This window comes from Halomonas sp. EF61, assembly GCF_040147045.1.
Taxonomy (GTDB): Bacteria; Pseudomonadota; Gammaproteobacteria; order Pseudomonadales; family Halomonadaceae; genus Halomonas; species Halomonas litopenaei.
In genome coordinates, this window is sequence record NZ_JAMSHM010000001.1 from 1773607 (window position 1) to 1888949 (window position 115343).

A 115343-nucleotide genomic window follows, 5' to 3' on the forward strand; every position below is an offset into this window, starting at 1 on the left:
CAATGGCCAGCACCGCCGGCACGAAGCGGCCGGTCATGCGATCGGCGAATTCCTGGATGGGCACCCGCGAGCCTTGCGCCTGATCGATCAGGCGCACCACCTGGGAGAGGAAGGTATCGCCGCCAACGCGGGTCGCCTTGACCCGAAGTCGCCCCTCCTTGTTGATGGTGGCACCGATCACGCTGTCCCCGGTGCTCTTGTAGACCGGTATCGACTCGCCGGTGGCGATGGACTCGTCGAGATGGCTCTCTCCCTCGACCACCTCGCCGTCGGTGGGAATCTTGTCCCCGGGGCGCACGATCATGATGTCGCCCGGGGCAAGCTCCTTCACCGATACCTCGATCTCCTCGCCATCGCGCTCCACCCGTGCGGTCTTGGCGCCCAGGGTCATCAGGCGGCGGATGGCCTGGGAGGCGCGGCCCTTGGCCAGTGCCTCTAGGTAACGCCCCAGCAGGTGGAAGGTCATGATGGTGGCGGCCATCTCGATGAATGAGGTCATGGGGTAGACGAAGCCAGCCAGACCGATCAGGTAGGGCGGCAGGCTGCCCATGGAGATCAGCACATCCATGTTGAAGGTGCCGTTCTTCAGCGAGCGCCAGGTCGACTTGTGGGTGGCGATCCCGCCGTAGAGGAACACCACCGGAAAGCCCAGCACGGCGATGAGCGCCAGATACCCCGGGATCGGCTGCCAGAACATGTGCGGCATCATCAGCAGCATGATCAAGGTGGTGGGCACGGCGGCGATGATCAGCCGCTTGCGGGCCTGGCTCAGATAGGCTTCCTCGATCTCGGCGTCGCTGTCGGCGTCCTCCGCCTCGTCGGTCTGCACGGCGGCCACGTCGTAGCCGGCCCCTTCCACCGCGCTCTTGAGCGTATCGCCATCGGGGCCATCGGCGGCAACCGCGACCAAGACGCGATGGCTGGCGATATTGGTGTCGATCGATTCGACCCCCTCGAGCCGTTCCAGGGTGCTACGGATGATGCCGGCGCAGTGATCCGATCCCATGCCGGGAACGGTCAGGCGGACCTCTTGCTTGCCGCTACCACCACTGACGGCGGCCACGTCATAGCCGGCGCCCTCGACGGCTTCCTTCAAGGTGTCGCCGTCGGGCCCACCTGCCTCGATGGTCACGCTGACATGGTGGCTGGCGATATTGGTCTGGATATCGCCCACCCCATCGAGGCGTTCCAGTGTCTTGCGCACGATACCGGCACAATGGTCGCTGCCCATGCCGGGTACCGTCAGGGTGGTCGTTCTTGTCACGGTGTCTCTCATCCCGTATCTCCTACTGGCGAAGCCGAAGGGGCGGCTCTTCTGTGGCCGCCCGGACGTTCTGGCGCTTCAACCGAAGCGAGTCAGTGATGCTCGTCGTGGTCGTCGGGATCGACACCACCCTCGGGTTTCGCCTGTTGCAGCTGCTGAAGCTGCTCATCGGTCATGAGGTCATGCATGGCATTTCGCATGCGCACCATCTCGGCCATCATCTCGCCGTGCAGCTCGGCCATCTGGCCGTGCAGCGCCTTCACCTCCTCGGCGTCGGGGCGTTCGCCGTGCATCTCGGCCATCAGGTCGTCGCGCAGGTTCATCAGGCGTCCCATGCGCTCGAACTGGGTGGGGCGGTGTTCCTGCATCAGTTCACGCATCTCGTCGCGCTGCTCCGGCTCGAGCATTTCCTGCATCATGCCCATGCCAGCGCCGCCCATCATCGAGCAGGGCATCATCCCGCCACCCATCATTCCACCCATCATGCCGGGCCCCATGCCTTCCTGGCCGCCGCCCATCATTCCATCCATCATGCCGGGCCCCATGCCGCCCTGGCCGCCGCCCATCATGCCACTCATCTTGCCGGGCCCCATGCCGCCCTGGCCGCCGCCCATCGTTCCACTCATCATGCCTGGTCCCATGTCACCTTGACCGCCGCTGCCGCTCATCATGCCGCTTCCTTGATCGGGCTGATTGGTCGGCATGCTCTGGGCGAGGGCGACGCCGCTACCACTGGCACCGAGTATTAGGGCGAGTCCGAGGGCGAGAGTGTGCTTGCGAATCTTCATGATCGTTCTCCTGGCGAGCTTTTGGGCCCATTCAGGCCCTTTGCTTGCATTATTTCGGCTGTGTGCTGCACACAGGTCAATCTCATGCAACAACGACTGGGGGTGTGGAAAGTTACCCAGGACTCAGGATCTGAATCGTTGTGTCAGCAGATAGACGGGAAGCGGAGAAGGATCGGGCAGGGCTTGTGGGACACCAGTGCTGGCGATTAGTCGAAGAGTCGGATCCATACCGCCCCAGGAGGGGTGAACAGTCGCGAATTTGATGTCCTGCTGCGGCACATGCGTCATGGCACCGACGAGGTAGCGCGTACCATGACCGTGATGGCAGTTGGGGGTATCACGGGGGGCGTCGAGGTGTTGCCCGGTCTGTGTGCTCCCCTGAAGGAAGCCGGTCTCATGGTGAGCGTTAGACTGAATCGCAACCAGGAATAGACCCAGTAGCATCAGTACGGCCATACCGATACGCAGCCACGGCAAGGCGTGGGCAAGGCTGAGGCGGCGTGTCGGTGGGCTCTTGGCCATAATGGCAGACAAATTGTTGAGAAGTGGCTCTCTCACCTTAGACCAGTGATGCTAACCGTCCATTGATATGCATCAAGATCGAAGAAAGCAGGAAACGTATGTGCAGGGCCCAGGTTGTCAGATTCAGTCTTCACCATGAAATACTGCCTTTAATCCTGACGCGGTGTGTGGCTAACCATTGCTATCACGCGAGGATGATAGTGAATAACGAAAGTGAGGATAGCGGTAACGAAAAGCACGATCGCAAGACCCCAGTACGTGCCGAGCGCACTACCCACGAACAGCAATCCGGCACCGGCAGACCCAACGGCCTGCCCGAGGCTGGACAAAGCGGTCTGCTTGCCCAGCGCCGCACCCTGTGCCGGTCCGCTGGCCAGGGAGACCTGATAGGCGAGCAACGGAATCAACAGCCCCGATCCAGCCCCCAGCAGCGCAACCACGACGACTGCCTGCCAGAAGCCCGAGGCGTAGGGGAGGCCAAGAATGCCCATGGCCATCAACAGGAAGGCTCCGCCGATCAAGTGGCCGGGGGTGAGTCCTTTCGGCGGGTGTGCCGACCACAGCAGCTGCACCGCCAGCATCACCAGGCTGCACTCCGTGAACAGCAAACCGACCTTGAAAGGATTGAGGCCGATCGATTGCCGCCCCTGCAGGCTGAGGCCCACCTCAAAGGCCCCCAGGCCGAGCATCGCCAGCAGCGTAAGCGCCAGGAAGCCACCGACGGCCCGAGGTGACGCTGGCTCCGAAGCGGGTGCGTCGGAAGAAGAGCGCTGTACCGGCTGTTCACGAACGTGGTGGTAGGTCAACAACCACACCCCTGCGGCGAATCCTGCCGTGGCCACGAAGGGCCAAGCCACCGGCCCGCCGAGCACCATGTCGGATTGAGGCATCACCATGGGAATGCTGGCGAGCCAGCCGCTGAGCATGGGGCCGGACAAGAAGCCCAGGGTGGCGGTGGCACTGAGCCAGGCAAATCGCCGAGCACGGAGCGTGGCATCGTCACACTCGGCCGCCTGCGCCAGTGCCACCGGGATCACTGCTGCCGCAAAGGCGCCGGCAAGGGCCCGTACTCCATAGGCGAGTGGCAGGTTGCGCGTCAGGCTGAATCCCAGCATGGCCAGCGCAAACCCTGCCAGCCCCCATAACAGGACGGGGCGACGGCCCAGGCGGTCGGAGAGACTACCCCACAGTGGGGCGAAGCCGAACAAAGCCAGGGTATACATCCCCGTTAGCAGCCCGGTGTGCCGCGATACGTCCCCAGGGGTGGTCACCGCCAGCACCCGGTCGAGGAACAGCGGCAGGATCGGCAGCACCGTGCCGTAGCCGAGGAAGACGACGAAGGTGGCGGCGAGCAGGGCAGTGAAGCCCGCGCCTGATTTGGTGAGGACCCCCACCACTAGTGAAAGACCATACCGGCGATATGAAAGCCGGCATCGACGTGGAGCACTTCGCCGGTAATGCCGCTGGTGTAGTCGCTGGCCAGCACCAGGGCGGCGCGACCGACCTCATCGGCTTCTACGGTGCGGCGCAGCGGTGACCGCTTGACGGACTCATGGAGTAGCTCATCGAAATGCTCGATGCCGGAGGCGGCCCGGGTCGCCACCGCCCCCGCAGAGATCGCGTTGACACGGATATTCCGCGGGCCCAGCTCGTGAGCCAGGTAGCGTACCGAGGCCTCCAGCGCGGCCTTGACCGGACCCATGACGTTGTAGTGGTCGACGACCTTCTCGGCGCCGACGTAGCTCAGGGTCATGAGGCTGCCGCCCCGGTCCATCAACGGCTCGGACAGCTGGGCCATGCGGATCAGCGAGTGACAGGAAATGAGCATCGACTCGGTGAAGCCTTCGGCCGAGCAGTCCGTGAGGCGTCCGTGCAGCTCCTCCTTGCGTGCCCAGGCGATGGCATGCAGGAGGAAGTCCAGCCGCCCCCACCGCTGGCGGATGGCGTCGAACACTGCCTCCAGCTGTCCTGGTACCGTCACGTCACAGGGGAGAAACAGCCCGGCGTCCACTTCCCGGGCCAGTGGCTCGACATGGGGGCGAGCCTTGTCGTTGAGATAGGTGAGCGCCAACTCCGCACCGGCATTGCGGAAGTGCTGGGCAGCCGACCAGGCCAGACTCTGATCGTTGGCCACGCCCACCACCAGGCCCTTGCGGTCATTCAAGTTGAGGTATTCCATGTGCATTCTCCGTCACTTCCGGTGTCCAGTGCCCAAGGTCTTCTGCCGCGCTGCGAGAGTCTCCAAGATGATATGCCGCTTGCACAGGCAGTGTAGGCAGGTGCAGTTGCAGCAGTCGGGGGGTCGTGCAGGGGGATGCGCCCGTGGCCGATGCGCGGGGCCGGGACGACCGAGGTCTGGGTCAGGATGAAGGCCCTCTACGCTCACTCACGTCTCAACCCATGCTGGCGGTGTCCCCTAACGTAGCGCTCGGGGTTCGCTTCGAATTGGTCGCGGCAGGCCGGCGAACAGAAGTAATAGCGCTTGCCCTGGTATTCACTCCCCGTGGCGGCGGTCTTGAAGCTGATTGCCATGCCACATACCGGATCCACGAAAGACTTCTGTTCCACTCGTTCATGGTTCATCGCGGTTCGCCCCTTGTCATTATTCAGAACGGTGCATACGGGCTGCGTCCCCCGTCTACACATGCAGCCCGTCATCTAGCTCCAGGATGCGGCCATTGATGTAGTCGTTATCGAAGATGAACTGTACCGAGTGTGCGACCCCTTTGGGGCCAGCCGTCTCTCCGGGATCTGGGCCCGCAGCTTGTCGAGGACCTTGTCGGGCATCGCCTCCACCATGGCCCGGTAAAACCCCCGGGCGATGGCCGCGACGCAGGTATTGTGGCGGGCGAAGTCCTTGGCCCAGGTGGCGCCCATCGCATCCCCCCGGATCGGTTACTCGGCCGTCAATAGCATCTTGATGGCCTGCTCCTTCGATGCCCGGGAAAACACGTCGTAGGCCTTCTCGATGTCGTCGAGCTTGAAGCGGTGGGTCACCAAACCTGCGGGCTCGACGCCACCGGCCTCGACGATGCGCATTAGCACCGGGGTCGTGTTGGTGTTCACTAGGCCAGTACGCACCGTGACATTCTTGATCCAGAGATCCTGCAGGCGGAACTCGACGCTCTTGCCGTGCACGCCGATATTGGCGATATGCCCCCCCGGGCGCACGATGCGCTGGCAGATATCGAAGGTCTCGGGGATTCCCACTGCTTCCATGGCGACGTCCACGCCTTCGCCACCGGTCAGCTCGTCGATAGCGTCGAGTGGATCCCGGGCGATGGTGTCGGTGGCGCCGAGCTGCTTGGCCATGGCCAGACGGTTCTCGTCGGGGTCGATCATGATAATCCGTGCGGGAGAATAGAAGCGCGAGGTCATCAGGGCCGCCAGGCCGATGGGCCCCGCGCCGACAATGGCCACCGTGTCGCCGAGCCCTACCTCGCCGTTCAAGGCGCCGATCTCATGGCCGGTAGGCAGAATGTCACTGAGCATCACCGCCGCGGCGCGGTCCATGTCCTTAGGCAAGCGGTGCAGGCTGTTGTCCGCGTGCGGGATACGCACGTACTCGGCTTGGGTGCCGTCGATCAGATGACCGAGGATCCAGCCGCCGTCGCGGCAGTGGGCATAGAGACCCCGCTTGCAATAGTCGCAGCGGCCACAGGAGGTGATGCAGGAAATCAGCACCTCATCGCCGACCTGAATATGGCTGACGCCGTCGCCGACTTCCTCGACGACGCCGACGCCCTCGTGGCCGAGGGTACGACCATCCTCCACGGCGGGCACGTCGCCCTTGAGGATGTGCAAGTCGGTGCCGCAGATAGTGGTATGGGTGATGCGCACTACCGCGTCCGTGGGCTTGGTCATGCTCGGGCGCGGCTTTTCCTCCCAGCGTCGCTGGCCCGGTCCGTGATAGACGAGTGCTTTCATGATGTTACCTCATTGAGTGGCACAGCTCGGCAGCTCATGGAGAGCTACGCATTCGGGTCAATTCGCGGTTACAGTTGCACCGCTTCCTCTAGCAGGCCCGCAGGACGGGCTCATTACTCCAGTACATAACGCCCTGGCGCTTCGTCCAGCGCTGGATAGCCTCTGGTCACCCCCGGCTCCCGAGCGGGTATGCGCTGGGTACTGTGACCTTCCAGCCAGCCCTGCCAGCAGGGCCACCAGGAGCCGTCATGATGCGCGGCAGTGGCCTGCCAGCCATCCGGATCCATGAAGGGGTCCTCAGCCTGGATGGTCGAGATCTGGTGGAAGCGGCGGGAATCACCGGGCGGGTTGACGATGCCGGCGTTGTGCCCGCCGCTGGAGAGCACGAAGGTGACGTCCGCCGGCGTCAGCCACTGGACCTTGTAGACGGAGCGCCAGGGGGCGACATGATCCTTGAGCGTGCTGACGGCGAACACGGGAATCTCGATGTCGGTCAGCGATACGGGCCGTCCGTCCACCCGGTAGCGCCCACCGGCGAGGTCGTTGTCGAGGAACAGCCACCGGAGGTACTCGCTGTGCATGCGCGCCGGCATGCGGGTGCCGTCGGCGTTCCAGGCCATCAGGTCGAACATGGGCGGACGTTCGCCGGCGAGATAACTGCGCACCATCCTCGACCAGATCAGGTCCTGGGAACGCAGCAGCTGGAAGGCGCCGGCCATCTGCCGGGTGTCCAGATAGCCCCTGACGGCCATGAGGTCCTCGAGGAAACGCACCTGATCCTCGTCGATGAACAGCATCAGCTCACCGGCCTCGCTGAAGTCGGTCTGCGCGGCGAGCAGCGTCAGGCTGGCCAGGCGATTGTCACCGTCCCGGCCCATGGCGGCCGCGGCAATCGACAGCAGCGTCCCGCCCAGGCAATAGCCCACGCCGTGGACACGCTGCTGCGGGCAGATGGCCGTGACCGCGTCGAGGGCCGCCATGACCCCCAGCCGCCGGTAGTCGGCCATGCCCAGGTCCCGCTCCTCGCTGCCCGGGTTCTTCCAGGAGACGACGAACACCGTATGGCCCTGGGCCACCAGGTAGCGGATCAGGGAGTTCTCCGGGGAGAGGTCGAGGATGTAGTACTTCATGATCCAGGCCGGCACGATCAGCACCGGTTCGGCATGGACCTCCTGGGTGGTGGGCGCGTACTGGATCAGCTCGATGAGCCGGTTGCGGTAGACCACCTTGCCAGGCGTCACCGCCACGTCTCGGCCGACCCGATACGCTTCGACCCCCACCGGCCCTTCGCCGGCCTGGCGTCGCTGCCAGTCCTCCAGCAGATTGGAGGCACCACGGGCCAGGTTGGCGCCACCCTCGCGCCGCGTCTGCTCCTGCAGTTCGGGGTTGGTGGCGAGGAAGTTTGACGGCGACCAGATGTCGAGCATCTGCCGCGCGCCGAAATTCACCATCGCCTCATGGTGGCGCGAGACGCCCGGTACGCCGGTGGTGGCCACATGCCACCACTGCTGCTGCAGCAGGAAGCCCTGATAGAGCATGTTGAAGGGCCAGCGCTGCCAGGCCTCGTCGCGAAAGCGTTTGTCCTGGGGCAGCGGCTCGATGCAGGGCTCACACGGCGCCTGGCCGGCGCGCTCGCAGTAGCTGCCGAAACGTTGCCACTTGCGCAGGGCCTTGCCGACGAGTTCCGTCTGCTTGTCCGGTGACAGCAGCAGGTGTTGCGCCCAGTCCCACCAGGCCTGCTGGACGGCGGTCGGTGACAGCCCCCCTGTGAAGAGGCTCATCATGGCGTGCAGGCGCGCGTCGGTGGTCGTCGCCGGTGGGCTCGCTGTCGTCCCGTCGATGGTGGCTCGGGTGGTGGTTCGGGTCGTGGTGTCCATCAGCGCACCTCCCTGGGGCAGCAGGCCGACTCGGGTTGCGGGGAACAGCAGAAGGTGGATTCCGCTTCGTCAGGGGAGGGCACGGGCAGGCGGATCCCCGCGCGGTACATCAGCGCCGCCACGGCCAGTCCGGCCAGGCGCGCCTCGGGCGGGTCGGCCCGGGAACTCAGTACCGCCGGCACCGTCAGCCCCATGACCACCCCGGCCGCCGTGGCGCCGGCATGGTACTCGAGGTTCTTGGCCAACACGTTGCCTGACACCAGATCCGGCATGAGCAGGATGTCGGCCTTCCCCGCCACCGGGGAGTCGATGCCCTTTTCGCGCGCGGCCCGTTCCGAGATGGCGTTGTCGAAGGCCAGTGGCCCGTCGACCTCGGCGCCGGCAATCTGGCCGCGGCGGGCCATCAGGGTCAGGCAGGCCGCATCCAGGGTAGAGACGATGGCCGGATTGACCGTTTCCACGGCGGAAATGACCGCGGCATGTGGCCGCTCGAGCCCGATCATGTGCATCAGCTCGATGGCGTTCTGGAGAATCTGCGCCTTGGCATTGAGGTCGGGGGTAATGTTCACGGCCGCATCGGTCACGGCCAGCAGGCGTGGGCAGTCGGGCACGTCCACCAAAAAGACGTGGCTCACTCGCCGGCCGGGCTGTCGCAGGCCATTGCCCAGCAGGGCATGCATGAAGGTATCGGTGTGGAGGTGCCCTTTCATCAGCGCATCCGCGCGTCCGGCCTGCACGAGCTCCACCCCGATGCGGGCGGCCTCCACATCCGAATCGGCCTCGATCATCGCTTGTGGATCGAGGTCCCACCCGATCGCCGCGGCGGCCTCGACGACCTCGGCGGGGCGGCCGATGAGCACCGGCTCGGCGATGCGTCGCCTCGCCGCCTCGCGAAGCGTCTCCAGCACCGCCGCCTGGGCCGCATTGACCACGGCGACGCGGATCGGGTCACCGCCACCGGCCTGCTGAATCAGGTCATCGAGCGTCGCAAGGGCCACTGGCGTTGCCATCTGGGTCATGTCACCTCCTGGGTGTTGGTTAATGTGCGCTGCACGTGCCGGGCGATCATCCGTTCTTCATCGGTGGCCACGGCCTCTACCCGGACCGGGCCCTCGTCGGCGGAAATCACCGGCCCGGGCGTGCGGTTGCGTCCTTCCTCCAGTGTGATGCCGAGATACCCCATTCCTGCGCAGATCTGTGCCCGGATCGCCGGTGAGTTCGCGCCGATGCCGCCGGTGAAGATCAGCCGGTCCAGCCCGCCGAGCGCGGCGCTCAGGGCACCGATGAAGTGGCGGGCACGATGGCAGAAGAAGTCGACGGCTTGCGTGGCCTCCGGCGTGTCCTCGCGGTGCGTCAGGAGTTCCCGCATGTCGGCACTCACCCCGGAAAGCCCCAGCAGCCCCGAGCGTCGATAGAGAAGTTCCTCGATCTCTGCGGCATCGAGCCCGTCATGACCGGCCAAATAGAGCAGGATACCGGGGTCCAGATCGCCGCTGCGGGTACCCATGGGCATGCCGCCCAAGGCGCTGAAGCCCATCGTGGTCTCGACGCTGCGCCCGTGGCGGATCGCCGCCATCGACGCCCCGTTGCCCAGGTGTGCGACGATCAGTCGTTCGTCGAGCGCTGCGGGGCCGTGGCGCCGTCTCAGGTCGTCGACGATGAACTCGTAGGAGAGGCCGTGGAAACCGTAGCGACGCACCCCTTGGGCCGCGTATTCCCGGGGCAGGCCGGTGTGCCGGGCGACCGCGGGCAGGCCGTGATGAAACGCCGTGTCAAAGCAGGCGAGTTGGGGCACGTCGGGGAACTGCGTGCGCATGGCGGTGATGCCGGCCAGGTTGTGTGGCAGGTGCAGCGGAGCCAGTGGCACCAGAGCGTGAAGCCGGTCCAGCAGGGAGGCATCGATCCTTTGGGGGCAGTCGCAATCGGGGCCACCATGGACCACCCTGTGCCCGATGCCGACGAGGTCCAGTCGGCTTGTCTGCTGTTGAAGAAGGGTGTCGACCTTCTCGATGGCGGTGGCATGATCAGCCAGTCGCGCGGGGTGGTCGTCAACCGTTCCCTGTGCACTCGACATCTGGAGCCGGCCTTGTGACGTGCCGATCCCACTGGCCGATCCCCAAACCAGCCGTGCGAGCCCTTCCGTCAGACCGAATACGGCAAACTTCAGGCTGGATGACCCGCAGTTGACCACCAGAATGGCCGATCGGCGGCTTGGCATCGTCGAGTCCTCCTTCTCCGGGGGCGAAAGGTGATCCCTGTTCAGCGCCTGGCTACAGGTCTCGGGCTCGGTTGATCTGTTGGGACAGACGCATCGCCTCGTGTTCCTCCAGCTTCAAGAGCTCGCGAACGAGATCCCGAGCCTCGGGGATGTCGGCGCGTCCTTCCAGGTAGCGGTATAGCGCGATGACCTGATCGTGCAGCGAGAAGACTTCCCGGCTGATGTCTTCGAAGCCCATCTCGGCATAGGGCAAATTGCACGCCTGATGGGGTTTGATAGGCGCATGCGATAGATAGTCGTAAACCCACGTGTGCAGGGCCTTGGGGTCGGCCTGCTTCTCGAAGCTGGCCACGGTGTGCTCCAGGACCGCCTCGTGATCGGCGAGGTACTCCAGCAGCGATTTGGCCCGTGCCTCCTCCTGCTGGGTGGCACAGTGCCTGAAGCATTCGGCCAACTGGGCATGCAGCTGGCGAGTCCAGTCGATCAGGTCATGAAAGGTCTCGATCTTCATTTATTGCTCTCCATTAGTGGGTTGCTCTATAGGTATTGGCTGTAAACCGGGTTGGCTTCGACTGGGTCACTCGTTCTCGCTCCACCATCCCCCGCCGTAGAGGCTGTGAAACCCCATCTCGTACACGCTGTCGCGGGTCGTGCCGGCCAGCTCCAGCGTCGAGGCGATAGAGTCGCTCACCAGCGTCTCCCATTGCCGATAGGGGGTGTCACTATCGACCGGCGCCGGCGCGGTCTCCACCATCTCGGCCAGCCACTTCACTCCGGTCATCCAGGGGGAGAAGCGTTCCGAGAACATCAGCCGGCTGGTCCGCGCCGGATGTAGTTGTCGCAGCGCTTCGGCGGACCAGGGGGTGGTGTAAAACCGCACCCAGGGCCCGACGAAGGTCTCGTAGAGGGCCACATTGTGCTCGGAGAGCGCTCGCACCCCTTCGAACGCCGGGGCCTGGTCGGGAAAGTCCAGGTCTTCCACGCGGCGCTCCTCGAAGCGCACCTGGAACTGGGGCTTGTGACAGTCGGGGTCGCCGGTGGGGTTGTCGATGCGCATCTCGTAGAGGCCAGGGGCCAGGTCATTCAGATTGCCGACGCTCTCGAGGATCGCTCGGTGCTCGAGGCGCGCCACCTTGGAGGAGACGAAGATGCCCAGATGCCCGACGTGGGGATTGAGCAGGTAGACGATACGCTGGTCGGCGGCCTTGAGTGCCGCGGTATCGGGATAGACCGCGGGGATCCAGTTGAGCGCCTGATGGGGCGGGGTGATGTTGTCGCCGCCGGAGGCGAAGATCACCAGGGGGTTGCGGATGCGCTTGAGGTCGACGCTACAGCCGGGGCAGAGCTCGAGCTCGCCACGCTCCAGCTTGTTGCCAACGAAGAAGTTCTCGACGATGGCAACGATCTCTTCCTTGCTCAGGCTATAGAACCCCGTCCACCAGCGCTCGAACTCGAGGAAGCGTTCGCGCTGGCCGTCGATGTCGGCGAACAGCTGATAGTCCTTCTGCCACAGGGTATTCGCCGGCTTGAGGGCTTCGAAGTTGGTGGCGAGGTTCGCACCGTCGAAGCGCCCGTCTCCCAGGTCGGCCATCAGGTGCGTCAGCCAGGCACCGCCCAGCAGGCCGCCGGCGAGGCGCATGGGATTGACGCCGGATTCGCCGGACCAGTAGGAGAGCGGCGAGCCGTTCAGCACCGCCGGCCCGACCAGACCCTCGCAGTCGGCGGAGAGCAGCGCGATGGCCCAGCCCGCCTGGCAGTTACCGTAGAGCACCGGCGGCTGGCCGGGGTGGCGCTCGGCCAGCGTCTCGACGAAGCGGCGCAGGACGTGCAGCACGTCCTCCAGTGTCTGGCCGGGGACGGGCTCGGGGAAGAAGATCACGAAGTAGACCGGGTGTCCCTCGTGGAGCGCCATGCCCACCTCGGAGTCGCGCTTGAAGCCGCCGATGCCTGGGCCGTGGCCGGCACGCGGGTCGACGATCATCACCGGCGGCCTAGTCTCGTCGAGGCAGTCCTCCAGGCAGTCCTCGCCGACCCGGGTGATGCGCAGCAGGGCATAGTTGGCGGGGCGCGCCAGTCGACGGCCATCCACGAGCATCTCGTAATCGAAGTCGAGCAGTGGCGGCTTGCCCGCCTGCTCATGCTCGAGCATGTTGTCCGCGCGCTCACGCAGCGTGTCCAGGTAGCGTACGCCGCGTCGCCACAGGTCGGTCTGATAGGCGAGTAGCTCCGTGGCCGGGTGGCTCGGGAGGGTGCCTTCTTCGGGCTCGGGTGCGGTCATCGGGGCGTCCATCTCTGGTGGGGCGGTGGGTTGGCGCTTGCGCGGGGTTTTATGAGCCGTGGGTGGCTTGGTGGTGGATGTTTTGGCGGTCATAGTGGATACCTCTCAGTGTCAGGATGTCGTGGGCGCCGATCTCGATCCGGGACTCGGACAGGAAGCGGTACGGCGGAACCTTCAGGTTGATCGGCGCCGGCACCGCCTTGAACACGCGTCCGGCGAAGTCGAACTGGGAGCCGTGGCAGGGGCAGAAGAAGCCCCGGGCGAGTCGTCGCTGACGACCACGATCGTGCCGACGAGAAAAACGTCTGCTTTTCATGACTGCACCTCTGGGATTTTGTCCTTACAGGCGCCAGCCACTCGTACTCGCCATCCGCAGGTGCGGAATGAAGCGTGGCGTGCGGGCCGCGTAGGTCTGCCATTTGTCGCCAAACTGGCGCGCTACCTCGCGCTCTTCGTGGATCGCCAGTCGTGAGTACATCCACACCAATACCGGGAACATGACCAGGGTCAGCAGGGTGGGCCACTGCAGCAGGAAGCCGGTCATCACCAGCACGAAGCCGGCGTACTGGGGATGCCGGACATGGGCATAGAGCCCGGTGGTGGCCAGTTCTCCCCGCCGCTGGGCGGTATAGAGTGACCGCCAGCCGGCGGCGATGAGCCAGAAACCCGCGGCGATGAACACCATGCTCAGCAGATGGAACGGCCCGAAATGCGGGTTGGCCTGCCAGCCGAACAGCATCTCCAGCAGGTGGCCCGCATCGTGGCTGAACCAGTCCACCTCCGGGTAGCGCGACTGCAGCCAGCCGGAGAGGAAGTAGAGGGTCAGCGGGAAGCCGTACATCTCCGTGAACAACGCCACCAGGAAGGCGCTGAAGGCCCCGAGCGAGCGCCAGTCCCGGCGCGTCTGCGGCTTGAAGAAACTGAAGGCGAAGAAGATGAAGATCGCCGAGTTGAGAATGACCAGGCCCCACAGCCCGTAGGCGGGTACGTCATCACTCATCGCGTCCTCCCTTGTGATTGTCATGCTCGCCATGGCCTCCATGCCCACCATGGCCTCCATGCCCGCCGTGCATGAACACATGCATCAGCGGGCAGGCGAGCAGGATCACCCAGGGCAGGGCACCGAGCAGGTGCACCTTGTGCTCCTCCCAGAGCAGGAAGCCCATCACCGCCAGGGCGATCGCCACCATGAGCCAGAAGCTGCCTTTGCTGGGTCCTCGCTCCAGCCACCCCTTTTCGTCATGCATGATCAAATCCTCACCCGGCGCAGGCGCAGCGAATTCATCACCACCGACAGCGAAGACGCGCTCATCGCGAAGGCGGCGAACATCGGCCCGATCAGGATGCCGAGGAACGGATAGAGGATCCCGGCGGCGATCGGTACGCCGGCCCCGTTGTAGACCAGGGCGAAGAACAGGTTCTGCTTGATGTTGCGCATGGTGGCCAGCGACAACTTGCGGGCCCGAACGATGCCGTCGAGGTTGCCCTTGACCAGCGTGAAGCCGGCGCTTTCGATCGCCACGTCGGCGCCGGTGCCCATGGCGATGCCCACATCGGCCTGGGCCAGGGCGGGAGCGTCGTTCACCCCGTCGCCCGCCATGGCCACCTTGCGGCCTTGTTCCTGCAATTCGCGGATGATGCGGGCCTTGTCCTCGGGCAGCACGTCGGCGCGGATCTCATCGATACCCAGTCGCCCGGCCACCGCCTTGGCCGTCCGCTCGTTGTCGCCGGTGGCCATGATGATGCGAAAGCCAAGTTTGTGCAGCGCCTTCAGGGCCTCGGGGGTGGTCTCCTTCACCGGGTCGGCGACGCTGACCAGGCCGGCGATCTGGCCATCGAGCACGACGAACATCACCGTTTCGCCTTCATCGCGGCGGGCGTTCGCGGTCTCGGAGATCCGGCCGCCATCGAGGCCCAGTTCGGCCATCAGCTTGGCGTTGCCGAGGGCCACCGACTTGCCGTCCACGACCCCCTTGACGCCCATGCCAGTCACGGCTTCGAAATCGGTGGCATCGGCGAGGGACACGCCGCGCTCCTCGGCGCCGGCGACGATGGCCTCGGCCAGTGGGTGCTCGGAGCCTTTCTCGAGGCTGGCCGCCAGGCGCAACACCTCGGCCTCGTCATGCCCTTCCTCGGGCAGCACCGCCACCAGCTTCGGCTTGCCTTCGGTCAGGGTGCCGGTCTTGTCGACCATCAGCGTATCGACCTTGGCGAAACGTTCCAGCGCCTCGGCATTCTTGATCAGTACGCCGGCCTGCGCGCCGCGCCCGGTGGCCGTCATGATCGACATCGGCGTGGCCAGGCCCAGCGCACAGGGGCAGGCGATGATCAGCACCGCCACCGCCGAGACCAGCGCATAGGACAGCGCCGGCGCCGGACCCCAGATCGCCCAGCTAATGAAGGAGAGAATGGCGACGCCGATCACCGCGGGCACGAACTTGCCCGCCACCTTGTCGGCGAATTTCTGAATCGGTGCGCGCGAGCGCTGGGCAGCGGCCACCATCTCGACGATCTGGCTGAGCATGGTGTCGGCGCCGACGCGGGTGGCTTCCATGACCAGGCTGCCGGTGCCGTTGATCGTGGCCCCCGTGACCTGGTCGCCTTGGACCTTCTCCACCGGTACCGGCTCGCCGGAGATCATCGACTCGTCGATCGAGGAGCGGCCCTCGACCACCATGCCGTCCACCGGTACCTTGTCGCCGGGGCGCACCCGCAGGTGATCGCCGACCTGCACGTCTTCCAGCGGTATCTCCTCTTCGCTGCCGTCGGGCCGGATCACCCTCGCGGTCTTGGCGGCCATGTCGAGCAGTGCCCGGATCGCCTTGCCGGTGCCCTCGCGAGCGCGCAGCTCCATCACCTGGCCTAGCAGGACCAGGGTTACGATTACCGCTGCGGCCTCGAAGTAGACTCCGACGGAGCCGTCTTCCCGGCGGAACCCGTCGGGAAAGATGCCGGGCGCCAGCACCGCGACGATCGAGAACAGGTAGGCAGCGCCGACCCCCATGCCGATCAGGCTGAACATGTTGAGGTTCATCGTCCGGAACGAATTCCAGCCGCGCACGAAGAACGGCCAGCCGGACCACAGGATGACCGGCGTGCTGAGCACCAGCTCGATCCACATCGCGTTGCGTTCACCGAAGAAGTCGCGAATGGCCCCGAGGCCCAGGTAGGGGCTCATCGTCAGAATCAGGACCGGAAGCGTGAGCACGGCCGCGACCCAGAAGCGTCGGGTAAAATCGACCAGCTCGGGATTCGGCCCTTCATCGCCGACGGCCGCCGATTCTAGCTCTAGCCCCATGCCGCACAGCGGGCAGGCCCCGGGGGTGGTCTGGCGCACCTCGGGGTGCATCGGGCAGGTGTAGACGGCGCCGGCATGTCCAGCCGGCACCTTGTCGTACTTGCCGCCGCGCACCGGTTCGCTGACTGCATGGTCGGTGCCATGTCCGTGGCACGGGGCATGCTTACCATGATCGGAAGGCGCCTGAGCGTCGTCACTTCCCATGGGGACGAGGTGCATGCCGCACTTGGGGCAGTCACCCGGCTGGTCGGAGACGACCTCCGGGTGCATCGGGCAGGTGTATTGGGCGCCACCCTGGCTGCCGGCGGTGTGTTGGTCCGTATCGCCGCTGCCTCGTGTCGGTGCCTCGTGCGAGGCATGCCCGTGACAATGGTCGTGTTGGTGTTGCGTCATGGAATCGTCTCCGTCGCTTCCGCGTCTTGATTCAACCTCGTGGCCCTATCTCGATAGGGTCGAAACTAATAGTGCCGTATCCAATAATCAGGAGGTGCGATCAAAGCAGAAGATCGCGCCTGCGTTGCTCGTATTCCTCGCGGTCGATCTCGCCGCGGGCATAGCGTTCTTGCAGAAGGTCCAGTGCCGTTGGCCGCTGTTGAGACATGGCCTCGCCCCGGCCTCGGGTCATGCCACGCACGAGGAGAACGGCCAAGGCAATGACGGCGCCCCAGAACAACACCATCATGAGCCCGCCGAAGAGCATATGCCCCCAGCCGTAATTCCCCATATACGCCATCATGTCGCCCCACATGGTCGGATCTCCTTTCATGTTGAATTACCCTGCCCTGATGTCAGGCTAAAACCTGTGGGTAACCCAAGGATCAAGAAAAATAGAGGTGAAAGCATGCGGCTCTTGATCCCGGTCAGCTTTCGTCATCCTCGTTGGAATGGAATCACCACCGCAGGCATGCGTTGATGTGTGAATCCATGTTAGTGCCCCCCGCTCATCGTGAGTATTGCGTGAGGTATCGGCTAGCTTCCGCCACTGTCCCCAGCGAGGAATAAACATCGGTACTCGCCGCTGATAGGCGCGAGATGTCGCTGCCAATTCCTTGGCAACATCGAATATGGCCGAAAAAGCTGAAACAAGCTTGAATGGCTGCTTGGAGCGTTACATGTGTTGTCCATGGGGCCTGCCTCCCGCCGATTCTCACCGTCCAAAGCGTGTGGCAAAGAAGTTGTAGAGCGGGCCGAAGACCAGGGCGACGTACCAGCCGTAGCCGAAGCTTTCAGCCAGGCCCAGGAAGAAGCTTGACCAGCTCAACCAGGTGAAGCCAGGCAGCAGGCGAAGCCAGCTCTCATACATCGCCTGGTCGGGAAACAGCAGGTCGAAGCCGACGCATAGGGTGAAGGTCACGGCCAGAAACAGCCCCAGGCTCATCCCGAGCGTGATCACGGGAATCCGTGGCGTAGCCTGGACCGGCAAGCGGGTTCCGGAGCGAGGCTTGGCTGTCGACGGAACATCGGCATCAGGCATCTTCGTTCTCCGGTTGGGTAGTAAAGTCCTTTGCTGCAGGTGCGAGATATTGTTCGGGCGCGGCCTCGAAGCGCTCCCGGCAGTCACGAGAGCAGAAGTAAAAGACGTGGCCATCGTGGACGCTCGGCTTGGCCCTTTCGGTTCTGACGGTCTTGCCGCAGACGGGATCGACGTCCTCGGCTGGCGGAATCCACTTCAGCCCCTCGGTGGCGTGTGGATCCTCTCGACTATCGTCGCCATGCTTGCTCCTGCCATGGCGGTGCCCCATGACGTGGGCACCACAGCCAAAGCGCATCATCAGAAAGAGGATCGCTGCCCAGATCAGGAAGTAAAACAGTGCGTTCATAAATGCCTCCTCGTGACTTCCGCTAAGCTGTACCCGATACCGAGCCCGCTGGCGTGCTTACGAATGTGCATGCGAAAGAGACTCTCCACGCACAGCGGCCACTCCGGCAGTTGCCTGGATCAATGTGGGGCGGGCACGGGTTTCTCCCGCACAGCCATGTCTGGAAGCGCGGGATCAGGGAGCGAGTCGACTTAGACTCTGTAGCGTTGGGTCAAAAGGTAGACTGGAACCGAAGAGGGGGAGAGGAGAGCGCTTGGCCTGCCGCTGGCGGTGACAACCCGGGGCGCTATGGCTGGGGCCGTCATGCTCAAAGGAAGAGGCTCGAAGTCCAAGTCCTGGCGCTCCAGGCGCAACAGGGCGCTGCCGACATTACGAGTGCCATGGCCATGGTGGCATCGCGGTTGAGGATAGTCTGCGTTGATGAACTCGATGTTCGAGTGCGCATCTGCGTGAGGCTCAACGCCAACCTGGCCAGACACAGTAGAGGAGGGAGCATCTGCCGAGGAAGGGACATCTGCCATTGTGGCGGCGCTAGAGAGCAGTAGCACCATGCCCAGCAGGATGACCAGACCAAAGCGATGCCACGCGGTGGCAGACCGCGAGGATTGCTTGGGAAATGACGCGTGCCTGGCCATGCGGCAGGGCTCCTGCAGAGTGATGTACATCTTACCCTAGCGCAGAATCGAATCCTGTCCATTGACATGGATCAAGATGGAGCTTGCCGTAAGCTGCAGTGGCCTCATTGAAGTGGTGACCTGGGCGAATGGCTGGGATGACTTTTACCATAGGTTATACCGTTTCGGCATGGATGTATGTTCAAAACTTTGGTCTTGGTTGGTTATTCGGCATGACACCAGCGCAGTATTAACTTCTTGAATCCTTTGTACCGCTCATGCGTATCTGTTTTTTTACCCTTGATTCAAGGCCACATTTTGGAGGTGCAGCACTACGATGGAGACCGCCATGGGTCGACCCAGCTCGATCTTGACCTTTGGGCAGCCTCAAGGTTGTAAGCTGACGTAGAATGGATATGTAGGGAAAGGGCAATGCGAGTCACAGAATTGGCTCGGGCTGGTGGCGTAACTGCGGAAACGGTGCGTCACTATACACGTGAGGGCCTGTTGCAGCCGCAGCGGGATCTGTGCAACGGCTATCAACTTTACGATGAGGAGGCGCTGGGGCGCCTTCGCTTTATCGATTGCCTTCGTTCGTTGGGCGTTGGTCTACCAGCAATCAAGAATATATTGAGTTGGGCGGATGAAGACAGACCTACAGTTGTCGATAGGTGCGCGCCGCTGGCTGATCAAGGGCGCCACATCCGCTTGCGGATTCAAGAACTCCAGGCGATAGCGCAATGGCTGGAGAGCATCGACCACGATGATGCTCCCGATAATCCCAGCCTGGGGGAACTGATTGAAGCACTGGGATCGTCGGAGTCAGCGGTCATTACGGATGGTTCGCACAGAGGCCAGCAGTGATGCGACTGAGGTATTCTGTCGGCGGTATCTTCCCGACTTGTTATGCACTGCTGGTGTCAGAGTTGCTATACACCAAACGCAATTGTTAGTAGTCCGTAGATTCCCGTTGCCGAGCGCTTAGTCGTTTGCAAACGCTGGCGGGGATATGTAAATGAGTACCATGATTCTATTCCCTGAATTCAAGCAAGCCGCCAAGCACGTGGCTCTGTGGCTTGACTGTGGTCGGCGGTGACGTAAGCTAGTTCTTGCAAGCACCGTCCATGGCGGTCCGGTGGTCTCGACCGGCACCAACCGAGGCACCCCAGCACCCAGGCGTTTCGAGGGTGCGCCGCTTAGCGGTACGCCACCTCCCAAGGCCTCGCGCATCCCGAGACGAGGCTGCCCATCCGGGCTGGATGCTGCACCTCTTCCTCGGCACTTGTGTGCCATCACCCACCAGGGGATCCACATTCCCCGGTGGGGAAGGTGTTTCCCCTGTGTGCACTACCGCAGGAGATCCACCATGAAATCCTACGATATGTCGTTTCTGGCTCGTGACCACGGCTTTGCGGGCAAGGTCCGCGTCAGCGAGCGGGTCATGGACGACTGCATGTACGTCGCAGAGCACGTGGTCTCGGAGCATGGGGTTACGCCCATCGAACGATTCCAGATGCTGCTGCAGAGCGTGGCCCGCCAGCTGTCCGGGTACCCAGCAGGGACCCAGGCGGTGCGGCTGACTCACCATCGCATCCCGCCCAGCGGGAATCCCCACCAGCCTCTGGCTCTCGAGCTCGAGGCGTTGGTCGTGCAAGGTGACCGCCAGCATGGTGACTACCTGCTGGTGGCACGCCACGACGAGCTGAACCACGCGCAGCTTTTCGCCGCGTAACCCTTCCTCACTACCCACCCCGACCGGGACATCGCTCCCGGAGGGGGCGGTCTCGGTCATGTCCGGAGGTTCTGGTCATGACACACACTTCAGCAGCTGCCTTCCCGGCAGAGTCTCGCTACTCCCCATCCAACGCGCCTCAGCTGTTCGTGCGCGACAGCGACGGCAACTACCTGGCGGCCCCCGATGACCGCGTCATCGATGCGGCGCGACAGGTGGTTGAGCGTTCCGTCTCAAAAGGCATGAAGCTCAACACGCCCAACCGGGTGCGTGAGTTCCTGTGGCTCAAGCTGGCTGGCTACGACCATGAGGTGTTTGGTGCCATCTTCCTGGACACCCAGCACCGCGTGATCGAGTTCAGCGAGCTATTCCACGGCACCCTTGATTCCGCCTCGGTCTATCCGCGGGAGGTGGTGAAGGCGGCGCTGCACCACAACGCCGGTGCGGTGATCTTCACCCATAACCACCCCAGCGGGGAGCCCGATCCGAGCGATGCGGACCGACGCATCACCCAGCGCCTTAAAGAGGCACTGGGTCTGATCGAAGTTCGCGTGCTCGACCACATCGTGGTGGGCGGTTCGGACTCGGTCTCCTTCGCGGAGCGGGGTTATCTCTGACACCTCGGGCGCTTGCCCGTGACTTCTTGGACGGGTGCCGGAGCTGCCGGCCCCGTCCGCTCTTTTTGCATCCTGACAAACAGGAGTCTGGTGATGATCAAGATCCCCGGGCGGCTCACCGTCCGCACCATTCATGGGCGCAACGGCCCCTTCAACGTTGGCCGGCTGGCGGCCTCGATCGGCGAGTTCGTCATCAAGGACCCTCAGCTGGATCAGTTCAGCGAAGGGGTATTTGAGGGCGAGTTTCTGCTGCTCGAGATTCGCCCGGCGAGCTACTTCGCCAGTGGCCGGCTGGTGGTGGAGGTCCGCGCCAAGGTCGGCGAGATGCTGCTGACCGAGGACGGCATGCTGGTGAATCAGCACGGCCCGCGCTTCGACTCCGCGGAGATGGACCCGCTGGAGGAGGAGGCCGCTCCTGCGCCACCCGTGCCGCCAGCCACTCCTGCGCCTGGATCGGGTGAGCCGATGGCTCCGCCTGCGCTGCCGTCTCAGGTTGATGCTGGCGAGGGGCCAGGGCCGCAAGCCCCGGATACCCACGCCGCTGGCCAGGAGGCCAATCCCGACGCCGAGCTCTTCGGCCTGCTCTGGCCCCTGGGGCAGAGCGTCAAGCTCGATCCCACCGTGGACCGGGCTCTGTTCCGCCGTCAGGTGAGTCGACTGAAGGAGCTGGGCTACCGATTCCAGGCGCCGACCCAGACCTGGCAAGCCGCTGCCTGAGGCAGCCACTCCCCACCGGGGCATCTCGATGCCCTGGGCTCGGGATGTCCCCATCGCTCTTCGCTAACCGATGGAGACCCTCATGCCCGAGCTCTACACCCTCGACGAGTGCCTGGACCTGTACGCCGATGCGTTCTGCCTTGGCCGGCAGCGTGAGTGCCTGTTTCTCTCCCTGTGGGGGCGGGATACGGCGCTGCAGGAGCTGCTTGCCAGGCTGACGCTACCCGCGGCAGACAATGGCCTGGGTACCCTGCATCTCTGCCAGGGCGACACTCGCCACCCCATGGTCTTTGGCGACATGGACCGCTACTCCCGGCGCTCTGCCCGGTTGCGCCAGACGCGCTTCGGCACCCTGGTGCACGTGTGGCTCTTCGACCAGCGCTGCATCACGCCGGATCGCGCCAACCTTCACAGCATCGTCCTGCTCGACGGCGAGGAGGGCGCCTGCCCGGTGGATGACCAGCTGTGGCCCCGCGTGCGGGAGCTCTGCCCGCTGCCTCTGCTGGATCACTGGCAGGGGCCGGTGATGACGCTGCTGCATGCCCAGCAGGCGGTACTGCCGGCCTCGTTCTCACAGGGGCCGATCCAGGCCTGGGAGATCTCCCTCGATGAGAACGACCTGGCCCCACGCCTCAGCGGCATGATCCGCGCCGGCGTACTCACACCCGAGCCCTGAGCTCTCGCTCCACCCTGGTGCGGCCGTTCTGGCCGCGCCTACCACACCCAACCGACAGGAGGTGTCGCATGGCACTGATGTTTCAGCGCATCGCGCGCAACTTCGCCAGGAATGGCTACTTCCCCACGGATAAGGCGTCGCTTGAGCGGGTGCTTCAGGCGCTCCGCCCTGCCAGCACCGGCCGGATGCGGGTGCTCGACCCCTGTGCGGGGGAGGGCGCTGCCATCGCCGAGCTTGCCCACCACCTGGGGCGCGAACGCGTTCAGGCCTGCGCCGTGGAGTATCACGCCGAGCGGGCCGCCTCGATGCATGGCCTGGTGGATAGAGGCCTACAGGGCGACCTGATGGACACGGTGATCTCACCGCGCAGCGTGGGCTGCCTGTGGCTCAACCCGCCCTATGGCGACCTGCTGGCCGACCACGCCGGCTACGAGAGCTATCAGGGCAAGGGGCGCAGGCGCCTCGAGAAGCTGTTCTACCAGCGCACCGTTGGCACCCTGCAGTACGGGGGTGTGATGGTGCTTATCGTTCCCGACTACGCCCTGGACAAGGAGCTGACCGGCTGGCTGGTCAACCACTTCACCGAGCTGAGGGTCTTCCGCGCCGCCGTGGATGACTTCCAGCAGGTGGTGATCCTGGGCCGCCGGGTGCGACGCCGTGAGGCGCAGCGCAGCCAGGAGGCCAAGGCGATACGCGCCCAGCTGCTGCGCGTGGGAAGCAAGGAGGTCATACCCGAGGTGATCCCGGCGGTGTGGCCCTTCGAGCCCTACGTGATACCGGCGGCTCAGGGCGAGCTGCGCCACTTCTACCGCGTCTCGCTCGATGCCGAGCAGCTGGCCGATGAGGTCGGGAAGCTGCAGGGGCTCTGGCACGAGGTGGGCAGCGTGTTCGGGAAGACCGGCCTGTCGCCGCGTCCCCCAGTGCGCCGGCTCTCCTCTTGGCATCTGGCCCTGTCGCTGGCGGCCGGGGCCATCTCCGGCGTGGTGACCGCGCCCAGCGGCCGCTGCCTGGTGGTCAAGGGCAACACCCACAAGGATAAGGTCGCCAAGACCGAGTTCACCGAGCGGGAGGATGGCTCCATCACCGAGACCCGCGTGCTCACCGACCGCTTCGTGCCGGTGATCCGCGCCTGGGAGATGACGCCTGACTCGCCTCGCTGTGGGCAGCTGCTGACCATTACCTCGACGCCGGCGGCCAATGATGGCGAGCCGGAAGAGGGTGATCAGATGGCAGACGCCGAGGCAGGCGATGCCCCTGAGCCGCTCAACCGGGTCGCCGAACGTGCCGCGAGGCCGGATCCACGCCGCTTCGAGGTGGGGCGAGTGGTGATGACCCGGGCCGTCAACGAGTTGGTGGAGCAGGGCGAGGTCTCGCCCATGGCGCTGCTCCGACGACACGTCACCGGCGACTGGGGTGACGTGCCTGAGGAGGACCGCCAGAGCAACGAGCAGGCCCTGGTTCACGGTGACAGGCTGCTCTCGTCCTACCGGATCGGTGAGTCGCTCACGGTCTGGATCATCACCGAGGCGGACCGCAGCGCCACCACGCTGTTGCTGCCAGACGACTACTGACCGGCGCCCCGGGCGCCATTCCCCACGGCGGGCCTTTCCAACCCGCCAGGGGAGGGGAGTGTCCGCCGTTTTCTTGTGAACAAGGAGACGGACATGAACGACATCACTCAGCTGCCGGCGCCGGCCGGCATGGCGCAGTCTGGCGAGGTCTTCGGGCCTCAGGTGGACCTCAACGCCTTCGTGGAGGAATTTGGCGATGGCCTGCTGGCCTCGCTCAACCGCTCCCATCCCCCGGTCTATGACGGCGAGGCCAACCCTCGTCGTCAGGCCATCATGGATGCCCTCAAGCGGGCGCCTTTCCCCGAGCAGGCCGAGGTGGTCCAGGCCATCTCGGCGCTGCTGCTCGATCGGCACGAGCCGGCGGGCATCATCAACGCCGAGATGGGCACCGGCAAGACCATGATGGCCATCGCCACCGCGGCGGTCTGTCACGGCGAAGGCTATCGGCGTTTCTTGGTGATCGCACCGCCCCACCTGGTCTACAAGTGGCGGCGGGAGATCCTGGAGACAGTCAATCAGGCCAGGGTCTGGGTGCTGAACGGCCCGGATACCCTGGTCAAGCTGCTCAAGCTCCGTGAGGCCCTGGGCCAGCCGTCCGATGGGCGGCCGGAGTTCTTCATCCTGGGGCGTGTGCGCATGCGCATGGGCTTCCACTGGCGACCCGTTGCCGCTCGCAAGCGCGTGCCGGGCGGCGAGCTGGCGGCCTGTCCTCAGTGTGGCGACACGGTGGTCGACTGCGACAACGAAGCGGTATCGCTGTCGCAGTTTCTCCGTGAGGAGCGGCGCCACAAGTGCCGGCACTGTCACAGCCCTCTCTGGACGCTGATGCGGCCGCAGCGGGCGACGGGCAGCCTGCAGCGCGACCTGGTGCTCAAGGCGCTGCGCAAGCTGCCTACCATCGGCAAGGTCTCCTCGGAGCGCCTGGTGCAGCAGTTTGGCGAGGAATTCCTGGCCACGCTGCTGGGTGACAACATCCACGAGTTCATCAACCTCATGGATGAGAACGGGGAGCTGGTGTTCTCCGACCGACAGGCGGCCCGTATGGAGCGGGCCATGGCCGCTATGGAGTTCGGTTTCGGTGAAGGCGGCTATCAGCCGACCGAGTTCATCAAGCGGCAGCTGCCGGATCACACCTTCGATCTGCTGATCGTGGACGAGGGCCATGAATACAAGAACGCCGGGTCGGCCCAGGGCCAGGCCATGGGCGTGCTGGCAGCCAAGGCGCGCAAGTCGCTGCTGCTGACCGGCACCCTGATGGGCGGCTATGCCGACGACCTGTTCCACCTGCTGTTCCGCATCCTCACGCCGAAGATGCTCGAAGACGGCTATCGCCCCAACGGGCGCGGATCGATGGGGCCTGCGGCCATGTCGTTCCTGCGTGACCACGGGGTGTTGAAGGACATCTACACCGAGCGCGATGGCGAGTCGCACAAGACAGCGCGAGGCAAGAAGCTGTCGGTGCGCACCGTCAAGGCCCCGGGCTTCGGCCCCAAGGGGATCATGCGCTACGTGCTGCCCTTCACCGTCTTCCTCAAGCTCAAGGACATCGGTGGCAACGTGTTGCCGCCCTACGATGAAGAGTTCATCGAAGTGCCGATGGACGACGAGCAGGCCTTTGCCTACCGGCGGCTCGAGGGTCAACTGACCGCTGAGCTCAGACAGGCGTTGGCACGCAAGGACACCACCCTGCTGGGCGTGGTGCTCAATGCGCTGCTGGCCTGGCCGGACTGCTGCTTCCGACCGGAGACGGCCAAGCATCCGCGCTCGGGCAGCCTGCTGGCGTTCGTGAAGAGCCTCTACGGCGAGCAGCAGCCGATGCCCAAGGAGCGCGAGCTGGTGGAGATCTGCCGGCGAGAGAAGGCGGAGGGTCGCAAGGTGCTGGTCTACACGACCTACACCGGCAAGCGCGATACCAGCAGCCGACTCAAGGCGGTGCTCACCCAGGCCGGCTTCAAGGTCGCGGTGCTGCGCTCCAGCGTGGAGACCCAGAGACGCGAGGACTGGATTGCCGATCAGGTCGACCGCGGTGTCGACGTGCTGATCACCAATCCGGACCTGGTGAAGACCGGGCTCGACCTGCTGGACTTCCCCACCATCGTCTTCATGCAGACGGGCTGGAACGTCTACACCCTGCAGCAAGCCGCCCGCCGCTCCTGGCGGATCGGCCAGCGGCAGCCGGTGAAGGTGCTCTACCTCGGCTATGCCGGATCGTCGCAGATCGCCTGCCTGTCGCTGATGGCCAAGAAGATCGCCGTGGCCCAGAGCACGTCGGGAGACGTGCCCGAGTCGGGCCTGGATGCCCTCAATACGGACGGAGACTCCGTGGAGATGGCCCTGGCCAGACAGCTGGTCAGCTGATCGATACCCAACCTATGCCCCCTCTTCGGAGGGGGCTTTTTGTGGCTGCAGTAGGGAGTAACTCACTGATGCGACTTTGGTTGTAAGTTAGGTGATACAGATAAATTAAGAATCTTCTCAGAAAGTATATGCGGATGTTCTCAATGAAATAAATTTCCTGATCAATACAATCATCTGCGCTTGGTTTGCATCCCATAGCTATTGCACCAGGGCAAGGAGTGCCCCGGAGTAAACCTCTCTCATCGCATTTAACGTTTCTGCTGGTGCCCGTCAAGGCCCAGCGTTGTGATGCACGGACTGCATCCAGAGGAGCGAGCATTGCGGATTCTCAACATTCTACGCGGCCGCCGCAGCGCGACCGACAGCGACAGCGTCCAGGATGACGCCGGATGGGAAAGCCCGCGTACCGGCGCTGAGCTTCTAGCCACGCCCTATCGACAGCAGCTGATCAGAGCGATTCAGGAAAGCACATCGCTGACTGCACCGGTGTTTGAGGCCTACGTCAAAGAGCCTCTGCAACGATACGCAGAGCGTGTCCAGCTGCTGCCAGCCTCGGAATCACACCACCATAGCTACCCGGGTGGAATGCTGGATCACGGCCTCGAGACCTGTGTGTTTGGCCTCAGGATCCGACGACAGCACCTACTCCCTCCGAAAAAGTCGCCCGAAAAGCAGTCCTCTACCGGTGAGCTGTGGAGCGTGGCGGTCATCTATGCTTGCTTGCTACACGATATCGCCAAGGTCATCGTCGACGTCGATATACACCTGAAATCCGGCCGAAGGTGGTGCCTGTGGGAGGGCATCATTCCCGACCAGTATCGCGTTCGCTATATCAAGGGGCGAGACTACTTCCTTCACGCTGCGGCCAACCCCCTCTTGTGCAAGGAGGTGATGGGCAATGCCGGGCTTGAGTGGTTGAAAAGCCAGCCGGAGCTGTTTGGCCTGGTGATGTACGCGATCAGTGGCCACTCGGAGCGCTCCGGGGTTGTCGGTGAGATTGTCAGTCAGGCTGACAGGGCTAGCGTGGCCAAGTCGTTGGGTGGCAAGGTTTCCAATATCGACAAGGCACCCCGGGAATCCCTGCAGAGCAAGCTCAAAGGTGCTATTCGCCACATCGTGACAGAAAAGATCCGCCTGAATGAAAAAGGCGCTCAGGGGTTTGTCACTCCCGAGGCGCTGTGGCTAGTGACGCCGCTGGTGCCACGAGAAATCAAGAGCTACCTCCTTTCCCATGGCATCGATGGCGTGCCATCCAATGAGTCTCGCCTCTATGACGAAATGCAGTCCCATGGCCTGATTATAGAGAACCCGGAGGGGCGTTCGGTCTGGAAGTGCAGGGTCGAGGTGGGAGAGTGGCAGACCAATCTTTCCATGCTCAAGGTTCATAAATCGCTCGTTTGGAGCGGTGATGAGGAGCCTGAGATTTTCTCGGGGAGTGTCGAGATCATTGACGTCGGTGAGAGTGGTGAAGGTAGTCAGCCAGCTAGGCAACATCGTAAAGATCAGGAGCCAGGTGACAAGCCTGCAACTCCAGAAACTTCAAGTGAGATGGCTGAGTCGAGTCGCACTGAGGAAATCCAGGATGATCTGGAAGCCTCCATTCTTGATATTGCAACAGGCGGCGATGAGAAAGAAGCGCCAGATTTGGAGCCGCAGCCAAGTCGTAATCCTGATGAGGATGTCGAGAACCTTACGGGTCAGGCATCGCCTGGACAGTCGTCATCCGGGGAAGAGTTTCTCGCCTGGCTGCGAGGCGGGTTGAAAACCCACAAGATTTTGATGAACGACTCCAAGGCTCTGGTGCATGCCGTGGATGGGATGTTGATGGTGGTCAGCCCCAAGGTGTTCAAGCGCTATTGTCAGGAGGTGAGCGGAGAAGAGAAAGGCTGGAAAGAAGTTCAGGATTCATTCCAGAAGCTGAAGCTGCACAAGAAAAACAAGGATGGCGGAAGTTTTCACAAGGTAAGGGTGGTCGGTCCAAACAAGAAGTCGAGCACGCTTTCTGGGTATCTTGTGGGTAAGGATGACCTGATGGAGGAGGGTAAGGAGGTTTTTGATAACCCCTTTATTGACCTGATTGATGGGAAGCCTGAAGAATGAAAACATTTACCTTTGATGACTTGCTGCAATCCTATTTTTCTGAGCGCTGGCTGACCGAAAGAAGTCGCATTTCCTATAGCGTTCCGGTGAAGCTATTCCGGAGGTTCGTGGGCCAGGATAAGCTGCCTGCGGAGGTGACCCGTGATGATGTCAGGGAGTGGAGGGAGTTCTGCTTCTCGGAGGAGGGTAGAAACCTCGCACACTCAAGTTGGAATAACTACTGCCGGCACAACCGAATCCTCTTCAAGCATGCGATCGATCACGCCTTGATCGACATCTCGTTCAATCCTTTTGCCAAGATGGAGGTCAGCTCTCCCAAAAAGAGAAAGAAGACCCTTAGCAAGCGGCAGGTCGAAATGGCACGTGAAGCTATTGGCCTGTATAAAAAGATGGAGTGGTACCGAAAAAAGCCCTCAGTACTTCACCCTGTCTGGTTTTGGGAGATCGTGTTCGAGACGTTCTACCATACGGGCATCCGTCTGACTCAGCTGTTGCTGATGAAGCCTGAGGATATCAACCTTAAAAGTCGCGTGCTCACCGCTACCTGGCAGGGGGCCAAGAACAACCGCGAACACTTTGTCCCTATCTCCAATGCTCTCTACCCGCACCTAGAGAACTTGATGAACTCGGCCAAGATGGTGGGTATCCAGCGTGGCGAGCAGCTCTTCAATGTGAACCGATTCAGCGTTCGGCACCGAATGGAGACGATGGACTCCTGGCAGGTGGAGAGCTTCTATCAGAAGCTCTCACAGATTTGCGGCTACCAGATGAGTCCACACCGATTCCGGCATACCCTGGGCACTGAGTTGATGAAGGAACCGGACCGCAACCTACACATCGTCAAGGCGCTGCTTGGCCACAGCAACATCAGCACGACGCTGGAGTATGTCGAGGTCGATATCGGCAGCCTGCGCAGCGCCATCGAGGGGCGTGTCTAGGGCACTTGATGTCAAGGCCTGCCTTGTACTTTAACCCAGCCCCTGGTGCTGCCAGGGGCTGGGTGGAAACCTACCGATATGTTGGACGAGAGCTTCTCTTGTTCCGATGGCTGGCTAGAACGACACAACTTCGCCGTCGGCAGGAATAAGCACGCGATCTGCAATGTCATTATCTTCCACGTACTCACCCAGTTCCTCACGGGTCAGGGTCATGTGATTCACCGCGTCCATATGCACCGCGATGATGGTGGCATTTGGAGCCGCTTGATAGGCGCGCAGAGTGTCTTCCTTGCCCATGATGATCGGGTCGTTCTCGAAGCCGGTGAATTCGGCTGCACCAGCATTCAGCACGATTACCTCGGGCAGGTAGCGCTCTAGCGCCTGGTCGACCTCGTCACGCCAGACCGTATCCCCGACCACATAGGTGGTCTGGCTGTCTGGTGCCTCGAAGACCACGCCCATTATTTCGCCGAGTGCCTCCGCAAGCTCGGGGACGGAATAGATGGCGTCGGAGCCGTGCTGGCCGCCAGTGCGGTGTAGATCGACCCCGCCGAACTCGGCAGTGCCATCCAGGACTCGCACGTCCTCGAAGCCTTGTGAGCGAATCAGTTCGGCATCGGACTGGTGTTGGGCGAACAGCGGGATATCCTTGGGCAGCAGGGCCTGGGCAGCATCATCCCAGTGATCCAGGTGGGTGTGAGTGACGATGACCGCGTCTACGCCATCGATCACCTCCTGCACTGACATCGGCAACTCCACCAGGGGGTTGCGTAGCTCACTGCGATAGGTGCCATCGAAGCCGGGATAGGCACCCTTTTCGGCCAGCATGGGATCGATCAGGAAGGTGGTCTCACCATAGGTGATCTTCACCGTGGCATTGCGGATATGTTGCACCTGCAGGGTTGTGTCCTCTGCTAGCGGTGCGGCGTAGGACGCGCCGCTGGCGAGGGCGGCGGCCAGAAGCAGGGGGCTGACAAGCGTCTTGAATGACATCGAGGTTCTCCGCGTATGGTGTTGGATGGAGCACACTGTAGGAGAATCTGCTTGGCCAGATAATCGGCCCAGGAGACAATAATCGAAAGAATTGGGCCAAGAGAGGCATTATGTCGCTTCCCCGCGTGGGGCTGATTCTCTATCCGCACTTCAGCCCCTTCCATTTCTCGGTACCCTATATGGTATTTGGCACGCCGTCCCCCGAGGGACCCCTGTTCGATCTGTGCATCGTGGCACCGACGGGACAACAGCTAGAAGCCGAGCGAGCCATGACGGTGCGTCCCGATGGTGGTCTTGAGCTGCTGGAGAAGGTGGATATCGCTGTGGTTCCCGGCTGGCACGACCTGGGTGAGCCACCGGCGCCGGAGTTGCTCGAGGCCCTGGTACGCTGCCATGAGAGGGGCGCCCATGTGGTAGGGCTCTGCTATGGGGCCTATGCCCTGGCCTATGCGGGGCTGCTGGATGGTCGGCGGGCCTCGACCCACTGGCTGGCCGAGGAAGATTTCAGCCACCGATTCCCCGCCATCGCGCTGGATACCAATGCCCTCTATGTGGAAGACGATCGCCTGGTGACCTCTGCTGGGACGGCCGCCGGGCTGGACTGCTGCCTGTTCCTGGTGCGCGAGTACCATGGGGCTCGGGTCGCTAACCAACTGGCCCGGCTGCTGGTGGTGCCGCCCCACCGGGAGGGAGGGCAGGCGCAGTTTATCGAGCAGCCGATGGCCGCCTCCACCCAAGACTCCCAGATCAACCTACTGCTCGACTACCTGCGCACACACTTGGCGGAATCGCACAGCATCGATGCACTGGCCGCTCGCACCAACATGAGTCGTCGCTCCTTCACCCGCCACTTTCACCGCGCCACTGGCATGACGGTGGGGGAGTGGTTGATCAACGAGCGCCTGAGGCGAAGCTGTGAGCTGCTGGAAACTACGACCTTGCCGATCGACCAGGTGGCAGAGTGCAGTGGCTTTAACACGGCGACCTCGCTCAGACAGCACTTCCAGCAACGTTTCCGCGTGAGTCCCAGGGAGTGGCGAAGGGCTTTTGGCATCAGGTAGAGACATCAGGGGTGGCCGCACAACCCGTCAACTCACCTGCATTATACGATCGTCTGAATTAGTCCGCCCTGATGCAGGTTGACAGCTGGGGCCTCGTCCTCTTCAATAGCTACTCGATGATGCCGTGTGATGCTGGTGATAACTCCTGATCTCCCAGGCTGTCCCTATACGCATTTCACGAAGCCTTACGCCAGGCGTAATGCACTGATTTTTAACGGTTTTTGGTGGTGTGACTTGTAATCAGTAGGTCCCGGGTTCGACTCCTGGTGCCGGCACCATCAAAAGATGGTTATGGATCAACGACTTGCTGCAACATCAAAACCGCCCATCGAGGCGGTTTTTTTGTGCGTGGGTGAATCATGGTGTTGTGCCCGACGGGGCGGGGCACTTCAGGCGTGCTGCTGGTGTTCGTCACCTACGCCGGCCCGGCCTAGCGCTTGAGTTCGTCTCTCAGCGTCCTGACCTGCGCGATGTCCAGCCCCGACAGATCCGCCACCGTCTGGTCATCTAGCTGAGTCCGCTCGATCATGTTGCGGGCGACCTCCAGACGAGCCTTCTGTTCGCCCTTCTGTTCGCCCTTTTGTTCGCCCTCCTGCAGTCCTTCCTGACGTCCTTGCTTGCGGCCTTCCTGGCGGCCTTCTTCAAGACCCTGTTGCTTCCACTGCTCGGGCCATCGTTTTGCACGCTCGGCCAGCATGTTGTGTACCTCATTGAGTTTGTTGAGATTCTGCCACTCGGTTCCTTCGCTCTCGGGTATCCAGTTGGGCAGCAGCACGCGCTTGATCCAGATGGCGAAGTGACGGCGCAGACGAGTCTGGTCCGGCGCTTCGAGCCATCTTGCCAGCAGCCCGATCAGTTCGACCGCCTCCCTGGTGCCACGGTGGTGTTCCAGTCGAAATATGGCGTCTACCACGTTGCGTGCCTCCGGCGACCAATGCTCCGAGTCCACGATGGCGCCTTCGTCCAGCAGAAGATAGGGCATTCGTGGACGGTATCGCTCCAGCTCCCTGGGCACGCTTTGCACGAGGTCCGATACGTCGACGCGGCGTTCCAACGCTTCTCTCCATTGTAGATGAAGCCTGTCAGGAGGACTCGATATTGAGCATTGAGTGCCCGGGTTAGGCTGTAGGAGATGGTTTTACTTCTTGATCCACATCATGAAGTTGTATGGCTTTCTCGATGGCGCATTATTCTTGGTGGCGAGATTGACCTGATGTTTGTTTGTCTCTTCTGGTTACCGCTCACCATTCACGAATCATTGTTGTTGTGTGTGGCAGCTGGCAATGGCCAGTCATGATGGTAAATCATGTGTTTTTTGTATGTTTATTTGTGAAATCTTACAGGTTTGCCACATCCGGGATTAGGCGATGCTTTGAAGAAGATATCGCTGATATTGCAAAGTTTACGTGTACTTTTATTCAAGACGTAGGAATAGGATGGGAGAGAAAGTCGTCCTGACTGAAGGTGTACAGGTATATCACAGGACACATGGTTTTCTCGAAAAAATGTGGCGTTTTGGTTGCTGTATATCTCAAAAGCGGTATAGGCGCAGTCAAGGTTAGGATTTGGGTCGCGCTAGATGCCTTTTATCCGGACAGATCACAGGGAAATATCGAAAAAATGAAGAAATCCCATTTCGATACCATGATTGAAGAATCGAGCAACAAGGTAAAAGAGTCGCAGCGAAAAATCGCCGAGGTCACTGCCAGTGTTGAAGCCGCTCGTGCCCGCGCAGATGCAGGAGACTCAGTAGGCTTCAACATCGAAGTTGCTACCTTGGATGACGTTCATGCCCACACCGAGACCATGAACGCCAATATCGCAGAGTTGATCATGGGGCTTGATGACACTACTGCCGGTTTTTCCAAAGATTTTGACGAAATGCGCAACAAGTCCAGTATGGAGAAGTTCGTCGGAATCTTTAGCAAGGGGAAGGCTGAGTCCATGCGTCAGGAGCGAATGAGGAGCGCAAGCATAGACGAAAAGCTGCAGGACCTCATCGCCAAATCCGACATCATCGTAAAACTTCTGGATGGCCAATTACAGGAGCTCGAGAGCCAGCAGGAAAAGGTCCAGAAGAATCTGGAACGATCGCTGGGTGATAGAGAGGCAGCGGTAGCAGAGCTTGAGTCGCTGAGAGCCGAAATAGAGGCACTTGACCCACAGCTCATCGATCTGGAGAGCAAGATATCCGTGGAGCAGGATGCAGCGCAGCGTACTCGCCTGGAAACCGAGCTTGCAGACACGAATACACGCTACAACGCGCTGGTCCAGGATGAACAGGTCAGCATCTCCCGCTCGCAAACGCTCGAGCGCTACATCGAGAAGGGGAAAACCTGGTTGGACAGTCTTCAGAATCAGGCAGCGACTCAAAAGGTGCTGATCAACAAGCTCCAGACAGATACTCAGCAAAGAGTTGTGCTATATGACGCCCTGAGTAAGTCGTTGAAGACGGCTCAGCAGCAGGACGTAGCGCACAGGATCAACGAAATTGGCTCGCAGACAGACCAGGAAGCTCAGACTGCGATGGCGGGCATCGGCAGTGCAACCAACCAGCGCATGGCCGATATGCTCGAAGCACATGAAGGCCAGATGGTGTATGCAAGAGACGTCCTGGAGAAAAAGGCCCGCGCTGACGAGCGCTTTGCTCGAAGATTTTCAAAGATCGTCGAGAAACATGACAAGAATCTGTATGGGCGTTGAGGGGTATGTTCCCCATTACTCGAGACGTGATAGGTAGAGGTTTTATACCAGCTTCCTTCTGGAGGCGATCATTCGGTGAATGATGTCATCGTTGAATGAAAATGATGTGCTAGCCGGTACTCACCGAAAAGAGGGTGCGATGGATTCGTCAGATTGTGATCATCTTGAGTTAGTTGACGTGTATGCTTCGCGTCATTACTTTCGGAGATTCAGCGAGATCCTCCAGCGGCTCGAGCGAGTGGCGGCAGCCATGCATGCCGGCGATCAACTGAACCGCATAGATGCAAGAGCACTGACGGATTATCTGAAGCGTCTTGATTTTACCTTTGACGCCTTGAGCACCAAGTATTTGATGGTGGGGCAAACCCCCTCCCGGAGTCTCGGTAGCCTCACCGTGGACCGGCGCGAGAGTGGCTTTCCGGTCGCCAGCGAGTTGATGCGTATGGCTAATGACGCTCAGCAAGCTTCACGCCATCTGACAAATATGCCAAGTACACGCGAACTCAAGGCTCAGATGATTCGCACCATCCTTGGTGAGTGCCGTTCGCCTACCCGACTTCAGTATGCCATGTCCCAGCGACTCTATTACGAGGAAATCTCTCGAGGCGTTCTTTTCTGGATTCAAAATGACCCTCAGTGCGAGATGCTGGACAGTGACGGTGGGCGAAGGCGTTTTTTCATCCATTGGGCTGTCTATGACAGCCAGGTCAATCTGCCTGTCATCTACTTGATGGAGGTCGATGACAGTGGTTCTGTTCCTCTGCCAAAAGACGAATACCGTTGGCCAGCTGTCCAGGCTCACCTGATGGCCCAGTCCCTTGCTGGACTGACATTGCTGACCATTGCCCGTGGGTTGGATGCGGACTTCGATGACGTTCATCCAAAACGGCTCCACCGCTATCACATTGGGCCCATGTACTCGTCCTCCTATACCGAGCAGGCCGGACCGTTGCGGCAGATTCTCGAGCAGGCCTGTCCAGGGGGAGAGGACGATTGGGCCTTGGCCTGGACCCAGGAGGAGCTCGATAGTGATGGGACGCAAGAAGAACGTAGTGGATGGTTCAGTAAGGTCGAGCGCGAAATCTTTGCCCTGGACCCTTTCTCTGATGGTGCAGGTCATTCCGGAGCTACTCGTACGTTACGCTCCATCATTTTGCCTCAGCGTCCGTATCAGGTTCTGGCTGAGCTGGCCCCCTCCGGGTTTGCCGATGTGCAGAAGTTTGTGGTCAGCCCATCGGGACAGGTGCTGCACTTATAACACGATGACGGCGCCGTCCTGAGGTGCGAAGCAACAATAGATAACCGTGGCAGGAAGGCCCGGTAGCGAGGGATAGATGAGTCTTGACAGCGATCAGATGGAACTGCGCGAAGATGATATCCAGAGGCACTACGCTGCGGCTGAAAGGATGCTGGAGGGCTTTGATCACAGTCCTCGTATCGCCCGCCCACGGCAGCAGCTTACGCTTGACGAGAAAGAAATATCTCCAGGTATAGGTCGTGCTCGCAGGCTTCGATCGACCACGCCGGGGCTCGCCACACGCTCCACGGGGCGCCCGGATGGAGTGCACTTGGGGGAACGGATAGCGACAAGCAATGGAGGAGACCCATTGATGTCTCCGCTCCAGGCGACCGTCCAGCATGGCCTCCGGCGATCCATCGCGATTGCTCTGGCGATTGGCGAATGCTGGGCCGAGCGCAATGGGTTGCTGGAGCTTAAACAGGCCAATCTCTCTGGCTCACTGGCTTCATCGCGGCGTACCGAGTTCACGGAGCTGCTTGCCGCCGAGGCGCTGATCTCCACCCATGTTCTTGCCAACGCCTTGGCATGGCTATTGCTCGATCATGGCAGCGAGACACAGGTTGAGGTGGGCGAGTTACAAGAACTGGTTACTGACAACGCTCAACTGGCTCTTCATGGTGTCTTGTGGGAACTGGATCAGATTGTCGCTTTGCATGCCAGCGATGACGTTCACCTTGTTGCCGCCCTGCTTGCCTGGACCGAACAGTTGTTGGAGAAGGTGGTTCTAAGAGCAGAGAACGCTCCGCGACTGGGAACCTTCACCGCCAGCGTATGGAGAGTAGAGACAGATAGGCTCACATTGAGAGGTTTCGAGCCGGCGCGTCGAGGTGGATCCAGTAATTTGAACATGGTGTTCAAGCGACCTGAAGAGGTCATCGGTAATCATATCGCCAAGCACCAGGCGCAGAGGCTTGCCCGTATGGTGATGGCGTACGACTTTGAACGTCGCATGAACCCCTTCGCCGAGCTGGGGGGGTTTATCTTCACCTTCATGGGGGACGGTAAACCAGGCACCGGCAAGACCACTCTGATCCAGATGATGGCGGGATTGATTCATGACTACTGTCAAGTGGCGGGTTACTCCTTCCGCTACCAGAACTTCGGTGTTGACAATATTGACAGTTATCAAGGCAAGTCGGGACAGAACGCCAAGGCCTTCATTCACCATGTCATGGATCCTTCGGTGATAGGATTTGGAACTATTGATGATATCGACCAGATTGCTGGAAAACGCGGTGACCGTCAGTCCTCCGCCGGGCAGCAGGAGGTGACTGCCGTGTTGATGGAGGCATTTGCCGGCGCCAATACCGTGGTAAGAGGGAATTGTACTTTCGGAATGTTTTCGAACTATCCGGAAAATGTCGACGACGCTCTTCGCCAGCGGGCGGGTGCCAGATTTTTGGTTGATGGACCAAAAACCAGAGAGGACTATATCGATATTCTGCATCTTTTGCTGGGCAGCCACCATGGTATCCCACTCGGAAAGCACGAACTCTATTCTTCTCAAAGCATAAAGCAAGCAATCGCTCAATCCTTTTCTTCCTACAATAGGCCTGCTGAGCCACGCCTGAAAGAGGTTCTTGAACGAGTTTTCGAGAAGTTCGGCGATATTGATTCAATTGCTGCTTTGGGGACATATCTTAAGGAGATTCAACAGGTTGATGAGAGATTTACCGGCCGCGCAATAAAAAACATAAGCGACGCGGTTAAAGTTCGCTCGATGGATTTCGATATACCTGATGAGTGGATGGAGGTTCCGGATGTCTTTCTGGCCAAGGACTATGAAACGAAGAAGGCGATGATTTCAGAGCTTCGTGTCCCGATCACTTCAAATATGGTCCTTCAGGAAATCAATCGCTACGCCGACAGCGAGTTTCGCTATGCAGGAAGCTCCGATGAAGCAGCGATTGATGCCTTGGTACGTGATATGGAACGTCGTCACGAAGCTCAGCGTCGCTTCCAGGATGGCAGAGGGTGATCCTATGCAGCGGCTGATCGAAAGTGGTCTGATGTATTCCAATCTTTTCCACGTCGACTCGCCTGTGTTGGTGGATCGCTACAACAGAGCACTCGAGCACCTGACTGGTGCGACCACCCAGCTTTCCGAGTTTCATGTTGATGTTTCCGGGTATTCTCCGGAGGTTGGTTCAGAGTTGGGTGATCATCAGTACTTGAATCATGGCGGAGTCAATCGTCAATTCATTCTATTGAGTAACGAACAAGGCCGATGCCCCTTGCTCAACGCCCATTTTTCCACCAGTCGACAAATCTTGAACCGATTTATCAGAGAGAACGAACGACAACTATTTGCCTTGACAGCGACCGACGCCATAGCCGGTGAATTGGAGAATTCTGTTTTCAGTGTCGAGAGCCCCCGGGACCTTTTCGATATTCGTCAAATCAAGGTGGTTGCGGACACGACGAATGGCACCATTGCCAAGGCAGGCCACCTTGCCAGGCTGGTGGATCGTTTCCACGATGAGAAGGATGGCTGGTTCAATGAACTACTGATCAACGAAATGATCGATGTTGCTCGTTGTACTGGTGATGTCACGCGGAACCCGATCCAGCTCCAGCATGCTGTCTTCGAGCAGAGGAATTTCTGGACGTCTTTGTTTGGCGGTCTGTATATCTTTCAAGATATGGAGAAGCCGAGTGTTGTCGTGCGCGAAGAGAAGTACCGGCGCCAGCTGCCGTCGGCGCTTGTAATGCTGCTCGATGATCGACGTGATGTGGCCCGTTTTTTGAGTGACAACGAGCTTGTCGAGACTGTCGTCAAGTTTCCAGGCGATGAGGGTGTTGCTGTCCTGCGCCGAAAGCTGGACCTTATGCTTGGTCTGGAGTTGGCGAAAAAGTCTGTTGATTCAACTGGACATGCCGGGTCTCGACTACGTCGTCTTGCGGCCCGCAATGGCGTCTCACTACCCATGGAGTATGAAGGGCTGGCGTCCATTGTCCGGTGGGCAGAGGCCGGTGGAACAAGGCCAAAGGTTGGCATAAGTCATCCCGCCTACTTTGCCACCCTTCGTGCTGCTGATACGCCGGTGAAGGATCTGGTCAATATGCTGCTGGCGGAACTGGTTCCGAATGACGTTCTACAGCTCTACATCTGTCACAAGGATGAGTTCTATCGCCGCTACCGCAGCTGGCCGCGTGAGGTCAGAGATTTTTCCGTCGATGCTATTGTTCGTGAGTATATCTCCGATAAAGACTCCGCTCGCGCCATGCTATTTGGCAGTAACAAGGAATAATGCGTGATTGCTTTTGCTCGCCTGATCTTGGTCGTCATGGTGCTTATGACGATCTGCTATATCATTGTCAATGTTTACCTTTTTTTTCGTTGGCGCAAGGGGCTTGAAGATGAATGGAAAAGGCGTTCTTCAGCGGGTGACGAGAGAGTCTTTGTGCGCAGATCGATGCGTCGGTATCGTCGCCGCTGGCGGCCTATATTGATATCCTTGATTTATATCTTTCCCGTCACGTTGATGACTGTTTTGGTGTTTGTTATCAATTTTTTCTAGGGGGCAGTCAATGGCAATCGTGAAGTGGAGTTTCTGGGGTGTTTTCTGGCTGATGGTCGGAGCGGTCATGCATTATAGCCTTCCCCAGTATGACGTCGTTCGTATCGTCGATACCTACGAGAAGCGACAGGATATCAATGATTGGACGCGCATCTTTTGGTCTGATCCGGATGATTTGACCAATACGCTGGAAAATCGTGATGTTCAGTTCATACAAGCAGTTTTCCCCAGTGGTAAAGCGATCGTCTATCGCAATGAGGATACCGGCTGGAGCTGGCCACCTTACTTCAAGTTCGATACCGCAAATCTTTATACGGAGGCCAGTGACCGGATTTCGACACGGGCGGATCCTCAATGGGTTTCTATCATGCATTACGGTTGGCGCAACCAATTCTTTTCCATCTTTCCTAATGCTGTCTCGATTGAGTCGGTCGAGGGCCCGAATGACAAGCCATTCAATTGGTTTACATACGGTTTTCTGGTGCTGATGGGAAGCGCTGTCGCTTTCTTGTGGCGAGCCTGGGTGCGCTTCAGGCGGCGTCATCTCGACCCGGTGATGGAGGAAGTCGAAGGTGGCCTCGATAGTGCTGGTGAAGCTGTAAATCATCGTTGGCACCGTCTGCGCCGATGGCTGGATACATGGAAGGGCCGCCACAGGCGCTAGGTGTCGGGTCGCGGATCAACCTCGGTTCTAGGAAAAACCGCATTGAAGGCAGTGTACTCGGAAACAGCGTCCGCGCACGCCCTGCTCGAAGTGCTTTGGCATCAGACGCAACGACGGTGGAACAGATCGCCGAGCGCTGCCGGCAACGCTAGACCTATTGGCAGATTGCCCAGGCGCTGGGGATTGGCTAGGGCTTGTCTGAAAAGTGCCTGCGCTCGGTAATACGGCGTTAAAAATCGGCTGGTGCGCCAGCCCGGTCAAAATGCTCATTTACACCCCGTAAACTGCGCTTTCTCACCGATTTTTGCCTTGTCTAACCTTCGCTCGTCGACTTTTCGGACAGCGCCTAAAGCACGGTGGCACGTATTCTCAAGCGCGAGTGGGCCTATCCCTGGTTTTACGGAGCTCGGAGGAGTGAGGCCAGCAGCTGCGCGCCTGGCTTCATCAGGACAACTGGCACCGACCACATGCCTTCCTGAATGATCAGTCTCGCGTTGGCCGGCTGGCCCGTTCCGTGAACAACCTGGCGGGTTTTCACACCTAGCGTTTGAGTTCGTCTCTCAGCGTGCTGACCTGCGCGATGTCCAGCCCCGACAGATCCGCCACCGTCTGGTCGTCCAGCTGAGTCCGCTCGATCATGTTGCGGGCGACCTCCAGGCGAGCCTTCTGTTCACCCTTCTGTTCGCCCTTTTGTTCGCCCTCCTGCAGTCCTTGCTTGCGGCCTTCCTCACGTCCTTCCTCACGGCCTTCCTCGCGTCCTTCCTGACGCCCTTGCTTGCGGCCTTCCTGGCGGCCTTCTTCAAGACCCTGTTGCTTCCACTGCTCGGGCCATCGTTTTGCACGCTCGGCCAGCATGTTGTGTACCTCATTGAGTTCGTTGAGATTCTACCACTCGGTTCCTTCGCTCTCGGGTATCCAGTTGGGCAGCAGCACGCGTTTGATCCAGATGGCGAAGTGACGGCGCAGACGAGTCTGGTCCGGCGCTTCGAGCCATCTTGCCAGCAGTCCGATCAGTTCGACCGCCTCCCTGGTGCCACGGTGGTGTTCCAGTCGAAATATGGCGGCTACCACGTTGCGTGCCTCCGGCGACCAATGCTCCGAGTCCACGATGGCGCCTTCGTCCAGCAGAAGATAGGGCATTCGTGGGCGGTATCGCTCCAGCTCCCTGGGCACGCTCTGAACGAGGTCCGATACGTCGACGGCGGCGTTCCAACGCTTCTCTCCATTGTAGAGCACGACGGGCAGCACCGGGGGCAACCTGGCGTGGGGCGAGAGCTTCTGCTGCTTGATCAGGTCCTGATACAGGAGGCCCACGTAGGTCATGATGCGCAGCGCCATGAAGGGATCGATGGTGCTCTGGAATTCGATCAACAGATAGACGTAGATCCAGTCATCGCCGAAGCGTGCGCGCCAGATGACGTCGGACTCCCGATCGCGCAGGTCGTCGCTGACAAAGCTGCTGCTGACCTTCTCCAGTGAGTCGAGGTCGAGATGCGCTATCCAGTCCTCCTTGATGAAGCCTGTCAGGAGGTCTCGAATGACTCTAGGTTCGCTGAACAGCAGTTTGTAGCTGTGGTCGTGCTGGTGGTTCATGGGATATCAGCCGCCGACTGGCGAGAGCCAGTAATGGAAGGAGATGGCAATCATCCTGGCGGCTAATGGCTGGCATGTACGGCTACGGAGTCGATTGGGTGGAAACCTGACCAAATGTCAGAAGTTTGAGCAAAGTCTTGTTCAGATCTTTTTAGAGAGAGGCGTAGTGACAAGCCCTCAGCCCCCCAGGATGGCCTTGGTTTCCAGATATTCCTCCAGGCCCTCTTCGCCCCATTCGCGACCGTGGCCGGATTGGCCGTAGCCGCCGAAGGGGGCATCGAAGGAAAAGTCCGCCCCTTGCAGGTAGCACTGGCCGGCCTTGAGCCGGCGGGCGATGGGCAGGGCGGCTTCGGCGCTGGCGGCGTAGACGGCGGAAGACAGCCCATAGGGCGTGTCGTTGGCGATCTCGATGGCCTGTTCCAGGTCGTCGTAGGGAATCAGGCACAGCACCGGGCCGAAGATTTCTGAGCGTGCGATCGCCATGTGGTTGCTGACGTCGCTGAAGAGGGTGGGGCGAACATAGTAGCCCTGCTCCAGCCCCTCAGGGGCCTCGGTACCACCCAGCATCAAGCGCGCTCCCTCGGCGATACCCTGCTGAATGTATTGGCGTACGCTGTCGCGCTGGCGCCGGGACACCAGCGGCCCCATGGTGGTGGCGGTGTCCGCCGGGTCGCCCACCACCTGCTCCCGGGCGACCGTCAGGGCGATGCGTTCGGCGTCGGCCAGACGAGAACGTGGTATCAGCATGCGGGTGAAGGCGTCGCAGGTCTGACCACTGTTGGCCATCACGTTTTCCACCCCGAAGCGCACCGCCCGGGGCAGGTCCGCGTCCGCGGTGATGATCAGCGGCGACTTACCCCCCAGCTCCTGGCACACTCGCTTGACCCCGGCGGCGGCGTTGATGGCCACCTCGATACCGGCGCGGGTGGAACCGGTGAAAGACACCATGTCGACCCCAGGGTGGCTCGCCAGCAGAGGGCCGATCTCGTTGCCGGAGCCCGTCACCTGGTTGAAGACCCCGGCGGGGAGGCCGACGCTCTGAAAGATCTCGGCCATGATGAAGTCCTGCAGCGGTGTCTGTTCGGCTGGCTTGGTGACCACGGTACAGCCTGCCGCCAGGGCCGGGGCCAGCTTGCCGATCAGCTGATGCAGTGGGTAGTTCCAGGGGTTGATCAGCGCGCACACGCCGACCGGCTCGCGGACGATGGCGACGCCATTGCGGCGTTCGATCTCTTCGGAACGCAAGGCCCGCTCGGCGTAGTAGCGCATGCCTTCGATGGGGCCATCCACGTGCATGGCGGGTGTGATCTGGACCGGGCAGCCCAGGGTGATGACGTGCGCCTCGACCAGGTCTGCGTGGCGCCTTTGCATCTCGTCGGCGACGGCGAGAAGTATCTCGCGCCGTTGCCCGGCGGGGGTCGCCGACCAGTCGGGCAGAGCGCGCCGCGCCGCCTCGACGGCGGCGTCGATGTCCGCTCGGTGCGCTCTTGGCACCGAGGCGCACAGATTCTCGGTGGCAGGGTCGAGGATGCCAAAGCGCTCGCTGTCGCTGGGCGTGTGCCAGCGGCCATCGATAAAGAAGTGTTCTCTGTAGTGCATGGCGAGGTCCTCGTTGGCTCGGATGATGATCAAGACCGGCGTATGCCGTCGCGGTCAGCCTGGCAGCCCTTTATCCGGACCTGCCGCGCACGACCACTTCATGGCCGACCTCTTCCGGCTCGGTGTCGGTCAGTTCGGCGGGGAAGCCGTCGCCGAGCACCTCGACGCCGCAGGCGTCCTCGAGGCGCCGGATGATGTTGGATGACCACTCACGGGAGCCATAGCGCTCTTGGCCATCCTGAAAGATGTCGAGCAGCAGCGGCGATATCTCGAGGGGCACCTCGAGGCTTCTGGCCAGGGCGTCGAACAGGCCCACGTCCTTGAGCACCAGATCCATGGTGAAGCTGATATCGCGGCTACCGTTGAGAATGACCTGGGATTCGGTCTCGTGGACAAAGGAATTGCCCGAGGAGATACGGATGGCCTCGAAGGCGGTGTTCATGTCCAGGCCGGCCTTGCGAGCCACGGTCAAGGCCTCGGCCACCGAACACAGGTTGGCGGTGGCGAGGTAGTTGGTCAGTACCTTGAGCATCGAGGCCGTGCCCAGAGGTCCGGTGTGCAGGACCCGACGCCCCAGGGTGGTCAGCACCGGCAACACCCGTTCAAAGGTGTCGCGATCACCGCCGGCGAAGATCGAAATGTTGCCGGTGGCGGCGCGGTGGCAGCCGCCGGAGACCGGTGTCTCCATGGCGAGGGCGCCGGTGGCGGCGACCCTGGCGGCAATGCGTACCAGTTCCTGTGCATCGGTGGTGCTCATCTCCAGCCACACCTTGCCGGCAGAGAGCCCGGCGATGACCCCATCCTCGGCTTCCATTACCGCGCTGCAGGCGCGAGGAGATGGCAGGCAGGTGATGATCATGTCGCTGGCCTCGGCCACTGCTCTGGGGCTGCTGGCGGCGGCAGCGCCCTGGTCGATGAAGCGTCGAGTGATCTCGGGGTCGAGGTCGCGGATCGTGACGTGATAGCCGTTGCGCAGCAGGCTGCCGGCGAGCTTGCCGCCGACGTTGCCAAGTCCGATAAAGCCGATGTTCATGGGAGGTCATCTCATGCCGGTGAGCCGATCACCTTGCAGTGACATCCTTGCGCGGGGGCGGATGAAGTGCTGCAGGTAGGCTTCACGCTAGGCACGGCGGGGGCAGACGACAATTCATCTTTTCTTGGTGATTGGTCACTTTTGTTGAGTGAAGGCGACTCAGTCCCGCTGACTCAGCAGCCAGGTGCTGAAGGCCTCCACTCGCGGATCGTCGGCCAGATGGGAGGGGGAGGCGATGCCCCATTCGCCGCTGGCGGGCTGTACCTTGCCCATCGGGTTGATCAGCCGGCCCGTGGCCAGGTCATCCTCGGCGAAGGGGCCATTGACCAGGGCGACGCCTTCACCTCGGGCGGCCATCTCGAGCGCCGCCGCCAGGGTGTCGACCTGAAGGGCGCGTGGCGGCGCGGGCCGTATGGCAGGAGGCGACTGGGTGTCGAACCAGCCCTGCCAGCTCCAGCTCTCGGTGTAGACGCTGATCAGCGGGAAGGCCTGCAGCGCCTCGGGGGATAGCGGCAACGAATGCCCCATCACCAGCGAGGGGCTGCACACAGGGGGCAGCGTCGAGGGAAACAGCGGTGTCCAGTCAAGTCGAGAGGGTAGTGGGCCATCACGGAAGAGGATGGCGATATCGGCGTGGGCGCTGTCGAAGGTCCAGTCCAGGCTGTAGGTCTTTATCCTCAGTTCGGTCTCGGGATAGCGCTGGTGAAATTGTGCCAGTCGTGGGGCCAGCCAGCGGATCGAGGTGGTTACGTAGACCTGCACGCGCAGAGGCTCAAGGCAGGGCTGGCGACGCAGTGTTTCGGCGCCCAGGATCAGCGCTTCCAGGGCGTCGCGCACAATAGGGTAGAAACGTCGCCCGGATGCGGTGAGCTCGATATGCCGACCCCGGCGGGCGAACAGTTTCGTCCCCAGGCTCTGCTCCAGACGCTGTATCTGGTTGGCGATGGCGGGGTGGGAGAGGTGCAGCTCCTCGGCTGCGGCGCGCAGGCTTGATAGTCGCGCCGCGGCCTCGAATCCCTTCAGCGCACTCAAGGGCGGCAGGCGATCCAGCGGCAGCGGTGCCGTGGATGTCCGATGACGCGGGACGTCAGACAACGCGGGACGACAGCTGGCGCGCGGCCTGCACCAGGTTCTTGGAGTAGCGGCGCGCCTCCTGGGGGCTCAGGGTGTCGCTGCTGATGGCGGCGCTGATCGCTGCGATGGGCTCGTTGCGCAGGTTGAGCACCGGGGCGGCGATGCAGCTGACGCCCTGCTCGGGCGCGCCGTTGGAGGTGGCGTAACCGAGCCGATGGGCCCGCCCCAGTTCCGCCATGACGCCTTTCACTCCCTTGTTCTCTGGAGCAAGACCAAGCTCGTCGGCGAGATAGCCCTGCCAGGAGTCCTCGTCGCGCATCGCCAGGATGATCTTGCCACTGGCGGCTTCGTGCAGCGCCATGGTCTTGCCGACGTAAAGGTTGAAGCTTGCGCCGCTGGCACCGTCGATCTTGGACACCACCACCACCTTGTTGCCGATGGGCACGCACAGAAAGATGGTCTTGTGGATTTCGTTTTTCAGGATTTCCGCGATCGGATAGAAGTAGGGTATCAGGCTCTGCTTGTTATAGATGGTGGAGGATATCTGGAAGATGCGTGAGCCGATGCAGTAGGACTTCTTGCGGCTTGGATCCTGGGCCACCAGATGGTGGTGAAGCAGGGCGTTGATGACACGGTGACCGGTGGCCGGCGAGATACCGGTAGCGTCACAGATTTCCGAAAGCGTCATGGGATAGCTGGTGGCCGCCAGCAGGTCCAGGATCATGACGCTATGATCGACCGCCGGAGCCTTGGTCTTTTCCGAGGTCCTTTCCGAATTCATGATCAGCCGCGGTCTCCAAAACGCGAATGCGAGGACGAATGCAGATGACTCGTCCGGTCAGACTCAGGGGCGATGTGGCTCCTGGGCGTCGTTCAGATCGGGTGGTCCTGAAGGATCAGGTCGGCCCCCTTTTCCGCCACCATCATCACCGGTGCATTGAGGTTAGCCGAGGTGATGTTGGGAAAGATCGAGGCGTCGATGACCCTGAGCCCCGACACGCCATGCACCCTGAGACTGCCATCGACCACCGCCTCGCGAGTGTCGGGCCCCATGGCGCAGGTACCGCACAGATGATAGATGGAGCCTGCGTTGGCGCGAAAGTACTCTAACATGCTTTGGTCATCGTGGACGGTATCCGCCGGGGTGACCTCGGCGTCGATGACGGCACCCAGGGCCGCCGTTTCTGCCAGCGCGCGAATGAGCCGGCTGCCCTGAATGGCCTCGTCCTGATCTCGTCGGGTTCCCAGATAGTTCGGCCGGATCACCGCCGGCTCATTGGCATCGGCGCTGGCCAGCTCGATGGTGCCACGACTGTCGGGACGGCAGGAATTGAAGGCCAGCAGGAAGCCGGAGTAGGCATCCGCGGTCAGTGTCGTGTCCGGCGGTGCCGGGATGCGATAGGACAGCGGGTTGAAGTAGAGCTGGATATTGGGCGCGGATTCGTCGGCATGGCCGCGAAAGAAGCCTCCGGCCTGGTTGACGCTCATCGCCAGCGGGCCGCTGCGATTGATCAGGTACCTCATCGTTGCCCTGGTCAGGCCGGGCAGAGAGTTGAAGTCGTCGTTCAGGGTCCGGCAGTTGGCGCGATAGAAGTAGCTGACGGCCAGGTGATCCTGCAGGTTTCGGCCCACGCCGGGTAGCTGCTGGAGCGCTGCGATCCCGTGTTGTCGCAGCTTCTCGCTGTCCCCGAGCCCCGATAGCATCAGCAGCTTTGGCGAGTCCACCGCACCGGCGCAGACGATCACCTCGCGGCGTGCGCGCAGGGTCTTCAACTGGCCCTGCTCTCGGTATTCAATGCCGCTGGCGCGACGCTGATCGTCGAACAGTACCCGTTGAACCTGGCTGACGTGCTTGAGGGTGAGATTGGAGCGCTCGAGCGCCGGCTTCAGGTAGGCGGTGTTGCTGGAATCGCGACGGCCTCGGCGGATGTTCGTCTCATAGAGACCGGCACCTTCGATGGAGGGGCCATTGAAGTCGTCATTGAGCGGGTAGCCGAGTTCATCGGCAGCCCTGAGGTAGGACTGGCAGATCGGATGGGCGATTTCCTTCAGCGGGGTGATGCCGATCAGTCCCTGGCTCGAGTGGAATTCGGTATCGCCTGCAGGGTGCTGCTCGAGTTTCCTGAAATAGGGCAACAGCGCCTGGTAGCCCCACCCCGGGTTACCCGCGCGCTCCCAGTCATCGAAGTCCGATGGCTGGCCTCGCACATAGATCATGGCGTTGATCGAGCCCGATCCTCCCTGGACCTTGCCCCGGGGTGTGTAGATCCGCCGGTTGGCCAACGCCGGCTCCTCGGCGCTGTAGTACATGTAGTTGTAGCCGGGGTGATAGTAGGTCTTGGCAAAGCCCACCGGCACCCGAAGCCAGGGGGAACTGTCACGGCCGCCGGCCTCGACGATCAGTACCTTGTGGCGTCCGCTGGCACTCAGCCGGTGGGCCAGCACGCAGCCTGCGGAACCTGCACCGACGATGATGAAGTCGTAGTCCATCGCCTCAGGCCTCCGGTCGGGTCTTCCAGCGGGTGCAGGACTGCTGGACGACGTCGTAGGGCGTGGCGTCCATGCTCAGGTGCAGGCGCTTGCCGGTGTAGGGTGAGTGGGCCCTGACCACCGCCATGTCCAGTTCCACCCCGAGCCCCGGTCGATCGGAGGGAATGATAAAGCCGTCACTCCACTCGATCTTGGCTTCGAGCACCTCGGCGTGGAAGCCGTCCCAGGTGCCGATGCTCTCCTGGATCAGGAAGTTGGGTGTGGTGGCGGCGAGCTGAATGCTGGCCGCCGCACCCACCGGGCCGTTGTACAGGTGGGGCGCTATCTGGGCGTAGTGGACCTCGGCCAGGGCGGCGATCTTCTTGCCTTCGAGGATGCCGCCGACCCGGCCAAGGTTCATCTGCAGGATCGAGGCGGCCTGGTGGCGCAGCAGGTCATGGAACTCGTACTTGGTGGTCAGCCGCTCACCGGTGGCCACCGGGATGGAGGTATGGTCAGCGACTCTGGCCATGGCCTCGCTCTGGCCGGGTGGCACCGGCTCCTCGAACCACAGCGGGTCAAAGGGTTCGAGGCGCTTGGCCAGGCGGATCGCCGAGGCCGGCGTCATCTGGCCGTGGGTACCGAACAGCAGGTCGCAGCCGTTGCCGACCGCCTCACGGATGCGCTGGCAGAAGGTTGCGCTCTTTTCCAGCGCCTCCAGTGACAGCATATGCCCGCAGTAGGCGGTGTAGGGGCCCGCCGGATCGAACTTGAGCGCGGTAAAGCCGAGGGCCTTCTGCTCCAGGGCGCACTCCACCGCCAGCTCGACATTGTCGTAGTCATAGTCGCCGCCGGGGGCCCGGGGGTAGAGATAGGTGTAGGAGCGCAGCCGGTCGTGGAGCTTGCCGCCGATCAGTGCATGTACCGGCTGGCCGGCCGCCTTGCCGACGATGTCCCAGCAGGCCATCTCGAGGCCGCTGAGCACCCCCATCATGGTCAGGTCCGGGCGCTGGGTGAAGCCGCTCGAGTAGGTCTCGCGATACAGCCGTTCCAGATGGTGGGGATCCCGTCCCTTCAGGTAGCGCTCGAACACGTCCTCGATGGCGGCGACCACCACTTGCGGGTGGAAGGTCGCCGCATAGACCTCGCCGACGCCCTCGATGCTACAGGCGGTTCCCAGTTTGACGAAGATCCAGTACATGCCGCCGATGTGGGGCGGAGGTGTGGCGACCACATGGCTTTCACAACTGACGACTTTCATGAACAGCGAGTCCTCTGAAAAGGGCAGCAAGCTAGCCGGCCGCCAGGCGCAGACGCGGCGGTGATGGGCTTGGGTGTGGGGTGGCGCGGGATGGCGTCAGTAGTTCAATACCACCAGCCGGGTCTGGGTGTAGTCCAGCATGCCGTGCTTGCCGTCGTCGCCACCGAGGCCCGAACGCTTCCAGCCGGCGTGGTAGCCCTGGTAGGGGTCCGATGGGGTGCGATTGATGTAGACCTCGCCTGCCTCGATGTTGTGTGCCACCTTCATGGCGGTGCGGTAGTTCTCGGTGAACACCACCGAGGCAAGGCCGAACTGGTGGTCGTTGGCCAGCGCCAGGGCTTCATCCACATCGGCGTAGGTCAGCACCGGCAGTACCGGTCCGAAGATCTCTTCCTGGACGATCTCCATGTCCTGGCGGCAGTCGGTCAGCAGGGTCGGCGGGTAGAAGTGTCCGGGGCCAGGGGGAATCGCGCCGCCGGTGGCCAGGGTGGCGCCGTCGTCGATGGCACGTTCGACCATCTGGTGGACATTGAGGCGGGTGTTCTCGTTGATCAGGGGGCCCATGTGGCTAGGGGCCTCGGCACGATTGCCGAAGGTGCAGGCCTCCATGTTGGCCTTGAGCAGGGCGATGAAGGGCTCGGCGATGGACCGATGCACGTAGACCCGCTCGATGGCGGTACACAGCTGGCCGCAGTTGGTGGTCTTGGAGGCCACGATCTGACGGGCGGCCTGCTCGAGGTCGGCGTCGGGCTCGACGATGGCCGGTGACTTGCCACCCAGTTCCAGCGACGACTTGGCGATATTGACCTGGGAGTACTCCAGCACCTTGCGGCCAGCGCCGACGCTGCCGGTGAGGGTGATCATGCCGACCCTTGGATGGGTACACACGGCCTCGGCGGTGGCGTGGTCCATGCTCAGGATGTTGATCACCCCCGGCGGGATCTCGGCCGCCTGGACGGCCCGGGCAATTTCGAAGGCCGAACGCGGAGTGTTGTTGCTCGGGCGCACGATCACGCTGTTGCCGGTGATCATCGCCGGTGCAATCTTGCGCAGCAGGGTGAAGACGGGGTAGTTGAAGGGAATCAGGCAGGCCACCACGCCGATCGGCTCCCGAGTGAGCAGCAGGCTCTCGTCTGGGGTGTCGCTGGGCACGATATCGCCCTCGATCCGTCGCGCCCATTCGGCGTGGTAGCGGGTGATATCGGCCGCGTATACCGCCTCGTTGGTGGCGTCCTCGAGGCTCTTGCCCGACTCTTCGGCCAGCGCCCGCCCAATGGCCTCGCGACGCTCCATCAGGGCGTCGGCCAGGCGCTGCATATGTACCGCCCGCTCGGCACTGGTCAGCCTGCGCCAGTGCTTCTGGGCCCTGGCCGCGACCTCGACAGCTTCCATCGCCTGGGCGTTGGTGGCGGCCTGTACCTCGCCCACCATCGCTCCCGTGGCGGGGCAGTAGACCGGGATCATGCTGGCCTGGGGAGCGCTGACAAAGTCGTTGTTGATGAAGTTCCCATCGGTGCTCATGGCTGATTCCTCGTCAAGTTCAAACCAGCCTAGGAAGCGACCCTGAGGGCGTCAAGAAAATTCCCTATGTAGAAATAAAATTCCGCATATGGAATATGTGGCGGTGTGCTGGTGCCTGTATGCGAGCCGGCAGGAAGCCATGACAGCGCCAGGTAAGGCCCGAGAAAGCGCCGAGGAAAGCAACATCAGGCGCCCTGCCGGCGACGGCCAGCAGGGCACGTGTCATCGGGCCTAGCGGGTGGCGACCACCACGCGGCCTCTGACCTTACCTTCCATCAGGCGCTCTGCGGTGGTGATGGCCTCGCTCAGCGGGATCTCGCTGGCGATGTCGTCGAGACGCTCTTCAGGCATCAGCTCGGCCAGGCGCTGCCAGGCTTCCAGGCGAACTTCTCTGGGCTGCATCACGCTGTCGATGCCGGCCAGGGTCACGCCGCGCAGGATGAAGGGCATCACCGTGGCGGGAAGGTCCATGCCCTGGGCCAGGCCGCAGGAGGTCACCGTGCCGCCGTAGCGGGTCGAGGCCAGCACATTGACCAGGGTGTGGCTGCCGACGCTGTCGACGGCACCCGCCCAGCGTTCCCTGGCCAGGGGCTTTCCGGGCTGTTCGAGCTCGCTGCGGTCGATGATCGAGGTGGCGCCCAGTGCCTTCAGATAGTCCGCCTCCTCGACCTTGCCGGTGGAGGCAACGACTTCGTAGCCCAGCTTGGCCAGCAGGGTGATGGCAAAGCTGCCGACGCCACCGCTGGCGCCGGTGACCAGCACCTCGCCCTGGTCCGGGGTCACCCCGTGGCGCTCCAGCGCCAGCACCGAGAGCATGGCGGTGTAGCCGGCGGTGCCGATGGCCATGGCGTTTCTGGTGCTGAAGGCTTCGGGCAGCGGGATCAGCCAGTCGCCGTTCAGCCTAGCCTTCTGGGCCAGCCCGCCCCAGTGCTTCTCGCCGACGCCCCAGCCGTTCAGGACCACCCGGTCACCCGGCTGGAAGTCCTGGTGCTGCGAGGCTTCCACCACGCCGGCAAGGTCGATGCCCGGGACCATGGGGAAGGACTTGACCACCGGGCCCTTGCCGGTGATGGCCAGCCCGTCCTTGTAGTTCAGGGTGCTGTAGTCGACGTTCACGGTCACGTCGCCCTCGGGCAGGGCCTGGTCATCAAGTGCCTCGATGGCGGCCTTCTGAGTGTCGCCTTCCTTGCGGATCACGATGGCGTCGAACATGGCGGTCTCCTTTTTAGACGGTTTGTCTATAAATTGGCGCAAGCAGTATCAGGGCGCCGTATACGACCCCGCAGGAGCGGGCTCTCGGTTCAGTGTCGGACTATTGTCAAGTCAGGTAGGCTTAGTTCAGTTCATGGCGACGGACGACCCTGGCGTTGGGTGTCAGGCCCGAAAAGAAGCTGTCGGTGAACACATCGATCGGGCGCGGGCTGCGTTCCAGTCTGGCGCGCATGATGGCGCCCTCCCAGCCGATCCAGAAGGCCTCGGCCAGCCGGTCAGGGTCCCTGTCGGAGGCGATATCGCCGTGGTGGCGGGCTTCTTCCAGGCAAGCGGCGAGACGTCGTTGCCAGTCGGCGAGCGTGGCGATCAGCCGCTCGCGGTAGTCCGGCGGCAAGCCAGCCGCCTCCTGACCGAGATTGCCTACCAGACAGCCACGGCGATAGTCGTGGCGTGCCATGCCGGCCTTGGCATCGTCGACAAAGGCCTGCACGCGCTCGAGCGGTGGCCGGGAATCGTCTTGCAGATGGCGGTCGAGCTTGTCGGCAAAATAGCGCCCGTAGCGCTCGAGCACCGCCTGGCCGAAGGCTTCCTTGCTGGCAAAGTAGTGATAGAAGGAACCCTTGGGCACCCCGGCACGCTTGAGCATGCCATCGAGCCCCGCGCTCAGAAAGCCGTGTTCGGTCAGGGTCTCGAGGCCGCTGGCGATCAGCGCCGCTCTGGCGTCGCCCTGGGTGGCGCCGACGCTGTAGTCGGTCTTCGGCGGTCGCCCCCGGCGCCTGGCTATCGTCGGATTGGTCATGCAATGATTTTAGACCAGGTGTCTATAAAATCAATGATGGGGCTGACCACGAGGGCAAACGAGAAGACACGCGAGGGTGGCCACGGGGGGCGACAGCGTCACCTGACACGACACCAGCGGCCCGGTATCGGGCCGCTGGCGATTGGAGCAGGTCATCGACGAGGGTCTATCAGACCTGGGGTGACAGGCACTCGACCGGCGAGCGAGACTCGCGCGACTTGCGCATCAGGCTGATGACGACAAAGATCGCCGAGTTGACCACCAACCCGCAGAAGCCCGGGTGCCAGCCGAAAGGCGCATCGATGCCGAATTGCAGCAGCAGGGTGATGACGGCGCCGACACTCAGCCCGATAAAGGCCGCGGTCTGGGACGCGCGACGCCAGAACAGGGCACCCAGCAGCATCGGCAGCAGTTGCACAATAATGCCGTAGGCTCCGAGCAGCAGGCTGACCAGCGAGCCGGGGTTGGCCAGTGCCAGCAGGTACGCCATCAGCGATATCGCGATGACCCCGTAGCGCGTCAGTGACAGCGCCTTGTGCTCGGGCAGGGCGCGCATCCTGGGCGTGAACTGGACCACGTCACGTACCAGGATGGTGGCCGAGGTGTGAGCCAGGTTGGCGGCGGTCGACATGGCTGCCGCCAAGGCGCCGGACAGTGCCAGTCCGATCACCCAGGCGGGCAGGTCGGCGAGTTCCACCACGATGGTCAGCAGCACCCGGTCAGGCGAATCCAGTGGCGTGTCGGCGAGCAGCACGATGCCGGCGAAGCCGATGATCAGCAGCGGTACCAGCAGGTAGCTGTAGAGAGGGTAGAGCACAAAGACACGCTTGAGCGTCCTGACGTCCTTGGCGCTGTAGAACTTCATGAAGATGTGAGGCCACATCACGCAGCCCAGCGCGCTGACCAGCACCGCAGTGGAGAAGGCGCCCCAGCCCATCCCGGTGGCGCCGGGCATGGTCAGGTATTCCGGCGCCTGGTCCTTGATCTGCTGGAACATTTCACCGACGCCACCGAAGAACTGCTCGGCCGTGGTCAGCCCCAGTGCCCAGGCGATGACGACCATCATCAGGCCCTGCATCAGGTTGGTCCAGCCGATGCCCTGAAGGCCGCTGGCGTAGACGTAGGCGGCCACCACGCCGCAGGCCAGCAGACTGCCCAGCCAGAACGGGATGGTGCCGGAGGTCGCCGCTTCGAACAGCATGCCGGCGCCAGCGATCTGGATCGTCAGGTAGGGAATCATCGCCAGCACGCTGACGACACCGATGACCAGGCCCAGCACATTCTTTGGAGTGGGGTAGCAGGCCGACAGAAACTCGGCCTGGGTTAGAAAGCCGTGGCGGCGACCCAGTCGCGAGATATGCGGCGCGATCAGCCACCACACGATCACCGCCAGCGTCAGGTAGGCGATGATATAGAACGCCGGGGCGCCCTTGCTGTAGGCCCAGCCAGGTGCACCGAGGAAGGCAAAGGCGGAGAAGATTTCGGCACCGAGGATGAAGAACAGCACCAGCAGGCCCATATGGCGACCGCCCGCCACGTAGCCTTCCAGCGAGGAGCCCTGGCCACGCCTTGCGCGCAGGCCCACCAGCAGCACGATGACCAGATAGCCCACCGTCATGGCGGTGATCAGCAGAGAATCACTCATGGTCTGCCTCCTCGCCGGTATCCTTGCGATAGGCGATCAACAGGCCCACGAACAGGGCGAAGACCCAGGCCACGTACCAGAACATGAAGAACGGCATGCCGAGCATCATCGGATCGATGCGATTGGCGATCAGCGCACCCGGCCACACCATGGCCAGGGTGCACAGCACGAAGTAGATCAGCAGGCCCTTGGAAGGCATGCCTTTTTGGTGGTTCATGGGAAGACCTCTTGTTGTTGAGTGTGGTCGTTGTCGGCATCGCCTCAGCGATGGTCGTTCAAGGCGCCAAGAGCGATGGCAACCAGCAGTCGGCTGCCTACGGGAATGATGGCGTCGTTGAAGTCGTAGCGAGCGTTATGAAGCGGCGGGGTGGTGTCCGATTCGGCGCTGCCGAGGAAGAAGTAGGCTCCCGGGCACTTTTCGAGCATAAAGGCGAAGTCTTCACCGCCAAGGCTGGGATTCACGTCGCGCTCCAGTGCGGTCTCGCCCAGCAGTTCCTTCGCGGTGGCGATGACGTGGTCGGTCGCCGCCGGGTGATTGACCGTGGCCGGAAAGATGCGCTGGTGATCGACCTCGATCTCGCCGCCGTAGGTCGCCGCCACACCATCGCAGGTGCGCTGGATGGCCTCGGCGATGCGATCCTGGGTAGCGCTGTCGAGGGTTCGCACCGTGCCGCTCAGTCGGACCTCGTCGGGAATGATGGCGAAGCCTTCGAGTTCACCTCCCTTGATGCCGCACAGGCTCAGTGCCGCTGGAGACAGTGGGTCGGCATCGCGCGAGACCACGCTGTGCAGGGCCTGGATCAGAGCGCCGGCCATCCTGACCGGGTCGGTAGAAAGGTGAGGGTTCACCCCGCCGTGGCCGCCCTTGCCGCGGATGCAGATATCCAGGCGATCGGTGGCGGCCATGATCGGGCCCGGGCGAATCGCCACCTGCCCCCGGGGCAGAGCCGGCCAGTTGTGCAGGCCGTAGATCGCATCCATGGGGAAGCGCTCGAACAGCCCCTCCTCGACCATCGCTCTTCCACCACCCAGGCCTTCTTCCGCCGGTTGGAACACCAGCTGGATGGTGCCGGAAAAATCGCGGTGGCGGGCGAGGTAGCGAGCGGCGCCGATCAGCATGGTGGTGTGGCCATCGTGGCCGCAGGCATGCATGACACCAGGCACTTCGGAGACATGGCCGTGGTCGCTTGCCTCCTGAATCGGCAGCGCGTCCATGTCGGCGCGCAGGCCAATACGGCGACCGTTGTCGGGGCCAAGCCCTCTGATGGTGGCCACGACACCGGTGCCGCCCAGGCCGTGGTCGAAGGGAATGTCGAGCCGCTCCAGCTCATCGCAGACACGCGCGGAGGTGGCGTGTTCCTTGAAGCCGAGTTCCGGATGCCGATGAAAGTGCTGGCGCAGTTCGGTCAAGCTGCTGTGCTGGTCGTCGAAGAAGGTGGGGTCGATAGGCTGAGTCATGAGATTCCGGACGCTTGTTGATTGTGTCCTTCATCATGGTTGGCGGTGTGTCATAGATAAAATATTATTATTTTTATATTTCCATGCTTTTATTGTATGGATTTGCCGTATGAGCCGTCGACTTGGGTGAACCCTGGTACTGGCGTGGTGGCCCCGCTCAACAAGGATCGAACATGGACTTCAAGCAGCTGCGCTACTTTCTGACGGTGGTCGAGGAGGGCGCGATTTCCAGCGCGGCAAGAAAGATCCCGTTGGCCCAGCCGGCCTTGACCCGCCAGCTCAGGCTGCTGGAGGAGTCGGTGGGAGCCACCCTGCTGGAGCGATCACGTCAGGGCGTAAGCTTGACCGCTGCGGGGGTTGCCTTTCACGGCGAAGCGCGACGACTGTTGCGAGAGTTCGAGACCGCCAAGCTCGATGCTCGTCGGATTGCCGATGGACAGCTCGGACAGCTGCGTCTGGGCGTCACCGTCATGCACCTGTGGGTGCCCCAGATCGTCAAGCTGCTCAACGGGTATCGCCAGCGTTACCCGGACGTCAGCCTCAAGGTACAGTCGCTGCTGTCCGCGCCCCAGGTGGAGGCGCTGCGCCATCATCAGCTGGATGCGGGGATGCTGTTCTTTCCCCCTGACGATGATGATCAGCTCGACAGCCACTGCCTCTATGAAGACCGTCTTGTGCTGGTAGCCAGCGAAGGATCACGCCTGGCGCAGCATCCCCCCTCTCGACTGGCGGACCTGGCCGGTGAAGACTTCATCTGGTTCGAGCGTAGCGCGACACCGGTCTATCACGACAAGCTGATCCATGCCTTTCAGCGACGTGGCTTCACCCCCCACGTGGTGCAGGAAGGCACCGACAACGCCACCATGCTGTGCCTGGTGGCGGCGGGCATGGGCTGCACGATATTGCCGGAAATGACCATGGCCGGGGCGCCGGAAGGCGTGGTCAGCTTTCCTCTGGAGGATCTGGATATAGTGCTGCCACTGATGCTGGTCTGGCGCAGGGATGCCAGCCTGCCGGCGGTCCGACGCTTGATCGAGGTGGCAGAGTCGCAATCGCTGGCCTGAATGGCCGCGCCCTGTTATCTGCGCTTGGCCTGGTGCCGTGCAAAAGGCCACCCGAGGGGTGGCCTTTGCCATTGCTGCGAGGCTTGGTGTCAGGTGCTGCGCATTACAGCACCATGGCGGCGATCCAGGCGAACACCAGCATGCCGATGTTGCAGTGCAGGAAGGTGGGGATGACGCTGTCGCGAATATGGTCGTGTTGGCCATCGGCGTTAAGCCCGGCGGTGGCGCCCAGGGTGATGGTCGAGGCCGGGGAGCCAGCGTCGCCCAGGGCCGCCGAGGCGCCCAGCAAGGCCATCGCCGCCAGCGGGTCGAAGCCCAGGGTCAGCGCCAGTGGCAGGTAGATGGGTGCCAGGATCGGCACGCTGGCGAAGGAGTCACCGAAGCCGATGGTGATGAACAGTCCCACCACCAGCATCACCGCTGCGCCCAGCGCCATGTTGCCGCCGATCAGTTCGGCCGACGCCGCTACCAGAGGCTCGATTTCTCCGGTGGCGGTCAGCACGCCGGCGAAGCCGGAGGCGACGGTGATGATGACCGCGATCTGCGCCATCATCCGCAGCCCGTCGGTGAAGACGTCATCCTGCTCCTGCCAGCGGAAGATACCGGACACCCCCAGGATCAGAAAACCGACCATGGCTCCGAGCAACAGCGAGTCGAACTTGAGCTGAAAGACCAGGGCCACCGCCAGGGCGCCCAAGGTGATGACCAGCTGCAGCGGCTTCAGGCGAGCCGGCGAGGCGGGCCTGGTGGCGACGGTGGCAGTGGTGCTTGGTGTGACGTAGTCGCGCGGGCGGCGATAGCTGATAAAAACGGCCACCAGCAGCCCCGCGACCAGGCCCAGCACCGGTAGTGCCATGGCCTTGGGGGCCATGTCGGCGGTGGCGGTCAGCCCGTAGTCCGCGCCGACGCTGTTGACGTTGGCCAGCAGGATCTCGTTGAGAAAGATGGCACCGAAGCCGGTGGGCAGCAGCAGGTAGCTGGCGCTGATCGAGCAGGCCAGGATGCAGGCCACGGCGCGGCGGTCGACTCGCAGGCGATCGAGCACAACAAGCAGCGGAGGCAGCAGGATCGGAATGAAGGCGATGTGCACCGGCACCAGATTCTGCGACATCAGTGAGGCGACGATGAACAGGCCGAACAGCGTCCACTTGACGCTCTTGCGGGTACTTTGCTCGTCGCTGCCAAGGCGCGCCGAGATAGCATCGGCCAGCAGTTCGAGCAGGCCCGAGCGTGACAGCGCCACGGCGAAGGCGCCGATCATCACGTAGGTCAGGCCGACCTGGGCGCCGACCAGCAGGTTGTCATTGAAGGCGCCGATGGCGTCGTTCATCGACAGCCCGGCGTGCAGCGCGCCTAGCATGGCGGCGCTGATCAGGGCGATGGCCACGGGGATCCGCAGCAGGCACAGCACGATCATGCTGAGGATCGTCAACACCGCCGCGTTGATGTGGTAGCCGACGGCCAGGGTCGAGGCGTAGATCAGGGCGCACAGAGCAATGGTCGGCAGTGCGCGGGTGCGGGCAAAACGGTTTGCCTTGGGAGAAGGGTCGGTAAGGGCGGTCTCTTGCATGGGGTCTCCGGCTCGTCATGAGCCACGTGTCCAGGGGGCGTGAGAGTGCCGGCGAGCGTGGCGTAACCGCGGAGGGCTGGTCCTCTTCTAGGGGAGGTTGAAGCCTGACGGCCGTTCGCTAGCGGGCGAATGATACCCCAAACCTGGGCCGTGGCCCGCACTGGCCTCGATAGTTGCCTCGATAGCGGTCTCGATGGTCGCCGCCATGGTGGCAAGGGGGGGAAGGAGGAAAGGAAGAAAGCAAAGAAGCGGCTGCGCTGCCTTCCATCAAAAACGCCGCCCCGAAAGGGGCGGCGTGAATCGCCAGGACGCGTCGGCGAAAAGCGGGGCGCAGAAACGCTGTCTCTCAAGCCATCGCTCAGGCGGGTACCGCCTGGGCGGCGCCAGAGGAAGCCGGTACTGCAGGCATGGACGGTGGCAGGGTCGCCATCAGCGCGCGCTCCAGGTCCATGGCCTTGCACTTGTAGGCGGTGCAGTTGGCGCAGTGAACGCTGTCGCCGTCGTCTTGACCAACAGGCAGCGTGAAGCGGGAGTGGCCACAGATGGTGCAGCTCAGGTCCAGGGCGACGGTGATCATGCGACTCGCTCTCCCTTGGTGTGCTGCTGCTCGATCAAGGCATCGTGCTCACGTCGCATGGCCATCATCAGGCTGCGAGACTTGTTGAGAAAGCGTAGGCGGTCGGGCGTCTGCTGTTCTTCCCAGGCGCCTAGGGTGGCATGAAACTCACCGCACTCGGTGCAGTTCAGCTCTTCCCAGTCATTGGGCTGAGCCGTTACAGGTCCCGGTGTGCTGGCCAGGTCGTGGCCACAGCGGGTACAGGAAATCGGGTAGTACACGGGTCGCCCTCCTTGGCGCATGACGTGCCGTCGTTCGTTCCGTTGTGGAAGCGAGGCTGCGCATGGCCCTCCTGGCCGAGCCTCAACGGTACGAAAGGTTCTCATCGCCAGGCTTGATATGCAAGTATTGTATAGGTTTTCTGTCGCCGGAAGCGTATCGGCATCTCGCCGTCATTACCGTCTTTCCGAGCAGCGCCCATATCATGACGTCAAAAGATGACGCTTTGATGATCAGAGTGGCGAAAGCTGTCGTAAAACTTTTTCTTGTACATTACTTGTTCTTGATCTAATTTTTGTACATGAACTGCGTCGTCCTGGTTGAGCAGCCCCGACAGAGAGGTTCCCGGGAGGCGCGCAGTGGCGACGCGACATCTCGGAGCAATCACCGCAAGGAGGCGAGAGCATGAAAAAAGCAATGTCTGCCGCAACGTCGTTCCTGCCGAGCTGCGTGCTCGGCGTAGCGCTGCTCGCTGGCGGGGTGGCCGAAGCGGATCAGCAGCAACAGCAGGATCCCTCACGCAATCTGCTCGAAGTCGCCCAGGCCGACGGACGTTTCTCGACATTGCTTGATGCTGTCGAGAAGGCTGGCCTCGACGAGCCGCTACAGGGAGATGAAACCTATACGCTCTTTGCTCCAACGAACGAAGCCTTCGGTACCCTGCAGCCAGGACAGCTCGACGAGTGGATGAGCGACGACAAGGCCTCCCACCGACGTCTGGTCGAGGTCGTTTCCTACCACATGGTGGAAGGAGAAGTGTCACTGGAGGAGTCATCTGAGGTGACCACCCTGCAGGGAACCGACATGGCCATCGACGCCCAGGAAGGCTCGGCAAGCGTAGGCAATGCCGCCGTGGTGGAGTCCGACATCAAGGCCAGCAATGGGGTGATCCACGTGGTGGACAGCGTGCTGATCCCTGAATAACCGATGCTGATTGACTGACGCCAGTGCAGCATCTGCTGCACTGGTCGCCAGAGGCCGGGCACGAGTTCCCCCGGTCACTGTTTCGATAGACCCCTGTCCCGTTTGGCCGCCCGTCGAGGGCGGTTTTTTTTGTGTCAGGGCTGTGGATTTAGGAAGCAGCGCTCGGCATTGGCAGGCCGCTATTGGCTTAAGAGGACTGCTCGGGATCTCGCTGCCAGTAGCGGCGGGTCAGGCGCACCAGCAGTATCAGGGTGAGGGCTGCATACAATGCCGCCATTGCGTCGTCGGCGACGATGCCGAGTCCCCCGCCAATACCTTCGATCTCGCGTACCGGAGACAGCTTGGAGATATCGAACAGGCGAAACAGTAGATAGCCCAGCGGCAGGATGATGCGTCGTCGGTAGCGCGAGAAGGCCAGCACCGCGATGGGCAGGGCCACCCATTCGTCGAGCACGATCTGGGGCAGGTCGCCGCCGCCCAGCCACATCGAAGCGAAGTGGCAGACGGGAACGGCCAGCACGAGGAGCGTCAGGGTAACGGCCAGGCGCGTGCCGAGCGGCAGCCGGAACAGCCACCAGGCGACCGGTAGTCCGATCAGGGAGCCGACCGTCCCCGGCGCCCAGGGGGAATAGCCCAGGCCGAAGCCGGTGGCAATCCAGATCAACAGGTCCTGCATGGAATCTCTCCTGAGAAGACGGTGGGCAGGGCAGGGCAAGGCCGGGCAGAGCCTGCGCAATATAAAGGACAGCGAATCAGCCGGCTATCGGCGCTGCCGGGTGATCGCCAGGGATGGCGGAGGTCGGTCCGGTGGCCGCGAATTCCCCGGCGGGAACAACGTCCACTTCCACCTCGAGGCGCTGGCGCCCACCACCGGTCACCACGCCCTTGAGCGGCGCCACGTCCTCGTAGTCGCGGCCCCAGCCAAGCAACAGGTGTCGTTCGCCGGCGCGCACACCGTTGGTGGGGTCGAAGTCGAGCCAACCCCAGCCGGGTATCAGCACGGAGAACCAGGCGTGGGAGGCGTCGGCGCCCATCAGTCGAGGCTGTCCTGGAGGCGGTAGCGTCTCGAGGTAGCCGCTGACGTAGCGCGCGGCCAGACCCACCGAGCGCAGGGTGGCGATGGCCAGGTGAGCGAAGTCCTGACACACCCCACGGCGATGCTGGAGCACCTGGGACGGTGTCGTCTCCAGGTCGCTGAACTCGCTGTCGTAGCGGAATTCCTCATAGATGCGACGGTTCAAGCGTTCCACGCAGTCCACCAGATCGCCACCAGCGGGAAAACAGTCTTCTGCCCAGGCGGCGAGCAGCGGGCGGCGCTCGATATAGGCGGAGTTTTCAAGAAACGGCTGTGCTTCGCGGAAACCTGGCTGGTGGCGGTCTGCCAACAGCTCTCGACACCGCTCCCAGCCCATGAGGGCCTGCGGCGGTGTGGCGCGAGGCGAGGTCATGACCTGCGCCTCCAGCGTGACCTCGAGCTGGGTATGGGGGGTGTCGACCGCGAACAGCGCGATATGGTTGCCGAAGGCGTCCTGTCGGCTCTGGCGTAGCGACTCGCCCGGCGAGATCGACAATTGCGCCCAGGCAACCTGCTGGTAGGCCATTTCACGGGGCATCAGGCAGGCCTCGTTCTCGCTCAATGTCACGATCTCGCTGTAGTGGTAGCGCGTGGTGTGGCGAAGTCGATAGATCATCTGCCGGATCCCGCCGTGACACCCCTGCCAAGGCTGGCCACACGGCACCGCCTGGCGCCGCTGTCTTGAGCAGGGCAGGACAGCGGTGCGCACGAGCCAGGGAGGGCGGAACGAGAAGAGGCAGGCATGGGAAGCGAGGAGGCTCCTGGGTGTAGGCGAATGTTGCAGAAGGTGACGATATCCCCCCCGAACCGTGGCGACAAGATGTACCCGACTCCTGCCTGTCTCTCAAGCTCGAAAGGTGGACGTTGTCAGCAACAGGGGTTTTCGACCGGCGTCGCAAGGGCTGATGATAGCTGCCGCTCACGCTCGCCAGGTGCCGCCCGGATTGCACCAGATCGGTGCTCGCTGCCCCTTCTTGCTGGCTCGTGGCGCACTTTCGGCAGGAGCAAGTGGTCGCTTTTTGTCCAAACTGCTCAATTGCGCCCGTCGGTCCGGCGAGAAGGTGCGGCGCTGTGTCCTATTCTCGGCGGCCTGGTACAGAGCTTGCTATACAGCAAGGAGGGACCCGGTACGGTCGAAGGCGGGGGTGCCATCGTCGTTGTCGGGTCGCCGGATGCCGAAAACAATCGAGGGTGTGCCGATGAGCCATGTGGATTGGCAGCAGTACGACTGCGCAGGGTTCTATGACGAACTGGTGGCGACGCCCGGGATGCCGCGGGAGGCGGCCAAGATGCTGTGTAACGTGCTCGCGGGCTTTGCCCCTGACGAGCTGGAAGAGCGCAAGAACGCAGCAGAGATCGCCATTCGCACCATGGGGATCACCTTCACGGTGTATTCCGAGGGCAGCATGATCGACCGCGCCTGGCCTTTCGACATCGTGCCTCGCATCATCCCCGCCGACGAGTGGCGACGCACCGAGGCAGGCCTCAAGCAGCGGGTCGAGGCGCTCAACCTGTTCATCGACGACCTGTACCACGACCAGAAGGTCGTCAAGGATGGCGTGCTGCCGGCGGCGGTACTCGAGCAATCCGTCAACTTTCGCCCCCAGTGTGTAGGGATCGATCCACCCCACGGGGTCTGGGCGCATATCTGCGGCTCCGATCTGGTGCGTGGTGGCGACGGCACCGTCTACGTGCTGGAGGACAACCTGCGGATACCGTCCGGGGTGTCCTACATGCTCGAGAATCGCAACGTGACCAAGCGCGTGCTGCCGGAGCTGTTCGCCTCGGGCAAGATTCATCCGGTCGACGACTATGTGCCCCAGCTTTACGACATGCTGGCGGGCATGTCGCCACGCCATTGGGACGATCCCCAGGTGGTGGTGCTGACCCCGGGTATCTACAACTCGGCCTACTACGAGCACGCCTACCTGGCCCAGCAGATGGGCGTGCAGCTGGTCGAGGGGCCGGATCTGCTGGTCGATGACGACGACGTGGTCTACATGCGCACCGTCCAGGGGCTGACCCGTGTGGACGTGATCTACCGCCGCGTCGACGACGCCTTCCTCGACCCGGAGGCGTTTCGCAAGGACTCGGTACTGGGCGTACCCGGATTGATGCGGGCCTGGCGCAGCGGCAAGGTGGCGCTGGCCAACGCCCCGGGGGCCGGTGTCGCCGATGACAAGGTGGTCTACGCCTTCGTGCCGAAACTGATCAAGTACTACCTGGATCAGGAGGCGCTGCTGCCCAATGTGCCGAGCTACCTGTGCATGCTCGAGGAAGACCGCCGCTATGTGCTGGAGCACCTGCATGAACTGGTGGTAAAGCCCGCCAACGAGTCCGGCGGCTACGGCATGCTGATGGGGCCTCAGGCCTCCCAGGCCGAGCGTGATGCCTTCGCCAGGCTGATCCAGGAGGACCCGCGCAACTACATGGCCCAGCCCATGCTGAACCTGTCCACCACCCCCACGCTGTTCGATGGCAGGCCCGAGCCGCGCCACGTCGACCTGCGCCCGTTCATCCTGTCGGGCCAGGACGGCGCCTACGTCACCACCGGTGGCTTGACCCGTGTGGCCCTGGTCAAGGGCTCGCTGGTGGTCAACTCGTCCCAAGGGGGCGGCAGCAAGGACACCTGGATCGTCGAGACGGGGGAGGACTGAGACCATGCTGATGCTTTCCAGAGTCGCCGAAAACCTGTACTGGATGGCCCGCTACATCGAGCGTGCCGAAGATACCGCCCGGCTGATCAACGTTTCCAGTCACCTGATGCTCGACATGCCCTACCGCCAACCGCTGGGATGGGCGGCGATGGTCGATATCACCGGGGGCGCCGAGGTGTTCGAGACCCTCTACGACGAGCCCAACGATCGCAACGTGGTGCAGTTCCTGTGTGCCGACCGACGCTACTCCGGCTCGATCCTGTCCGCCCTTGCCCAGGCCCGCGAGAACCTGCGTACTACTCGGGACGTGGTACCGCGGGAGGTATGGGAAGAGATCAATCAGCTTTACATGACTGCCGGTGCCCACGCCGATGCGGGCCTCGGCCCGGGTCGTCGCGAGCGCTTCCTGAAGCTGGTGATTCGTGGCTGTCAGACGTTGATCGGGTTGATCGAGGGCACCCTCAGCTACGGTGGGTCACGGACCTTCATGATGCTCGGGCGCCAGCTCGAACGGGCCGACATGATCACCCGCATCATCGATGTGCGCTCGGCCAACCTGCTGCAGCGTGACAGCGACGAGATTCGTCCGTTCGAGCACCTGCAGTGGATGAGTGTGCTCAAGTCGTTGACGGCCTACCAGATGTATCGACAGCACGTGCGCTGTCGGGTCAGGGCCACCGACGTGCTGCGTTTCCTGGTGCAGGACTCCCTGTTCCCGCGTTCGGTGTCGCGCAGTCTCAAGGACAGCATCCGGGCGCTGCGCTCGCTGCCGCGACATGAGCGCGCCCTGGCCTCGGCGACGCTGGTGCTGGCCGATGTGGCCGAGGCCGACGTCCGTGCCCTGGTGCGCTCCCCCGAGGCCCTGCACGACTTTATCGACGTGCTGCAACAGGGCTTTGCCGAGCTGCATACGGCGATCGCCCGCACCTACTTCCCGACCCTCGATGACCTGGGCGATGGCGAGCTACTGGCGGCCAGCGACCAGGCGTGAAGCCAGGCGGGCCAGGTATCCCATGGCCCGCCTGCCCTGAGCCACTGCTGAATCCAGCCAAGCCGAATCTAGCCAAGGCGGATCTTGCCAAACCGGATATCGACAAGCCGGATATTGCCAAGCATTGCGGCCCCTCCTGGAAAGAGGGCCGCATGGTGGTGCTAGGGCTTGTCTGAAAAGTGCCTGCGCTCGGTAATACGGCGTTAAAAATCGGATCAAAATGCTCATTTACACCCCGTAAACTACGCTTTCTCACCGATTTTTGCCTTGTCTAACCTTCGCTCGTCGACTTTTCGGACAGCGCCTAGGTGGGGCGACGGGCGGTTCACTGCTGTCGTCGCGCCGCCAGCACCATGTCGTGGATATAGCAAAGCTTGCAGGCGATGGTCGGGGTGATCACCTCCGGCACCAGGTCGAGCAGTCCCATCTCGCGATTCATCTCGTTGAAGCCGAGGCTCAGGCGGCGAAAGGTGGTCAACATCGCTTCGAGGTCCTCGTCGAAGCCGGTGGGGGTGATGCCGAAGTGTCCGGCGGTATCGAGGATGGCGACCATGTCCAGGTAGAAGCCGAAGGTTTCGGCGAAGTCCTCCCAGGGGTGCATGGTGGCGTAGGCCGACACGAAGCGGCCGCGCCAGTCATTCGGTGGTCCCTGCTGATAGTGGCGATCGAGGGCTTCGCTGTAGCTGGGGTTGTTGTGGTCACCGAATACCTCGATGTAGGCCGACTCGTCGCGCCCCTTGATCAACAACTCCCAGTAATAGTGTCCGATCTCGTGGCGGAAGTGGCCGATCAGGGTGCGGTGGGCCTCGTTGAAGTCGTTGCGCAGGCGCTCGCGCTCGACGTCGTCGGCTTCCTTGACGTTGATGGTGATCAGTCCGCCGGCGTGACCGGTGAACACCGGCATGCCCTCGTCGCTGGAGTGCCAGTCGCCTTCCGCCGCCACTTCGTCGGCGAGGAAGGCGAAGGCCAGCGGCGGGTTGGCGCGGCGGCCATCTACCTCGTGGGGCAGCCCCAGCAGGTCGAGGGTGTAGAAAAGCCGGCGCTTGGCACTCTCGAGCTTGGCCCAGCGTTCACGATGGCCGGGCACCGACAGGTCGGGGATGGCCTGGTTGTGGCGACAGCAGTCACACAGCGTCATGCCACGGTCGGCCTCCTCGCTGGTGATCATGCGGTTGCAGACCCCTTCCACGGAATAGTTGTGGCACTTGACCAGCAGCGTAGCGCAGGTGTCGTCGACGCAGCGGTAGCGACCATCGGGCTGAAGATCGACCGTCACCAGGGCATGGCAACCCGGGCACCAGCCAAGTTCGGAGTGGCATACCAGGCAGAGGGTATTGTCGAAGAACAGGCGGTTGTCACAGCGTTGGCAGGGGTAGTGGCGCATTCGCATGCCCTCGGGCGTGGCCAGTCAGGTGTCGTCGCCAGTATAGCCAGGCTACCGGGCGGGCGGCGGGTCGGTCTCGTCTGGAGTGTGCTGAGGCGACTCGGTGGCGTGGGCCGTGGGCGCTGGCGCCGGCGCCAGCGCCTGGGCGAGAAATTTCCGCTGGTCGTCGGCGAAGGCCGCCCGCCAGTCGCCCTCGTAGATCTCGAAGTGGCCGGTGTCGTAGGTCTTGAGTGTGGCCTGTGATCCCAGTGCTTCCGCCAGCCGGTAGCCGGGGGCGATCGGCGCGACGCTGTCACGCAGGCAAAGTTGCAGCAGCACCGGACAGTGAACCTGGCGGGCCCGGGTGACCGGACGGTAGAGCCCGAGCGCCAGCAGGGCGCGTGGCGCAATACGATTGTCGAAGTCGTCATCGACAAACGACAGGATCCCCGTCAGGGCGTCCGGGGCGGAGAGCGCGGCCAGGGTTCCCGGCTCGCCGGCCAGTGGCAGGTACCGGGGCCCTCGGCCGAGGCAGCCCCTGGCTAGGTCGGCGAGTCCTACCCCGGTCATGCGCAGGAAAGTACCAGGTCCTGCGTCCTTGAGCTTGAGCAGCGACGAGGCCCGACCGTCGAGCATCGGATTCATGGCGATGACCGCAGCGACATCGTCGCGACGAGCCGCCAGAGTGATGACATGGGCCGACGAGAATGACGTACCCCAAAGCACCAGCGGGAGGGCCGGTGCCCGGTCCCGGGCGTAGTCGATGGCGGCCGTGTAGTCCTGTTGCTGGCGCTTGATACCGAGTAGCTGGCGAGGCTCGCCGTCGGAGCGGCCGAAGTGACGATAGTCGAAGACCAGCACGCTGTGGCCGGCGTGATGCAGGGCCTGGGCGTAGCCGACAAGGCCGCCTGCCACCGTTCCGCCAAGACCGTGGGCCATGACCACCACCGCACCATCGTCGGCACCTTCGAACCACCAGCCGCGACAGCGAGTATCGCCGCTGTCGAAGGTTACCGCTTCGGCGCAGGACAGGTCGCGGGTGTCGGCACTGTCGAGGGGCAACTGTGTGGCGCTGTTGTCGGGGCTGGCGTCATCACTTGCGCTCATCGGCTGGCCTCCTTCAGGTCGCCATCCAGGCCGTCATCCCGGTCGTCATCCCGGTCGTCATCGAAGACGGCCAAGGTCATGTAGACGCTGTTGGGATCCTCGACATAGCCGGCGAAGGGCGCACAGGGGGTAAAGCCATGACGCGTGTAGAACTGGCGAGCCGGAGCGAAGCCCGGCTGTGAGCCGGTCTCCAGGCTCAGCCGGCGATAGCTCCGCATTCTGGCCTCCTCGATGACCTTGTCGAGCATCAAGGAGGCCAGACCCCGGCGAAGGTGGCTTGGTGCCGTGCGCATGGACTTGATCTCGCCGTGGTCGTGGCTGACTTCCTTCAGGGCGACGCAGCCGACCAGATCGTCATCATCCCACAGCCCCCACAGGGTCACCTCCGGCGCCTTCAGTTCATCCAGGGTCAGGGCATGCCGGCTTTCTGGCGGCGAGGTGGGCGCCAGTTTCTTCAGTCCGCGGCGGTGGGCGCGGATCATCGCCGCCATGGCGGGGGCGGCAGGGTCCTCTTGCTGGAAACGCAACATGGCTACCTCGATGCAGTGGTGCCTTCAGGGTACCTCAGGTGGCACGGTTTTCGGACATCGGGTATGCGGTGGCACGTCGTCTCGCACAGGAGGTCGATGAAGGTGTCTCGCCTGGAGGCTCCTGCGACGCTGTGAGCGTGGTGACGTCTCGGTGACGTCGTGACCAAGGGCGGCATTTATGAATTAAGGGTGGCTTAAGTATCGCCGGGCAAGGTGACGGTATTCCCCAGTCCGAGGCGAATCCCATGCACGCTGTAACCCTGTCGGTAGTGATCCCTGCCCATAACGAAGCCGCCAACCTGCCCACGCTGCTCGATGAGATCGAGCAAGCGTTGTCGCAACAGGCCTACGAGGTCATCGTGGTAGACGATGGCTCTGACGATGATACCTGGCCCCTGCTGGTGACGCGGGCCCACCGTCAGGACACGCTGAGGCCACTTCGCCATCGCGATAGCGCGGGTCAGAGCACCGCCCTGTGGCAGGCAGCGAGGCATGCCCGAGGCGAGTGGCTGGCGACCCTGGACGGCGATGGCCAGAACGACCCCGCCGATATTCCTGCGTTGCTGGAAGCCGCGAAGGCGGCGCGGGTGGACCTAGTGGGCGGTCATCGCGTCACACGCCAGGACTCCGCGCTCAAGCGGCTGTCTTCTAGGGTCGCCAACGCGGTTCGAGCACGACTGCTCGGCGATGGCTCGCCGGATAGCGGCTGTGGTCTCAAGGTGATCCGCCGGCAGGCGTTTCTTTCGCTACCGTACTTCGATCATATGCATCGTTTTTTACCTGCCCTTGTCGCCGCTCAGGGCGGGCGTTGTCTGTCCCACCCCGTCAAACACCGGCCTCGCAGGGCCGGGCGCTCTCACTACGGCCTGAGCAACCGCCTGTGGGTCGGCATCACCGACCTGATCGGAGTGCGCTGGCTGCAACGTCGCTCGCGACTGCCGGTGGACTGTCGTGGTATCGATGATGCGCTCGACCCGCCTCGGGTCGGGACGACGCTGGGGCATGGGGAGCTGGCCTTTGCGACGGACACCACCGTCAACAAAACTGGTAGGCAGCAGCCGATGCCTGACGGTCTCGATGTTGTCCTGCCCCGTGTCGTCTTTGGCAGTACGGCCTCAAGCAGCAGCGTTACCCTGAACCAGGCCGCCGCAGGGTCGTCGCAATGACGCTGTCCTGGTGGCTGGTGGTAGGTTTTCTCGGTCAGGCGCTGTTTTCGGCGCGCTTTGTCGTGCAGTGGATCGCCAGTGAGAGGGCGAAACGCAGCGTGGTGCCGGTGGCCTTCTGGTTTCTCAGCCTGGCCGGGGGTGTGACCCTGCTGGTCTATGCCATCCATCGCCGAGACCCGGTGTTTATTCTTGGGCAGGGGGCCGGGCTCTTTATCTATCTGCGCAATGTGATGTTGCTGCGCAACAATACCATCGGCAGATCCTCGCAGCGGCCGGGCGAACCGGCGCCGTCTTCCATCGAATCGACGTCGTCACGTGCCGGAGGATAGCGTCATGCCCCCCTTGAGAATGCCTCTTCGCCTGTCCTGGGCCGGTTGGCTGGCCTTCTGCGCCTTCGCCGTCCTGCTGCTGGCACTCGGTCTCGGCTGGCGCGATCCTTGGCCCGCCGATGAGCCCCGTTTCGCCTTGAATGCCATCGAGATGCTGGTGACCGGAGATTTCTGGATCCCCCATCGCGGCGGTGAACTCTACGCTGACAAGCCGCCGATCTTCATGTGGGCAAGCGCCCTGGGCATCTGGCTGACCGGCTCGATGCGAATCGGCTTTCTGCTGCCGTCGCTGCTGGCCGGGCTCGGCACCCTGGCGCTGATCGTGGATCTGAGTCGGCGTTTATACGGCCCGCGCATTGGTCTGCTGGCGGGCATTGCCACCCTGGCGACCCTGCAGTTTGTGTTGCAGGCCAAGACCGCCCAGATCGACATGCTGTTGACCTTCTTTACCACCCTGGGCGCCTACGGACTGTTACGCCATGCCCTGCTGGGGCCCTCTCGCTGGTGGTGGCGGGCGGGCTTTGCGGCCATGGGGGCCGGCATCCTGACCAAGGGGGTGGGCTTTCTGCCGCTGGCGCTGCTGCCCGCCTGGTGGTGGTTGGGGCGCGGCGGTGTCAGCGGTAACAGGGGGGCTGGCCGGCTGACGTCGCTCCGCCTTCGCGACCTTCTCGAGGGACTGGGGTGCCTGCTCGCGGTGGTGCTGGCCTGGGGGTTGCCGATGATCCTGATCACCAGCCTGAGCGACGACCCGAGCCTGGCGGCCTATCGTGACAATATTCTGTTCAAGCAGACCGGTGAGCGCTACGCCGACGCCTGGGCTCACCTGCGCCCCTGGTACTACTACATCGCCCAGGTGCTGCCCTGGGCCTGGATGCCGCTGGTGCTGACCTTCCCCTGGGCCTTTCCCAACTGGTGGCGACGCATTCGCCGCGGTGATGCGCGTACGCTGCTGCCTGTAAGCGCCGTGGTGTTGATCGTGGTCTTCTTCTCGCTGTCACCGGGTAAACGCGGCGTCTATATGCTGCCGACCCTGCCGCTGATGGTGCTGGCGCTGGCGCCACTGCTGCCGGCGCTTGCCAGGCGGATCGGCCTCAATCGCGCGGGCTTTGGAGCCGTCATCCTGCTTGGCGGGCTGCTGGGATTGGCGGGCCTTCTAGGGCTCTGCGATGTCGCGCCGTTGGAGCGTCTGGCCCATCGCTACGGGATCACTCCCTGGTGGGAGTGGCTGGCGCTGGGGGGCCTGGCTCTGTGCCTGGCGCTTGTGTTGAGGCCGCGCCGAGGCCTGGTCGCCGTGACCCTGTTCCTGTGGTGCCTGTGGGGGTGGTGGAGTACCCAAGGCTACGTCTGGATGGACCCGGAGCGCTCGCCCCGGGACATGATGGCCAGGGTGGCGGAGCTGGTGGGGCCGGCCGGTGAGATCGCGCTGTTGAACTTCGATGAGGAGATCCTGCTGCATTCGCGCACGCCAAGCGTTCACTTCGGCGACATGACGCCCATCGAGCAAGAGCTTCCTGCCGCCATGGCCTGGCTCGCCGAGGCACCATCGCGGCGCTGGATGCTGGTGGTGGACAAGGATCTGGAAGACATCGACTGCGGCGAGCTTGGCCAAGGGTCCGACCTCGGCCATCAGAATCGCCACGACTGGCTGCTGCTGCCGGGTAGCGCCTTCGCCGGTTGCCCCCAGGATCGCGACGCTGCACCGCTCTACCTGGCACCAACATCGCTGCCAGGCTCCGGCGCCTGGCGCTACTTCACCGAGACACAGCCTGTCCCCGGCGAGGTAGCAGGAGTGACGCATCGCTGAAAGTTGGACGCAAGTTGTGCAAGGGTTGAATTCAAGAGGCGGCTTTTGTAGCTTGGGCTCGGGGAGATAGCCTTCTCCTTCAGGGCGGCGCTATACCTTGAATTCAGCCTTGAATGCAGCCTTGAGGTCAGCCTTAGATGCACCTTGGGATGCAGCCTTAGATGCACCCTGTGATGTGGCCTTGAATGCTGCCCTTGATGCAGTCGGTGATATGGCCTTTGACGGTCAGTGACGCCTGTGTGGCGCAGCATTTCTGGGCCGTCGCTGGTGTAAAGGTAAGTCGCTGGTGTACAGGTATGTAGCGCCGCGGGTACGTGTTCGAATCTGAAAGCTGATCAATACCAAGGGAGGGTGATCGGATGGAAGTGCAGACATCGTCCAATCCGCAAACCAAGCATCGCAGCAACCTGGACCCACAAGACCAGCAGCGTTTCGACTGGCAACGTTTCGCCGGGCTCGACAGCGGCCAGGCTCGCGCCACCCGCTACCCGACGCGATTGCCTGAACCGATGGACAGCCTGTGGGTCGACCGCCAGGGCCCGGTGGTCAAGGGCAGCGCCGACCAGGGGCCGCTGAGCCAGCAGCAGCTCGACGAGTTCGAGCAGAAGGGCTTTCTGTTTGAGCCCGACTTCCTCGGTGGCGAAGAGCTCGCACGCCTGCGCGAAGAGCTCAAGGCATTGCTCGACAACGACGCCTATCGGGGCAAGGACTACAGCATCGTCGAGCCGAGCGGCAAGGAGATCCGCTCGCTGTTCGCCGTGCACTATCTGTCCCGGGTGTTCGCCCACCTGGCCAATGATGAACGTCTGGTCGGCCGCGCTCGCCAGATTCTCGGCGGCGAGAGCTACGTCCACCAGTCGCGCATCAACTACAAGCCGGGCTTCGAGGGCAAGGGCTTCAACTGGCACTCGGACTTCGAGACCTGGCACGCCGAGGACGGCATGCCCGACATGCACGCGGTGAGTGCCTCCATCGTGCTGACCGACAACCACGAGTTCAACGGTCCGCTGATGCTGATTCCCGGCTCCCATCGGGTGTTCGTGCCTTGCATTGGCGAGACGCCGGACAACAACCACGAGAAGTCGCTGCAGAAGCAGGAGATCGGGGTGCCGAGTCAGGAAGCCCTGCGCCAGCTGATCGATCGCAACGGTATCGAGGCGCCCAAGGGCAGCGCTGGTGGGCTGTTGCTGTTCGACTGCAACACGTTGCATGGCTCCAACGCCAACATGTCGCCGGATCCGCGCAGCAATGCCTTCTTCGTCTACAACCGCGTCGACAACCGCTGCGTCGAGCCGTTTGCGGCCAACCGCCGTCGCCCGGATTTCCTGGCCCACGAGCCTGGCAGCGATTTCAATCCCTGAAGCGACGGTCGCCACCGCTCGCGATGAGCGCGATGGCTGGGATAGACTCGAAAGGCGCGCCTTGGGCGCGCCTTTTTTGCATGCCACGCGACCCCGTTCGCTGGGCCGTGTCGTTTCCTATCCTTCTTCATGCCTTCAGGAGCCTGCCATGTCTCTCGTCCCGAGCTTTGTCGACGGTGACGCCTTCTCCCAACCACTTGGCAAGGTGGTCTGTGTTGGACGCAACTACGCCGAGCACGCCAAGGAGCTCGACAACCCGGTACCCGACGCACCCTTGCTGTTCATCAAGCCGGCGACCAGTGTGGTGCCCCTGGAAGAGCCGATCGGCGGTCCCTTCGAGCGCTCCGACGTACACTTCGAGACCGAGCTTGCGCTGTTGATCGGCGAGACCCTGCGTGAGGCCACGCCCGAGCAGGCCGAGGCGGCAGTGGTCGGGGTCGGGCTTGCGCTGGACCTGACGTTGCGTGATGTCCAGTCGGCGCTGAAGAAGAAGGGGCATCCGTGGGAGATCGCCAAGGCCTTCGATGGCGCCTGCCCGCTGTCGCGTTTCGTGCCCATCGAGGCGCCGCTCGACTGGTCGGCCATCGAGTTCAGCCTCGACATGAACGGTGAACGTCGCCAGCACGGCGTGGCCCGAGACATGCTGTTCGCGATCCCGGCGCTGCTGTCCGAGATGAGCCAGCACTTCACCCTGGCCCCGGGTGACGTGGTGCTGACCGGCACCCCGGCCGGTGTCGGCAAGCTGGAGAAGGGCGCGAGCCTGGCTTTCGAACTGACACTGCCCAGCGGCCAGCGCCACGCCCTCGAGACCCGCGTGCTCGGTTAACGCTTGGCTAACCCGCAGTCCCGACGCCTTCGGCGTCAGTCCAGCGGCGGCGGCAGCAGCACGAAGTTGCCCACGTGCTGCTTCTCGAGAAAGGCCTGCTGGGCCTCGACGATCTGCGCAAGCGGGAAGGTCCTGGCCAGCAGGGGACGAATCTCGCCGCGCTCGATGTAGCCGATCAGGTCCGGAAAGATCGGCTCGTCCCAGGCGGTGGAGCCGATCAGGCGCACGTCCTTGAGGTACAGCTTGCGCATGTCGAGTTCCACCACCGGCCCTGCGATGGCGCCGGAGGAGACGTAGCGGCCGCCGCGGTCGAGCACCTCCAGCACCCCGCCAAAGCCCTTGCCGGCGACGTTGTCCACCGCGACGTCGATGCTCGACTCGCCGAGGCTGGCCAGCAGGTCATCGTCGCGGTCGAGCAGGCGGTCGGCGCCGAGGGCGCGGATCGCCTCGTGCTTGGCGCTGCCCGCCACCGCCGTGACGTGGGCGCCCCGGCGCTTGGCCAACTGCACCACCGCCGAGCCGACACCTCCCGAGGCACCGGTGACCAGCACCCGATCACCGGCGCTGACACCAGCGCGGTGCAGCATGTTCTCTGCGGTGCCGTAGGCGCAGGGGATGGTGGCGAGTTCCTCATCGCTCCAGTCGCAGTCCACCGGGAATATCTCGCTTGCGGGCACCTTGACGAACTGGGCGAAGGCTCCGTCGAAGTCAGAGGCCATCCACACCGAGTCCCAGTGATCGAAGCCCCTGGTGCGCATGCAGGCGCGTACCAGTACCCGCCTACCCAGCAGGTCAGCCGTGGCCGAGGCGTTGGCACCTTCCTCTCCCGGCGCACCCAGGGCCACTACCTCGCCACAGCAGTCGGTGCCCTGGATCAGCGGAAAGGGAGTGGCGCCATTCCAGCCACCATCCTCGGCGTCGGCGGCGTTCTCGGCGCTGTTATCGAAGGCGTCCGCCGATGCCCGGGTGTCGCTCTTGACGCTGGCGGAGTACCAGCCGAGCCGGGTATTGATCTCGGTGTTGTTGACGCCGGCGGCGAGCACCCGCAGCAGCACCTCTCCGGGACCCGGCGTCGGGGTCGGGACTTGTTGATAGCTGAGCTTGTCGTAGCCACCGTTGCCGGTGGTGACTACCGCCATCATGGTGGGGGGAATGCTGGGCTGTGAGTCTCGGGGCTGTGAGTCTTGGGGGTAGGGGGCCGGGGATGCGATGGCGCTGTCCTCCTGTGGTCAAGATGTGTCTGGCTTGATGCATATCTCGCCACGAGCGTGGGCCAGGCGCAAGAGCTGAAGTCCCCAATAGCAGGCGCCCGGCGATACCTGTAGGCATCGCCGGGCGAAGGCTCACACGGAGTGGGGCGTGCGGATCGGCTCACTCCAGGTAGGTGTAGCCGTCGAGCCCTTCTGACAGATCATCGAGGAAGTGGCGCTGTTCGCGTGGGTCGAGGTTGCTGCGGGTGAGCTGGACCCGGAGCCGTTCGCGCAGCACGTCGGCGTTGAAGTTGACGTAGCCGAGCACGTCGGAGACCCGGTCACCCCACTGCAGGTTGGTCAGGCGCCAGCCGCCATCGCGATCCAGCGAGGCATCGACGGCGTCGGTGTCGCCGAACAGGTTGTGCAGGTCGCCGAGGATCTCCTGGTAGGCGCCGACCATGAAGAACCCGAGCAGGCGCTCGTCGTCTTCGCGCCACTCCGGCAGCGGCAGGGTGGTTTCGACGCCCTGGCCGTCGACGTAGCTGTCGATGCGCCCATCGCTATCGCAGGTGATGTCCTGAATCACTCCACGGCGGCTTGGGCGACGGTCGAGCCCGGACAGCGGCAGCACCGGGAAGATCTGCTTGATGCCCCAGACGTCGGGCATCGACTGAAACAGCGAGAAGTTGACGAACAGCTTGTCGGCGAGTTTCTCGGCCAGCTCGTCGAGGATCTCGCGGTGGGCGCGGTTGCGTGGGTCGAGCTGTGACCTCAGGGCGGCGCAGGCGGCGAAGTAGACGCTCTCGCCCTCGGCGCGGGCGGCCAGATCGGCGGCTCCCAGCACGAAGCGGTCGTGCAGGTCGCCCATGTCCTGGATCAGGTCGTGCCAGGCCTCCACCAGCCCACGCGGTTCCGGCTCGCGCTTGAGAAAGTCCAGGGTGCGCCACAGCGCCTCGACCTCGGGGTCATCGCTCTTGCGTTCGCTCGGCGGCGCGGTGTCCACGCTTTCCTCGCCGATCACGTTGGTGATCAGCACCGCGTGGTGGGCGGTCAGGGCACGGCCGGATTCACTGATCAGATGCGGCTGCGGTAGCCCTTCGGCGGCACACACCTGATTGAAGGCGTAGACCACGTTACGGGCGTACTCGAGCATCGAGTAGTTGATCGAGCAGAAGTTGCGCGAGTGGGTGCCCTCGTAGTCGACCCCAAGTCCACCGCCCACGTCCACGGTGTCCACAGGCGCGCCCAGTTGGCGCAGGTACTGGTAGAAGCGCGCGCACTCGCGCAGGCCACGCTGGATATCACCGATGTTGGCGATCTGGGAGCCCAGGTGGAAGTGCACCAGCTGCAGGCTGTCGAGTCGCCCGGCTTCGGTCAGGCGCTCGACCACGGTCAGGATCTGGCCGGCGGTCAGGCCGAACTTGGACTTCTCTCCGCCGGTGTCCTGCCACTTGCCGCGGCCCACCGAGGACAGTCGGGCACGCAGACCGATGCGCGGGGTCACCCCCAGGCGTTCGGCCTCCTCGAGGATCATCGGCAGCTCGGAGAGCTTCTCCACCACCAGATAGACCCGATGACCGAGCTTCTCGCCCATCAGCGCCAGGCGAATGTACTCGCGATCCTTGTAGCCGTTGCACACGATCAGCGAGGGGCCGTCGCCGGACAGGGCCAGCACCGCCAGCAGTTCCGGCTTGCTGCCGGCCTCCAGGCCGACCCGGTCGCGCCCGCGCTCGTTGGTGGCGAGGATCTCTTCCACCACTCGGCGCTGCTGGTTGACCTTGATCGGGTACACCGCGGTGTACCCGCTCTCGAAGTTTTCCTCGCCCATGGCCTGGTCGAAGGCCGCGCACAGCTGCTCGACCCGGTCGTGCAGGATATCGGTGAAGCGGATCAGCACCGGCAGGCGCAGGCCGGCCTGGCGGATCTGGTCGACCAGGCCACGCAGCGACAGGCTGGGGCCGGGTTCGACCTCGCCTAGCGGGCGGACCAGTGCCTGTCCGTCCTCGTCCACGTCAAAGTAGCCGCTACCCCACTGGTCGATGTTCCAGGTGCGGCGGGCGCGTTGCACGGCGGAGTCGGCGTCGGGCTTGTGGCTCACGGGCGGGCCTCGATGTCTGGCAAGGGCAGGGCTCCATGTTCCAGGCGCGCAAGCAGGATGCGTCGGAACTGTTCGGGATCGTGGGGGGTCAGGTCGTGGGCCGGTGGGTCCACGTAGACTACCAGCAGGCGAGACAGCCAGTAGCGCAGGGCGGTCAGGCGCAGCATCAGCGGCCACAGTTCGCGCTCGGTGGCGGTCAGCGGGCGTTCGGCCAGGTAGGCCTCGAGCAGAGCGTCGTGGCGCTCGGCTACCAGGCGACCGTCGGCGTCGGTGGCCCAGTCATTGATGACGATGGCCAGGTCGAACAGCAGGTCGCCGGTGCAGCCGTTGTAGAAGTCGATGATGCCACCCAGGCGCTCGCCGTCGAACAGCGTGTTGTCGCGAAACAGGTCGCCGTGCAGGGCGCCCTGGGGCAGCGGCTCGGCGCTTTCCAGCGCGGCCTGATAGGCGTCGACCTCGTCCTGCATCAGCGCCTGGTCCTCGGGCGAGAGGTAGACCAGCACCTTGTGGTGCATGGCCGACAGCCAGTGAATATCGCGAGGATTGGGACGGTGTCCACCGAAGTGGCGGGAGACACGATGCATCTCGCCGAGCGCCTGCCCCAGCGCTCGGCACTGGGTCACGTCGGGCGCGCTGGGATGGGCGCCCGGCAGGCGCGGAAACAGCAGCGCCGGCCGACCCGCCAGCTCGTGCAGGGCGATACCGTCACGGTCGTGAATCGGCCCGGCCACCGGGATTCGGTGCTCGTCGAGGAAGTCGAGCAGCTCGACGAAGAACGGCAGCTCTTCGTGCTCTCCCTGCTCGAACAGCGTCAGCACCAGTTCGCGACGGTCGGTGGTGACAAAGAAGGTGCTGTTCTCGGTGCCCGCGGGCACGCCCTGCAGCTTCGTCAGTTCGCCGACGTCAAAACGGCTTAGAAAGCCTGCGACCTGTGCGTCGTCAAGCGGAGTGAATACGGCCATGAATCGTCTCGCCCGGGGTTGCCAAGGCGCCTATTGTAGCGACTTGGCACCGAGTTGCACGTGATCTACGGGAGTGGTCTCAGCGGGCTTTCGCGCCGCTTGCCAGACGGGCATCAACAGCTAGGGGACGCAGCGGCGGGCGCGCCGCCCAGGCAACGGCCTTGGGTCAGCGAACCCAGCCGGGGATCTCGACGTTGTCGCCGCCCTGGCGCTCGAAGTTGCCGTCGCCGTTGCGGTCGACCAGGAAGTAGGCGCTGCCATCCTTGGGCTCGACCTTGATGGCGTACAGCTTGCCGTTGACGCGGTACTCGCGCAGCGTCTGGTTGGCTTCCTGGCGGACGCTGATGTCGGGTTGCGCCTGGGCGAGCACCGGCGAAGCGGCGGCCAGCAGGGCCAGCGACAGCAGGAGGGCGCTCGCAATGCGGGTGATCGTCATGGTGGGTCTCCAGGATGGGAGAATGAACGGTTGGCAAAACAAAGGGAACACTGTTCGATCAGACCATGATACGTCGGCACAGGTTCCCCTCGCAAAGTAAAGGAACAGGGCCGATGCCCCAGGTCGACGCCTGATGGCCGGCACAGGGGGCGGGCGTGGGGCGGGCCAGGGGCTGACGCAGGGACAGGGCGATGGCCGTGACCGCGTCGAGGTCGCAAAAGCGTCCGGCAAAAGACGAAAGGGATGCGTATCATGGGTGGCATCGTAGTCATTTATCCTTACAGGGACGCCGATCCATGGCCTCAAGCCCCATCGTTCTCGTCGACGGTTCCTCCTATCTGTACCGTGCCTTCCACGCTCTGCCGCCGCTGACCACCTCCGAGGGTCAGCCCACCGGCGCCATCAAGGGCGTGATCAACATGCTCAAGCGGCTGATCAAGGACTACCCGGACAGTCCCATGGCGGTGATCTTCGACGCCCCGGGCAAGACCTTCCGCGACGAGCTCTACGACCAGTACAAGGCCCAGCGGCCACCGATGCCCGACGACCTGCGCGCCCAGGTGAAGCCACTGCACGAGTGCGTGCGTGCGCTCGGCCTGCCACTGTTGTGCATCGAGGGGGTCGAGGCCGACGACGTCATCGGCACCCTGGCGAAGATGGCCACCGACGCCGGTCGCGACGCGGTGATTTCCACCGGTGACAAGGACATGGCCCAGCTGGTCAATGGCCATATCACCCTGGTCAACACCATGAAGGGCGAGACCCTCGACGTGGACGGGGTCAAGGACAAGTTCGGCCTGCCGCCGGAGCTGATCATCGACTACCTGGCGCTGATGGGTGACAAGGTCGACAACATCCCCGGAGTCCCCGGAGTGGGCGAGAAGACCGCCATCGGCCTGCTGCAGGGCATGGAAGGCGGGCTCGACGTCATCTACGGCGATCTCGACAAGGTCAAGACGCTGTCGTTTCGTGGCGCCAAGACGCTGCCGAAGAAGCTCGAGGAGCACCGCGACAAGGCCTACCTGTCCTACGAACTGGCGACCATCAAGACCGACTGCGAGCTGGAGCTCGGCCTCGATGATCTGGCCATCGCCGCGCCGGATCGCGAGGCGCTGAAGACGCTGTATCAACGCCTGGAGTTCAAGAACTGGCTGTCGGAGCTGCTGGCAGGCCAGGATGAAGGCGTCGATGATGTCGCCGGTGGTTCCGACACCCCCGAGGGGGACAACGGAGGCGAAGGCGATAACAAGAACAAGGCCCAGGCGACGCCTTCCAGCGAGCGCCAGGATACGGTGATCCTCGAACAGGCCGAGCTGGACGCCTGGCTTGAGCGACTGGCCGCTGCCGAGGCCTTCTGCTTCGATCTGGAGACCACCAGCCTCAACTACATGGAGGCCGACATCGTCGGTGTCGGGCTGTGCCTGACGCCCGGCGAGGCGGCCTACATTCCGCTGGGCCACGACTATCTCGATGCCCCGGCCCAGCTCGATCGCAAGGCGGTGCTCGAGGCGCTGGCGCCGATCCTGGCCGACGAGGCGATCGCCAAGATCGGCCAGAATCTCAAGTACGATATCTCGGTGCTGGCGCGCTACGACATCCCGGTCAAGGGGCCCTTGGTGGATACCATGCTCGAGTCCTATGTGCTCGACTCCACCGCCACCCGCCACGACATGGACTCGCTGGCGCTCAAGTACCTGGGCGAGGGCACCGTCAAGTTCGAGGACATCGCCGGCAAGGGCGCCAAGCAGCTGACCTTCAACCAGATCGCACTGGAACAGGCCGCGCCCTACGCCTGCGAGGACGTCGACATCACCCTGCGGCTGCACCAGACGCTGCGCCCGCGAGTGGACGAGACTGGCCGCCTGGCCGAGGTCCTCGACGAGCTCGAACGCCCGCTGGTGCGGGTGCTGTCGCGCATGGAGCGCAACGGCGTGGCGCTGGACGCGGAGCTACTGCACACCCAGAGCCGGGAGCTGGGGGAGCGCATTCGCGAGCTCGAGGCCCGCGCCTATGAGCTTGCCGGGCGCGAGTTCAACCTGGGCTCGCCCAAGCAGCTCGGCCAGATCCTGTTCGAGGAGCAGGGCATCCCGGTGATCAAGAAGACCCCCAAGGGCGCGCCCTCCACCGCCGAGGCGGTGCTCGAGGAGCTGGCGCTGGACTACCCGCTGCCCAAGGTGATCATCGAGCATCGCGGCCTGTCCAAGCTGCGCTCGACCTACACCGACAAGCTGCCGAAGCTGGTCAACAAGGCCACCGGCCGGGTCCACACCAGCTACCACCAGGCGGTGACCGCCACCGGGCGGCTGTCGTCTTCCGACCCCAACCTGCAGAATATTCCGATTCGCACCGACGAGGGACGGCGCATCCGCCAGGCCTTCGTGGCACGCCCGGGCTATCGCATCGTGGCGGCGGACTACTCCCAGATCGAGCTGCGCATCATGGCCCACCTGTCCGGCGACAAGGGCCTGTTGTCAGCCTTCGCCGAGGACAAGGACATCCACGCCGCCACCGCCGCCGAGGTGTTCGGGGTGGCCCTGGACAAGGTCAACGGCGAGCAGCGGCGCAGCGCCAAGGCGATCAACTTCGGCCTGATCTACGGCATGAGTGCCTGGGGCCTGGGCCGCCAGCTGCATATCGAGCAGAGCCAGGCCAAGACCTACATCGACCGCTACTTCGATCGTTATCCCGGGGTCGCACGCTACATGGAGCGCATCCGCGCCCAGGCCGCCGAAGACGGCTACGTCGAGACGGTGTTCGGACGCCGGCTCTACCTGCCGGAGATCCACTCCCAGAACCGTGCCCGGCGCCAGGGCGCCGAGCGTACCGCCATCAACGCACCGATGCAGGGCACCGCGGCGGACATCATCAAGCGCGCGATGATCGATATGGACGCCTGGCTCGCAGACCAGGCCGGCAGCGACGGCTTCGACGCCTGGATGGTGATGCAGGTCCATGACGAACTGGTGTTCGAGGTCAGAGATGACCAGGCCGAGACCTTCATGGAAGAGGTCAAGACGCGCATGCAGAACGCCGCCAGCCTCGACGTACCGCTGATCGTCGAGGCCGAGTGCGGTGACAACTGGGACGAGGCGCACTGAGGCGTTGCCGCGGATACTGGAGTGCCGAGTCGGAGCTTCTATCGCCATCGCAGAGGATGACGCAGCCCCAGCCGACCTTGCTCGTCCCAGTCATCCCACCCTGAGAAGGGGATCGTCGACTCCCCTTCCAGGCCCTTGAGCCTGGCCCGCCAGTCGGCCTTGGTGCTTTCGAGGTGCCGGCGGAATGCGGTCTCCTCCTGATAGGCGAGGCCGCCGCCCTGGATGCCGAAGGCGAGCTGTGGTGGCAGCACTTCGAGGCCCAGGTAATACAGGGAACAGTGGAAGGGGTACATCAGCCGAACAATGTCTCCCGCTCTGCCGGTGGGCTCGAAGGCCTCCGCCGGCGATCCTGTCGACACCGCGCAGATGGCGCGTTTGCCCTTGAGTCGCCCGCGATCATAGCGGCGACTTCCGGAGTACATCCCTCCGTACACCATCACGCGATCGAACCAGCCCTTGAGCATGGCCGGTGGTCCATGCCACCACAGTGGAAACTGAAAAATCACCAGCTCTGCCTGTTCCAGCCGTTGGATTTCTCTTGCGACATCCTCGGGAAGCTGTCCTTCTTCGAAGGCATGGCGTTGTTCCGTTAGTGCACTAAACACCTGCGAGTCCTGGCGATTGCGGTAGTGGCGAGGGTGTTCAATGGCATCGAAGCCTTCAGCGTACAGGTCGCTGATGACCACCCGATGGCCCTGGGAGGTAAGAGTGTCGGCGGTCATGGCGGTCAAGGCGCCGTTCAAGGAGTGGGGTTCAGGGTGACAGTGAACGATCAGGACATTCATGGTCGACTCCGTTGCGGTGGGTGTGGTTCAGGCTATGCCTTACACTTGTGCAACGAAATTCCCTATTCTTGTCAGCAGGCTTTGCAAAAATGAACAGTTGGGACGACTTGAGGACGGTGCTCGAGATTTCGCGCTCGGGCTCTCTCTCAGGGGCGGCACGCCAGCTTGGCGTCAGCCACGCCACCGTGTTTCGGCGCCTGCGAAACATCGAGCGGCGCCTGGGGGTGCTGTTGTTCGAGCGCTCACCCGGTGGTTACCAGCCCACCTTGGCAGGGGAAGAGATGGCGCAGGCGGCAGCACGCGTGCACCAGGAGGTAGAAGGGGTGACGCGCCGCATCCAGGGGCGGGATCAACGGCTGGAGGGCGTCATTCGCGTCACCCTGACAGACTCCTTGCTGCAGGGGCTGTTGATGCCGGTATTCGAGGCGTTCCAGCAACGCCATCCCGCCATCGTGCTTGATGTCTCGGTCTCCAATGCCCTCTATGATCTGGCCGCTCGCGACGCCGAGGTGGCGATTCGGCCCTCCAACCAGCCACCCGAGACGTTGGTCGGTCGGCGAGTCGGTTCGATCCGCCAGGCGATCTACGTGGCTCGCGATGGCGAGATCTCCGAGCCGGGAGATATTACCGCCTGGATCGATCAGGGACAGCGCCCCGACGATGCGGCGCTGGCGGCTTGGATGGAAGACAAGGTCGAGCAAGCGATGGTCCGCTTCCGTTGCGATAGCCTGCTGGGGCGGCAGCAGGCCGCCAGGCGTGGCTTGGGGGCGGTGGTGCTTCCTCGTTATCTGGGCGATGCTGATGTCGGCTTGAAACAGGTAGGAGATGAGTTGGAGGCATTGGCGGTGGACCTGTGGCTGTTGGCCCACCAGGACATGCGTCAGGTCGTGCGTATACGCCTGTTTCTCGACTTTCTTGCCGAGTCGCTCAGGGCGAGGTTGGCGCCCGGGGCGGCAGACCCAAAGCGCTAGGCCAAGCCTTGGTACCCGCCGTAGGGTACCGCTACGACTTTGGACAAGACCCACCGGCCGCGAAACAAGGAGAGCGACCATGACGACAGCACCGGTACGCCCGCAGATACTCGCCTTCGATATCTTCGGCACTGTGGTCGACTGGCACGGGAGCATCGCCCGGGAGGTCGAGGCGTTGGGTTTGCTCACGTCGCCTGCTGCATCGGCATCGATGACGCCCGCGGACTTCGCCAGAGCCTGGCGCGCGGGCTATCGGCCGGCCATGGACAGGGTGATGTCCGGCGAGCTTGGCTGGACACGTATCGACGACTTGCATCGGATGATTCTCGATGAGCTGCTCGATCGCCACGGGCTGGCACTGGACGAGGCGGGCAGGGCCCATCTCAACCGCGCCTGGCATCGTCTGGCGCCCTGGCCCGACAGCGTCGAGGGGCTGTCACGGCTCAAGCGCGGCTATACCCTGTGCACCCTGTCCAATGGCAACCTGGGGCTGCTCGCCAATATGGCCAAGCACGCCGGCCTGCCCTGGGACCTGATCCTGTCCGCCGAGGTCTTTCGCGCCTACAAGCCGCATCCCGACACCTACCTGGGAGTGGCCGAGGTCTTCGAGGTGGCCCCCGAGGAGGTGATGCTGGTGGCCGCCCATCAGGACGACCTCGACGCCGCCCGCCGCTGCGGCCTCAAGACCGCCTACATCGAGCGTCCCCATGAGTTCGGCGAAGACGTCCCCAAGGCGGTGGATGGCTCACCCGACAACGATCTCCACTGCACCTCGTTGATCGATCTGGCCGATCGTCTGGGCGCCTAGTGTCATCGCTATCCAGTCGTGGCGTGGGCGCTGACAGCGCCCGATGGCGGCAGGTGTGGCACCAGGTCGATGGTGCCGAAGGACTCGAGCGAGACCCACACCACTAAGGCCGCGTAGACCACCAGCAGACAGATCGACTCGCGCCGCGACAGGATCATGTGGGTGCGCATCATCAGAAACAGCAGCACCGTGGCGAAGGTCAGCGCGGCCATCATCGGCGCCGCCAGCGAGAAGTCGATCACCGCGGTACCGGCGATCAGCACGCCTGCCGGGATGCACACCAGCAGGTCGAAGGTGTTGCTGCCGAGCACATTGGCGATGCTGGTGACGCCGCGTCCCTGGCGTGCCGCGCGGATGGAGACGAAGGCATCGGGAATCGAGGTGCCGGCCGCAACCACGGTGATGCCCCACAGGAAGCTCGGGGTGCCGAAGATCTCGCCGAAGTTGATCGCCGCGCGCACCAGCCCCTCGACGCCGACCACGATGACCACCAGCGACAGCACCAGTCGTCCCCACTCTCGTCCCGGGCGGATGTCGCTGACGTCCTCGTCGGATTCATGATCCAGAGTGTCCTGGTACTGCACAAATAGGTAGAGCCCGTACAGGGCTACCGGCATCAAGGCCAGCCAGCGGGTCATCTCGCCCTGGATGCTGCCGCCCTGGGGCGAGGTCTCCACCGGGTGGTAGATGGCGGCGAAGGCGAAGGTCAGGGTCAGCACCGCCACCGCGATCATGTAGAACTGGGCTTCCTTGTAGACCAGGTCGCGATTGGCCTGAAGCGGTGACTTCGAGGCCAACCCGCTGAGCCCGGGAATCACCAGGATATTGAACAGCGCCGAGCCGACGATGGCCGCCACACCGAGCTCGAACTCGCCGTGGACCAGGGTCGAGATGACGGTGGTGGACAGCTCCGGGAAGCTCGACCCCACCGCCACCACGATGGCACCCTGAACGATTTCCGGCAGCCGGTAGTAGGCCGACAGGCGCTGGCTCGAGCGTTCGAGCAGACCGCTGCCCTTCCAGATGATGGCGGTGGCGATGATGGCGACCAGCGTCCAGAGCAAGATGGCGGACATTCCCTATCCTTGAGCGAGAGGTGGCCCTGTCAGCTTAGCCGTCTTGATCGCTCGCGCAAAAGACAGACGCTGGCTATCGCGGCACCATCAGGAACAGCCCGGAGAGTAGCGCAAACAACAGGACCCCCTGACGCAGGCGCTTGGCATCCAGACGCTGGTGCATGATTCGGCTCAAGACGGTACCGATCAGCAGGGGGGGAAGTAGAGCTAGCGCCCACCACAGCTGTGTCTGTTGCACGGCACCTGCCATGGCGAGAATCAACAGTGACAGCACTTCGCCGACCACGAAGCAGCAGGCAATGGTGGAACGCAGCTCGGGACCCGGTCGATGCTGGTAGAGCAGGGCCAGGGGAGGGCCACCGACCCCGGTGGCGGTTTCGGTGACACCGGTGATGGCACCCACCGTGAGGCAGGCGCCGGTGCCCGGTCGAAACACCGGAGCAAAGAGGGCGACCAGCACCGCGAGCACGGTGGACGCTCCGATCAACTGGTTGAGCCCTTGGGTGCTCAGCACCATCAACACCGCGAGCCCGGCCAGGGTGCCTGGCAATCGTCCAGCGCTGATCCAGGCGCTGCCGCGCCAGTCGATGGCCTCGCGCTCGCGCAGCGCCACCAGCAGATTCAGCGGAAGCATCAGGACCAGCAATGCCACCGGCAGCAGAGTCGGTGCCAGTATTCCCAGCACCGGGGCCACAATCAGCGCGAAACCGATACCGATGGCACCCTGGACGAAGGACGCCAGCAGGGTGGCTACGGCGGCGATCGCATAGGTAGTGGTCGTCAGCATCGGGGCTCCCCATTGCCTCGCTGCCTGAAGGGCGTCGCTTCACCAGCTTTTCCATGGCGCTCGCGATGCACCTCGGAGGTCGGATGGACCCGCTGGATCGGTGCCTTGTTGATGGCGGCGGGAGCCACCTCGCGGACTTCAGCAAGCAGTGCCCGTGCGTCCCAGTCCACTGGCCAGCCTTGCCAGAGTCTCAGTCGGCCAGCGGTGAACACGGCTTCGATCTGATCCCGATTGCCGTAGCGCACAAGTTCCCAGGGCCGGTCCCAGGAAGGCGTCATCTCAGGCACCTCGAGATCCACCAGCAGGAAGTCGGCGGCTTTATCCACAGTGATGTCGCCGGCGATGCTGCCAAGCCCGCAGCACTCGGCGCTGCCCAGGGTAGCGTGTTCCAGCCAGCGCCAGCCACCGCCGCAGGAGCTGTCGCCGGTAGCCAGACCGAAGGCCATTCGCTGGCTGGTCTCGGCCGCATCCATCAGGCGAAAGCCATCACTGCGGGTACCGTCTGTACCGAGCCCGAAACGGATGCCAAGCGCCGCCATCTGCAGGGCGGGTGCGACCGCGTTGCCTTTCCAGCTGCTGGCGACCGGATTGAAGGCCACCGCGGTATCGGTATCTCGCAGCAGATTGAGTTCGTCTGGCGTGACCAGGGTGGCGTGGGCGATCAGGGTCTGTGGGCCGAGTGCGCCCACCGCGTGCAGATGCTCCAGCGGCCGCTGTGAGCGCGTTACCAGAGAACGTTCGACCGCCTGGAGGTGCTCGTTGACGTGGCTCTGGAAGATCGCTCCCTTGTCGCGGCATAGCGTGGCGACGTCATTGAGCATATCGTCGCTGGCCGCTTCGGGAATGGAAATTGCCAGGGATGGATGGATCAACGCGTGGTCGCGGTAGTCCGCCAGGTGGGCCACGGCACGGTCGAGAATGGCGTTGCGTTGCTGGGGCGAACCGCTACCGCCGCGATCATTGCAGATCATGCCGAGCACGCAGCGAAGCCCGCTCTCTTCGGCCGCCTTGGCGAGTGCGCCGATTTCCCCCGCACTGCGGGTGCCCGCGTCCACCGCAGTGGTAAAGCCTCCGCGCAAGGCCTCGAGCGCCGCCAGTTTGGACGACAAGTGAAGCAGTCGCTCGTCCAGGCTGGATTCCAGCGGCACCCAGATGCGTCGAAAGATTTCGGAGGGTTCTCCGAACACCAGCGACTTGCCCAGTGACTGGGTCAGATGATGGTGGCTGTCGACGAACCCCGGCATCATCAGGTGTCCCGGCAGGTCGATCGGGGACAACGTCGGATGACGGGCGACCAGGGCTTCCTTGGGTCCGATATCGATGAAGCGCCCGGCGCTCGTCACGACTCCCATGTCACGCTGAATGCTTCCATTCGCAAGCAGTTCGCCAGGGCACAGCAGCAGCTCGCTGGCCGAGAGTCGCTGGCGCAGTTGCTGATCGAGCGTCATGAATCTGTCTCCGGAGCTTCGGTGTGGATGGGATGAGTCTCTCGGGCGCTGTTGCCGCTGCCCAGGTGGTAGAAGGCCAGGTTGACGATCACCGCGGTGAGAGTGCCCATGGCCAGTCCATTACCCAGGATGATCTGCAGGTGGGTCGGGAAGGCAGAGTAGAAGCCCGGTACAACGATCGGCAGCAGACCCATGGCCAGCGCCGAGGCCAGCGTGAAGAGGTTGCCGTGCTCATTGAAGTCGACGCGGCGCAGGATATTGATGCCCATGACCCCGATGATGGCGAAGACGATGACGGCGGTGCCGGCCACCACCGGTGTCGGCAGGGTGGCGGCCAGTCGGCCCAGAGGTGCCAGCATGGCCAGCAGGATCAGCAGACAGCCGGCGGCGATGGTGACATAGCGCGAGCGCACGCCAGTGGCCCGGATGATGCCGATATTCTCGCCGCTGGTGATGATCAGCGAGGTGCCGAGGCAGCCGCCAAACAGCGAGCCCAGGGCGTCGGCGCGAATGTTCCTGGGGACCAGGGCCTTGGCGTCGCCACGCTTGCCGACGATTTCGGCGGTGGCCATGGTCTGGCCGGTGGCCTCGGTCATCGACACCACGCTGAAGATGATCAGCGGCAGCGACGCCAGCAGGTCGAACTTGGGCATGCCGAAAGGAAAGAGTTGGGGCAGGGCGATCAAGGGGCCATCGAGGATGCCCGCCACGCTGAGGTGTCCGAAGGCTGCCGCGATCAGCGCACCCATGACAAGCCCGATCATCACCGAGATGCGACGCAGGGCGCCGGTAAACACTCTGGCACTCACGACGATGCAGGCGATGGTAGCCAGCGCCAGCAGAATGGTCGAAGGGGCGGCGAAGTCGGGGCTGTCAGGGCGCCCGGCGATGAGACCACCGAAGATCTTGACCAGGTTGATGGCCACCAGCAGCAGCATGGTGCCGATCACGATGGGCGGAAAGAAGCGGAGAACTCGGGTGAAGAAGGGCAGTGCCAGGAAGTAGAACAAGGCGGTCAGATTCACCGCACCGGTGGCGGTCTGGATATCGGTGGCCTGGGCGATCGCCAGAAAGATGACGATGGGGGCACCGCCAGGTACCTGCACGAACGGGAGTCTCGCGCCGAAGCCCAGTACCCCGATGGATTGCAGCAGGGTGCCGAGGCCACAGGCGAGGAAGGTGGCGCTCATCAGCGGTACCGTGACGTCAGGCCCGAAGCCCAGCGCCTGGCCGACCAGGAAGACCGCCGTGATCGGTGCGGCTGCCATCACCAGTACGTGCTGCAAGCCGTAGAGGATGGCAGCCTTCAGTGGCAGCCGTTCGTCCACCGGATCGACGGAATCGGTGTGAAGAGGAGAAGACATGGGTGGCCTCATTGTTGTTGTCGTTCAAGAGTGTGCGTCCAGGTGTTTGCCGAACCGCGTTTCTTCAGCGGGTTTCAGGTGAAAGCTAGCGCTGAGTCAGTGTGCGCGTCTATCATCGTTTTTCGTTAGATGTGTTGCCGAAATGGCAACGATTAGTGAGCCAGCCATGGTCTGACGAATCAGGAGACACCGCGTGCCCTTGATGACCACCGCGCTACGCTATTTCGATGAGGTTGCCCGACAAGGGTCGATCCGCAGGGCCGCAGACCACCTCCATGTGGCAGCATCGGCGGTCAATCGCCAGATCCTCAAGCTGGAGGACGAGCTTGGCGTACCGCTGTTTGAGCGGCTTCCCCGCGGCCTGCGCCTGTCCTCGGCGGGCGAGCTGCTGGTCTATCAGGTGCGACAGTGGCAGCGGGACGAACGTCAGCTGCTGGGGGTGCTGGACGATATCCGTGGCACCGGTACCAGTGAGGTGCGGGTCGCGTCGGTGGAGTCAGTGACCGACCGCCTGCTGCCGGTGACCATTCGGCGCTTCATGGAGCGCTATCCTCGTGTGCGTTTCGACCTGACCACCGATCTTACCGACCCCATCATCGACGCTATCCTGTCGGGAGAGGCTGACATCGGGCTTTGCATCAATCCGCCGTCCAATCCGCGCCTGCGTACCCTGCGACGGCTCGAATTGCGTTTCGGGGCGGTCATGGCGCCGTGGCACGCTCTGGCCAGGGCGAGCGAGCTGCGCCTCAAGGATTTCGAGAACGTCCCGGTGATCTTGCCGGACCAGGCAATGTTTCGTGGCTCTACTCTGGAACGCGCGCTGTCCACTCAGGACGTGCGGCTCTCCGCCGTTGCCGCGTGTGGCCGCATCCTGAGCATGAAGTCGCTCGCCAGAGAGGGCGTGGGGGTGGCGTTTCTCAATCCGCTGGATGTGACACGTGAACTGGCCGAGGGGGAGCTTGTCTTTGTGCCTTTGCGGGATCGCGGTATCGCTGCGGCACAGTTGGAAATGTGTGTGGCCAAGGATCGTCCGCTGCCTCTGGCCATCGCCGTATTCGCCGAAATGCTGGATGAGGCGCTGAAGGAACTGGATGTCGCCACCACCGTCTAGTCACTCGCGTCACGCGAAGTAGGTCTTCAGACTGCCGAGATGGCACTGCGGGTGCTATGGTGTCGGTCATGGATTGCTTATCTGGTCGTGGTTGCCACGGCCTCACTGCCGGAGACAAGGATATGACACGGGGAAAGATGGGATGGGCCGCTGTGGCCATGCTGACACTGGCTGGCTGTGCGTCGACCTCACAACCGCAGACGGCGGCCGAGATGTTCGACTGCGACGCCCTCAATCAGGCCGTGGCCAGTGCCGACAATGATTTCACCGACATCAAGGGACGCTTCGACGACACTCGGCTGACCCGCAGCTGGGAAACCGATGTCCAGGCCTTCCACGACTCCTGTCTGATCACCTCGGCGCAGCGCCCGGATCACTACTCCTGTTTCGGACGGATGGACAGTGACGACCCACGTGGTGCCCTGGTGGCCGGTGGTGAGGCCCTTGGCCAGTGCCTGGGCAGTGACTGGACCTCCACCCGCGAGACGTCCGATCGTCTGGTCTTCTCCAGGGCCGGCAGCGACACCACCGTGACGCTGGAAACCTTCCTCAACGACCGCGGCCGCCGTATGGGCAGCCTGGATGTGTGGCAGCATCCGGATGATCTGCGTCTGGAGTCCACCGACGGCTGACTGCCGCTGTTGGACCCATGACGGGTCCATTGACTGCACCAATGACAGGGCCCGTGCCGATCGGCACGGGCCCTGTCGTTGTGGCCTTGGCGTTTGTGCTGCTTGCGCAGGCCCTCATCAGCGGCGAGGGCCTGGCGTGGACGGGCTTAACGCCAGCCGACGCGATCGAAGATCTTGACCGCTTCCGGGTTGTTCTCGCCCAGCACGCTGACGTTGACTTCGTCCTTCTTGAACTCGCCCCAGGAGCCGAGTACCTCGTCCACGGCGACGCCCTCGACCACCGGGAATTCGTGGTTGCCCACGGCGAACAGTTCCTGAGCTTCGTCGGAGGCCAGGAACTCGAGGAAGGCGACGGCGTTGTCGTGGTTAGGTGCACCCTTGACCAGGCCGGCACCGCCGACGTTGACGTGGGCACCACGGTCATCCTGGTTGGGGAACAGGATCTGCACGCTTTCGGCGGCCTCGCGCTCGTCGGCGTCGTCGGAGGTCAGCAGACGCACGTAGTAGTAGTGGTTGGCCACCGCCACGTCGCACTCGCCGCTGGCTACGCCCTTGATCTGGTCGCGGTCGCCACCCTCGGGGTCGCGAGCCATGTTGTCGACCACGCCCTGGGCCCACTCTTCGGCACCTTCCTCACCGTGGTGCTCGACCATCGAGGCCAGCAGTGACTGGTTGTAGATGTTGTTGGAGGAACGGATGCAGATCTTGCCCTTGAGGCTGGGATCGGCCAGCTTCTCGTAGCTGTCGACCTGCTCGGGCTCGATGGTCTCGGGGTTGTAGAAGATCGCCCGCACGCGCTGGCTGAAGCCGAACCAGTCGCCTTCGGGGTGGCGCATGCTCTCGGGCAGGCGCTCGTTGAGCACCTCGGAGTCCACCGGCGCGAAGATGCCTTCCTCCTCGGCGCGCCACAGGCGGCCGGCGTCCACGGTCATCATGATGTCGGCGGGGCTGGCCTCGCCCTCGCGCTTGATGCGCTGGATGAGCTGGTCGGAATCGCCCTGCAGCACGTTGACCTCAATGCCGGTCTGTTCGGTGAAGGCGTCGTACATGGCCTGGTCGGAGTCGTAGTGACGTGCCGAGTACACATTGACGCTGCCGTCGGCGTAGGCGAGACCGGAAGCGCCGGCCAGGGCGATGGCGATGGCAAGACGAGAGACGTTGGACATCGGAGACCTCGAGTGGCGGATGGAATGATAATACGTGTCATTCGGTGTCCGTATTGAACGACCTCCCGGGCACGGCGTCAATCACTGTGCCTCCTTGGGCTGATGTAGGGTGCTTCTCTCGGCATAGTGGAGGGGGCACGATCGATGTACTGATGGGGGCTACGTCGGGGGCGGATACCTCCGACCATCGGGCGCTCCAGCCTGGCGCTGCGCCCCCTGGCACCCGCTGCTTCGGGAGCCGGCAGGGCGGCGAGGCTGACCCACTAGCGCGGGAGATATCGCACAGGCAAAGGAGAAGGCGTGTCGAAAGGATTCGCGTTACCATGGCCAACCCATCGGCTTTCGCCGTCGTCCATCCGACCTTCGACACGCGATCCCTTCCATGACCTCACACCTTGCCAGCTCCGCCACCGTTTCCGAGCAGACCTTCGAGGAAGGCGTTGTCGCCGATCCTCTGCTGGCTGTGCGCAATATCCAGCATCGATACGACAGCAAGCTTGCCGTCAGCGACGCCTCCTTCGACATCGCGCCGGGCGAGGTGGTGTGCCTGCTCGGGCCGTCGGGCTGTGGCAAGACGACGCTGCTGCGCATCGTCGCCGGACTCGAGGCGTTGCAGCAGGGGGAGCTCAAGTTCGACGGCCAGACCCTGGCCGCACCGGGGCGTCCCCACGTGCCGCCGGAGAAGCGCAGCGTGGGGCTGGCCTTCCAGGAATCGGCACTGTTTCCCCACTTGAGCGTGCTCGACAACGTGACCTTCGGGCTCAAGGGGATGCCGGCGCGGGCGCGCCGTGAACGAGCCCTGGAACTGCTCGCTCAGCTGGGTATGGACGGCTACTCCGAGGCCTTCCCGCACACCCTGTCCGGTGGCCAGCAGCAGCGGGTGGCCCTGGCCAGGGCCCTGGCGCCCTCGCCGCAATTGATGCTGCTGGACGAGCCTTTCTCGAGCCTCGACGCGCGTCTCAGGGACCGTATCCGCGATGACACCCTGCACGTGCTCAAGCAGGTGGGCGCCGGCACCCTACTGGTGACCCATGACCCCGAAGAGGCGATGTTCATGGCCGATCGCATCGTGCTGATGCGCGATGGTCGGGTGGTGCAGGTAGGCACGCCGGAAGAGCTCTACTGCGCGCCGGCCGACCCCTTCGTGGTGACCTTCTTCGGGGACGTCAATCGCCTGGAAGGCGTCGCCCAGCGTGGCTATGTGCATACCGCGGTGGGGCCCGTCGCCACCGACCTGCCTGACGGCGCCCGCGCCCAGGTGCTGATGCGCCCGGAGGCGCTCAGGGTGGTGGAAATCGAGAGCGACGGCCAGCACGCCCACCACAGCCACGTGCTGATGGCACGACTGCTGGGGCGTTGCAGTCTGCTGCACCTCTGCGTGCACGGTATCGATGGCCAGGAGGCCCACATGCACGCCCGGGTACCCGGGGTCTTTCTGCCGAGGGAAGGCCAGGCCGTGCAGGTCAGTCTCGACCCGGCCCAGGTATTCGTGTTCCCCGCCGAGGCGTCCGGCCTCGAGGCCGTCTAGGGCCCCTGGCCCCGGCGCACCAGGGGAGGACTATTCGTATCCAGTCGTATACAGCAGGGGCCAGCGTCAGTCGCTGGCCTGGCCCGGGCGCGAGCGGCGCATCGCCAGGCTCAGCAGCACCACCGGAATGATCCCCACGGCAACGATGGCCAGGGACGCTGTCGAGGCCTCGGCCAGGCGTTCGTCAGCGGCCAGGTTGTGGGCTCGCACCGCCAGGGTGTCGAAGTTGAACGGGCGCAGGATGATGGTGGCCGGCAGCTCCTTCATCACGTCGACGAAGACCAGGATCCCGGCGGCCAGCAGGCTGCCGCGCATGATCGGCGTGTGCACCTTGCGGAGGGTGCCGGTGGCGGTTTCGCCGAGGGTTCGGGCCGCCGCGTCCATCGACGGGGTGACCTTGCCCAGGCTCGCTTCCACGGCGTTGAACGACACCGCGAGAAAACGCACCACATAGGCATAGATCAGGATAAAGGCGGTACCGCTGAGGATCAGGCCGATCACCTCCCCGGTGGCGGCCTTGTACAGCTGGTTGAGCTGGACGTCGACCCAGGCGAAGGGGATCAGGATGCCTACCGCCACCACCGACCCCGGAATCGCGTAGCCCAGCGAGGCCACCCGCGTGGCCGTGCGGGTCAGCGGGCCCTGTTCGAGTCGGGCGCCATAGCTCAGCACCACCGCCAGCCCCACCGCGATCAGGGCGGCGACGGCTGCCAGCAGCAGGCTGTTGCCTGCGTACTCGAAAAAGGCGCTGCCCAGCACGCTGTCTCCGGCCTTCAGCGCCATGTACCCCAGCAGCAGGCAGGGCAACAGGAAGCCCACCGTCACCGGCAGCGCGCAGGCCAGGGTGGCCGCCCAGGCGCGTGCACCGCTTAGACGGTACTCCGGTAGTTGCTGGTAGCGGTGAGAGGTGTGGTGGAAGCGGCGCTTGCCCCGGGACCAGCGCTCCAGCAGCACGAACAGGATCACGAAGGCCAGCAGGCACGCCGCCAACTGGGCGGCGGCGACCTGTTCGCCAAGTCCGAACCAGGTGCGATAGATGCCGGTGGTGAAGGTATCCACGCCGAAGTACTGCACCGCGCCGAACTCGTTGAGGGTTTCCATCAAGGCCAGCGACACGCCCCCCACCAGCGCCGGTCGCGCCAGCGGTACCGCCACCTGGGTAAACATCTGCCAGGGGCCGCGGCCCAGGGTGCGTCCCACGTCGAGCATGCACACCGACTGCTCGAGGAAGGCCGCCCTGGCCAGCATGTACACGTAGGGGTAGAGCACCAGGGTGATCAGGGTGGCGGCACCCGGTAACGAGCGGATGTCGGGGAACCAGTAGTCCCCGCGGGACCAGCCGAAGGCTTCGCGCAGGGCCTCCTGCACCGGCCCTGCGTACTGCAGGAAGTCAGTGTAGGCGTAGGCGATGACGTAGGTGGGTACCGCCAACGGCAGCAGCATGGCCCATTCGAACAGGCGCTTGCCGGGAAAACGGCACATTACTACCAGCCAGGCGCAGCCGGTACCTATGGCCAGGGTGCCAAGGCCGACGCTGAGTACCAGGAACAGGGTGTTGAGCAGATAACGCGTCAGCACAGTGTCGGCCAGGTGACGCCAGATATCGCCGGCGGGCACCAGAATATGGGCCAGGATCACCAGCACCGGCAGTGCCACCACCGCGGCGACAGCCAGCGTCAACCAGCCCCAGCGCGAAAGCCGCCGGGAACGAACCTTGGCCACGGAATGAGTACTGCTGGACACGGACGGACTCCTGCTGCGGGCACCGCTGACGGACGGGAGGCCAGATCATACCAGTCCGTGCCGGCGGCTGCAGTTGGCCATCAAGGGGAGGCATGGAGGCGCGCACCAAACGGAAGTGAGACCTTGGCTCGGCGGGCTTTGAAAGTGAATAACTATTCATTTATTTTAAGAGGCATCTCAAAAGAGGGTAAATGTCATGCGCCCACGCGACGACACCAAGCGGGTGGCACTGCTCGAGGCGACCCTGGTCGAGGTCACCGAGCACGGCTTCGGCGTGGCCTCGGTGGCCCGTATCGCGCGTCGCGCCAGGGTGTCGCCCGCCACCCTCTATATCCACTTTGCCGACAAGGACGCCCTGCTGGAGGCGACCTTTGTGCACGTCTGTGACCAGCTGATCGATACCGCCCTGGAGGCCTTCGATGCGGCACTTGAGCTGCGCCAGGCGCTGCGCGAGATGTGGCATGCGCTGTTTCATCTGGCCCTCGACCAGCCGCGCCTGTTTCGCTTCCACGACGCCTTCAGCCATTCGGTATGGATGAATGATCGGGTCCGCGAGCGCAACGATCTGCGCCTGGCGCCCTTGCTCGATGCCATCGCCCAGGGGCATCGGGATGGCGTGCTCAAGCCGGTTGGGCTTGCGCTGCTGGAAAGCTTCATGTTCCGCCCGATCTACCACCTGGTGCAGAGCCAGGGGAGCCACCCGTTCGAGCCCACCCACACCAATATCGACCAGGCCTTTGCGATGGCCTGGGACGCCATTGCCGTTCGCCACGACAACTCGCGTCCCTGACGCCTCAGGAGCCCCCATGACCTTCTCTACGTTTCCTCCGACGTCGCGCCTTGAGCGCCTGCTGGCCAGGTTCAGTCTGCTTGCCGTCGTGGCGCTTGTCGCCGGCTGTGAATCCGACCAGCCGCCCTTGTCCCAGCAGCAGGTACACCCGGTGAAGCTGGTGTCGCTGGACGCCGGGCGCCAGGGCATGTTGATGCGTTATCCCGGCCAGGTGCAGGCCTCGGAGCGTTCGGAGCTGTCGTTCCGGGTCGGTGGGGAACTGCGCGAGCTGGCCGTGCAGCCGGGGGATGAGGTGGAAGCGGGGGACCTTATCGCCCGCCTCGATGATCGTGATGCCAAGAGCCAGCTGGCCAACGCCCGTTCGAGCTACAACCTGGCCGAGGCGACCTACGAGCGTATGCGTATCTCGCTGGAGCGTGGTGCCATCAGTCGGTCCCGCTTCGACGAGGCGCGTGCCGAGTTTCTGTCGGCCCAGGCCCAGCTCAAGCAGGCCCAGGACCAGCTCAGCTACACCGAGCTCAGCGCGCCCTTCAGCGGCGTGATTGCGTCGGTCCCGGTGGACAACTATCAGGTGGTCGGTGCCCAGCAGACCATCGCCGAGCTGCAGCAGCCGGGATCCATCGACGTGACCTTCCAGCTGCCGGAGCAGCAGGTCCGCCGGATCAATGACGAGCGCGCCCAGGCGGTGCAGGACGGCGAGGATGCGGTGGTCTGGGTGACCTTCGCCGAGAACCAGCAGCAGCGCTACCCGGCCCGCTACAAGGAGCACGACAGCAGCGTCAGCCAGGGGTCGCTGAGCTATGAGGTCACCCTGACCCTGCCTGAACCCGACGACATCACGGTGCTGTCGGGCATGAGCGCCACGGTGCTGCTGGACATGAGCGCCCTGACCGGTGATAGCCAGGATCCCTGGCGGGTGCCGGTGGCGGCGGTGGCCACGCGGGAATCGCAGCCTGACCAGGCGGTGGTGTGGCGCTTCGTGCCCGACGACGAGTCCCGCGCCGACGGCCCTGGACGTGTCGAGGCGGTGCCGGTCGTGCCGGGGCGCATCACCACCCAGGGGATGCTGATCGAGGGCGAGCTCGAGGCCGGCGACCGGCTGGTCGCCGCCGGTGCCGAACGCATGCAGGAAGGACGCAGGGTACGACCCTGGATCAAGGAAGAGGGGCTCTGATCGATGGTCGACTACTTTCTGCGCCAGAAGGTCATCAGCTGGATGATCACCCTGCTGCTGGCCGTCGGCGGGGTGGTGTCTTTCTTCGGGCTCGGGCAGCTGGAGTTTCCCGAGTTCACCATCCGCAACGCCATCATTTCGACCCAGTACCCCGGCGCCACGCCGGAACAGGTAGAAGAGGAGGTCACCCTGCGCCTGGAGAAGGCGATCCAGCAGATGCCCGACCTGAAGCGGGTCAGCTCGGTCAACGCCGACGGCCTGTCGCAGATCACCGTGGAGCTCGAGAACACGGTGCGCGAGCACGAACTTGCCCAGTACTGGGACCTGCTGCGGCGCAAGATCAGCGACGTCCAGGCCGAGCTGCCCCCCGGCGCCGGGACCTCCATCGTCAACGATGACTTCGGTGACGTCTTCGGCCTGCTGTTGACCCTGACCGGCGAGGACTACAGCCAGCAGGACCTGGAAGACCACGCCGACCTGCTGCAGCGGGAGCTGCGCCTGGTCGACGGGGTCAAGAAGGTCGCCATCGCCGGCACCGTGCAGGACCAGGTGGTGGTGTCGCTGGACCGTGACCGGATGCGCGCGCTGGGGATCTCGCCACAGCAGTTGAGTGACCTGCTCAACGCCCAGAACGTGGTGGGCGACGCGGGCCATATCAAGCTCGATGGCCTGTCGCTGTCGGTGCAGCCCACCGGCGAGTTCGACAGCGTCGAGTCGCTCGAGCGGCTGGTGGTGGGCCGCCCCGGTGACGGCCTGATCCGCCTTGGCGATATCGCCGAGGTCACTCGCCAGACCACCGATACGCCCCAGTTGCTCTACCACGCAGGGGGGCAGTCCGCGCTGTCCATCGGCATCTCGTTTGGTTCCGGCGTCAACGTGGTGGAGGTCGGCGAACGGGTCGAGAAGCGGCTTTCCGAGCTCGAACAGCGCATGCCGCTGGGCATGGAACTGGCCACCGTCTACCACCAGCCCGAGGTGGTGGAGGACGCGGTCAACGGCTTTCTGATCAACCTGGCCGAGGCGGTCGGCATCGTCATACTGGTGCTGTTGCTGTTCATGGGGGTGCGTAGCGGGCTGCTGATGGGCCTGATCCTGCTGCTGACCATCCTCGGCACCTTCATCATGATGTCGATTCACGGCATCCAGCTGCAGAAGATCTCGCTGGGCGCCTTGATCATTGCCCTCGGCATGCTGGTGGACAACGCCATCGTGGTCACCGAGGGCATGATGATCGGCCTTGCCCGGGGCAAGACCAAGCGCCAGGCGGCGCTGGAGGTGGTCGGTCAGAATCGCCTGCCGCTGCTGGGTGCCACGGTCATCGCGATCACCGCCTTTGCTCCCATCGGGCTGTCGCCGGACGCTACCGGCGAGTTCGTCGGGTCACTGTTCTGGGTATTGTGCTATTCGCTGTTCCTGAGCTGGATCACCGCCCTGACCCTGACCCCCTTCTTCTTCGATCTGTTCTTCAAGGAACGCATCGAAGCGGGCGAGGAGGGGGATAGCGATCCCTATCGTGGCCTGCTGTTCCGGGTGTTTCGCCGCCTGCTGGTGCTGGGGGTTCGATTCCGCTACCTGACATTGGTGCTGGCGGTGGCGCTGCTGGCCGGTGCCTTGTCGCTGTCGGGGCAGGTCAAGAACGCCTTCTTTCCCGACGCCACCACACCGCTGTTCTTTGCCGATGTGTGGTTGCCGGAGGGCACCGACGTGCTGGAGACCGAGCGCACCATCGCGCGCCTCGAGACGCAGGTGCTGGAGATGCAGGACGTGACCCGGGTGACCAGCGTGATCGGTGGCGGCGCACAGCGCTTCACCCTGACCTATGCCCCCGAGGACCGCTATGCGAGTTTTGGTCAGCTGATCGTCGAGACCGAGGACCGCGCGTCCCGGGAAGCCCGCATGAAAGAGGTGATCGAGACCCTGCGCGAGGACTTCCCCCGGGTCCAGTACAAGGTCCAGGCGTTGCAGGTCGGCCCCTCGGCCAAGGCCAGCATCGAGGCGCGCATCTACGGTGACGACCCCGAGACCCTGCACCGCCTGGGCGCCAAGGTGCGTGGCATCTTCCAGGACGAGCCGATGACCGACAGCATCCGACTGTCCTGGAGCAATCGCGAGAGCGTCATCGTGCCCGAGTTCCTCGAGCAACAGGCACGTCGCGTCGGGGTCACCCGGGACGCCCTGCACCAGGCGCTCAGGCTCAATAATGACGGCGAGCAGGTCGGCGTCTACCGCGAAGGCAGCGAGCTGATTCCGATCGTGATGCGCTCCCGAGAGGACCAGCGCCACGACATCGACAACCTCAGCGCGGTCAACGTCTGGAGTGAAGAGCAGGGACGTTATCTCAGCGCCGGCAACGTGCTCGGCGAGCTGCACACCGAGCTGCGTGATCCGCTGATCAAGCGTCGTGACCGGCGTCGCATGCTGGCGGTGTACGCCGAGCCGATGCCGCTGTCCGGTGAGACCGCCGCCAGTGTGCTGGCGCGGCTGCGTCCCCAGGTCGAGGCCATCGAGCTGCCGCCGGGCTACGCCATCGAATGGGGCGGTGAGTACGAAACCGCCAGCGACGCCCAGAAGGCGCTGCTGTCATCGCTGCCCATGGGCCTGCTCGGCATGTTCATCATCACCGTGCTGCTGTTTGGTCGGCTGCGCCAGGCGCTGGCGATCTGGTCGATCGTGCCGCTGATGCTGATCGGTATCATCGGTGGCCTGGCGTTGCTCGGGGCGCCCTTCACCTTCATGGCGCTGCTCGGCACCTTGAGCCTGATCGGCATGGTGCTGAAGAACGCCATCGTGCTGATGGAAGAGATCAACGTGCAGCGTGGCCAGCAGGACAATGCCCACGACGCCGTGATCCAGGCCGCGGTCAGTCGTGTGCGGCCGGTGACCATGGCCGCCGTGACCACCATGCTGGGGATGCTGCCGCTGTTCACCGATGCCTTCTTCGCCTCTATGGCGGTGGTCATCGTGTTCGGTCTGGGAGTCGCCACCCTGTTGACCCTGGTGATCCTGCCGGTGGCGTATTGCACCCTGATGCGAATTCGCGCCGACTGATCCTACCGCCGCTGTCTAGCCGCCGGCTCCCTGAACGCTGGCCCCATGGGGGCCAGCCTCGTCGGCGATGGTGGTCCAGGGCTCGACTGACGCGCTATCCATCTTCGTCGACGGGGCCTGTTCCACCAGCCAGGAGGAGATCAGCGGCCACAGGGTGTCACGGTGGCGGCGGCGAAATCCTTCCAGGTGCCCTAGTACACCACTGCCCATGACCCTGGGAGACAGCTGCAGGCGCTTGATCGAAGCGCCGGTGAAGTAACCGGCCAGCAGATCGATGCTGTCGCTGCTGGCGTAGGGGTCGTCGTCGAGCCCCACCACCAGCAGAGGTAACGTCACGCGGGCGAATCGCACTTCGGCGTTGAGTTCCGGGTCGTCGAAGAAGTAGCGCGGCAGGCTGGTCCAGCGGCTGCACTGGCGGGCCACCCCCTCCGGCACGTCCTCACTGATACCAAGCCGTCGGCAGGGCACATAGCCATTGATCCGGGACAGCATGGGAAACACCAGCTTGAACAGCATCCAGGCGCGCAGCCGCAGCCAGGGTGATGAGATGAAGCGCAGACAGCTGGCATTGCAGGCGATCAGCACCGCGCCGCTCAAGTGTCGACTGGCGTCGCCCAGGCCGATGGCATGGCCACCGAAGCTGTGACCGATGGCAAGCAGCGGCAAGTCCGGCCAGTGCTGGCGAGCCCACTGGGTCACGCTGTCGGCGTCTAGCTCGGCCCAGTCCTGCATGCGCACCCCCAGTTTCTCGAGATGCTCCGGTCGCGACCGCCCGATGCCGCGGTAGTCGTAGCTCAGCACGTGGAAGCCTTGCTCGGCCAGGAATAGTGCGAAGGCCTGATAAAGGCGTTGTGACACCGCCGAAGCGGAGTGAATGATCACCACCCCACGTAGCGGCTGTGTGGCCTCGAAGTGGCTGGCGCCGAGCGGATAGGCATCGGAGGCGGAGAGGGTGAAGCGGGTCACGTTGGCCATGATGCTGCCCTTGCACAGAGTGTCTAAGAACTCTTAATACGATGCAGGAACGGCGTCGAGGCTTTACCCAATCAGGAGCGCGAGGGGGTGAAAAGTCGAAGAATATGCCGGAAACGCACTGTCAAAATCGTCGTTCTAAACGAGTAGCCCCCGCGAAGCGGGGGCTGTGTGGTTGTGCTGGAGGCTACCCTGAGGGTCAGTAGCCCAGCAGCATCGAGGGCAGGCCTGTGACCAGGGCGGGGAAGTAGGACATCAGCACGCAGGCAATCAATATCAGCGCGCAGAACGGGATCACCGCCTTGTACAGGTCGAGGGTCTCGACCTCCGGTGGCGCCACGCCCTTCAGGTAGAACAGCGCATAGCCGAAGGGCGGGGTCAGGAAGGAGGTCTGCAATACCACCGCCACCATCACCACGAACCACAGCATGTCGACGCCCATGGTCTCGATGATCGGCAGCATGATCGGGAAGCTCAGCAGCACGATGCCGGTCCAGTCGAGGAACATGCCCAGCACGAATACCAGCAGGAACATCAGGATCAGTGCGCCGGTGGTGCCACCGGGCATCGCCAGCACCAGTTCGCTGATCACGTCCATGCCGCCGCCGATGGAGAACACCCCGGTGAAGGCGGTCGCCCCCACCAGCACGAACATCACCATGGTGGTGGTCTTGCCGGCCTCGATGAAGGTGTTGTAGCAGGTCGACAGCTTGCGATCACCGAAGATCAGGAACAGCAGGAAGGCCAGGGTCACGCCGATGGCCGAGGCCTCGGTGGCCGTGGCGATACCGGTGAACAGGGCGCCCAGCACCCCGAGGATCAGGCTCATCGGTGGCAGTACGTACTTGCACAAGCGGATCACCAGCTCCCCGGTGCTGGTCTCGGCACGCTCCTCGGCGCCTACAGGAGGGCCGAAGTCGGGCTTGATCAGGCAGATCACCAGCACGTAGAGCGCGTACATCGAGCCCAGCAGCAGACCCGGCACCAGGGCGCCGGCGAACAGCGCGCCCACCGACACCGGCGAGTAGCTGGCCATCAGGATCAGCATGATGCTTGGCGGAATCAGGATGCCGAGACAGCCGCTGGCCATGATGACGCCGGCGGACAGGCCCTTGTTGTAGCCGTACTTGAGCATCGGTGCCAGGGCGATCAGGCCCATCACCGCGATGGAGGCGCCGACGATGCCGGTGGTGGCCGCCAGCAGCACCGAGACGATGACCACGGTCAGCGCCAGGCCGCCGCGCACGCGTCCGAGCAACAGGCGCATGCTCTCGAACATCTTCTCGGTGACGCCCGAGTCGTTGAGAAAGCGCGCCATCAGAATAAACAGCGGGATCGCCACCAGGACATAATTGTCCATGGCGCGCCCATAGATGTTGTTGATGATGATGCCGAGCACCTGGGGACCGGGGCCGAACCAGGCGCCGAGTACCGCGACACCGCCCAGCACGAAGGCCAGCGGGTGGCCCATGAACAGCCCCAGCATCAGGCCTGCAAACATGAAGATGGTCAGAAGTTCAGCGCTCATTTGGCTTCCTCCACGCCCTGGCCTGTCAGCTCATTGATGGCGCGAATGACGATGGCGATGGCCTGCAAGAGGATCAGCACGCTGGCGATGACCAGCACGGCCTTCACCGGATAGACCGGGATCGAGACGATGCCGTAGGTGGACTCGGCGCGGCTCCAGGAGCGCTCGAAGAAGCGCCAGCTATAGGTAATGAACATGATGATGAAGGGGGTGAAGAACAGCAGGTAGCCGAGCAGGTCGATCAGTGCGCGACCGCGCCGGGACAGCAGCTGCTTCACGATGTCCACCTCCACATGGGCGTGATGGCGCAGCCCGTAGGCGGCCATCAGCATGAAATGGGTACCGAACAGCATGGTGGTGACGTCGAAGGCCCAGTCGCTGGGGCGTCCGATAAAGAAGCGCATCGCGATGTCGTAGACCACCACGAGGGTGATGATCGCGATCAGCGGAGCGATCAAACGGCCGAACCACTCGTTCAAGCAGTCGATGGCCTTGGCAATGGCGTTCATGGTGGGGTTCTCGTCGAAGTCCAACGATGACCGGCGGCCTCGCGCAGAGAGCCGCCGGCCGGTAGTGACAGAAACGTGCCTGGTTGTTACTCGAGGCAGGCTTCGATCTCGTCAAGCGACGGCAGGTTGTCGGTGACGCGGCTCATGTTGTAGGGCACCGAGACGTCACGCCACTGGGCGTAGTCCTGCATGTAGCTGATCATCGACTGGTAGACCTTGCCGAGCATCGGGTCCTCGCAGGAACCCTGCACGATCACCTGGTTGGTGACCTCCTGGATCTGGGCCAGGTCTTCCTCGGACAGCTGGTTGATGGTGGTGCCGTCCTCGAGGAACTTGGCGGTACCCTCGGTGGACTGCTTCTCGGACCAGGCCAGCGACCAGGCCATGGTGGCCTCGGAGGCGATCTTCAGCTTCTCCTGGGTCTCCTCGGACAGAGCGTCCCAGGCGTCCTTGTTGATCATCACGCCGAACACGCTGGCAGACTGGTGCCAGCCCGGCGTCATCCAGTAGTCGGCGACCTCGGAGAAGCCGGCCTTGTAGTCGACACCGGGGGTCGAGAACTCGGCGCCGTCGACCACACCACGCTCGATGGCCTGGTAGATCTCGCCGCCGGCCAGGGTGACCTGGGAACCACCAAGCTGCTCGAGCACCCGGCCCTGGTCACGCCCGGACAGACGCAGACGCTTGCCTTCGATGTCGGCGAGAGACGCGATCGGAGTGCCGCCGCGGAAGCCGGACTCGTTGTTGGTGATACCGTAGGGCAGGTAGACCAGGTTGTACTGGCCGTAGATCTCCTGGTAGAGCTCGAAGCCGCCCCACTGGGTGATCCAGTTCAGGTAGTCCATGCCGTTGAACAGGCTGGGGGTGGCTGCCAGCGGCGAGAACGCCGGGCTGCGGCCGGCCCAGTAGCCCGGCCAGTCGCCGGCGGCCTGGATGCTGCCGGTCTCGGTGGCGTCGAAGACCTCGGTGCCGGGCATCAGGGTGCCGCCGGCGTAGAACTCGATCTGGATCTCGTCCCCGGCCAGCTGGTTGACCAGTTCGGCCCAGTGCTTGTCGATCTGGATCAGGTCGAGGTTTTCCGGCCAGGTGGTGGTCATGGTCCACTTTTCCTGGGCCATGGCGCCACTCGACAGGGCGGCCAGGGCGATGCCGGCAGCCATGCTGGTCAGGGTAAACTTGGTCATTTGCTTCATGCAGGTGCTCCCCGTGGGTTGTTGTGTTCTGTGCAAAGGAGGCGATCGCTGCCTCACCGAAATTGCGTCTGGCACCCTGGGCCATTGTCTTGGGTTCGGTGCCTGGGGGTAGTGGCGTTCCAGCGTGGGGTTGGCCCACGATGGCGCCTCGGCTTCATCAAGCTAGCACGGTCTTCAAGAGATGATCGATGCGACCCATGTCGATGAAACGGCACACTTTTTTGGCGACTGCACAGTCGATAGCGTGAGAAAAAGTTTCGACAATTCAGCAAAATGAATAAGTTAGAGCGACATCTATGCTGCGCTGCCGTAGTCGGCTCGATCGTTTAATCGGCGCAGCCTTTAGACCAAAGTTGATTTATCAGGGAGCCTTAATGTCCCACTTTTTGACCCGACAGGACCTCGCGCGGCTCGCTGCCTTTCGACAGCAACTGCGAGGGCGGCGCTTTCGCGGCTTGCTGTGGGTGAGCGAGGCTCCTGACCGGGCGCGGGGCGTTGCCCACGAGTGCCTGGCCCAAGGCGGATGGTCGGCGCCGCTGTGGGTCGGGGAAACGTCGATCGACAAGTCTGCTGACAGTGCCGGCACCGGGGCCCATGACAGTGCCGGCAACGGGGCCCCTGACAGGGCCGGCACCGGGGCCCGTGCCAGGGCCGGCAACGGGGCCCATGACAGGGCCGGCAACCCCCCGCCGTCGCTTGAGCGCCTTCCCGCCGCCAAGGCGCGTACCCGGCTCGGCGGCGAGCACGACCTGGTGGTGTTCGACGCCGCCTCGCCAGGCACTGGCCTCGATCCTGACGCCCTGGGGGCGGTGGCCGGCACCCTGGTGGCGGGAGGCCTGCTGGTGCTGTTGACCGCCGACGACGGTGGCCGCCGACCCGACGACGACTACCGCCGCCTGGCGGCTCACCCTTGGCGGCCGGAACAGCTCACGAGCCGTTATCTAGAGCGCTGCCATCGGCTGCTGGCGGGTTTTCCCGGGATGCTGCGCTGGCGGCAGGGGGAGGGCCTGACGGCAACGCCCGATGATGGCCAGGAAAGCCCTTTTGCCGATGGCTCATGTTCAGACAACCCTTGTCCAGACAGCCCGTGTCTAGACAGCGCCGACCCGGATTGCCTGAGCCCCGACCAGGCCGAGGTGGTACGTCGGCTGACGCGGCTCAGGCGTCGCCGCCCGTTGGTGATCACCGCCGACCGTGGTCGCGGCAAGTCGGCGGCGCTGGGCATCGCCTGCGCCCGCTTGCTGGTCAAGGCCGAGCAGCAGCGCCAGGCGCCGCTGGATATCCTGGTGACCGCGCCACGGGCGTCCTCGGTGGCGCCGGTATTCGAGCGCCTGGCGGCGCTGCTGCCCGAGGGACAGGGCGACGAAAGGGGCTTCGAGGCGCCCGGGGGGCGGGTGCGTTTTATCGCCCCTGACGCTCTGACGGACGCCGTCGCCCGGGGGGAAGCCGGCGGCCCCGGCTCGCTGCTGCTGGTGGACGAGGCGGCGGCGATTCCGGCGGCGCTGCTGGGCGAGTGGCTGGCGGCATTTCCGCGGCTTGCCTTCGCCACCACGGTGCACGGCTACGAGGGCTCGGGGCGAGGCTTTGCGTTGCGCTTTCGTCGTCATCTGGAGGCGCAGACGCCCCAGTGGCAGGACATCGCGCTCAGGACGCCGATACGCTGGGCCGATGGAGACCCCCTTGAGCGGGCCATCGACGCGCTGCTGTGCCTGGATGCAGAACTTCCCACAGTGCCGAAGGGGGCGAGGGTGAGTGCGCCTTGTCCTGGTCAAAAGTTGGCCGAGCTGCCCTGTACCACGCTCGATCGCGAGGTCCTGGCCCGGGACGAAGCCTCCCTGAGAGCCATCTTCGGCCTGCTGGTCCAGGCTCACTACCGCACCACCCCGGCGGACCTGCGGGTGCTGCTTGACGCACCGGCGACCCGCATCTCGATCCTTGGTACACCACGTGCGCCGCTGGCGGTGTGCGTGTACGTCGATGAGGGCGGCTTCGATGCCGATCTGGCCGAGCGAGTGCTGCTGGGACGGCGACGCCCGCGTGGTCACCTGATGGCCCAGTCGCTGGCGGCCCACGCTGGTGAAGCAGCGGCGCTGAAGGCACCCAGCGCCCGCATCACCCGGATTGCCGTACACCCCGACTGGCGCCGCCTGGGGTGCGGGGCGAGGCTAATCCAGGAGGCGGCATGCCAGGCCGAACAGGCCGGCAAGGCGCTGCTGGGGGCGAGCTTCGGCGCCGATCCGGAGCTGCTGGCGTTCTGGCAGGCGCAGGGCTTTCGTCCGGTGCGCCTGGGACTGACCCGGGAGGCCGCCACCGGCGAGCATGCGGTGATGGTGGCGCTGGCCCTGGGGGAGCACAACCGGGACCTGATCGAGCGGCTGTCGCGGCGCTTTGAGCGGCAGTTGCCGGGGCTGCTGGCCTTCGAACTGACACGCCTGTCGCCACCTTTGGTGCTGGCGTTGCTGGCGAGCGTCGAGGACTGCTTCTCGCTCGACGCCGAAGACCGCTTTTCGCTCGACGCCGATGACCGTCGTGAGCTCCAGGACCTGGCCAGGGGCCAGCGCGAGCCGGCGCTGGCGCGTCCGGCCATCCAGGCCCTGGTTCGCCGGCTGGCGTCGCTGTCACTGTCGCCGCCCATGTCGTCGTCCATGTCCAAGGCTGACGATGACCACGACAGTCTGGCCTGGCTCGCAGCGTGGGCGTTTCAGGGACGTTCGGAAAGTTCCCTGGCGCAGGGGCTATCGCTGCGCGGCAAGGCACAGGTCAAGCAATGGTTGCGGGACGCCGTGGGCCGAGCCCTGGCACTGCTGGAGGCCCTTTCCAAGGCCCCGGGGCGAGGGTAGAGTGCCAACATTCGCAAAGGCAGACATAGACATCATGAACGAACATCTCGATAGCCTCGCTCCGACCGCCGTATGGCGTCACTTCCGTACCCTGTGCAACACGCCGCGCCCCTCGGGCCACGAGGCGGCTCTGGTCGAGATCCTTGAAGCCTGGGCAGACGAGCACGGCATCGCCCACGACCGTGACGCCTACGGCAACCTGCGTCTGTCCAAGCCAGCGAGCCCCGGGCGCGAAGGGGCACCGGGGGTGATCCTCCAGGGCCATCTGGACATGGTGGCCCAGGCCAACGCCGACAAGCCCCACGACTTCACCCGGGATCCCATCGTCACGCGGGTCGAGGATGGCTGGCTCAAGGCCGACCAGACCACCCTGGGCGCCGACAATGGCCTGGGGGTGGCGGCGGCGCTGGCGATCCTCGGCGATGATGAGCTCGTCCATGGTCCGCTGGAGGCGATCTTCACCCTGGAGGAAGAGACCTCCATGGGCGGTGCGCTGAATCTGGCCGAAGGCTGGCTGGAGGGCAGCCTGTTGCTCAACCTGGACTCCGAGGACCGTGGCCAGGTCTACATCGGTTGTGCCGGTGGCGCCGACGTGGTGGTCGAGGCCCAGTTGCCGGTGGAGTCGGTGGGCGAGGATGAAGAAGCGCTGACGCTGAGCCTCAAGGGACTGCGTGGTGGCCACTCCGGGATCGATATCGACAAGGGGCTGGGCAACGCCAATCGCCTGCTGGTGCGGGTGCTGCGCGCCCTCGACAGCTGCGAGGTGCGCCTGGTCGACTACCGTGGCGGCACCCTGAGAAACGCCATCCCCCGCGAGGCCGAGGCGGTGGTGATGGTGCCTCGGGACGAGATCGACGCGCTGCGCTCGCGCATCGAGCGCCTCGAGGCCGATATGCGCCGAGAGCTGTCCGGCGTCGACGAGGGCCTGCGGCTGACCCTGGAGCCCTGCGCCACGCCGCGAGAGGAAGCGCTGACCCGCCACGCCAGCCGCCTGCTGGTGGCGGCGCTGCATGCCGCGCCCTGCGGTGTCGAGCGCATGAGCGTCGAGGTGCCAGGCGTAGTCGAGACCTCCAACAACCTGGGCGTGGTCAGCCTCGAGAACGGCCGCTTTCACCTGTGCGCCCTGGTGCGTTCACTGCGCGACAGCGCCACCATGGATCTGGCCGAGCGCTTCACCGCGCTGTTCGAGCTGATCGGTGCCCGTACCCGGGTCGAGAACGGCTACCCCGGCTGGACGCCTCAGCCCGACAGCGACCTGCTCAAGCGCTTCTGTGAGCTGCATCGTCAGCGCCTGGCGGTGGACCCGGAGATCAAGGTCATCCACGCCGGGCTCGAGTGCGGGATTCTCGGCGGCAAGTACCCCGAGCTTCAGATGATTTCCTTCGGCCCCCTGATTCGCGGCGCCCACTCGCCGGACGAGCGCGTCGAGATCGCTTCGGTGGAGGAATTCTACGGCCTGCTCAAGGCGCTGATCGGCGACCTGGCCGAGGGCACCCGCTGATATGAGGCTGAGATGAGTCCGGCTCTCGAGTCACTGTTCGCCCAGCCCCTGGCGCCGGCTCTTGCCGGCGTCTCGCTGCTGGCGATTGCGTTGCTGGCGCTGGCCTGGCGAGGGCATCGACAGGGGCAGCGGCGTGAACAGGCCCTGGCAGCAGAGCTCGAGACGACCAAGGCTCAGCTCGAGCAGCGGCGCGAGGCCGCACGCCAGCTCGAGCAGGAGCTGGCCATCAGCGATGCCCAGCTCGACGCCAGCCGAGAGCAGCTCGAGACCCAGCGGGGCGAGCTCGGCGCCGCCCGTCAGCAGCTCGCCGATGTGCGTGAGCACAATGCCCGCCTGGAGACCGAGCGCGAGCAGATGGCGGCGCGTCATCGCGAGCAGATGGCGCTGGTGGAATCCTCCCGGGAGCAGCTCAAGCAGGAATTTCATCGGCTCGCAGGCCAGGTCTTCGACGAGCGCCAGCAGGCCTACCAGACCCAGAGCCGCGAGGGACTCGAGTCGCTGCTCAAGCCGTTTCGCGAGCAGGTGGACCAGTTCCGCCAACGGGTCGAGGACCTGACCGGACAGCACAGCCGCGAGGCGGTATCGCTCAAGGCCCAGATCGAGCAGCTGGCGGGTCTCAACGCCCGCCTCGGCGAGGAGGCGGCGGGGCTTGCCCGGGCGCTCAAGGGCGACCAGAAGGCCCAGGGCGGCTGGGGCGAGTTGATGCTGGAGACCGTGCTGGAACGCAGCGGCCTGCGGCGCGACATCGAGTACCGTCGCGAGGTGTCGATGAACGGCGAGCAGGGACGCCAGCGTCCCGACGCCATCATCTACCTGCCCGAGGATCGCCACCTGATCGTCGACGCCAAGGTCTCCCTGACCGCCTGGACCCGGGTGGTCAACGCCGACGACGAGACCGAGCGCGAAAGCGCCATGAGCGCCCACCTGACCTCGCTGCGCAGCCATATCCGCGGACTCGCCGCCAAGGACTACCCGGCCCTGCCGGGGCTGCATTCGCCGGACTTCGTGTTCCTGTTTGTACCGGTGGAACCGGCCTTCGCCGCGGCCTTCGAGCGTGATCCCTCGCTGTTCCAGGAAGCCTTCGACCGCCAGGTGGTGGTGGTCACCCCGACCACCCTGCTGGCCAGTCTGCGTACCGTGGCGGGGCTCTGGAGCATGGAGCGCCAGAACGAGAACGCCCGGGTCATCGTGTCACGGGCAGAGCGCCTGCTGGCCAAGTTCTCGGGGTTCGTCGACAGCCTCGACGACGTCGGCAAGCACCTGGAGCGCGCCAGCGCCAGTCATCACCAGGCGATGAACCGGCTGTCCCAGGGCCAGGGCAGCCTGGTCGCTCAGGCGCTCGAGCTCGAACGCCTCGGCGCGCGTATGAAAAAGCCGCTGCCGGAGGAGCTCAAAAGGGCGGCTCAGTCGCCGGCGACGCTGGGCAACGATGGTCAGGCCGTCGACGACGCCTGAAGGGACCGCCGTAAACGACGACGCCCCGCTCAAGCCGAGCGGGGCGTCTTCCTTTGCACTGCGTGGGTCGCCAGGGGGTCAGCCCAGGTAGGCGCCCAGCATCCACACGGTCTTTTCCTGCTCGCGGATGTAGTCTCCGACCTGGGAGGCGGTGCCTTCATCGTCGGCGTCGGAGGCAACGGACAGGATCTCGCGCTGCAGTTCGATCAGCCGCTGGTAGCCTTCCAGCACGCCGCGCACGCAGGCTTCGCCGTCATGCACGTCCTTGGCCTCGGTGATGCGCGACAGCGAGATATAGTCGCTGTAGGCGTGAACCGGCTTGTGTCCGAGGGTCAGGATGCGCTCGGCGACCTCGTCCACCTTGGCCAGCAGGTCGGTGTAGAATTCCTCGAATTTTTCGTGGAGTTCGAAGAAGTTCGAGCCCTTCACGTTCCAGTGATAGCCACGAACGTTCATGTAGAAGATCTGGTAGTTGGCCAGGAGCTCGTTGAGCTTTTCGGCCAGATCGCTGGCGCTGCCTGAATGCAGGCCGATGGCGTTAGTGTCGCTCATGCAATACCTCCTTGATCGCTGTGTTCCAGTCTATCCCTAAGGGAGGGCGTTGGAGAGTGAATCTCTTCCATCGCCACGATAGCGTCCATTGATGACGCCTGCCTATGACGTAGGGATGACATAGGGACGACGAAGGCCGCTTTCAAGGGCAGCCCTGTCACCTTGGTAGGCCGAGCCTCCCTTCAACGGCCGATGGCCTGGAGCGTGCGAATCAGGTTCTCGCTGCGATCGGCGAGCAGCTCGGCGCAGCGTTCCAGCGCCTCGTCCAGTGCCATCGGGCCGTCGGCCAGGGCGAAGGCGGCGCTGACGCCCTCGTCCAGCGCCGCCTGCCAGCCTGGCGCCATACGACCGGCCAGCACGATCACTGGCACCCCCTTTGCGCGGGCCGCCCGCGAAATGCCGATCGGGGTCTTGCCCGACAGGCTCTGGCCATCGAGCTGACCCTCGCCGGTGATCACCAGATCCGCTCGTGCCAGGCGTTCGTCCATGCCGGCCTGTTCCATGATCATCTCGATACCTGGGCGAAGCTCGCCGCCAAGGAAGGCAGCGACGGCAAAGCCCATGCCCCCGGCCGCGCCAGTGCCGGGGGCGTCGCGCAGGTCCTCGCCGAGGCACTCGGCAGCCTTGTCGGCCCAGTGCGCCAGGGCGGCGTCCAGGCGCGCTACATCGGCTTCGCTGGCACCCTTCTGGGGACCGAAGACCGCGCTGGCGCCGCGCTCGCCCAGCAGCGGATTGTCCACGTCCACCGCCGCCTCCACCCTGACATCGGCCAGGCGCGAATCGAGCCCCGACAGATCCACCCGTGCCAGTCCCTCGAGTCCCGCCCCGGTGGGGGGAATCGGCTGGTCGTCGGCGTCGAGCAGGCGTGCACCCAGGGCCACCAGCATGCCGGCGCCCCCGTCGTTGGTGGCGCTGCCGCCCAGGGTAATCAACAGGCGTTCGGCGCCAGCGTCCAGGGCGGCCAGGATCAGCTCGCCGACACCGTGGGTGGTGCTGTCCAGCGCGGTGCGCTCTGACGGGCCCAGCGCCTGCAGGCCGCTGGCCTCGGCCAGCTCGATATAGCCGGTGCGGGACTCTGGGTGCCAACCCCAGGCGGCCTCGGCGGGGCGCCCCAAGGCGTCCTGTACCCTGACGCTGCGTTTTTCGGCCCCGGTGGCGCCGAGCAGGGCGTCGAGGCTGCCCTCGCCACCATCGGCCATGGGGCACTCGTCGATGGTGATGTCCGGGTCGGCGCGGCGGGCCCCCTCGGCCATGGCGCGGGCGGCGTCGCTGGCGGCCAGGGCATCCTTGTAGCTGTCGGGGCAGATCAACAGGTTCATGGTCGGTCCTCTGGTGAAAAGGTGGGCGCACGCCTGAGGGGCGACAGGCGGATCGCCGCTGGACCCGAGGTTCGGCTGGGCGAGCGTTTGCCCGTGGCTCGGGACAGCGTAGACTCTTGACAGTATTTCACGCCCCTGGCTGGGAGGTCCTGATGCAAATGTACAAAAATTTGCCCGATAGAGGCCGCAACATTTGGGCGAAATGCTCATCAGTGGCGGTGCTGGGCCTGTTGCCCTGGCTAAGCGCCTGTCAGAGCACGCCTCAGCAGATGCCGGTGGCGGAACCCGCTCCCTCGTCCGGGTGTCAATGGCCGGTGGTAGCCGGCTCGGTATCCCTGGCCGATGTGGTCACGGTGCTGGAAGGCCGCGACTTCCTGGTGCGTGATACCGATACCGCACTCGGGGTGGTCAGCGCCGAGAAGACCGAGCGCACCACCTACCATAACGCCGACGCCGTGCGCCCACGCCTGGGCGGCTTCGTGCTGGGTGGCAGCGGTGGCCACGTCGGCGCCGGCGTAGGGGTCGGCTTTGGCTCCTGGGGCTGGGGTACCAACGACGATGCGACCCGGGTCGAGCGGGTCTCGGTGGCGCTGGATGGCCAGGACGTCCGTCTGACGCGGGATATTCGCCTGTTTGACTGGACCGGCCAGCTACGTGAGTCGCGCACCGCCAGTGACGCCGACTTCTGTGCATCGGTGCGTCAGCAACTGGCATCGGTGGCATCCAGCAGCGGGGGTGTGCAATGACGCGAAGGTGGACATCAGTGGAGCGAAAGGCCCCCGGAAAGAGACTGCTGGCGGTGGTGCTGATGGCCGTCTGGCTGTCGGGGTGCGCCAGCTCATCGTCGGTAGCCGAGCCGCCGCGCCAGATGCTGGTCGCGGTAGCGCCCGGGCCGGCCCTGAACGAAACCCTGGCGATGCTGCTTGAGCAGGGCTATGTCATCACCCAGGCCGACGGCGAACTGGGGCGCATCGACGCCTCCCTGGCACGTCCGCCGGGCTATCGCCTCGAGGCGCGGGTCGAGCCTGCCGGCGCCTCCGGTGCCAGCGTCTCGCTGCAAGGCTACCGTGGCGGGCGGCGCCTGCCGCCTGCGGTGGTGGAACCCCTGTTTGTCGAACTACAAGGAAGACTCGCCCGTTGATCTATCTCTCGCGTGCTGTGGCCGGATTTCAGGCCGCTTTGGACTTGCATCGCCGCGCCGTGGCGGCATTTCTTCTGTCTCTCGCGCTGGGCGCCGGCCTGTGGCTGGCGCCTGGATCCCTTCTACAGCCTGGTGCTGCTCGAGGAGGCTCGCGCCGCCGAGGATGGCCAGGACGCCGCGCTGGATCGCCTGGGGGGCGACATGCTGGTCAATCTTGCGCCTCGGGACTTCTTTACCGAGGCCGAGGTCGACGGCAAGGCGCTGGCCTTCGCAGCGGTCAGCGAAGCCACGGTGATGGCCCGTGACGAGCGCGTGGTGCTGCACTTTCGGCTGCCGCTGGCCGAGCCTCAGGACCTTGCCGGCAGTACCCTGGAATATCGCGTCTTCGATCCCTCCTACTACGTCGAGGTGGTGCACGAAGCCGACGACGAGGGGCCTCTGGCCCAGGCGTTGAGCGTGCCGGATGCCTGTCAGGCGTCGATCATCGTCGCCGACCCCGATCCCGAGAAGGTCATGGCGGCGGCCCAGCTCGATGTCGACGATAGCGCCCCCCAGGGGCTCGGTCGCTTCTTTGCCGAGACGGGGCGGGTGTCATGCTGAGCAGGCAACGACCCTGGCTGCAGCTGGCTCTGGCGCTGGGCGTGGTGGCGGTGCTCATCCTGGCGCTCGAGGCCAGCGGAGCGCTGGACGCCCTCGGACACTGGGTCATCGCCATGCAGGCCGACCTGCACCGCCGCTTGACCCAGGCGGTAACGCTGCTCGACCGGACGCCTTCCTCCGACGCCTGGCTGACCTTGATCGGCCTGAGCCTGTTCTACGGTGTCTTCCATGCCGCCGGGCCAGGCCACGGCAAGGCCGTGATCAGCGCCTACCTGGTCTCCCAGGGCGGAGCCTGGCGGCGGGCCCTGGCGCTGTCGGTGGCGGCCGCCCTGCTGCAGGGTGCGGTGGCCATCGTGCTGATCCTGGCGCTGGTGCAGGGGCTTGGCTGGCTGACCCGGGAGGCTCTGGGCAGCGTGGTCTGGGTTGAGCGACTGAGCTTTGCGCTGGTCGCGCTGCTGGGCCTGTGGCTGAGTGCACGGGCGCTTGGACGACTGCTCAAGATCGCGCGATCCTCCTCGGCGGACCCGGCGCCTTCTCATGATGGCCACCATGGCCCTCATGAACCGCACCGCCACCACCAATACCACGGTCACCACGAACACCACGATTGCTGCTCCGGCCATCATCATGTCTCGCCCCACGGGCCGCGTCGGGAGGCCTGGCTTGCGGTGCTGGCGATCGGCGCAAGACCCTGCTCCGGGGCGGTGCTGCTGATGGGGGTGACCAGCCTGCTCGGCCAGCCCTGGATGGGGGTGGCCGCTGTACTGGCGATGTCGCTGGGTACTGCCTTGACGGTATCGACGCTGGGGCTTGCCAGCGTGTTGGCGCGGGACTGGGTCGCCGCCCGTGCCGCACGGACCTCCGCCGCTCGTGGTCGAGTGATGGCGCGGCTGGGTGCGCTGGTGGCGCTGACCGGGGGGCTGTTGATCGCCGGGCTCGGGATCCTGCTGATGTCTCAGGTCGGCGCCAGCGACCCCAGCCTGCCACTGATGTCCCCCGGAGGGCGACCAGGGGGACTGGGAGCCTGAGCCAGGCCGCTTCGACCTGGCTTTCGCGATGGGACCTGGGCTGTAGTCCGCTATCTGGCGGCCCGGGGCCATGCCCGGGGCACTGCCCCGAGCATCACACCGTCTCGTTCAACCCTTGAAGGACAGCCCGCCTGCCAGCGCCAGGATACGGTCCTTGGTGGCGGCAAGGCTGTCCTTGTCGTAGGGCGTCGCCTGGCCCTGACCCCACACCGGGCCCGGCCAGGCGGGGTCGCCCTGGTGGCGAACGATGACGTGGATGTGCAGTTGCGCGACCATATTGCCGAGGCTGGCGATATTGAGCTTGTCGCCGCTGGCATAGGCCTTCAACGCCTTGCCGATGCGGGTGGCCTCTCGCCATAGCTGCTGCTGGTCCTGTTCGGACAGATCGTACACCTCGCTCACCTCGGCGCGGCGCGGGATCAGCACCAGCCAGGGATAGCGGGCGTCGTCCATCAGCCGCAGCTGACACAGTGGCAGTTCGGTGATGGGGTAGCTGTCCGCGACGAGGCGCGGATCGACGACGAAGTCGCTCATGCAAGGCCTCCAGGATGGTGTCCAGCGCCTAGGGTACATCAGAGCGGGTGGGCAGGGTGACAAGGTAGATGATTCGAACAGAGGACGACAGATGACGCCAGTCGAGGGAGTGGCCCTGCTGCTTGCGGGTATCGTGGCAGGTTTTATCAATGTGCTGGCGGCCGGGGGCTCGATGCTGACCCTGCCGCTGTTGATGTTTCTGGGCCTGCCGCCGCAGGTGGCCAACGGTACCAACCGGGTGTCGATCACCCTGCAAAGCGTGTCGGCGGTGGCCAACTTTTTCCGCGCCGGCGCCCGTCATATCCGTCTCAGCCTGCGCCTGTCGGTGCCCGCGGTACTGGGCTCGATGCTGGGGGTGTGGCTGGCGCTCAGGGTCAGCGACGCCCTGTTCGAAACCATTTTGATGGTGGTGATGGTGGCTGCGGCGATCATCATGCTGTTGCCCCAGCCGAAGCTCGACACCCGCCCGCTGACCGTCGAGCGACTGACCCCTGGGGTCTATCTGGCGATGTTTGTCATCGGGCTCTATGGCGGCTTTCTGCAGGTGGGTGTCGGCATCCTGTTCATGATCGTGCTCTATCGCATGCTCAAGATCGATCTTGGCCAGGTCAACGCCTTCAAGGTACTGATCATCCTGGTCTACACCCTGCCGGCGCTGGCCATCTTCCTGTGGCACGACCAGGTGCGCTGGAGCTACGGCCTGGTGCTGGCTGCCGGCAGCATGACCGGGGCCTGGCTGGCGGTGAAGGTCAACATGAGTTCCCGTGGCGCCATGGTGGTCAAGTGGCTGACGGTGGCGGTGATTGCCGTGATCATCCTCAAGTTGGCGCTGTCATAAGCGGCCACGCGGCGGTCATGCTCAAGGTGGCGCTATCGTGAGGGTCTTCGCCGTGATCATCCTCAAGCTGGCGCTATCATAAGCGGCCACGCGATGGTCATGTCCCAGGTGGCGCTGTCGTGAGTGGCTTGGCACTGACGTGAAGGGGCTTCGCAGTTGCCGGACGGCGTCTGGCGTTGTGCCGTGTGGCGGATTACCTCGTCCGAGCGTTGGCTGGGAGGCTAGCGATGGGCGGTGATCGTGCTAGATTGTCAGAGGATGATGTATTTCGCTTACCTGCCTGGCTGCAAGG

Annotated in this window: 101 protein-coding genes and 1 pseudogene (1 of these 102 running past the window's edge); 42 read left to right on the plus strand and 60 right to left on the minus strand. The window is 63.8% G+C overall.

Annotation, left to right across the window (positions count from 1 at the left end; all coding sequences use genetic code 11):
* The 18 genes and pseudogenes from NFI08_RS07840 to NFI08_RS07925 form a co-directional block, all read right to left on the minus strand.
* On the minus strand, positions 1 to 1276 hold the start of the coding sequence (locus NFI08_RS07840; protein WP_349588441.1) for a heavy metal translocating P-type ATPase. Its footprint begins 1277 nt before the window's first position; 1276 of the gene's 2553 nt are visible here — the first part of the coding sequence; it begins with the start codon at positions 1274 to 1276; the stop codon falls past the left edge of the window.
* Between the two features lie 80 nt (positions 1277 to 1356).
* Positions 1357 to 2052, minus strand: coding sequence for a Spy/CpxP family protein refolding chaperone (locus NFI08_RS07845; protein ID WP_045995016.1), 696 nt, complete (start codon positions 2050 to 2052; stop codon positions 1357 to 1359).
* Between the two features lie 671 nt (positions 2053 to 2723).
* Positions 2724 to 3971: an MFS transporter gene (locus NFI08_RS07850; RefSeq protein WP_052704545.1), complete on the minus strand. Its 1248-nt coding sequence runs from the start codon at positions 3969 to 3971 to the stop codon at positions 2724 to 2726.
* Entirely contained in the window at positions 3971 to 4753 is a 783-nt protein-coding gene (gene fabI / locus NFI08_RS07855; protein ID WP_045995014.1) for an enoyl-ACP reductase FabI, read from the minus strand. Before fabI ends, NFI08_RS07850 begins: the two co-directional genes overlap by 1 nt.
* A 203-nt stretch (positions 4754 to 4956) precedes the next feature.
* Positions 4957 to 5157, minus strand: a complete 201-nt coding sequence (locus NFI08_RS07860; RefSeq protein ID WP_045995028.1) for a YHS domain-containing protein — start codon at positions 5155 to 5157, stop codon at positions 4957 to 4959.
* A 312-nt stretch (positions 5158 to 5469) separates the two neighbouring features.
* On the minus strand, positions 5470 to 6501 hold the full coding sequence (locus NFI08_RS07865) for a zinc-dependent alcohol dehydrogenase family protein (RefSeq protein ID WP_045995012.1): 1032 nt from the start codon (positions 6499 to 6501) through the stop codon (positions 5470 to 5472).
* Between the two features lie 113 nt (positions 6502 to 6614).
* A complete protein-coding gene (locus NFI08_RS07870) occupies positions 6615 to 8378 on the minus strand; it encodes a PHA/PHB synthase family protein (protein WP_045995011.1) in 1764 nt (587 codons plus the stop codon).
* The gene (locus tag NFI08_RS07875) at positions 8378 to 9397 is read right to left on the minus strand and encodes a bifunctional enoyl-CoA hydratase/phosphate acetyltransferase (RefSeq protein WP_204249010.1); all 1020 of its coding nucleotides are present in this window, start codon (positions 9395 to 9397) and stop codon (positions 8378 to 8380) included. The genes NFI08_RS07870 and NFI08_RS07875 overlap by 1 nt, the downstream gene beginning before the upstream one ends.
* Entirely contained in the window at positions 9394 to 10596 is a 1203-nt protein-coding gene (locus NFI08_RS07880) for an acetate/propionate family kinase (RefSeq protein ID WP_023004660.1), read from the minus strand. The genes NFI08_RS07875 and NFI08_RS07880 overlap by 4 nt, the downstream gene beginning before the upstream one ends.
* Before the next feature lie 52 nt (positions 10597 to 10648).
* A complete protein-coding gene (locus NFI08_RS07885; protein ID WP_045995010.1) occupies positions 10649 to 11107 on the minus strand; it encodes a hypothetical protein in 459 nt (152 codons plus the stop codon).
* Positions 11108 to 11173: 66 nt separating this feature from the next.
* Complete coding sequence (locus tag NFI08_RS07890; protein ID WP_204249009.1) at positions 11174 to 12874, minus strand: DUF3141 domain-containing protein; 1701 nt, start codon at positions 12872 to 12874, stop codon at positions 11174 to 11176.
* A 49-nt stretch (positions 12875 to 12923) separates the two neighbouring features.
* Positions 12924 to 13130, minus strand: a pseudogene (locus NFI08_RS07895) (hypothetical protein); the annotation flags it as partial.
* A gap of 84 nt (positions 13131 to 13214) precedes the next feature.
* On the minus strand, positions 13215 to 13874 hold the full coding sequence (locus NFI08_RS07900; protein WP_045995008.1) for a methyltransferase family protein: 660 nt from the start codon (positions 13872 to 13874) through the stop codon (positions 13215 to 13217).
* A complete protein-coding gene (locus NFI08_RS07905; protein ID WP_045995007.1) occupies positions 13867 to 14121 on the minus strand; it encodes a DUF2933 domain-containing protein in 255 nt (84 codons plus the stop codon). Before NFI08_RS07905 ends, NFI08_RS07900 begins: the two co-directional genes overlap by 8 nt.
* Before the next feature lie 2 nt (positions 14122 to 14123).
* Complete coding sequence (locus NFI08_RS07910) at positions 14124 to 16565, minus strand: copper-transporting P-type ATPase (protein WP_253028371.1); 2442 nt, start codon at positions 16563 to 16565, stop codon at positions 14124 to 14126.
* Positions 16566 to 16665: 100 nt separating this feature from the next.
* Positions 16666 to 16920: an SHOCT domain-containing protein gene (locus tag NFI08_RS07915; protein WP_023004667.1), complete on the minus strand. Its 255-nt coding sequence runs from the start codon at positions 16918 to 16920 to the stop codon at positions 16666 to 16668.
* A 399-nt stretch (positions 16921 to 17319) separates the two neighbouring features.
* Complete coding sequence (locus tag NFI08_RS07920; protein WP_083970599.1) at positions 17320 to 17646, minus strand: DUF5676 family membrane protein; 327 nt, start codon at positions 17644 to 17646, stop codon at positions 17320 to 17322.
* On the minus strand, positions 17639 to 17992 hold the full coding sequence (locus NFI08_RS07925) for a YHS domain-containing protein (RefSeq protein ID WP_023004669.1): 354 nt from the start codon (positions 17990 to 17992) through the stop codon (positions 17639 to 17641). The genes NFI08_RS07920 and NFI08_RS07925 overlap by 8 nt, the downstream gene beginning before the upstream one ends.
* A 1046-nt stretch (positions 17993 to 19038) precedes the next feature.
* On the opposite strand from NFI08_RS07925, the gene NFI08_RS07930 reads away from it, so the two are divergent.
* The 9 genes from NFI08_RS07930 to NFI08_RS07975 all read left to right on the plus strand — a co-directional run bounded on the left by NFI08_RS07930 (position 19039) and on the right by NFI08_RS07975 (position 29315).
* Entirely contained in the window at positions 19039 to 19470 is a 432-nt protein-coding gene (locus tag NFI08_RS07930) for a MerR family transcriptional regulator (protein ID WP_045994462.1), read from the plus strand.
* A gap of 502 nt (positions 19471 to 19972) precedes the next feature.
* Positions 19973 to 20338, plus strand: coding sequence for a hypothetical protein (locus NFI08_RS07935; protein WP_045994463.1), 366 nt, complete (start codon positions 19973 to 19975; stop codon positions 20336 to 20338).
* Positions 20339 to 20415: 77 nt separating this feature from the next.
* A complete protein-coding gene (gene radC / locus NFI08_RS07940) occupies positions 20416 to 20955 on the plus strand; it encodes a RadC family protein (protein WP_045994464.1) in 540 nt (179 codons plus the stop codon).
* 93 nt (positions 20956 to 21048) lie between these two features.
* Entirely contained in the window at positions 21049 to 21672 is a 624-nt protein-coding gene (locus NFI08_RS07945; RefSeq protein ID WP_045994465.1) for a DUF3275 family protein, read from the plus strand.
* A gap of 82 nt (positions 21673 to 21754) precedes the next feature.
* Positions 21755 to 22348 carry a hypothetical protein gene (locus tag NFI08_RS07950; RefSeq protein WP_045994466.1) on the plus strand — a complete coding sequence of 198 codons (594 nt, stop codon included), beginning with the start codon at positions 21755 to 21757 and terminating at the stop codon, positions 22346 to 22348.
* Between the two features lie 17 nt (positions 22349 to 22365).
* Complete coding sequence (locus NFI08_RS07955) at positions 22366 to 23919, plus strand: DUF6094 domain-containing protein (RefSeq protein WP_446718529.1); 1554 nt, start codon at positions 22366 to 22368, stop codon at positions 23917 to 23919.
* Between the two features lie 93 nt (positions 23920 to 24012).
* Positions 24013 to 26277: a DEAD/DEAH box helicase family protein gene (locus tag NFI08_RS07965; protein WP_045994468.1), complete on the plus strand. Its 2265-nt coding sequence runs from the start codon at positions 24013 to 24015 to the stop codon at positions 26275 to 26277.
* Between the two features lie 318 nt (positions 26278 to 26595).
* Positions 26596 to 28377, plus strand: coding sequence for a MobH family relaxase (gene mobH / locus NFI08_RS07970; protein WP_045994469.1), 1782 nt, complete (start codon positions 26596 to 26598; stop codon positions 28375 to 28377).
* Positions 28374 to 29315, plus strand: a complete 942-nt coding sequence (locus NFI08_RS07975) for a tyrosine-type recombinase/integrase (RefSeq protein WP_045994470.1) — start codon at positions 28374 to 28376, stop codon at positions 29313 to 29315. Before mobH ends, NFI08_RS07975 begins: the two co-directional genes overlap by 4 nt.
* Before the next feature lie 114 nt (positions 29316 to 29429).
* On the opposite strand, the gene NFI08_RS07980 is transcribed toward NFI08_RS07975, so the two are convergent.
* Positions 29430 to 30308 carry an MBL fold metallo-hydrolase gene (locus NFI08_RS07980; RefSeq protein ID WP_045994471.1) on the minus strand — a complete coding sequence of 293 codons (879 nt, stop codon included), beginning with the start codon at positions 30306 to 30308 and terminating at the stop codon, positions 29430 to 29432.
* 110 nt (positions 30309 to 30418) lie between these two features.
* On the opposite strand from NFI08_RS07980, the gene NFI08_RS07985 reads away from it, so the two are divergent.
* Entirely contained in the window at positions 30419 to 31369 is a 951-nt protein-coding gene (locus tag NFI08_RS07985; RefSeq protein WP_045994472.1) for a GlxA family transcriptional regulator, read from the plus strand.
* Positions 31370 to 31799: 430 nt separating this feature from the next.
* Here NFI08_RS07985 and NFI08_RS07990 read toward each other — a convergent pair whose 3' ends face one another.
* Complete coding sequence (locus NFI08_RS07990) at positions 31800 to 32351, minus strand: RpnC/YadD family protein (protein ID WP_124805024.1); 552 nt, start codon at positions 32349 to 32351, stop codon at positions 31800 to 31802.
* A gap of 638 nt (positions 32352 to 32989) precedes the next feature.
* Here NFI08_RS07990 and NFI08_RS07995 point away from each other — a divergent pair.
* The 6 genes from NFI08_RS07995 to NFI08_RS08020 all read left to right on the plus strand — a co-directional run bounded on the left by NFI08_RS07995 (position 32990) and on the right by NFI08_RS08020 (position 39557).
* A complete protein-coding gene (locus NFI08_RS07995) occupies positions 32990 to 34072 on the plus strand; it encodes a coiled-coil domain-containing protein (RefSeq protein WP_045994473.1) in 1083 nt (360 codons plus the stop codon).
* 139 nt (positions 34073 to 34211) lie between these two features.
* Positions 34212 to 35330, plus strand: coding sequence for a hypothetical protein (locus NFI08_RS08000; RefSeq protein ID WP_349588460.1), 1119 nt, complete (start codon positions 34212 to 34214; stop codon positions 35328 to 35330).
* A 76-nt stretch (positions 35331 to 35406) separates the two neighbouring features.
* Positions 35407 to 37350: an AAA family ATPase gene (locus NFI08_RS08005; RefSeq protein ID WP_349588463.1), complete on the plus strand. Its 1944-nt coding sequence runs from the start codon at positions 35407 to 35409 to the stop codon at positions 37348 to 37350.
* On the plus strand, positions 37268 to 38623 hold the full coding sequence (locus NFI08_RS08010; protein WP_349588465.1) for a DUF6638 family protein: 1356 nt from the start codon (positions 37268 to 37270) through the stop codon (positions 38621 to 38623). The genes NFI08_RS08005 and NFI08_RS08010 overlap by 83 nt, the downstream gene beginning before the upstream one ends.
* 3 nt (positions 38624 to 38626) lie before the next feature.
* Positions 38627 to 38893 (plus strand): hypothetical protein, encoded by a 267-nt coding sequence (locus NFI08_RS08015; protein WP_108448397.1) that lies wholly within the window; start codon positions 38627 to 38629, stop codon positions 38891 to 38893.
* Between the two features lie 10 nt (positions 38894 to 38903).
* Positions 38904 to 39557: a DUF1523 family protein gene (locus NFI08_RS08020; RefSeq protein WP_349588468.1), complete on the plus strand. Its 654-nt coding sequence runs from the start codon at positions 38904 to 38906 to the stop codon at positions 39555 to 39557.
* 540 nt (positions 39558 to 40097) lie between these two features.
* On the opposite strand, the gene NFI08_RS08025 is transcribed toward NFI08_RS08020, so the two are convergent.
* The 14 genes from NFI08_RS08025 to NFI08_RS08090 form a co-directional block, all read right to left on the minus strand.
* Positions 40098 to 40412 carry an RpnC/YadD family protein gene (locus NFI08_RS08025; RefSeq protein ID WP_349588471.1) on the minus strand — a complete coding sequence of 105 codons (315 nt, stop codon included), beginning with the start codon at positions 40410 to 40412 and terminating at the stop codon, positions 40098 to 40100.
* 30 nt (positions 40413 to 40442) lie between these two features.
* Entirely contained in the window at positions 40443 to 41150 is a 708-nt protein-coding gene (locus tag NFI08_RS08030) for an Rpn family recombination-promoting nuclease/putative transposase (RefSeq protein WP_349588474.1), read from the minus strand.
* A 177-nt stretch (positions 41151 to 41327) separates the two neighbouring features.
* The gene (locus NFI08_RS08035; protein WP_349588477.1) at positions 41328 to 42749 is read right to left on the minus strand and encodes an aldehyde dehydrogenase family protein; all 1422 of its coding nucleotides are present in this window, start codon (positions 42747 to 42749) and stop codon (positions 41328 to 41330) included.
* A 70-nt stretch (positions 42750 to 42819) separates the two neighbouring features.
* A complete protein-coding gene (locus NFI08_RS08040) occupies positions 42820 to 43782 on the minus strand; it encodes an NAD(P)-dependent oxidoreductase (protein ID WP_348827467.1) in 963 nt (320 codons plus the stop codon).
* 159 nt (positions 43783 to 43941) lie between these two features.
* On the minus strand, positions 43942 to 44877 hold the full coding sequence (locus tag NFI08_RS08045; RefSeq protein WP_349588481.1) for a LysR substrate-binding domain-containing protein: 936 nt from the start codon (positions 44875 to 44877) through the stop codon (positions 43942 to 43944).
* On the minus strand, positions 44870 to 45637 hold the full coding sequence (locus NFI08_RS08050) for an IclR family transcriptional regulator (RefSeq protein ID WP_349588484.1): 768 nt from the start codon (positions 45635 to 45637) through the stop codon (positions 44870 to 44872). The genes NFI08_RS08045 and NFI08_RS08050 overlap by 8 nt, the downstream gene beginning before the upstream one ends.
* 92 nt (positions 45638 to 45729) lie before the next feature.
* Positions 45730 to 47346 (minus strand): GMC family oxidoreductase, encoded by a 1617-nt coding sequence (locus NFI08_RS08055; RefSeq protein WP_349588487.1) that lies wholly within the window; start codon positions 47344 to 47346, stop codon positions 45730 to 45732.
* Positions 47347 to 47350: 4 nt separating this feature from the next.
* Positions 47351 to 48586 (minus strand): mandelate racemase/muconate lactonizing enzyme family protein, encoded by a 1236-nt coding sequence (locus tag NFI08_RS08060; RefSeq protein WP_349588490.1) that lies wholly within the window; start codon positions 48584 to 48586, stop codon positions 47351 to 47353.
* A gap of 96 nt (positions 48587 to 48682) precedes the next feature.
* Positions 48683 to 50107, minus strand: a complete 1425-nt coding sequence (aldA, locus tag NFI08_RS08065) for an aldehyde dehydrogenase (RefSeq protein ID WP_349588493.1) — start codon at positions 50105 to 50107, stop codon at positions 48683 to 48685.
* Positions 50108 to 50338: 231 nt separating this feature from the next.
* Complete coding sequence (acuI, locus tag NFI08_RS08070; protein WP_108448405.1) at positions 50339 to 51319, minus strand: acrylyl-CoA reductase (NADPH); 981 nt, start codon at positions 51317 to 51319, stop codon at positions 50339 to 50341.
* Between the two features lie 121 nt (positions 51320 to 51440).
* Positions 51441 to 52118, minus strand: a complete 678-nt coding sequence (gene acuR / locus NFI08_RS08075) for an acrylate utilization transcriptional regulator AcuR (RefSeq protein WP_349588496.1) — start codon at positions 52116 to 52118, stop codon at positions 51441 to 51443.
* Between the two features lie 169 nt (positions 52119 to 52287).
* Positions 52288 to 53763 (minus strand): sodium:solute symporter family protein, encoded by a 1476-nt coding sequence (locus NFI08_RS08080; protein ID WP_045992611.1) that lies wholly within the window; start codon positions 53761 to 53763, stop codon positions 52288 to 52290.
* Positions 53756 to 53980: a DUF3311 domain-containing protein gene (locus NFI08_RS08085; RefSeq protein ID WP_349588499.1), complete on the minus strand. Its 225-nt coding sequence runs from the start codon at positions 53978 to 53980 to the stop codon at positions 53756 to 53758. Before NFI08_RS08085 ends, NFI08_RS08080 begins: the two co-directional genes overlap by 8 nt.
* A 44-nt stretch (positions 53981 to 54024) precedes the next feature.
* Positions 54025 to 55221, minus strand: a complete 1197-nt coding sequence (locus NFI08_RS08090; RefSeq protein WP_349588502.1) for a M20 aminoacylase family protein — start codon at positions 55219 to 55221, stop codon at positions 54025 to 54027.
* Between the two features lie 173 nt (positions 55222 to 55394).
* Here NFI08_RS08090 and NFI08_RS08095 point away from each other — a divergent pair, with 173 nt between their 5' ends.
* A complete protein-coding gene (locus NFI08_RS08095; RefSeq protein ID WP_045992614.1) occupies positions 55395 to 56285 on the plus strand; it encodes a LysR family transcriptional regulator in 891 nt (296 codons plus the stop codon).
* 103 nt (positions 56286 to 56388) lie between these two features.
* Here NFI08_RS08095 and NFI08_RS08100 read toward each other — a convergent pair whose 3' ends face one another.
* From NFI08_RS08100 to NFI08_RS08110, 3 genes are all read right to left on the minus strand, one after another.
* Positions 56389 to 57732, minus strand: coding sequence for a Na+/H+ antiporter family protein (locus NFI08_RS08100; protein WP_349588786.1), 1344 nt, complete (start codon positions 57730 to 57732; stop codon positions 56389 to 56391).
* A gap of 481 nt (positions 57733 to 58213) precedes the next feature.
* The gene (locus tag NFI08_RS08105) at positions 58214 to 58432 is read right to left on the minus strand and encodes a hypothetical protein (RefSeq protein ID WP_108131112.1); all 219 of its coding nucleotides are present in this window, start codon (positions 58430 to 58432) and stop codon (positions 58214 to 58216) included.
* Positions 58429 to 58692, minus strand: a complete 264-nt coding sequence (locus tag NFI08_RS08110) for a hypothetical protein (RefSeq protein ID WP_045992616.1) — start codon at positions 58690 to 58692, stop codon at positions 58429 to 58431. The genes NFI08_RS08105 and NFI08_RS08110 overlap by 4 nt, the downstream gene beginning before the upstream one ends.
* A 403-nt stretch (positions 58693 to 59095) precedes the next feature.
* Here NFI08_RS08110 and NFI08_RS08115 point away from each other — a divergent pair, with 403 nt between their 5' ends.
* Entirely contained in the window at positions 59096 to 59614 is a 519-nt protein-coding gene (locus NFI08_RS08115) for a fasciclin domain-containing protein (RefSeq protein ID WP_222568360.1), read from the plus strand.
* A 187-nt stretch (positions 59615 to 59801) separates the two neighbouring features.
* On the opposite strand, the gene NFI08_RS08120 is transcribed toward NFI08_RS08115, so the two are convergent.
* Together NFI08_RS08120 and NFI08_RS08125 are read right to left on the minus strand one after the other, a co-directional pair.
* Entirely contained in the window at positions 59802 to 60290 is a 489-nt protein-coding gene (locus NFI08_RS08120; protein ID WP_108448413.1) for a phosphatidylglycerophosphatase A family protein, read from the minus strand.
* Between the two features lie 76 nt (positions 60291 to 60366).
* Positions 60367 to 61305, minus strand: a complete 939-nt coding sequence (locus tag NFI08_RS08125) for a transglutaminase family protein (protein ID WP_349588508.1) — start codon at positions 61303 to 61305, stop codon at positions 60367 to 60369.
* 583 nt (positions 61306 to 61888) lie between these two features.
* Here NFI08_RS08125 and NFI08_RS08130 point away from each other — a divergent pair.
* Positions 61889 to 63346 (plus strand): circularly permuted type 2 ATP-grasp protein, encoded by a 1458-nt coding sequence (locus NFI08_RS08130; RefSeq protein ID WP_108448415.1) that lies wholly within the window; start codon positions 61889 to 61891, stop codon positions 63344 to 63346.
* A gap of 4 nt (positions 63347 to 63350) precedes the next feature.
* The gene (locus NFI08_RS08135; RefSeq protein WP_349588511.1) at positions 63351 to 64337 is read left to right on the plus strand and encodes an alpha-E domain-containing protein; all 987 of its coding nucleotides are present in this window, start codon (positions 63351 to 63353) and stop codon (positions 64335 to 64337) included.
* 325 nt (positions 64338 to 64662) lie between these two features.
* Here the strand turns inward: NFI08_RS08135 and NFI08_RS08140 are convergent, their stop codons facing one another.
* Genes NFI08_RS08140 through NFI08_RS08150 form a run of 3 tightly spaced genes read right to left on the minus strand, consistent with a single transcriptional unit; the run spans position 64663 to position 67337 of the window.
* Positions 64663 to 65721 (minus strand): zinc-binding metallopeptidase family protein, encoded by a 1059-nt coding sequence (locus NFI08_RS08140; RefSeq protein ID WP_108448416.1) that lies wholly within the window; start codon positions 65719 to 65721, stop codon positions 64663 to 64665.
* 51 nt (positions 65722 to 65772) lie between these two features.
* Positions 65773 to 66807 (minus strand): alpha/beta hydrolase, encoded by a 1035-nt coding sequence (locus tag NFI08_RS08145; RefSeq protein ID WP_349588514.1) that lies wholly within the window; start codon positions 66805 to 66807, stop codon positions 65773 to 65775.
* The gene (locus tag NFI08_RS08150; RefSeq protein WP_108448418.1) at positions 66804 to 67337 is read right to left on the minus strand and encodes a GNAT family N-acetyltransferase; all 534 of its coding nucleotides are present in this window, start codon (positions 67335 to 67337) and stop codon (positions 66804 to 66806) included. The genes NFI08_RS08145 and NFI08_RS08150 overlap by 4 nt, the downstream gene beginning before the upstream one ends.
* Positions 67338 to 67582: 245 nt before the next feature.
* On the opposite strand from NFI08_RS08150, the gene NFI08_RS08155 reads away from it, so the two are divergent.
* The 5 genes from NFI08_RS08155 (at position 67583) to NFI08_RS08175 (ending at position 72823) form a co-directional block, all read left to right on the plus strand.
* A complete protein-coding gene (locus NFI08_RS08155; protein ID WP_108448419.1) occupies positions 67583 to 68503 on the plus strand; it encodes a glycosyltransferase family 2 protein in 921 nt (306 codons plus the stop codon).
* Positions 68500 to 68832: a lipid-A-disaccharide synthase N-terminal domain-containing protein gene (locus tag NFI08_RS08160; protein WP_349588517.1), complete on the plus strand. Its 333-nt coding sequence runs from the start codon at positions 68500 to 68502 to the stop codon at positions 68830 to 68832. The genes NFI08_RS08155 and NFI08_RS08160 overlap by 4 nt, the downstream gene beginning before the upstream one ends.
* A gap of 4 nt (positions 68833 to 68836) precedes the next feature.
* Positions 68837 to 70636 carry an ArnT family glycosyltransferase gene (locus NFI08_RS08165; RefSeq protein ID WP_222515761.1) on the plus strand — a complete coding sequence of 600 codons (1800 nt, stop codon included), beginning with the start codon at positions 68837 to 68839 and terminating at the stop codon, positions 70634 to 70636.
* A 359-nt stretch (positions 70637 to 70995) separates the two neighbouring features.
* The gene (gene thpD, locus NFI08_RS08170) at positions 70996 to 71997 is read left to right on the plus strand and encodes an ectoine hydroxylase (protein WP_348815217.1); all 1002 of its coding nucleotides are present in this window, start codon (positions 70996 to 70998) and stop codon (positions 71995 to 71997) included.
* Between the two features lie 148 nt (positions 71998 to 72145).
* Complete coding sequence (locus NFI08_RS08175; protein WP_045992624.1) at positions 72146 to 72823, plus strand: fumarylacetoacetate hydrolase family protein; 678 nt, start codon at positions 72146 to 72148, stop codon at positions 72821 to 72823.
* A 35-nt stretch (positions 72824 to 72858) separates the two neighbouring features.
* Here NFI08_RS08175 and NFI08_RS08180 read toward each other — a convergent pair whose 3' ends face one another.
* From NFI08_RS08180 to NFI08_RS08195, 4 genes are all read right to left on the minus strand, one after another.
* Positions 72859 to 73965 carry an alcohol dehydrogenase family protein gene (locus NFI08_RS08180; protein ID WP_349588522.1) on the minus strand — a complete coding sequence of 369 codons (1107 nt, stop codon included), beginning with the start codon at positions 73963 to 73965 and terminating at the stop codon, positions 72859 to 72861.
* Between the two features lie 229 nt (positions 73966 to 74194).
* Positions 74195 to 76114: a biosynthetic arginine decarboxylase gene (speA, locus tag NFI08_RS08185; protein WP_108448423.1), complete on the minus strand. Its 1920-nt coding sequence runs from the start codon at positions 76112 to 76114 to the stop codon at positions 74195 to 74197.
* A complete protein-coding gene (locus tag NFI08_RS08190) occupies positions 76111 to 77076 on the minus strand; it encodes a homoserine kinase (protein ID WP_045992627.1) in 966 nt (321 codons plus the stop codon). Before NFI08_RS08190 ends, speA begins: the two co-directional genes overlap by 4 nt.
* 166 nt (positions 77077 to 77242) lie before the next feature.
* The gene (locus NFI08_RS08195; RefSeq protein WP_108448424.1) at positions 77243 to 77512 is read right to left on the minus strand and encodes a DUF2782 domain-containing protein; all 270 of its coding nucleotides are present in this window, start codon (positions 77510 to 77512) and stop codon (positions 77243 to 77245) included.
* A 296-nt stretch (positions 77513 to 77808) separates the two neighbouring features.
* Here NFI08_RS08195 and polA point away from each other — a divergent pair, with 296 nt between their 5' ends.
* Positions 77809 to 80610 carry a DNA polymerase I gene (polA, locus tag NFI08_RS08200; protein WP_108448425.1) on the plus strand — a complete coding sequence of 934 codons (2802 nt, stop codon included), beginning with the start codon at positions 77809 to 77811 and terminating at the stop codon, positions 80608 to 80610.
* A gap of 38 nt (positions 80611 to 80648) precedes the next feature.
* Here the strand turns inward: polA and NFI08_RS08205 are convergent, their stop codons facing one another.
* Positions 80649 to 81395 (minus strand): NAD(P)H-dependent oxidoreductase, encoded by a 747-nt coding sequence (locus NFI08_RS08205; RefSeq protein WP_108448426.1) that lies wholly within the window; start codon positions 81393 to 81395, stop codon positions 80649 to 80651.
* Positions 81396 to 81484: 89 nt separating this feature from the next.
* Between NFI08_RS08205 and NFI08_RS08210 the strand changes: the two genes are divergently transcribed.
* A complete protein-coding gene (locus NFI08_RS08210) occupies positions 81485 to 82366 on the plus strand; it encodes a LysR family transcriptional regulator (protein WP_349588528.1) in 882 nt (293 codons plus the stop codon).
* A gap of 79 nt (positions 82367 to 82445) precedes the next feature.
* Positions 82446 to 83174 carry a haloacid dehalogenase type II gene (locus tag NFI08_RS08215; protein ID WP_349588531.1) on the plus strand — a complete coding sequence of 243 codons (729 nt, stop codon included), beginning with the start codon at positions 82446 to 82448 and terminating at the stop codon, positions 83172 to 83174.
* 8 nt (positions 83175 to 83182) lie between these two features.
* Here the strand turns inward: NFI08_RS08215 and NFI08_RS08220 are convergent, their stop codons facing one another.
* The 4 genes from NFI08_RS08220 to NFI08_RS08235 form a co-directional block, all read right to left on the minus strand.
* Entirely contained in the window at positions 83183 to 84250 is a 1068-nt protein-coding gene (locus NFI08_RS08220; protein ID WP_349588534.1) for a sodium:calcium antiporter, read from the minus strand.
* Between the two features lie 73 nt (positions 84251 to 84323).
* Positions 84324 to 85037: a sulfite exporter TauE/SafE family protein gene (locus NFI08_RS08225; protein ID WP_197037042.1), complete on the minus strand. Its 714-nt coding sequence runs from the start codon at positions 85035 to 85037 to the stop codon at positions 84324 to 84326.
* Complete coding sequence (locus tag NFI08_RS08230) at positions 85031 to 86485, minus strand: amidohydrolase family protein (RefSeq protein ID WP_349588536.1); 1455 nt, start codon at positions 86483 to 86485, stop codon at positions 85031 to 85033. The genes NFI08_RS08225 and NFI08_RS08230 overlap by 7 nt, the downstream gene beginning before the upstream one ends.
* Positions 86482 to 87849: a uracil-xanthine permease family protein gene (locus NFI08_RS08235; RefSeq protein ID WP_349588539.1), complete on the minus strand. Its 1368-nt coding sequence runs from the start codon at positions 87847 to 87849 to the stop codon at positions 86482 to 86484. The genes NFI08_RS08230 and NFI08_RS08235 overlap by 4 nt, the downstream gene beginning before the upstream one ends.
* Positions 87850 to 88051: 202 nt before the next feature.
* Here NFI08_RS08235 and NFI08_RS08240 point away from each other — a divergent pair, with 202 nt between their 5' ends.
* Together NFI08_RS08240 and NFI08_RS08245 are read left to right on the plus strand one after the other, a co-directional pair.
* Positions 88052 to 88960, plus strand: coding sequence for a LysR family transcriptional regulator (locus NFI08_RS08240; protein WP_349588789.1), 909 nt, complete (start codon positions 88052 to 88054; stop codon positions 88958 to 88960).
* A gap of 122 nt (positions 88961 to 89082) precedes the next feature.
* Positions 89083 to 89592, plus strand: a complete 510-nt coding sequence (locus NFI08_RS08245; protein ID WP_146164618.1) for a hypothetical protein — start codon at positions 89083 to 89085, stop codon at positions 89590 to 89592.
* 146 nt (positions 89593 to 89738) lie between these two features.
* Here NFI08_RS08245 and NFI08_RS08250 read toward each other — a convergent pair whose 3' ends face one another.
* Complete coding sequence (locus NFI08_RS08250; protein WP_108131134.1) at positions 89739 to 90758, minus strand: Fe(3+) ABC transporter substrate-binding protein; 1020 nt, start codon at positions 90756 to 90758, stop codon at positions 89739 to 89741.
* Between the two features lie 382 nt (positions 90759 to 91140).
* Between NFI08_RS08250 and NFI08_RS08255 the strand changes: the two genes are divergently transcribed.
* Positions 91141 to 92286, plus strand: a complete 1146-nt coding sequence (locus NFI08_RS08255; RefSeq protein WP_108448432.1) for an ABC transporter ATP-binding protein — start codon at positions 91141 to 91143, stop codon at positions 92284 to 92286.
* 66 nt (positions 92287 to 92352) lie between these two features.
* On the opposite strand, the gene NFI08_RS08260 is transcribed toward NFI08_RS08255, so the two are convergent.
* A complete protein-coding gene (locus tag NFI08_RS08260) occupies positions 92353 to 94008 on the minus strand; it encodes an ABC transporter permease (protein WP_231498506.1) in 1656 nt (551 codons plus the stop codon).
* A 217-nt stretch (positions 94009 to 94225) separates the two neighbouring features.
* Between NFI08_RS08260 and NFI08_RS08265 the strand changes: the two genes are divergently transcribed.
* From NFI08_RS08265 to NFI08_RS08275, 3 genes are read left to right on the plus strand one after another with little or no spacing between them, the layout of a single operon-like run.
* Positions 94226 to 94819 (plus strand): TetR/AcrR family transcriptional regulator, encoded by a 594-nt coding sequence (locus NFI08_RS08265; protein ID WP_108448433.1) that lies wholly within the window; start codon positions 94226 to 94228, stop codon positions 94817 to 94819.
* 16 nt (positions 94820 to 94835) lie between these two features.
* On the plus strand, positions 94836 to 95993 hold the full coding sequence (locus NFI08_RS08270; protein WP_108131137.1) for an efflux RND transporter periplasmic adaptor subunit: 1158 nt from the start codon (positions 94836 to 94838) through the stop codon (positions 95991 to 95993).
* Between the two features lie 3 nt (positions 95994 to 95996).
* Positions 95997 to 99041 (plus strand): efflux RND transporter permease subunit, encoded by a 3045-nt coding sequence (locus NFI08_RS08275; RefSeq protein ID WP_108448434.1) that lies wholly within the window; start codon positions 95997 to 95999, stop codon positions 99039 to 99041.
* Positions 99042 to 99056: 15 nt separating this feature from the next.
* On the opposite strand, the gene NFI08_RS08280 is transcribed toward NFI08_RS08275, so the two are convergent.
* From NFI08_RS08280 to dctP, 4 genes are all read right to left on the minus strand, one after another.
* Positions 99057 to 100016 carry an alpha/beta hydrolase family protein gene (locus tag NFI08_RS08280; protein WP_045991385.1) on the minus strand — a complete coding sequence of 320 codons (960 nt, stop codon included), beginning with the start codon at positions 100014 to 100016 and terminating at the stop codon, positions 99057 to 99059.
* A 196-nt stretch (positions 100017 to 100212) separates the two neighbouring features.
* Complete coding sequence (locus NFI08_RS08285) at positions 100213 to 101541, minus strand: TRAP transporter large permease (protein WP_045991386.1); 1329 nt, start codon at positions 101539 to 101541, stop codon at positions 100213 to 100215.
* Positions 101538 to 102050 (minus strand): TRAP transporter small permease subunit, encoded by a 513-nt coding sequence (locus tag NFI08_RS08290; RefSeq protein ID WP_045991387.1) that lies wholly within the window; start codon positions 102048 to 102050, stop codon positions 101538 to 101540. Before NFI08_RS08290 ends, NFI08_RS08285 begins: the two co-directional genes overlap by 4 nt.
* 86 nt (positions 102051 to 102136) lie before the next feature.
* Positions 102137 to 103243, minus strand: coding sequence for a TRAP transporter substrate-binding protein DctP (dctP, locus tag NFI08_RS08295; protein ID WP_045991388.1), 1107 nt, complete (start codon positions 103241 to 103243; stop codon positions 102137 to 102139).
* A gap of 374 nt (positions 103244 to 103617) precedes the next feature.
* Between dctP and NFI08_RS08300 the strand changes: the two genes are divergently transcribed.
* From NFI08_RS08300 to NFI08_RS08310, 3 genes are read left to right on the plus strand one after another with little or no spacing between them, the layout of a single operon-like run.
* A complete protein-coding gene (locus NFI08_RS08300; protein WP_349588548.1) occupies positions 103618 to 106083 on the plus strand; it encodes a GNAT family N-acetyltransferase in 2466 nt (821 codons plus the stop codon).
* Positions 106084 to 106117: 34 nt separating this feature from the next.
* Complete coding sequence (locus NFI08_RS08305; RefSeq protein WP_287163381.1) at positions 106118 to 107584, plus strand: aminoacyl-histidine dipeptidase; 1467 nt, start codon at positions 106118 to 106120, stop codon at positions 107582 to 107584.
* A 12-nt stretch (positions 107585 to 107596) separates the two neighbouring features.
* The gene (locus tag NFI08_RS08310) at positions 107597 to 109039 is read left to right on the plus strand and encodes a DNA recombination protein RmuC (RefSeq protein ID WP_108448437.1); all 1443 of its coding nucleotides are present in this window, start codon (positions 107597 to 107599) and stop codon (positions 109037 to 109039) included.
* A gap of 78 nt (positions 109040 to 109117) precedes the next feature.
* Here the strand turns inward: NFI08_RS08310 and NFI08_RS08315 are convergent, their stop codons facing one another.
* Both NFI08_RS08315 and NFI08_RS08320 read right to left on the minus strand, forming a co-directional pair.
* Positions 109118 to 109591 (minus strand): Dps family protein, encoded by a 474-nt coding sequence (locus NFI08_RS08315; protein WP_108131144.1) that lies wholly within the window; start codon positions 109589 to 109591, stop codon positions 109118 to 109120.
* Positions 109592 to 109773: 182 nt separating this feature from the next.
* Positions 109774 to 110910, minus strand: coding sequence for a glycerate kinase (locus NFI08_RS08320; protein ID WP_349588553.1), 1137 nt, complete (start codon positions 110908 to 110910; stop codon positions 109774 to 109776).
* Between the two features lie 212 nt (positions 110911 to 111122).
* Between NFI08_RS08320 and NFI08_RS08325 the strand changes: the two genes are divergently transcribed.
* Genes NFI08_RS08325 through NFI08_RS08340 form a run of 4 tightly spaced genes read left to right on the plus strand, consistent with a single transcriptional unit; the run spans position 111123 to position 113679 of the window.
* Positions 111123 to 111656 carry a hypothetical protein gene (locus NFI08_RS08325; RefSeq protein WP_108195008.1) on the plus strand — a complete coding sequence of 178 codons (534 nt, stop codon included), beginning with the start codon at positions 111123 to 111125 and terminating at the stop codon, positions 111654 to 111656.
* A gap of 17 nt (positions 111657 to 111673) precedes the next feature.
* On the plus strand, positions 111674 to 112051 hold the full coding sequence (locus NFI08_RS08330; RefSeq protein WP_315900718.1) for a hypothetical protein: 378 nt from the start codon (positions 111674 to 111676) through the stop codon (positions 112049 to 112051).
* Between the two features lie 12 nt (positions 112052 to 112063).
* Entirely contained in the window at positions 112064 to 112651 is a 588-nt protein-coding gene (locus NFI08_RS08335) for a DUF1007 family protein (protein WP_349588558.1), read from the plus strand.
* Positions 112645 to 113679 (plus strand): nickel/cobalt transporter, encoded by a 1035-nt coding sequence (locus NFI08_RS08340; RefSeq protein ID WP_349588561.1) that lies wholly within the window; start codon positions 112645 to 112647, stop codon positions 113677 to 113679. The genes NFI08_RS08335 and NFI08_RS08340 overlap by 7 nt, the downstream gene beginning before the upstream one ends.
* Before the next feature lie 108 nt (positions 113680 to 113787).
* On the opposite strand, the gene NFI08_RS08345 is transcribed toward NFI08_RS08340, so the two are convergent.
* The gene (locus NFI08_RS08345) at positions 113788 to 114213 is read right to left on the minus strand and encodes an HIT family protein (RefSeq protein ID WP_045991397.1); all 426 of its coding nucleotides are present in this window, start codon (positions 114211 to 114213) and stop codon (positions 113788 to 113790) included.
* 91 nt (positions 114214 to 114304) lie between these two features.
* Between NFI08_RS08345 and NFI08_RS08350 the strand changes: the two genes are divergently transcribed.
* The gene (locus NFI08_RS08350) at positions 114305 to 115051 is read left to right on the plus strand and encodes a sulfite exporter TauE/SafE family protein (RefSeq protein WP_124804986.1); all 747 of its coding nucleotides are present in this window, start codon (positions 114305 to 114307) and stop codon (positions 115049 to 115051) included.
* Positions 115052 to 115343 lie beyond the last annotated feature (292 nt).

Coding starts and splice junctions, on each gene's coding strand:
- NFI08_RS07845 (WP_045995016.1), bottom strand. CDS start 2,052: ATGAAGATTCGCAAGCACACTCTCGCCCTCGGACTCGCCCTAATACTC.
- fabI (WP_045995014.1), bottom strand. CDS start 4,753: ATGGAATACCTCAACTTGAATGACCGCAAGGGCCTGGTGGTGGGCGTG.
- NFI08_RS07860 (WP_045995028.1), bottom strand. CDS start 5,157: ATGAACCATGAACGAGTGGAACAGAAGTCTTTCGTGGATCCGGTATGT.
- NFI08_RS07865 (WP_045995012.1), bottom strand. CDS start 6,501: ATGAAAGCACTCGTCTATCACGGACCGGGCCAGCGACGCTGGGAGGAA.
- NFI08_RS07870 (WP_045995011.1), bottom strand. CDS start 8,378: ATGGACACCACGACCCGAACCACCACCCGAGCCACCATCGACGGGACG.
- NFI08_RS07875 (WP_204249010.1), bottom strand. CDS start 9,397: ATGACCCAGATGGCAACGCCAGTGGCCCTTGCGACGCTCGATGACCTG.
- NFI08_RS07880 (WP_023004660.1), bottom strand. CDS start 10,596: ATGCCAAGCCGCCGATCGGCCATTCTGGTGGTCAACTGCGGGTCATCC.
- NFI08_RS07885 (WP_045995010.1), bottom strand. CDS start 11,107: ATGAAGATCGAGACCTTTCATGACCTGATCGACTGGACTCGCCAGCTG.
- NFI08_RS07890 (WP_204249009.1), bottom strand. CDS start 12,874: ATGACCGCACCCGAGCCCGAAGAAGGCACCCTCCCGAGCCACCCGGCC.
- NFI08_RS07900 (WP_045995008.1), bottom strand. CDS start 13,874: ATGAGTGATGACGTACCCGCCTACGGGCTGTGGGGCCTGGTCATTCTC.
- NFI08_RS07905 (WP_045995007.1), bottom strand. CDS start 14,121: ATGCATGACGAAAAGGGGTGGCTGGAGCGAGGACCCAGCAAAGGCAGC.
- NFI08_RS07910 (WP_253028371.1), bottom strand. CDS start 16,565: ATGACGCAACACCAACACGACCATTGTCACGGGCATGCCTCGCACGAG.
- NFI08_RS07915 (WP_023004667.1), bottom strand. CDS start 16,920: ATGTGGGGCGACATGATGGCGTATATGGGGAATTACGGCTGGGGGCAT.
- NFI08_RS07920 (WP_083970599.1), bottom strand. CDS start 17,646: ATGCCTGATGCCGATGTTCCGTCGACAGCCAAGCCTCGCTCCGGAACC.
- NFI08_RS07925 (WP_023004669.1), bottom strand. CDS start 17,992: ATGAACGCACTGTTTTACTTCCTGATCTGGGCAGCGATCCTCTTTCTG.
- NFI08_RS07930 (WP_045994462.1), top strand. CDS start 19,039: ATGCGAGTCACAGAATTGGCTCGGGCTGGTGGCGTAACTGCGGAAACG.
- NFI08_RS07935 (WP_045994463.1), top strand. CDS start 19,973: ATGAAATCCTACGATATGTCGTTTCTGGCTCGTGACCACGGCTTTGCG.
- radC (WP_045994464.1), top strand. CDS start 20,416: ATGACACACACTTCAGCAGCTGCCTTCCCGGCAGAGTCTCGCTACTCC.
- NFI08_RS07945 (WP_045994465.1), top strand. CDS start 21,049: ATGATCAAGATCCCCGGGCGGCTCACCGTCCGCACCATTCATGGGCGC.
- NFI08_RS07950 (WP_045994466.1), top strand. CDS start 21,755: ATGCCCGAGCTCTACACCCTCGACGAGTGCCTGGACCTGTACGCCGAT.
- NFI08_RS07965 (WP_045994468.1), top strand. CDS start 24,013: ATGAACGACATCACTCAGCTGCCGGCGCCGGCCGGCATGGCGCAGTCT.
- NFI08_RS07975 (WP_045994470.1), top strand. CDS start 28,374: ATGAAAACATTTACCTTTGATGACTTGCTGCAATCCTATTTTTCTGAG.
- NFI08_RS07980 (WP_045994471.1), bottom strand. CDS start 30,308: ATGTCATTCAAGACGCTTGTCAGCCCCCTGCTTCTGGCCGCCGCCCTC.
- NFI08_RS07985 (WP_045994472.1), top strand. CDS start 30,419: ATGTCGCTTCCCCGCGTGGGGCTGATTCTCTATCCGCACTTCAGCCCC.
- NFI08_RS07990 (WP_124805024.1), bottom strand. CDS start 32,351: ATGCCCTATCTTCTGCTGGACGAAGGCGCCATCGTGGACTCGGAGCAT.
- NFI08_RS07995 (WP_045994473.1), top strand. CDS start 32,990: ATGAAGAAATCCCATTTCGATACCATGATTGAAGAATCGAGCAACAAG.
- NFI08_RS08000 (WP_349588460.1), top strand. CDS start 34,212: ATGGATTCGTCAGATTGTGATCATCTTGAGTTAGTTGACGTGTATGCT.
- NFI08_RS08005 (WP_349588463.1), top strand. CDS start 35,407: ATGAGTCTTGACAGCGATCAGATGGAACTGCGCGAAGATGATATCCAG.
- NFI08_RS08010 (WP_349588465.1), top strand. CDS start 37,268: ATGAAGCAGCGATTGATGCCTTGGTACGTGATATGGAACGTCGTCACG.
- NFI08_RS08020 (WP_349588468.1), top strand. CDS start 38,904: ATGGCAATCGTGAAGTGGAGTTTCTGGGGTGTTTTCTGGCTGATGGTC.
- NFI08_RS08025 (WP_349588471.1), bottom strand. CDS start 40,412: ATGCTGGCCGAGCGTGCAAAACGATGGCCCGAGCAGTGGAAGCAACAG.
- NFI08_RS08030 (WP_349588474.1), bottom strand. CDS start 41,150: ATGAACCACCAGCACGACCACAGCTACAAACTGCTGTTCAGCGAACCT.
- NFI08_RS08035 (WP_349588477.1), bottom strand. CDS start 42,749: ATGCACTACAGAGAACACTTCTTTATCGATGGCCGCTGGCACACGCCC.
- NFI08_RS08040 (WP_348827467.1), bottom strand. CDS start 43,782: ATGAACATCGGCTTTATCGGACTTGGCAACGTCGGCGGCAAGCTCGCC.
- NFI08_RS08050 (WP_349588484.1), bottom strand. CDS start 45,637: ATGAATTCGGAAAGGACCTCGGAAAAGACCAAGGCTCCGGCGGTCGAT.
- NFI08_RS08055 (WP_349588487.1), bottom strand. CDS start 47,346: ATGGACTACGACTTCATCATCGTCGGTGCAGGTTCCGCAGGCTGCGTG.
- NFI08_RS08060 (WP_349588490.1), bottom strand. CDS start 48,586: ATGAAAGTCGTCAGTTGTGAAAGCCATGTGGTCGCCACACCTCCGCCC.
- aldA (WP_349588493.1), bottom strand. CDS start 50,107: ATGAGCACCGATGGGAACTTCATCAACAACGACTTTGTCAGCGCTCCC.
- acuI (WP_108448405.1), bottom strand. CDS start 51,319: ATGTTCGACGCCATCGTGATCCGCAAGGAAGGCGACACTCAGAAGGCC.
- acuR (WP_349588496.1), bottom strand. CDS start 52,118: ATGACCAATCCGACGATAGCCAGGCGCCGGGGGCGACCGCCGAAGACC.
- NFI08_RS08080 (WP_045992611.1), bottom strand. CDS start 53,763: ATGAGTGATTCTCTGCTGATCACCGCCATGACGGTGGGCTATCTGGTC.
- NFI08_RS08085 (WP_349588499.1), bottom strand. CDS start 53,980: ATGAACCACCAAAAAGGCATGCCTTCCAAGGGCCTGCTGATCTACTTC.
- NFI08_RS08090 (WP_349588502.1), bottom strand. CDS start 55,221: ATGACTCAGCCTATCGACCCCACCTTCTTCGACGACCAGCACAGCAGC.
- NFI08_RS08095 (WP_045992614.1), top strand. CDS start 55,395: ATGGACTTCAAGCAGCTGCGCTACTTTCTGACGGTGGTCGAGGAGGGC.
- NFI08_RS08105 (WP_108131112.1), bottom strand. CDS start 58,432: ATGATCACCGTCGCCCTGGACCTGAGCTGCACCATCTGTGGCCACTCC.
- NFI08_RS08115 (WP_222568360.1), top strand. CDS start 59,096: ATGAAAAAAGCAATGTCTGCCGCAACGTCGTTCCTGCCGAGCTGCGTG.
- NFI08_RS08120 (WP_108448413.1), bottom strand. CDS start 60,290: ATGCAGGACCTGTTGATCTGGATTGCCACCGGCTTCGGCCTGGGCTAT.
- NFI08_RS08125 (WP_349588508.1), bottom strand. CDS start 61,305: ATGATCTATCGACTTCGCCACACCACGCGCTACCACTACAGCGAGATC.
- NFI08_RS08130 (WP_108448415.1), top strand. CDS start 61,889: ATGAGCCATGTGGATTGGCAGCAGTACGACTGCGCAGGGTTCTATGAC.
- NFI08_RS08135 (WP_349588511.1), top strand. CDS start 63,351: ATGCTGATGCTTTCCAGAGTCGCCGAAAACCTGTACTGGATGGCCCGC.
- NFI08_RS08140 (WP_108448416.1), bottom strand. CDS start 65,721: ATGCGCCACTACCCCTGCCAACGCTGTGACAACCGCCTGTTCTTCGAC.
- NFI08_RS08145 (WP_349588514.1), bottom strand. CDS start 66,807: ATGAGCGCAAGTGATGACGCCAGCCCCGACAACAGCGCCACACAGTTG.
- NFI08_RS08150 (WP_108448418.1), bottom strand. CDS start 67,337: ATGTTGCGTTTCCAGCAAGAGGACCCTGCCGCCCCCGCCATGGCGGCG.
- NFI08_RS08155 (WP_108448419.1), top strand. CDS start 67,583: ATGCACGCTGTAACCCTGTCGGTAGTGATCCCTGCCCATAACGAAGCC.
- NFI08_RS08160 (WP_349588517.1), top strand. CDS start 68,500: ATGACGCTGTCCTGGTGGCTGGTGGTAGGTTTTCTCGGTCAGGCGCTG.
- NFI08_RS08165 (WP_222515761.1), top strand. CDS start 68,837: ATGCCCCCCTTGAGAATGCCTCTTCGCCTGTCCTGGGCCGGTTGGCTG.
- thpD (WP_348815217.1), top strand. CDS start 70,996: ATGGAAGTGCAGACATCGTCCAATCCGCAAACCAAGCATCGCAGCAAC.
- NFI08_RS08175 (WP_045992624.1), top strand. CDS start 72,146: ATGTCTCTCGTCCCGAGCTTTGTCGACGGTGACGCCTTCTCCCAACCA.
- NFI08_RS08180 (WP_349588522.1), bottom strand. CDS start 73,965: ATGATGGCGGTAGTCACCACCGGCAACGGTGGCTACGACAAGCTCAGC.
- NFI08_RS08190 (WP_045992627.1), bottom strand. CDS start 77,076: ATGGCCGTATTCACTCCGCTTGACGACGCACAGGTCGCAGGCTTTCTA.
- NFI08_RS08195 (WP_108448424.1), bottom strand. CDS start 77,512: ATGACGATCACCCGCATTGCGAGCGCCCTCCTGCTGTCGCTGGCCCTG.
- polA (WP_108448425.1), top strand. CDS start 77,809: ATGGCCTCAAGCCCCATCGTTCTCGTCGACGGTTCCTCCTATCTGTAC.
- NFI08_RS08205 (WP_108448426.1), bottom strand. CDS start 81,395: ATGAATGTCCTGATCGTTCACTGTCACCCTGAACCCCACTCCTTGAAC.
- NFI08_RS08210 (WP_349588528.1), top strand. CDS start 81,485: ATGAACAGTTGGGACGACTTGAGGACGGTGCTCGAGATTTCGCGCTCG.
- NFI08_RS08215 (WP_349588531.1), top strand. CDS start 82,446: ATGACGACAGCACCGGTACGCCCGCAGATACTCGCCTTCGATATCTTC.
- NFI08_RS08220 (WP_349588534.1), bottom strand. CDS start 84,250: ATGTCCGCCATCTTGCTCTGGACGCTGGTCGCCATCATCGCCACCGCC.
- NFI08_RS08225 (WP_197037042.1), bottom strand. CDS start 85,037: ATGCTGACGACCACTACCTATGCGATCGCCGCCGTAGCCACCCTGCTG.
- NFI08_RS08230 (WP_349588536.1), bottom strand. CDS start 86,485: ATGACGCTCGATCAGCAACTGCGCCAGCGACTCTCGGCCAGCGAGCTG.
- NFI08_RS08235 (WP_349588539.1), bottom strand. CDS start 87,849: ATGTCTTCTCCTCTTCACACCGATTCCGTCGATCCGGTGGACGAACGG.
- NFI08_RS08240 (WP_349588789.1), top strand. CDS start 88,052: ATGACCACCGCGCTACGCTATTTCGATGAGGTTGCCCGACAAGGGTCG.
- NFI08_RS08245 (WP_146164618.1), top strand. CDS start 89,083: ATGACACGGGGAAAGATGGGATGGGCCGCTGTGGCCATGCTGACACTG.
- NFI08_RS08250 (WP_108131134.1), bottom strand. CDS start 90,758: ATGTCCAACGTCTCTCGTCTTGCCATCGCCATCGCCCTGGCCGGCGCT.
- NFI08_RS08255 (WP_108448432.1), top strand. CDS start 91,141: ATGACCTCACACCTTGCCAGCTCCGCCACCGTTTCCGAGCAGACCTTC.
- NFI08_RS08265 (WP_108448433.1), top strand. CDS start 94,226: ATGCGCCCACGCGACGACACCAAGCGGGTGGCACTGCTCGAGGCGACC.
- NFI08_RS08270 (WP_108131137.1), top strand. CDS start 94,836: ATGACCTTCTCTACGTTTCCTCCGACGTCGCGCCTTGAGCGCCTGCTG.
- NFI08_RS08275 (WP_108448434.1), top strand. CDS start 95,997: ATGGTCGACTACTTTCTGCGCCAGAAGGTCATCAGCTGGATGATCACC.
- NFI08_RS08280 (WP_045991385.1), bottom strand. CDS start 100,016: ATGGCCAACGTGACCCGCTTCACCCTCTCCGCCTCCGATGCCTATCCG.
- NFI08_RS08285 (WP_045991386.1), bottom strand. CDS start 101,541: ATGAGCGCTGAACTTCTGACCATCTTCATGTTTGCAGGCCTGATGCTG.
- NFI08_RS08290 (WP_045991387.1), bottom strand. CDS start 102,050: ATGAACGCCATTGCCAAGGCCATCGACTGCTTGAACGAGTGGTTCGGC.
- dctP (WP_045991388.1), bottom strand. CDS start 103,243: ATGAAGCAAATGACCAAGTTTACCCTGACCAGCATGGCTGCCGGCATC.
- NFI08_RS08300 (WP_349588548.1), top strand. CDS start 103,618: ATGTCCCACTTTTTGACCCGACAGGACCTCGCGCGGCTCGCTGCCTTT.
- NFI08_RS08305 (WP_287163381.1), top strand. CDS start 106,118: ATGAACGAACATCTCGATAGCCTCGCTCCGACCGCCGTATGGCGTCAC.
- NFI08_RS08310 (WP_108448437.1), top strand. CDS start 107,597: ATGAGTCCGGCTCTCGAGTCACTGTTCGCCCAGCCCCTGGCGCCGGCT.
- NFI08_RS08315 (WP_108131144.1), bottom strand. CDS start 109,591: ATGAGCGACACTAACGCCATCGGCCTGCATTCAGGCAGCGCCAGCGAT.
- NFI08_RS08320 (WP_349588553.1), bottom strand. CDS start 110,910: ATGAACCTGTTGATCTGCCCCGACAGCTACAAGGATGCCCTGGCCGCC.
- NFI08_RS08340 (WP_349588561.1), top strand. CDS start 112,645: ATGCTGAGCAGGCAACGACCCTGGCTGCAGCTGGCTCTGGCGCTGGGC.
- NFI08_RS08345 (WP_045991397.1), bottom strand. CDS start 114,213: ATGAGCGACTTCGTCGTCGATCCGCGCCTCGTCGCGGACAGCTACCCC.
- NFI08_RS08350 (WP_124804986.1), top strand. CDS start 114,305: ATGACGCCAGTCGAGGGAGTGGCCCTGCTGCTTGCGGGTATCGTGGCA.